The sequence below is a fragment of the Micromonospora sp. CPCC 205546 genome (genome assembly GCF_036902715.1).
Classification (GTDB): domain Bacteria; phylum Actinomycetota; class Actinomycetes; order Mycobacteriales; family Micromonosporaceae; genus Micromonospora.
In genome coordinates this window covers 1-94,644 of record NZ_JBAKHL010000024.1, presented here as the reverse complement: position 1 = coordinate 94,644, position 94,644 = coordinate 1, and the positions used below count along the sequence as shown (strand labels likewise).

Annotated in this window: 48 protein-coding genes, 2 tRNA genes and 1 pseudogene; 14 read left to right on the top strand and 37 right to left on the bottom strand. The window is 74.4% G+C overall.

The genetic code is table 11. From position 1 onward, the window contains the following. Positions 1-582 precede the first annotated feature (582 nt). Positions 583-810, top strand: coding sequence for a hypothetical protein (locus V6U77_RS14240; RefSeq protein WP_334606782.1), 228 nt, complete (start codon positions 583-585; stop codon positions 808-810). A 3-nt stretch (positions 811-813) separates the two neighbouring features. Here V6U77_RS14240 and V6U77_RS14235 read toward each other — a convergent pair whose 3' ends face one another. The 6 genes from V6U77_RS14235 to V6U77_RS14210 all read right to left on the bottom strand — a co-directional run bounded on the left by V6U77_RS14235 (position 814) and on the right by V6U77_RS14210 (position 6,309). Then, positions 814-1,611 (bottom strand): carbon-nitrogen hydrolase family protein, encoded by a 798-nt coding sequence (locus V6U77_RS14235; RefSeq protein WP_334606781.1) that lies wholly within the window; start codon positions 1,609-1,611, stop codon positions 814-816. A 138-nt stretch (positions 1,612-1,749) separates the two neighbouring features. Beyond that, positions 1,750-3,045 (bottom strand): ATP-dependent Clp protease ATP-binding subunit ClpX, encoded by a 1,296-nt coding sequence (clpX, locus tag V6U77_RS14230; RefSeq protein ID WP_334606780.1) that lies wholly within the window; start codon positions 3,043-3,045, stop codon positions 1,750-1,752. A gap of 217 nt (positions 3,046-3,262) precedes the next feature. Further along, entirely contained in the window at positions 3,263-3,925 is a 663-nt protein-coding gene (locus V6U77_RS14225; RefSeq protein WP_334606779.1) for an ATP-dependent Clp protease proteolytic subunit, read from the bottom strand. Between the two features lie 10 nt (positions 3,926-3,935). Beyond that, the gene (locus tag V6U77_RS14220) at positions 3,936-4,577 is read right to left on the bottom strand and encodes an ATP-dependent Clp protease proteolytic subunit (RefSeq protein ID WP_091628855.1); all 642 of its coding nucleotides are present in this window, start codon (positions 4,575-4,577) and stop codon (positions 3,936-3,938) included. 169 nt (positions 4,578-4,746) lie between these two features. After that, complete coding sequence (gene tig / locus V6U77_RS14215; RefSeq protein ID WP_334606777.1) at positions 4,747-6,099, bottom strand: trigger factor; 1,353 nt, start codon at positions 6,097-6,099, stop codon at positions 4,747-4,749. 136 nt (positions 6,100-6,235) lie between these two features. Further along, positions 6,236-6,309 (bottom strand) — tRNA-Pro (locus tag V6U77_RS14210). Positions 6,310-6,498: 189 nt separating this feature from the next. On the opposite strand from V6U77_RS14210, the gene V6U77_RS14205 reads away from it, so the two are divergent. Continuing rightward, positions 6,499-6,572: transfer RNA gene (locus V6U77_RS14205), tRNA-Gly, on the top strand. A gap of 70 nt (positions 6,573-6,642) precedes the next feature. On the opposite strand, the gene V6U77_RS14200 is transcribed toward V6U77_RS14205, so the two are convergent. The 3 genes from V6U77_RS14200 to V6U77_RS14190 form a co-directional block, all read right to left on the bottom strand. Then, complete coding sequence (locus tag V6U77_RS14200) at positions 6,643-7,101, bottom strand: integrase (RefSeq protein ID WP_334606776.1); 459 nt, start codon at positions 7,099-7,101, stop codon at positions 6,643-6,645. Between the two features lie 212 nt (positions 7,102-7,313). Continuing rightward, positions 7,314-8,477: an outer membrane protein assembly factor BamB family protein gene (locus V6U77_RS14195; RefSeq protein WP_334606775.1), complete on the bottom strand. Its 1,164-nt coding sequence runs from the start codon at positions 8,475-8,477 to the stop codon at positions 7,314-7,316. 119 nt (positions 8,478-8,596) lie between these two features. After that, on the bottom strand, positions 8,597-8,974 hold the full coding sequence (locus V6U77_RS14190; RefSeq protein ID WP_334606774.1) for a contact-dependent growth inhibition system immunity protein: 378 nt from the start codon (positions 8,972-8,974) through the stop codon (positions 8,597-8,599). Here V6U77_RS14190 and V6U77_RS14185 point away from each other — a divergent pair. Both V6U77_RS14185 and V6U77_RS14180 read left to right on the top strand, forming a co-directional pair. Then, positions 8,885-9,610 carry a hypothetical protein gene (locus V6U77_RS14185; RefSeq protein ID WP_334606786.1) on the top strand — a complete coding sequence of 242 codons (726 nt, stop codon included), beginning with the start codon at positions 8,885-8,887 and terminating at the stop codon, positions 9,608-9,610. The genes V6U77_RS14190 and V6U77_RS14185 overlap by 90 nt on opposite strands. Before the next feature lie 473 nt (positions 9,611-10,083). Beyond that, positions 10,084-10,503, top strand: a complete 420-nt coding sequence (locus V6U77_RS14180) for an ASCH domain-containing protein (RefSeq protein WP_334606773.1) — start codon at positions 10,084-10,086, stop codon at positions 10,501-10,503. 70 nt (positions 10,504-10,573) lie between these two features. Here the strand turns inward: V6U77_RS14180 and V6U77_RS14175 are convergent, their stop codons facing one another. Then, positions 10,574-11,032 (bottom strand): carboxymuconolactone decarboxylase family protein, encoded by a 459-nt coding sequence (locus V6U77_RS14175; RefSeq protein ID WP_334606785.1) that lies wholly within the window; start codon positions 11,030-11,032, stop codon positions 10,574-10,576. 95 nt (positions 11,033-11,127) lie between these two features. On the opposite strand from V6U77_RS14175, the gene V6U77_RS14170 reads away from it, so the two are divergent. The 4 genes from V6U77_RS14170 (at position 11,128) to V6U77_RS14155 (ending at position 17,815) form a co-directional block, all read left to right on the top strand. Then, a complete protein-coding gene (locus V6U77_RS14170) occupies positions 11,128-12,042 on the top strand; it encodes a sigma-70 family RNA polymerase sigma factor (protein ID WP_334606772.1) in 915 nt (304 codons plus the stop codon). 105 nt (positions 12,043-12,147) lie between these two features. Further along, a complete protein-coding gene (locus tag V6U77_RS14165) occupies positions 12,148-15,219 on the top strand; it encodes an Hsp70 family protein (protein ID WP_334606771.1) in 3,072 nt (1,023 codons plus the stop codon). A 117-nt stretch (positions 15,220-15,336) separates the two neighbouring features. Then, positions 15,337-16,560, top strand: coding sequence for a S8 family peptidase (locus V6U77_RS14160; protein WP_334606770.1), 1,224 nt, complete (start codon positions 15,337-15,339; stop codon positions 16,558-16,560). A gap of 157 nt (positions 16,561-16,717) precedes the next feature. Then, the gene (locus V6U77_RS14155; RefSeq protein ID WP_334606769.1) at positions 16,718-17,815 is read left to right on the top strand and encodes an NAD(P)/FAD-dependent oxidoreductase; all 1,098 of its coding nucleotides are present in this window, start codon (positions 16,718-16,720) and stop codon (positions 17,813-17,815) included. Between the two features lie 115 nt (positions 17,816-17,930). Here V6U77_RS14155 and V6U77_RS14150 read toward each other — a convergent pair whose 3' ends face one another. The 13 genes from V6U77_RS14150 to V6U77_RS14090 form a co-directional block, all read right to left on the bottom strand. Next, entirely contained in the window at positions 17,931-19,094 is a 1,164-nt protein-coding gene (locus V6U77_RS14150; protein ID WP_334606768.1) for an MFS transporter, read from the bottom strand. Between the two features lie 18 nt (positions 19,095-19,112). Continuing rightward, positions 19,113-19,988, bottom strand: a complete 876-nt coding sequence (locus V6U77_RS14145) for a family 3 encapsulin nanocompartment shell protein (RefSeq protein ID WP_334606767.1) — start codon at positions 19,986-19,988, stop codon at positions 19,113-19,115. After that, the gene (locus tag V6U77_RS14140; protein WP_334606766.1) at positions 19,985-20,722 is read right to left on the bottom strand and encodes a hypothetical protein; all 738 of its coding nucleotides are present in this window, start codon (positions 20,720-20,722) and stop codon (positions 19,985-19,987) included. The genes V6U77_RS14145 and V6U77_RS14140 overlap by 4 nt, the downstream gene beginning before the upstream one ends. Positions 20,723-20,780: 58 nt before the next feature. Continuing rightward, positions 20,781-21,770, bottom strand: coding sequence for an aldo/keto reductase (locus tag V6U77_RS14135; protein WP_334606765.1), 990 nt, complete (start codon positions 21,768-21,770; stop codon positions 20,781-20,783). A 39-nt stretch (positions 21,771-21,809) separates the two neighbouring features. Beyond that, a complete protein-coding gene (locus V6U77_RS14130; RefSeq protein ID WP_334606764.1) occupies positions 21,810-24,938 on the bottom strand; it encodes a non-ribosomal peptide synthetase in 3,129 nt (1,042 codons plus the stop codon). 510 nt (positions 24,939-25,448) lie between these two features. Next, positions 25,449-26,645, bottom strand: a complete 1,197-nt coding sequence (locus V6U77_RS14125; RefSeq protein WP_334606763.1) for an alpha-hydroxy acid oxidase — start codon at positions 26,643-26,645, stop codon at positions 25,449-25,451. A 53-nt stretch (positions 26,646-26,698) separates the two neighbouring features. After that, positions 26,699-35,950, bottom strand: a complete 9,252-nt coding sequence (locus V6U77_RS14120; RefSeq protein ID WP_334606762.1) for a type I polyketide synthase — start codon at positions 35,948-35,950, stop codon at positions 26,699-26,701. Positions 35,951-35,976: 26 nt separating this feature from the next. Next, positions 35,977-46,827 (bottom strand): type I polyketide synthase, encoded by a 10,851-nt coding sequence (locus V6U77_RS14115; protein ID WP_334606761.1) that lies wholly within the window; start codon positions 46,825-46,827, stop codon positions 35,977-35,979. A gap of 22 nt (positions 46,828-46,849) precedes the next feature. Beyond that, a complete protein-coding gene (locus V6U77_RS14110; protein WP_334606760.1) occupies positions 46,850-57,211 on the bottom strand; it encodes a type I polyketide synthase in 10,362 nt (3,453 codons plus the stop codon). A gap of 4 nt (positions 57,212-57,215) precedes the next feature. After that, positions 57,216-62,414 (bottom strand): type I polyketide synthase, encoded by a 5,199-nt coding sequence (locus V6U77_RS14105; RefSeq protein WP_334606759.1) that lies wholly within the window; start codon positions 62,412-62,414, stop codon positions 57,216-57,218. A 39-nt stretch (positions 62,415-62,453) separates the two neighbouring features. Continuing rightward, on the bottom strand, positions 62,454-62,615 hold the full coding sequence (locus tag V6U77_RS14100; protein WP_334606758.1) for a hypothetical protein: 162 nt from the start codon (positions 62,613-62,615) through the stop codon (positions 62,454-62,456). Positions 62,616-62,620: 5 nt separating this feature from the next. Then, the gene (locus V6U77_RS14095; protein WP_334606757.1) at positions 62,621-64,189 is read right to left on the bottom strand and encodes a fatty acid--CoA ligase; all 1,569 of its coding nucleotides are present in this window, start codon (positions 64,187-64,189) and stop codon (positions 62,621-62,623) included. Positions 64,190-64,224: 35 nt separating this feature from the next. Next, positions 64,225-64,506: a hypothetical protein gene (locus tag V6U77_RS14090; RefSeq protein WP_334606756.1), complete on the bottom strand. Its 282-nt coding sequence runs from the start codon at positions 64,504-64,506 to the stop codon at positions 64,225-64,227. Positions 64,507-65,207: 701 nt separating this feature from the next. Between V6U77_RS14090 and V6U77_RS14085 the strand changes: the two genes are divergently transcribed. Both V6U77_RS14085 and V6U77_RS14080 read left to right on the top strand, forming a co-directional pair. After that, positions 65,208-65,354 (top strand): hypothetical protein, encoded by a 147-nt coding sequence (locus tag V6U77_RS14085; protein ID WP_334606755.1) that lies wholly within the window; start codon positions 65,208-65,210, stop codon positions 65,352-65,354. A gap of 316 nt (positions 65,355-65,670) precedes the next feature. Beyond that, the gene (locus V6U77_RS14080; RefSeq protein ID WP_334606754.1) at positions 65,671-78,648 is read left to right on the top strand and encodes an SDR family NAD(P)-dependent oxidoreductase; all 12,978 of its coding nucleotides are present in this window, start codon (positions 65,671-65,673) and stop codon (positions 78,646-78,648) included. A gap of 378 nt (positions 78,649-79,026) precedes the next feature. Here V6U77_RS14080 and V6U77_RS14075 read toward each other — a convergent pair whose 3' ends face one another. The 3 genes from V6U77_RS14075 to V6U77_RS14065 form a co-directional block, all read right to left on the bottom strand. Beyond that, positions 79,027-79,269 carry a ferredoxin gene (locus tag V6U77_RS14075; protein ID WP_334606753.1) on the bottom strand — a complete coding sequence of 81 codons (243 nt, stop codon included), beginning with the start codon at positions 79,267-79,269 and terminating at the stop codon, positions 79,027-79,029. Between the two features lie 63 nt (positions 79,270-79,332). Then, positions 79,333-80,208 (bottom strand): FG-GAP-like repeat-containing protein, encoded by an 876-nt coding sequence (locus V6U77_RS14070; protein ID WP_334606752.1) that lies wholly within the window; start codon positions 80,206-80,208, stop codon positions 79,333-79,335. 493 nt (positions 80,209-80,701) lie between these two features. Beyond that, positions 80,702-81,499 (bottom strand): S1 family peptidase, encoded by a 798-nt coding sequence (locus V6U77_RS14065; protein ID WP_334606751.1) that lies wholly within the window; start codon positions 81,497-81,499, stop codon positions 80,702-80,704. Between the two features lie 195 nt (positions 81,500-81,694). Between V6U77_RS14065 and V6U77_RS14060 the strand changes: the two genes are divergently transcribed. Then, positions 81,695-81,961 (top strand): hypothetical protein, encoded by a 267-nt coding sequence (locus V6U77_RS14060; RefSeq protein ID WP_334606750.1) that lies wholly within the window; start codon positions 81,695-81,697, stop codon positions 81,959-81,961. Between the two features lie 144 nt (positions 81,962-82,105). Here the strand turns inward: V6U77_RS14060 and V6U77_RS14055 are convergent, their stop codons facing one another. Continuing rightward, entirely contained in the window at positions 82,106-82,651 is a 546-nt protein-coding gene (locus V6U77_RS14055; RefSeq protein WP_334606749.1) for a hypothetical protein, read from the bottom strand. 374 nt (positions 82,652-83,025) lie between these two features. Here V6U77_RS14055 and V6U77_RS14050 point away from each other — a divergent pair, with 374 nt between their 5' ends. Beyond that, the gene (locus tag V6U77_RS14050) at positions 83,026-83,346 is read left to right on the top strand and encodes a hypothetical protein (RefSeq protein ID WP_334606748.1); all 321 of its coding nucleotides are present in this window, start codon (positions 83,026-83,028) and stop codon (positions 83,344-83,346) included. 145 nt (positions 83,347-83,491) lie between these two features. Here the strand turns inward: V6U77_RS14050 and V6U77_RS14045 are convergent, their stop codons facing one another. The 4 genes from V6U77_RS14045 to V6U77_RS14030 all read right to left on the bottom strand — a co-directional run bounded on the left by V6U77_RS14045 (position 83,492) and on the right by V6U77_RS14030 (position 86,648). Next, the gene (locus tag V6U77_RS14045) at positions 83,492-83,959 is read right to left on the bottom strand and encodes a ribose-5-phosphate isomerase (protein ID WP_334606746.1); all 468 of its coding nucleotides are present in this window, start codon (positions 83,957-83,959) and stop codon (positions 83,492-83,494) included. Positions 83,960-84,031: 72 nt separating this feature from the next. Further along, complete coding sequence (locus V6U77_RS14040; protein WP_334606745.1) at positions 84,032-85,231, bottom strand: DUF1015 family protein; 1,200 nt, start codon at positions 85,229-85,231, stop codon at positions 84,032-84,034. Between the two features lie 83 nt (positions 85,232-85,314). Then, positions 85,315-85,806 (bottom strand): hypothetical protein, encoded by a 492-nt coding sequence (locus V6U77_RS14035; RefSeq protein WP_334606744.1) that lies wholly within the window; start codon positions 85,804-85,806, stop codon positions 85,315-85,317. A 218-nt stretch (positions 85,807-86,024) separates the two neighbouring features. Beyond that, positions 86,025-86,648, bottom strand: a complete 624-nt coding sequence (locus V6U77_RS14030) for a mycothiol-dependent nitroreductase Rv2466c family protein (protein ID WP_334606743.1) — start codon at positions 86,646-86,648, stop codon at positions 86,025-86,027. A 210-nt stretch (positions 86,649-86,858) separates the two neighbouring features. Between V6U77_RS14030 and pepN the strand changes: the two genes are divergently transcribed. Next, complete coding sequence (gene pepN, locus V6U77_RS14025) at positions 86,859-89,408, top strand: aminopeptidase N (RefSeq protein WP_334606742.1); 2,550 nt, start codon at positions 86,859-86,861, stop codon at positions 89,406-89,408. A gap of 95 nt (positions 89,409-89,503) precedes the next feature. On the opposite strand, the gene V6U77_RS14020 is transcribed toward pepN, so the two are convergent. Genes V6U77_RS14020 through V6U77_RS14010 form a run of 3 tightly spaced genes read right to left on the bottom strand, consistent with a single transcriptional unit; the run spans position 89,504 to position 91,713 of the window. Continuing rightward, the gene (locus V6U77_RS14020) at positions 89,504-89,905 is read right to left on the bottom strand and encodes a DUF5130 family protein (RefSeq protein ID WP_334606741.1); all 402 of its coding nucleotides are present in this window, start codon (positions 89,903-89,905) and stop codon (positions 89,504-89,506) included. After that, a complete protein-coding gene (gene ctaJ / locus V6U77_RS14015) occupies positions 89,892-90,200 on the bottom strand; it encodes an aa3-type cytochrome oxidase subunit CtaJ (RefSeq protein WP_442934430.1) in 309 nt (102 codons plus the stop codon). The genes V6U77_RS14020 and ctaJ overlap by 14 nt, the downstream gene beginning before the upstream one ends. A gap of 49 nt (positions 90,201-90,249) precedes the next feature. Then, a complete protein-coding gene (locus V6U77_RS14010) occupies positions 90,250-91,713 on the bottom strand; it encodes an amidase (protein WP_334606740.1) in 1,464 nt (487 codons plus the stop codon). Between the two features lie 272 nt (positions 91,714-91,985). Here V6U77_RS14010 and V6U77_RS14005 point away from each other — a divergent pair, with 272 nt between their 5' ends. Continuing rightward, positions 91,986-92,855, top strand: a complete 870-nt coding sequence (locus V6U77_RS14005) for a poly(ethylene terephthalate) hydrolase family protein (protein WP_442934431.1) — start codon at positions 91,986-91,988, stop codon at positions 92,853-92,855. A gap of 121 nt (positions 92,856-92,976) precedes the next feature. On the opposite strand, the gene V6U77_RS14000 is transcribed toward V6U77_RS14005, so the two are convergent. The 3 genes and pseudogenes from V6U77_RS14000 to V6U77_RS13990 form a co-directional block, all read right to left on the bottom strand. Next, positions 92,977-94,005, bottom strand: a complete 1,029-nt coding sequence (locus V6U77_RS14000) for an amidohydrolase family protein (protein ID WP_334606739.1) — start codon at positions 94,003-94,005, stop codon at positions 92,977-92,979. Continuing rightward, positions 94,005-94,529: a 3-hydroxyanthranilate 3,4-dioxygenase gene (locus V6U77_RS13995; RefSeq protein WP_334606738.1), complete on the bottom strand. Its 525-nt coding sequence runs from the start codon at positions 94,527-94,529 to the stop codon at positions 94,005-94,007. The genes V6U77_RS14000 and V6U77_RS13995 overlap by 1 nt, the downstream gene beginning before the upstream one ends. Then, a pseudogene (locus V6U77_RS13990) lies at positions 94,526-94,644 on the bottom strand (RidA family protein); the annotation flags it as partial. The gene V6U77_RS13995 and the pseudogene V6U77_RS13990, both read right to left, overlap by 4 nt.

The window sequence follows — 94,644 nt, the reverse complement described above, 5'->3', positions numbered from 1 at the left end:
AAACCGAAGCCTGACCAGTCCGGGGTATAAATCATAATTGGCACTGGCTTATCAAGCACCCTGTTGAGTTCTCAAAGAACAACCACACACCACTCAAACGTCCCACATCGTGGGAGTTCGCTTGGGGCAACTCCTCTACCCTACTCGGCTCACTCCCCCTCGTCAACCTCGTATCCGAGGTGATCAAGGAAGCGTTCCAGGTCCACGATGACGCACGCCGCTTCGCGGCGGTCGCTGCTGTCGTGGGAAACCGCAGACCGGCCGATCGCCACTTCGTGGTTATCCGCCCGGCTCCTGCCGGCTTCAGAACTCTACCCGGTCGGCCTCGCGATCGCAACCCCGTCTTGGAGCGCCCTCGCACCGCCCGGATTCTCAGTCTCGCTCGGCGTCTCCGCCACGAGCCTGGTGCCCTCGTCGGCCGGTTTGTCCGGCCTTCCGCGTGCAGAGAGAAAGTTACGCCGCCCTCGCGGAGAAGGCAAATCGGCATCCGTCGCTGGCTGCGGCGGGACCCCGCCGGCGGTGGCGCATTCGTGATGGGCTCGCGGGGTTCGGGGGCGGCCCCGGCATGCCAGAGTGTCTGTCATGGCTGACCTCCCGCGCACCCGGGTGACCCTGCTCGCCGAGGACGCGCTGACGGGACTGCTGCTGCCGTTCTGGCAGGTGGTCATCGGCGCCTTCGTGATCTTCGTCGTCGTGGTCTCGGTGGCCCGACTGGCCCGACGGGGACGGTCCCGGATGACGACGGCGCTACTGGTGACGGCCGCCGCGATCGCCGGATTCGCCGTGGTGGGCGTGCTGCTGCAGGGGTGAGCGTCAGAGGCGGCGGTTGGCCAGGCTGGGCAGCTCGGCGCGGATGGTCCGCAGTCGGTTGAGATCGAGATCGACGACGGCCAGGCCCGGTCCGTCGGGCACCTGGGTGAGTACCGTCCCCCACGGGTCGACCACCATGCTGCGCCCGTAACAGGTCCGGCTCGGCTCGTGGTCGCCGGTCTGCCCCGCCGCGGCGACGAAGCACTGGTTCTCGATGGCCCGCGCGCGCAGCAGCACCTCCCAGTGGTCCCGCCCCGTGTGGGCCATGAAGGCCGCCGGCACCACGAGCAGCTGGGCGCCGCCGTCGACGACGAGTTGCCGGTACAACTCCGGGAACCGCAGGTCGTAGCAGATCGACAGGCCGACGCGAAGGCCCTCGACGTCGATGACCACCGGCTGGTCGCCGGGGGCCACGCTGGCCGACTCGAGGTAGGAGACCCGGCCGGGGATCTCCACGTCGTACAGGTGGATCTTGCGATAGGTGGCGACGAGCGTGCCGGAACGGTCGAAGACCAGGGAGGTGTTCCAGGTGCGGTCCGGATCCGGACCGCGCTCGTGGATCGAGCCGGCGATCAACCACATGCCACACCGCCGGGCGATGCCGGCGAAGAACTGGCCCACCTCGCCGTCGACCGGCTCCGGCTCGGGCAGGCCCGCGGCGGGACCGAGGTAGTCGACGAACTCCGGCAGCAGCGCCAGGTCGGCCCCGGCTGCCGCCGCGCGTTCCAGCAGGGCCTCCGCGGCCGCCAGGTTCGCCTTACGGTCTTCCCGGGAGTTGAGCTGGCAGACGGCGACACGCATGGGGACCAGCGTACGACCGCGGTGCGCGCGGCGACAGCCTCGATCGGTGCTCACGGCGCTGGTCCGATCGACCGACGCCGGCCGGACGCGGACACGTCGCCGCGCCCGACCCTGACGGGCGGGCGCGGCGACGGTGGATCAGGCCGACTTCTCCTCGCGGTCCCGGCGGGCGCGCCGGCCGGTGAACTCGCGCGGCACGATCGTCGGGTTGACGTTCTCCAGCACCACCTCGCGGGTGATGAGCACCCGGGCGGCGTCGGGGTTGCTCGGCACCTCGTACATCGCGGAGAGCAGGACCTCCTCGATGATCGCCCGCAGGCCACGGGCACCGGTGCCCCGGAGCATGGCCTGGTCGGCGATCGCCTCCAGCGCCGGCTGGTCGAACTCCAGCTCGACGCCGTCCAGCTCGAAGAGGCGCTGGTACTGGCGGACCAGGGCGTTGCGCGGCTCGGTGAGGATCCGCACCAGGGCGGAGCGGTCCAGGCTGCGCACGTTGGTGATCACCGGGAGCCGGCCGACGAACTCGGGGATCAGCCCGAACTTCAGCATGTCCTCCGGCATGACCTGGCTGAAGATGTCGTCCGTCGACCGCTCGGACACCGAGCGGAGCCGGGCGCCGAAGCCGGTGCCGCCCTGGCCGGTGCGGGACTCGATGATCTGATCCAGCCCGGCGAACGCCCCACCGCAGATGAACAGCACGTTGGTGGTGTCGATCTGGATGAACTCCTGGTGGGGGTGCTTGCGCCCGCCCTGCGGCGGCACGTTGGCCACCGTGCCCTCGAGCATCTTGAGCAGCGCCTGCTGCACGCCCTCGCCGGAGACGTCCCGGGTGATCGACGGATTCTCCGACTTGCGGGCGATCTTGTCGACCTCGTCGATGTAGATGATGCCGGTCTCGGCACGCTTGATGTCGTAGTCCGCGGCCTGGATCAGCTTGAGGAGGATGTTCTCCACGTCCTCGCCGACGTAGCCCGCCTCGGTCAGCGCGGTGGCGTCGGCGATGGCGAACGGCACGTTCAGCATCCGAGCCAGCGTCTGCGCCAGGTGGGTCTTGCCGCACCCGGTCGGGCCGAGCAGCAGGATGTTGGACTTGGCCAGCTCGACGGCATCACTGCCGGAGCCCGGCGCGCCGGCTGCCTCGGCCTGGATCCGCTTGTAGTGGTTGTAGACCGCTACGGCGAGCGCCTTCTTGGCCTGGTCCTGCCCGACGACGTAGGTGTCGAGGAACTGGCAGATCTCCATCGGCTTGGGAAGCTCTTCCCACTTCACCTCGCCGGACTCGGCCAGCTCCTCCTCGATGATCTCGTTGCAGAGATCGATGCACTCGTCGCAGATGTAGACCCCGGGCCCCGCGATGAGTTTCTTGACCTGCTTCTGCGACTTCCCGCAGAACGAGCATTTCAGTAGGTCGCCGCCGTCACCGATCCGTGCCACCTACGTTCTCCCTGCACTCGTCGACCGGAGACCCGGCCCTCGCCTGCGGACGTGGAAGCGTCCGCCTCGTTCATCCCGCTCGTACACCCCTCCGGAGGACCGGTGGAGCGGCACAGACCCGACGTTACCCGCTGGCGGAGGTTTCTCCGACCCCCAAATCGGGTGTGTCAGACGGTCGGCCGGAGGTGGACCCCCGGCCGACCGAGACGCGAGCTGTTCAGCTGGCGGCGTTGGCCGCCAGCAGGCCCTTCTTGCGGCTGGTGAGGATGGTGTCCACCAGCCCGTACTCCTTGGACTCCTCGGCCGTCATGATCTTGTCGCGGTCGATGTCCTTGCGGACCTTCTCGACCGGCTGGTTGCAGTGCCGGGAGAGCATCTCCTCGAGCTGCGTGCGCATCCGCAGGATCTCGCGGGCCTGGATCTCGATGTCCGAGCCCTGCCCGTAGCCGCCCTCGGTGGCCGGCTGGTGGATGATGATCCGCGAGTTCGGCAGCGCCATCCGCTTGCCCGGCGTGCCGGCCGACAGCAGCACGGCCGCCGCGCTGGCCGCCTGGCCGAGACAGACCGTCGAGATGTCCGGGCGGACGTACTGCATGGTGTCGTAGATCGCCGTCATGGCGGTGAACGAACCGCCGGGCGAGTTGATGTACATGATGATGTCGCGGTCCGGGTCGGTGCCCTCGAGCGTCAGCAGCTGCGCCATCACGTCGTTGGCCGACGCGTCGTCGACCTGGACGCCGAGGAAGATGATCCGGTCCTCGAAGAGCTTGTTGTAGGGGTTGGACTCCTTGACCCCGTACGACGTGCGCTCGACGAACGACGGCAGGACGTAGCGGTTGTGCACGGCCGCGAACTGGGGCGGCAGGCTCAGGTCGGTCATCGTCAGCTCCTCAGCTCAGGGTCCCGGCGCCATCCGGAACCTGGGCGGCCCCGATGATCACCTTGTCGATGAAGCCGTAGTCCAGGGCCTCCTGGGCCGTGAACCAGCGGTCGCGGTCGGAATCCGCCTCGATCTGCGCCTGGCTCTGGCCGGTGTGGTGCGCGACCCGCTCCTGGAACATCCGCTTGGTGTAGAGCATCTGCTCCGCCTGGATGGCGATGTCGGACGCGGTGCCGCCCAGACCGCCGGAGGGCTGGTGCATCATGATCCGCGCGTGCGGCAGGGCGTAGCGCTTGCCCTTGGTGCCGGCGCAGAGCAGCAGCTGCCCCATCGACGCCGCCATGCCCATCGCCACGGTCGACACGTCGTTGTCGATGAACTGCATGGTGTCGTAGATCGCCATGCCGGAGTAGACCGAACCGCCCGGCGAGTTGATCCAGAGGTTGATGTCGCGGTCCGGGTCCTCCGCGGCGAGCAGCAGGAGCTGCGCGCAGATGCGGTTGGCGACCTGGTCGGTCACCTCGCTGCCCAGGAAGATGATGCGCTCCTTGAGCAACCGGTTGTAGACCGAGTCGTCGAGGTTGCCAATGGTGTCGCCACCGCGGGCATCGATCGCCCGGAGCGGCTTCGCTTGGATGTGCATGTCGGTCATGGCAGCCCTTCGCTCTCCGTACCGTCCTACCCGACACTAACCGCTCAGCCGGATGGCAGAGCGTCGGTCCGGGCAGTGTTCGCTATCAGCGCAGCACCGCCGAGGCGTACCCGAAAAGGGAATCGGCCGCCGTCCACCGCAGGCGGCGGACGGCGGCCTCCCCCGACGATCAGTGCTCGTGGTCGTGGTCGTGCTCGGCCTCGCTCTCGGCGCGCAGCGCGTCGAGGGTGACCTCGTTGCCCGCCGAGTCCTTGATCTTGATGCGCTCCATGAGAGAGGCCAGGGCCTTGCCCCGCCGCACGTCACCGAAGACGGCACCGGCCGCGCCCGAGCGGACCAGCTGGTCGTAGTACTGCTGCGGAGCCATCCCGGCGCGCTGGGCCCGGTGCACGATCTCGTGGCCGAACTCGTCGTCGGAGACCTGCACGTCCTCGGCGTCGGCGAGGGTGTCCAGCAGCAGCTGGACCTTCACGCCCTCGGTCGCCGCCTCGGTCAGCTCGGTGTCGATCTGCTCCTCGGTCTTCTCCTCGGCCGCGAGGTATTCCTCCAGGGAGGCGCCGATCCGCTCGAGCTGGTCGACCATCGCCTGCTTGCGGCTCTCGACCTCCTCGCGGACGATGCCCTCCGGCGCCGGCACGTCGGCGGCGGCCACCATCTGCTCCAGCGCCTTGTCGCGGGCGGCGTAGATCTGCTCGACCCGCTTGCCCCGGGTGACCCGCTCGCGCAGGTCACCGCGCAGCTCCTCGATGGTGTCGAACTCGCTCGCCATCTGGGCGAACTCGTCGTTGAGCTCCGGCAGCTCCTTCTCCTTGACCGTGCGGACGGTCACCGCCACCTCGGCGTCACGACCGGCGAAGTCGCCGCCGACGAGCTGGGTGGTGAAGCTGGTGTTCTCGCCGGCGGCCAAGCCGACGACGGCCTCGTCCAGGCCCGGCAGGAGCTGCTTGCTGCCGACCTCGTGGGAGATGTTGCTGGCGGAGCCGCCCGGCACGTCCTCGCCGTCGACGGTCGCGTTCAGGTCGATCTGGACGTAGTCGCCCTCCTGGGCGGCCCGCTCGACGGTCTTCAGGGTGGCGAACCGCTCGCGCAGGTTCTTCACCTGCTCGTCGATCTCGCTGTCGTCGATCTGCAGCTCGTCGACGGTCACCTCGATGGTGGCCGGGTCCGGCAGGGTGATCTCCGGGCGGACGTCGACCTCGGCGGTGAAGTTCAGCGAGTCACCGTCGTTGAACTCGGTGATCTCGACCTCGGGGCGGCCGAGCGTCTTCAGGTCGTGCTCGCGGACGGCGGCGAGGATGTTCTGCGGGATGGCCTCCTGCACCGCCTCGTTGAGGACGGTGCCCCGGCCGACCCGCTGGTCGATCACGGCCGCCGGAACCTTGCCCTTGCGGAAGCCGGGCACCTGGACCTGCTGCCCGATCTCCCGGTACGCCTTCCTGAGGCTCGGCTCGAGCTCGACGAACGGCACCTCGATGGCGAGCCGCACGCGCGTCGGGCTCAGAGTCTCGACGGTGCTCTTCACAGGCGTACTCCTTGACGGATCTCGGTTTTAGTCTGGGCGTGATAAGCCCATCGAGTGTAGGCGAGCCGGCCGGACGCACCGGCAGCGGCCGGGGACCGCGCGGGGGGCGACCCCGGCGACCGGCCGCGGACGACAGTCGGGGTGGCGGGATTTGAACCCACGGCCCCTCGCTCCCAAAGCGAGTGCGCTACCAAGCTGCGCCACACCCCGTGGCGACGAGCAGTCTATGCGGTCGCGGCCAGCCGGAAGTCCCGGGGCGTCACCCAACGCGCCGAAGGAGGACCAACCGGACATCCAGCACGGCCTGAACCCCCGCCGCTCCCCCGGACGGGATACGGCCGCGCGGGGCGGGCAGGTCATTGGGTACGCTGTCGGCGCGCCCACAGCAACCGGGCGTACGCGGGCGTAGCTCAATGGTAGAGCTTCAGTCTTCCAAACTGACGGTGCGGGTTCGATTCCCGTCGCCCGCTCCACGAACTCCGGCCCAGGTCAGCGGCGTCATCGCCGAGCCTGGGCCGATCTCGTCTCCGCCTCTCTCTACCGTCACGCTGTCTGACGTAGCTCGTGGGCGCGGACCACCCGGATCGTGGGATCGGCAGCCTCGGGCGTCCGCAGCCGATCGGTCAGAAGGAAATCAGGCAAGCTGAACCGGGCCGCGTGCTCGTGCTCGGTCAGCACGAACGTTCCGCCTCGCCTCTCGGGCTGCCACCCGTGCCCCAGGGCGTAACTGATGACGGCTCGTACGTCGGCCGGCGTCGGATAGGCGCCGTCGGTGGCGCATGCCCCCCACGGCGCGGGCCAGGCGACCGAGAGCAGATCCGCCTGGAGTGCCTGGCTCGTCTTCCCGGCGCCCCACACGCGCAGCCGAATGCACCGGTGGCAGTCACCGCTGCCCAGCACGTGCCGGATCTCCGCGCGCCACACGAAGGTCCGTGCACCGATTCGGGTCTGCCGCAGTCGCGTCCGCACGTGGATCACCTCACGGTCGGTCTTCCCCGCCAAGGTATTTCCCTGCCGGCGGTGGGCCGTACGCCGCCGGACAGCCGCGCGCCACCGCGCAGCCGTGCCAGCCACGTGCCAGTAGCCGTTGTCCCCGGCGGTCGACAGCCCGGCCGTGCCGTCCGAGGCGGGTTCGCGTGGTGGCGCCGGCGATCTCCCGCTCGTTGGTTTGTGCCGGTGGGTCAGGTCCGCCCGACAGCCGTGAAGGACCGAGGCTAGAGGCCGTAGACGGTCAGCTTCGTGCCGTCGGTGACGTACACCCTGCCGTAGGTGACCACGAGCTGGTCGACCGCGCCGGTGAACGCCGGCGCACTCAGCGGGGCACCGTCGACCGGGTTCAGGGTGTGCACCCGGTCGCTCTTGGCGGTGACGTACAGGACACCACCCGCGATGATCGACCGCTGGTGCTGGCTTTCCGGAACGCTCCGGCTCCAGATCGTGGCACCGGTACTGCGGTTCAACGCCGAGACGGTGCCCGTGGTGGAGGTGACGTACAGCCTGGTCGGGGTGACCACCACGAACCTCGGGTACAGGCCCGACGCGAGCCAGGTCAGGGTGCCGGTCGTCGCGTCGAGGACCTGCAGGCTGTGCCCCCACCCGACGTAGAACCTGGTCCCCGTCTCGTCCGCCGCGAGCGGCCGGTAGTCACGGTCCTGAGTGGTGTGGACGATCCTGCCGGTGCCGATGTCGACGATGGTGCTCGTCAGGGGTCCGGCTCCCATTCCGGTTCCCGAGACAAGGACGCGACCGTTCGCCGAGACCGGCTGCTTCATGTACTGGTTGCGCTGCCACAGCAGCTGCCCGTCGGCGAGGCGGTAGGCGCGCGTGTCACTGCTGTAGCGGCTTTCGCCGGAGACCACGACGACGTCCCGGTCGACGAGGATCTGCGTGACCACGCCCTCGTCGTGGAAGTCCCGGATCACCGTCCCGGCCGTGGCGTCGAGCACGAAGATCTGCGTGGAATCGGCGCCAGGCATGGCGGGGCTGTCGTTCACCGCCCAGACGATCCGGCCGGCCGTGTGGACGAGCTGCGAAGGCGAGCGGAACCTCTCGGGGTCCGGCTCGAAGCGCCACATCTGCGCGCCGGTCTCCTCGTCGGTGGCCGTCACACCGGTGTCATCCTGCGTGTACACGAGTCCGTCGGCGACGACCGGTGCACGCTGGCCGGTCCGGGCCGGGGTGCCGGTGTACGCGAGCTTGAGGTTCGGGACGGTCGGGACCGTCACCCTCGACTCGTTGGGGTTGAATCCGCTGTTGCTGACCAGGTAGCCGGACATGGCCCACCAGCCCGTGCCGGCCGCGGCGGCCGGTGCCGCCGGCATCGCCACCGTCGCCGCGAGCACCGCGGCAGCGGTCAGCACCTTCAGTGGATGCTTCACCCGTACCCCCCCCCCCCCCCCCGTTGGCGCGGCGTCGCACAACCCCGCGCCTTGTCTTTCCTTCCCGGCGTCGCGCCGGGATGCGTCCCTGCTGCCTCGGTGCCGCAGTGCCGGTGATCTTATGGCTCGAGCGACGCCCATGGTTGCCCGTGCCTTTCACGAACTCCGACCCAGGTCAGCGTCGTCGTCGCCGCGCCTGGCCGCTCTCTTGCCGGCCCAGCCGGAGGTAATTGCGCATCCTCGCTCGCAGTCCCTTGCGGGCGCATCGAGACGAATGCGTCGAGGCGTGGAACGCACGCTCGCGGCACGGACACCACCTCAGTCGACGCCAAGCGTTCCCGTTCGGTGCGGAAGTCGGACCACGCCGAGGCCGGTAGTCGCAGCACGTTCAGGAGCAGATCGCCCGGGTGGTGGTCGCCCTCGGCCAAGGGATCTCGGAGCAGAACCTGTACCGCGACAGGCAGCAGGGACGGCACACCGATCTGCTGGCCGAGCATGACGCGGGTCCGGCAGCGGGCGGCCACGACCGGGCATTACGGCACCGCGACATGATACCGAAACATCGTCAGGCCGAGGCGGTAGTGAGCAAATCAGGTCGCTTCGCCGATCACTCACCTATCGTGGCCATTGATCGCGTACGGGGGCATGTCGAGGCGGAGCAACAACCGCCCTGTCGAAAAAGGTGGGAAATGGCGAAGAAGGTTGCCGTCAAAGTCAACGAGGATGCCATCGTGTGGAGAGAGTTCACCAGCGCCAAGGGGAAGAAGTACGAGGTGGGCTACCTCGGCGAACCCAACGCTGACCAGGGCGGATCGTCCGCACCCATGGGGAAGACCGACTTCGGCATCAGCTGCAACTGGCCCGTTGGTGGGAACGACTGGATAACCACCGAGCCCAGTTTCAAGAACACGACGGCCATCTCGAGGTACAAGCTGCACTCCAATGCCGACATGTCGGGGGACGAGGCCGGCGGATATGCTTACCGGCTGGAGTTTTCCAACGAAGAGCACTACGACTACGAGTTCTTCGACCAGGAAGGCGACAGCTACGGTTGCAACACCTTCAGCAATACCGATCATTTTGTTCGGTACAACTCCGACAAGCCCACGATCGCGTACATCAAGGGTAGTTAGCCTCGAGGACCGTCGGTCGGCAGGTGCGGGGGCGGCGCCGCGAGGGCGCGCTTCGACCTGACGGTGCGGGTCCGATCGTCCGTACGCAGCTTCCGGCCCAGGTCGCCGGCGTTCCCGCCGTACCTGGGCCGTTCTCGTCGCAGGGCCGAGGCCGACGTCTGCTGCACCTTCTCGCCATGAGCTGGGTTCGCCGGATCGCGCCGGGGTCCTCTGGTGTGCGGGTCTGTCGGCGGTACTGGTGTTGCCGGAGGTCTCCCCGCTGCCCACGTCCATCGTCGTGGCGGCGATCCTGCTGGCGGTGCCGGCCTTCGCCGTGCCCTGCTTCGCTGGCGGGCGGGGCGGGCGGCGGCGCGCGTCTGAGGTCGTGGGACCACCGGATCAGGCGTTCCGGGCGGGTGCCACGCAGGTGCGGCGCCCTGTGACGCCACGACGATCGGAAGGCGACCGCCGTACGACGTGGGTAGTCTTTCGACGTGGCACTTGATGATCTTCCGTCCGCGGAGTTCGCGTTTCCGGGACCGCTGCGGGACAGCCTGGTGGCCGCGATCCTGTCCGGCGCGAAGACCTCGACGTCCAGCCTCGTGCTCGGCTACGAGCGGACGGACGAGCCGCTGCCCGAGGTCGGGCAGCGATCGGCGGTGGTCGACTCGGCGGGCCGGCGGGTCGCGGTGATCGAGACGAGCGACGTACGGGTGGTGCGGCTCGGCGACGTCGACCTGCAGCACGCCCTCGACGAGGGCGAGGGGTACGAGTCGGTGGCGCAGTGGCGGGCCGGGCACGAGACGTTCTGGCACAGCGCGGAGGTGCGCGCGGAGCTGGGCGACCCGGGCTTCACCGTCGACGACGACACCCCGGTGCTGCTCGAACGATTCCGGCTGGTGCACACCGTCTGAGCGCCTCTTGGCGTACGCGGCGACCCGGGCGTGCGGCGGCACGCGCCGTACGCCCGGGTCGGTCGCCCGCTCAGCCCCAGTTCTGCGGGGCGGGCTGGCGGGTGGTGGCGTTCAACCGGTTGAAGAAGTTGGTGGTGGCGAGCCAGAGCACCAGCGCGGCCAGTTCCTTCTCCCCGAAGTGGCGGGCGGCCTCGTCCCACACCTCGTCGGGCACGGGGTCGGCCCGGTCGGCGAGGCGGGTGGCGGCCTCGGTGAGCGCGAGCGCGGCCCGCACCGCGTCGGTGAAGTACGGCGTCTCCCGCCAGGCGGCCACCGCGAACAGCCGTTCCTCGGTCTCCCCCGCCTTGCGGGCGTTGCGGGCACCGGAATCGACGCAGGCGCAGCATCCGTTGATCTGGCTGGCCCGCAGGTGGACCAGTTCCAGGGTGCTCCCGGGGACGCCCGCCGAGTGGGCCGCCTTGTAGAGCAGGTTGATGGCCTTCACCGTGTCGGGGAGCAGCGTCGCGGGGTTGGGCATACGGGCCTGCATGGACATCTCGCACCGTCCTTCCTGTTACGCTGCCGGCCTTCGCCGTGGCAGCGCTCCTGGTTCCTCACCCTGCTGTCGACAGCCGGAGGAGCGACGTGACAGATGTGACCCGGGCCACACCGGGACGGGACGCCCGCCGGGGTGGCGATGCCGCCGACCTGCTCGCCGAACGCTTCGAGGAGCAGCGCCCCCGGCTGCGCTCCGTGGCCCAGCGGATCCTCGGCTCCCGGGCCGAGGCCGACGACGCGGTCCAGGACACCTGGCTGCGGCTCAGCCGCGCCGACGTCGACGGCATCGACAACCTGCCGGGCTGGCTCACCACCACCGTCGGGCGGGTCTGCCTCGACCGGCTGGGCTCCAGCGCCGCGCGGCACGAGCGGCCCGCCGAGGTGGCCGCCGACGAGTCGAGCGCGTCCGTAGCCGGTGAGGTCGACCCCGAGCGGGAGGCGATGCTCACGGAATCGGTGGGGCGCGCGCTGGCCGTGGTGCTTCGGACCCTCGGCCCCACCGAGCGGCTGGTGTTCGTGCTGCACGACATGTTCGCGGTCTCCTTCGACGAGCTCGCGCCCGTGGTCGACCGCAGCCCGGCCGCCGTGCGGCAGATCGCCAGCCGGGCCCGCCGGCGCGTGCAGGACGGGTCGCCGGCGCCGGAGGCCGACCGCGCCCGGCAGCGCGGGATCGTCCAGGCGTTCCTGGCCGCGTCCCGCGAGGGGCGCTTCGACGACCTGCTCACCCTGCTCGACCCGCACGTCGTCCTGCGCTCCGACGCCGCGGCCGTCCGGATGGGCGGGGCCGGCGAGGCACGCGGCTCGGCCACGGTGGCCGACTTCTTCTCCGGCAAGGCGCAGGAGGCGGTGCCGGCGTTCGTCGACGGCGCGCCGGGAGCGGTGGTGCTCGTCGACGGCCGTACCCGCCTGGTGCTCAGCTTCGTGGTCACCGACCGGATCATCGGCATCGAGGTGGTCGCCGACCCCGACCAGATCGCCGACCTGGATGTGACCGTGGGCTGACGGCCGCGCCGCCTGAGCCGCACGTCAGGGCGCGAACCGTGCCGGTGCGGCTGCTGCGTACGATGCGGGGCCGGGCATCCCCTCGTCCCGCGGAGGTAACGGCAGATGGCAGGCCAGCACGAGGGGTACGCCCTGGGCGTCGACCTCGGCACGTCCCACACCGTCGCCGTGCTGCGCCGGCCCGACGGGCACACCCGCCCGCTGCTCGTGGACGGGCAGCCGATCATCCCCTCGGGCGTGTACGCCGACACCGACGGGCTGCTGCACGCCGGCCGGGACGCCCAGCGGCTGGCCCGGACCGACCCGGGCCGGTACGAGCCGAACCCGAAGCGGCGCGTCGACGAGCCCGCGGTCATGTTGGGTGATCGCCGGTACCCGCCGGCCGAGCTGCTGGCCGCGACGCTGCACGCGGTGGCCCGGGCGGCCGTCGAGGCGGTCGGGTTCCTGCCCCCGGCGGTGCTCACCTGCCCGGCGACCTGGGACGCGGCCCGCCGCCAGGTGCTGGCCGACGCCCTGGCGGCGGCCGGCTGGCCGTCGGCGGCCGAGCACACGCTCTCCGGTCCCACGCCGCCGGGCACCCGGCTGCTGCGGGAACCGGTGGCCGCCGCCCGCTACTACACCCAGATGCTGCGCCGGCCGGTGCCGGTGGGCGGGACGATCGCGGTCTTCGACTTCGGCGCCGGGACGCTGGACGTCGCGGTGCTGCGCAACGAGGGCGCCGACCCGTGGGGCGACTCCGGGTTCACGGTCGTCACCGCCGGAGGCGCCGACGACCTCGGCGGTCTGGACGTGGACGCGGCCCTGCTGGCACGGCTCGGCGAGCTGGTCGCCGAGGACCACCCGGCGCGATGGGAGCGGCTGACCCGGCCGGAGTCCGCGACGCAGTGGCGGGAGCGGCACGAGCTCTGGGAGAACGTGCGGGGCGCGAAGGAGATGCTGTCGCGGGTCGCGGCCGCGCCGGTGGCCGTACCGGGGGTGGAGGCGGCGGTCACCCTCACCCGGGCCGACCTGGAGCGGGTGGCCGCGCCGCTGCTGGGCCGGGCGGTGGCGGTGACCCGGGAGGTGATCGGCGCGGCCGGGCTCGACCCGCGGCAACTCTCCGGCCTGTTCCTGGTCGGCGGCGCCACCCGGATGCCGATGGTGGCCCGGCTGCTGCACGCCGAGCTGGGCGTCGCCCCGACCGTGCTGGAGCAGCCGGAGCTGCCGGTCGCCGAGGGGGCGCTCACCGACCTGCCCCTGCCCCGGCGCGCCCGGGCCGCCGACGCCTTCGCCGCACCCGCCGTCGCGCCGGCGCCACCCGCGGCCGCACCGGCGCCGACCGCCGTCGCCGGACCGGAGGGCGTCACACCGGCCATGCCCGCCAGCCCGGCGCCGACCGTGGCCGGTGGCCCGTCGACCGCCCCGACCGTGCCCGCCGCACCGTCACCGGCCACTCCCTTCGCACCGCCGGGCGCAGGCCCGGCCTCGTCCGCGCCGCCGGGCGCGGGTCCGGTACCGCTCGCGCCGCCGGAGGCAGGCCCGGCCTCGTTCGCGCCGGCGGGGGCGGGCTCGTCGCCGTTCGCGCCCCCGGGCGCGGGCTCGTCGCCGTGGGGGCCGGCTGCGTCGTCGTCCGCGAGCGCGGCGCCGTACGCCCCGTCGGGGACGCCGGCCCCGGGCGCACCGGCCGGGGGCGGGGCGTCCTTCGCGGCGCCGGGCGTGCCCCCGGGCGGTGCTGCGGGGGCGTTCTCGGGCGTACCCGTCTCCGGGGCGCCCGTGTCGCCGTCGCCCGGCGGCCGGAGCGGGCCGGCGCTCCCCCGACGCCGGGCGCTCTGGATCTCGCTCGCCGCGGTGCTCGCGCTCGCCGGCGTGGCGACCGCGTCCGTGCTGTACCTGACCCGGGACCGCTATCCGGCCCTGGAGTTCCGGACCGTCGACCTCGTTGCCAGGGTCCCCGCCGGCACCGAGCGGCCGGCGGACATGTTCACCGCGGTCCTCGGCGACCGGGCGTACCTCGGGTATCCGCTCGACGACGGGCGGCTGGAGGTGGTGGCGGTCGACGCCGGCACCGGCGCGGTGAAGTGGCGCAAGCAGACGGCGGCGTCCTCCGAGCGGTGGAAACGGATGGTGGCCCTGCCCGGTGCGGTCGCCGTCCTCGCCGACGCCATCGGCGACGACACCCCCCGCGACCTGGTGCTGCTCGACGGCGCCTCCGGCGACCAGCGGTGGCGCCGGTCGATCCTGGGCGACGACGACATCCTCTTCGGCGACGGCGTCGCTGTGCAGGTGGACCGCACCGGGAACCGGCTCGTCGGGCTGCGCCTCGGCGACGGCCGCGAGGAGTGGGCGCAGCCCAGCCCGCGCGACGAGTACGACAACACCCGCACCAGCGTCCACCCGGTCACCACCGACGAGGCGCTGGGCGGCCCGGCCTTCATCGACGGCTCCCCGCGCGATCCCTGGCGCGGCGACGTCAACCGGATCGTGCAGGTGGGCGCGGACCGGTCCGTCCGGCTGATCGACATGGGCAGCGGCCGGGTGCTCCGCAGCCGCGCCGGGGTGGCCGACCACGACGACCTCGTGGTGGCGCACGAGGACCGGCTCTACGTGGCCCGCGACGACGCCGGCTACCAGTTGCTGGCGTACGACCTGACGAGCGACGCCCAGCCGAAGGTGCTCCACACCGCGCAGGACGACAAGCGCAGGCCGGAGGCCCTGGTGCCCTGCGGCGAACGGCGGGCGTGCCTGCTGGAGGTCACCGGCGGCGACGGCGGGACCACCGAGATCGTGGCGGCGACCGAGGAGAAGGTGACCAGCTGGGACGCACCGCGGGCGACGCGGCTCGTGCCGCTCGGCGAACACCTGCTCGCCCGCCGGACCTCCCCGGAGTCGGCCGACACGCTGTTCGGCCCCGACGGACGCGCCGTACTTCCGGAGCGCGGCGGGGTGGCGGTCCGGCTCGACGCGGGCAACCTGCTGCTCCTCGCCGACCCACCCAGCTCGATCGAGGACGACCGCAGCGTGGCCGGGATGTCGGTGGGCTCGGGCGAGGTGCACGAGCTGGGCCGGCTGGAGGACGTACGCAGCGACACGTGCTCGTGGAACAGCGACGTGATCGCCTGCGGCGCCGGCAGGGAGCGCGGGGACGCCGGGGCGCAGTCCCCGTACGGCTTCGTGCTCTACCGGTTCGCCGAGCGGTAGCCGAAACCCGACAGCAATTCATATTGATCTATACAACCGATAGCCTCCTCCCAACGGCCAGGTTGCCCCGCGTGCGGCCACGAGCCGGCGCGGGGCCGACAGGAGGAGGACCGGCAGATGACACTTCCCCGTACCCGGCGATGGCGCGCCCGCGCGGTGGGCGTACTCGCCGCCGCCGCGGTCGTCGCCACGATGGGCACCCCCGCGGCGGCGACCCCGGCCACCGGCGGGATCCTGCACGCCGGGGCCCCGGACGCCGTGACCGACGGATACGTCGTGGTGCTCAGGGACGGCGCACTCGGCGGCGCCGGCGACCGGAGGGCGGCCGTCACGCACACCGCCGGCCGGCTGGCCGACCGCTACGGCGCCACCGTCGGCCGCGTCTACGGGCACGCGCTCGACGGATTCGTGGCGCACCTGCCGGAGCGGGCGGCCCGGCGGCTCGCCGCCGACCCGGCCGTGGCGTACGTGGAGCGGGACCGGGTGGTCACCCTCGTCGGGCCGGGCGTGCAGCTCAACCCGCCGTCGTGGGGGCTGGACCGGATCGACCAGCGCCACCTCCCGCTCGACGGTCGGTACGCCTATCCGAACACCGCCCACAACGTGCACGCGTACGTCATCGACACCGGCATCCGGAGCACACACGGCGACTTCGGCGTCCGGGCCGGCGGTGGCGTCGACCTGGTCGACGGCGGCCCGGCGGATGACTGCAACGGCCACGGCACCCACCTCGCCGGCACCATCGGCGGCACCCGCCACGGGGTGGCCAAGGAGGTCCGGCTGCGGCCGGTGCGGGTGCTCAACTGCGCCGGCAGCGGCACCTTCTCCCAGGTGATCGCCGGGGTGGACTGGGTCACCGCGAACGCGGTACGGCCGGCGGTGGCGCTCCTGGCGCTCGGCGGCGGCGCCAGCACGGCGCTGGACGCCGCGGTGAACCGGTCGATCGCCTCCGGGGTGCCCTACGCCGTCACGGCGGGCAGCTCGAACACCAACGCCTGCAACTTCTCCCCCGCCCGGGTGGCGGCGGCGCTCACCGTGGCCGGCACCACCAGCACCGACGCCCGGATGCCGAGCGGCAACTACGGCAGCTGCCTGGACCTCTACGCCCCCGGCGCCAACATCACCTCCACCTGGCACACCGGTGACGCGGCGGTCGCGACGATCAGCGGCGGCTCGATGGCCGCCGCGCACGTCGCCGGCTGCGCCGCGCTCGCCCTCTCGGCCAACCCGGCCTGGAGCCCCGCCCAGGTCGCGGCCCACCTGACCGGCCGGGCGACGACCGGGGTGGTCACGGGCGTGGTCAGCGGCACGCCCAACCGCCTGCTCTACTGCGGCGCCTGATCACCCAGGGGCACCGGAGCCCGGTGCCCGTCCGCGCGGCCCGTCGCACCGGCGGGCCGCGCGGGCCGCCCCGCTCGTCACGCCCGCCGTGCCCTCGGTGTCACATCGGCGGATGCCGGCCTTGTCCCGGCCGGGCTCGCCGACTACCGTCTGATCGATGATCGACTATCTGGTCATCGGCGCGGGAATCGCGGGCGCCAGCGCCGGACACCATCTCGCCGCGTACGGGACCGTGGTGCTGCTGGAGATGGAGCAGGTTCCCGGCCAGCACTCCACCGGCCGCTCGGCCGCGACGTTCTCCGAGTACTACGGCGGGCCGGCGGTGCGCGCACTGACCCGTACCAGCCGGAGCTTCCTCACCGCGCCGCCGCCGGGGTTCAGCGAGCACCCGCTGCTCACCCCGCGCGGCGTCCTCACCATCTGCCCACCCGGCAGCGAGGAGTCCTTCGAGGCGGCGCTGCGCGACGGGGCCGATGTGGACCCGCCGGCCCGCGAGATCGACGTCGCCGACCTGCCCCGGCACTGCCCCGTGGTGCGGCCGGAGTGGTGCCGGCGGGCGATGGTGAAGCCGGCCGTACGGGACCTCGACGTCGCCGCGCTGCACCAGGGCTACCTGCGGGGCGTCCGGGCGGCCGGCGGCCGGGTCGTGTGCGGCGCGCGGGTCCGTCGGCTGCGGCGGGGCGGCGACGGATGGCAGGTCACCACGGACGCCGGCGAGTTCACCGCCCGGGTCGTCGTCAACGCCGCGGGTGCCTGGGCCGACGAGGTCGCGGCGGCGGCCGGCGTACGACCGATGGGGTTGACGCCGCTGCGGCGGACCGCCTTCCTGGTGGACGCGCCGGCCGGCGTCCCGGTGGTGGACTGGCCGATGGTCGTCGACATCGACAACCGCTTCTACTTCAAGCCGGAGTCGGGGCGCCTGCTGGTCTCCCCGTGCGACACCACTCCCGTGCCGCCGGGCGACGCCCGCCCTGACGACCTCGACGTGGCGATCGGCGCCGACCGGGTGCAGGCGGCGACCACACTGGAGATCCGCCGCGTCCACCAGCCCTGGGCGGGGCTGCGGACCGCCGCCCCGGACGACGTGCCCGTGATCGGCCCGGCGCCCGACGCGCCGGGTTTCCTGTGGATGGCCGGGCTCGGCGGCTACGGCGTCCAGACCTCGCCCGCGGCGGGCGCCCTGCTCGCCGCGCTGGCGGTCGACGACGCGCCCCCGGTCGACCCCGGCCCCTTCTCCCCGTCTCGCCTCCCCTGACCCCGCCCCCGGGCGGGACCTCCGGTGATCATGAGGTCGGCGGCAGCCGAGGAGATCGACTCCGCCGTCAACCTCATGATCACCGAAGCGTGGCCGGGTGGGGTGGGGTGGGGGGTCAAACGGGGGCTTGGTTCTGCGGTGCGCGTCGGGGGAGCATCGTCAACGCCGAGATGCCGGCCGACAGCAGCGCCGCCAGCAGCATCACCTGGAAGACCGCCGGGTAGCCGGCCATGCTGGCGACCAGGCCGGCCAGCGGCGCCCCGGCCACCAGGCCGATGTCCCAGAACGAGGTGAACGCACCGAGCGCCGCCCCCTGGTGGGCTGGCTCCGTCCGATTGATCACCAGCAGCGCCAGCGCCGGGAAGAGCAGCGACAGCCCGGCACCGATCACCAGCCCGCCGAGGATCGCGACCAGCAGGTTCGGCGCGACCGCGACGAGGAGCAGCCCCACCGCCTCCACAAGGGCCGAGCCGACGGCCACCCGGCCGGCGCCGAGCTTGTCGGGCAGCCCGCCGACGAAGAGCCGGACCCCCACGTAGGTGAAGCCGAACGCGTTGAACGCGGCGATGCCGTTCTCGACGCCCCGCTCGGCCATGTGCAGCGCCACGAACGCGGCCAGCGCGGCGTAGCCGAACCCGGCCAGGGAGAGCGCGACGCCGGGCGCCACCGTGCTGCGCGGCAGGATGCCGGCCCGGCCCGCCGGGCTCGCCTGCTGCGGCCCCGGTCGGGCGGCGACGAGCGCGGCCCCGGCGGCCGCCGTCAGGATCGCGAACAACCACACCGCCGGATAGCCGGAGGTACGCAGCAGCACCGCGCCGAGCAGGGCGCCCAGCGTGATGCCCAGCCACATGTAGATGCCGTACAAACCGACGACGCGGCCCCGCCGGTCGGCCGGCGCCAGGGCCACCAGCCAGGCCGCGCCGGCGGTGTAGACGGCCGCCTCACCGATCCCGTGCAGGACCCGGACGCCGACCAGCACGCCGACGTTGCCGGCCACCAGGTAGGCGCACCCGGCGGCGGCACACACCAACGCCCCGCCCAGCATCACCGTCCGGTATCCGTGCCGGTCGCCGATCCGGCCGGCGATGGGCCGGGCGATGACGGCGGAGACCGCGATCGCGGCGATCACCACCCCCACCTCGACCCGGTTGCCGTCCAACTCGTCGAGTACGTAGAACGGCAGCACGGCCAGGGACGCGCCCACGCCGAGCAGACAGAGGAAGATCGCGGCGAAGAGCGGCGCGATAGGCCTGTAGAACAACAGTTTCCCGCCGGTCATGGTTATACCGTGACGCTCCTAGGCCGGTACGACGTGGAAGAAGTGGGTCGGCAGGTGCACGGCCAGGCCCTCGTGGATCTCGGCGCAGACGGCTGGGCCGTCGGCGGCCAGGGTACCGGGCGGCGGGGTGCCGACGCGAATCGAGGAGCGCCCGGCGTCCAGCAGGCGGGCCGCCATCGCGAAGTCCCCCACCACCGCCTCGCCCGGCGCGACCATCCGCGTACGGCTGATCTGGACGCCGTTGCGGGTCAGGTCCGTCAGCAGCGTGCCCCGGCCGAGCAGGTGGGTGTAGTAGTCCCTCGGGTTGACGATCATCGCGTGCGGGGTGGCCCCGGTCTGCTCGATCTCGTCGCAGGCGGCGAGCAGGCCGCTGAGCCAGTCGTGCCGGTACGGCAGCCGCTCGATCTCCGGGTGCCGCAGCAGGCCGCCCTCGCCGATGGTCAGCGCCTGGTTCTCGGCCGTGGCGAGGCGGACCAGCAGCCGGTAGTCGATGAAGACGGCCAGCGCCTCCGGGTCGTCGGCGATCTCCTCGGGGATGCGCACCCAGGCGCGGATCGGGTGCACCCCGGCGGAGGCGGTGCCGAACCGGAAGGCGGCCTCCCGGCGCAGGCCCGACTCGTGCACCGCGGCGGCCTCGGCCGCGTCGGGCCGGCCCTCGCACCAGAACCGGACCGGATCCATGCCGACCGACCGCTTGCGGAACAGGTTGCGGACGGTCACCCGGGGCCGTTCCTTCGTGGGCTGGAAGGCGTCCGTGATGGTGTAGCCGAAGCGCACCTCGGCGCCGGCGGGATCGTCGGCGTACGCGCGGGCGAACAGTTCGCCGGGCGACAGCGTCGACGACGCGCTCACGGGTGGCACGGTCACGGGCGGCGCGGGGGTGGTGGTGGTCATGAGTCCTCCCTGATGGAGATGGCGTGCCGGATCAGCCGCTCGTAGAAGGGCTGGTGGTAGTCGTGGTACGACCGCAGGGTGTCGTTGTTCGCGACGGTCACCTCGAAGGACTTCTCGACGGGCGAGAAGCCCGAGGTGCGTTCGACGTCGAGGTGCCACTTGCGGGTGCGCTGCCACTCGGTGCGCTCCCCCGGCGCCCAGTTCAGCGCCTCCGGCCGGAACGGCAGGCCCACGTCGGCGCACCAGGCCGCCACCGTGTCGCCGGGATGCCGCAGCAGGTCCTCGGCCCGGATCACCACCGGCGGCCGGCGCGCGGTGCGGCGGACGAGGTCGAACAGCTCCCACTGGTGCTCGTAACCGATCTCCGGGCAGGTCACCGTCGGCTTGATCGCGTAGTGCGAGCTGATCGTGCGGGCCGGGTCGCGGACGATGAAGGTGTGCGTGACGTCCGCGATCGCCTCAGGACGCTCGAACAGGTGCTCGTAGCGGTACTCGAGCGTGTCCTTGACGAAGACCGTCCGGTCCCGGCCCAGCTCGCTCAGGTGCGCGACGACCGCGGACGCGTCGGTCACGGTGACGGTGCCGCCGTCGGCGGCGGGCAGCTCGACGTGCCCCTCGTCGACGAGGGTAACCAGTGGCTCGTGGACGACGGTGACGTCACCGCGGGCGATCATCATGCGCAGGAACGCGGTGGAGAGCGCCCGGGGATGCGCCCACATGGCGATCACCGGCATGTCCGCCTCCCGTACCGAGTCTCCCGCCGCCCGGACGCGGCCCCGCGGCGGGCCGCGCTCACTGCGACCACGCCGTGGGCTTGCGGTCCCACCGGTGGCCGCGCAGCGTCTCCAGCAGCCCGGCGTCCAGCGGCACGCCGTCGCTGACGGCGAGGTTGGCGCGCACGTGCTCGGCCCGGCGCATGCCGGGGATCACCGTGCTCACCGCAGGGTGGTGCAGGATGAACCGCAGCGCCAGTTCCGGCATGGTCATCCCGGGGGGCACGTCGGCGGCCAGCCGCTCGGCGCGCTCCACACTGGGCAGCAGGTTCTCCGGCCCGAAGTAGGTGCTGCGCCAGTCCTCCTCCGGCCAGGTGCTGTCGGCGGTCAACGTGCCGGTCAACGTCCCTTCGTCGAACGGGACCCGGGCGATGATCGCGATGTCGTCCCGCTGCGCGCGCGGGAACAGCTCGTCCTCCGGCGCCTGGTCGAAGATGTTGTAGATGACCTGCACGACGTCGATCAGGCCGGTGTCGAGGGCGGCGTGGCAGTTCGTCGGCTCCCACCGGTTGACGCTGATCCCGATCCCCTCGACCACGCCCTCCCGCTTGAGGTCCGCGACGGCCTCCTGCCAGCGGCCGTCGGCGGCCCACCGGTCCTCCCACACGTGGAACTGCAGCAGGTCGATCCGGTCCACCCCGAGGTTCTCGAGGCTGCGGTGGGTGTACTCGCGGATGTGCTCGGCCGGGAAGACGTCGTCCAGGGTGTCCTGCGGGCCGGGCGGCCACTCGCGGTTCTTCGGCGGGATCTTGGTGGCCAGGTAGAGCCGGCGGTCCGGGTGCCGGCGCACCAGGCCGCCGAGGAGCTGCTCACTGACGCCCCGCCCGTAGACCCAGGCGGTGTCGAAGAAGTTGCAGCCCCGTTCCACCGCCTCGTCCAGGCAGGTCGGTGCGGTGTCGTAGTCCCAGCCGGTGAAGCCGCCGGGTCCACCGCCGATGCCCCACATCCCGTACCCGACCTCGCTGACCTGCCAGCCGAGCCGACCCATCCTGCGGTATCGCAATTCCACTCCCTCATCCGTGCCGGTCACCGCGCCGCGCGCGGCCGTTCACCCTGGTCCCGCCGGCAGCAGCAGCCGGTCGGCGTCCCGCCGCACGTGCTCGCCCAGCCAGGCACGGTAGGCGCCGACGGACGGGCCGAGCCGGTGGTCGCTGAAGCCCCGCCGCCGTTCCAGCTCGGCGCAGCCGTCGCGCCGGAACAGCCGGGGATTGTCGGTGAGCAGTGTCGCGAAGATCGCGCGCAGCCGCTCCTCGTCGGCGCCCACGCCGGGCGGGAAGAGGGCCAGCAGCACGGCGGCGTCGCGGTCGCCCCCGGCCGCCGCGTCGCGCAGTGCCGCCAGGAACCGCGCGCAGCTCACCCGGGGCAGGGCGTCCGCGCCGGCCAGCGGCAGGTCGGTGAAGTCGACGCTCACGGGGTGCAGGACGTTCAGCGTGCCGCCCCACTGGCGCGGATCGACCACGGTGGCGACGATGCGTCGGGCGGCCCAGTCCACCGGCGTCCAGTCGGAGCGCACGGGCGCGTCGGGGCGCATCCGCAGCTGGTGGCAGGCCGCCAGCAGCAGATGGGTCAGGGCCCGGGGGTTGGGGTGCCCGTCGTCGGCCGCGGGCATCACCTCGCCGAGGCGCAGCACCGTGACGGTCGCGCCGCGCCGCCGAGCCTCGTCGAGGTACCGCTCCGCCACCCACTTCGACCGGCTGTAGCCGCTGGTCGGCGGGACGGCGAGGGCCGGGTCGTACGTCTCGGACAGCGGCTGCGGATGGCGGACGGCCTCGCTGTCGAGGACGCCGAGGGTGGAGACGTGGTGCAGCGGCTTCGGTCGGCCCGTCAGGCAGAGCCGGAGCAGCTCGGCGGTGCCGAGGACGTTCGCGGCGCGGTGCGCCCGGTAGTCGAACAGGAAGTTGACCAGCGCCCCGGCGTGCAGCACGAGGTCGCAGTCGTGGGCCAGCCGGGCCCACGCCTCCGGGGTCAGCCCGAGGGCCGGGCTGCCGAGGTCGCCCGCGTACCCGTGCAGGCGCAGGCCGTGGCCGGGCCGCCACAGGCCCCGCTCGGCCAGCGCGCGCACGACGCGGGCGGTGGCCTCGGCGTCGTCGGCCGCGCGGGCCAGGCACAGCACCCGGACGTCGGTGGTGGCGAGCAGTTCGTGCACGAGGCGCGCGCCGACGAATCCGGTGGCCCCGGTGACCAGGACCGTACGCGGCGCCCGGCGCCGGCCGACCGGGCGTACGGGCAAGTCGGCCGGGACCTTCGCGTCCCGCTCCACCAGCTCGTCCTCGGTCTCGGTGGGGTCGGCTGCGCGCAGCCGTACCGCGAGCGCCCGGGCGAGCCGGGCTGCGCTGCGGTGGGTGAACAGGTCCTGCACGCCGACGCGGAGGCTCTGGTCCGCGCCGAGGGCCGTGACCACGTCGAGGGCCTGCAGCGAGTCGCCCCCGGCGTCCAGGAAGTCGGTGTCGGGGTCGAGGTCGGGCCGGCCGAGGACCGTCCGGAACACCCCCAGCACCCGCTCCGGCAGGGTCCGCGCGTCGGCGGGCACGGCCGGCGGGCGGGTCCGGTCGGCGAACGTACGCTCCAGCCAGGTCTCCAGCGCCCGCCGGTCGACCTTGCCGTTGCCGGTCAGCGGCAGCGCGTCGCGCACGACGACGTGCCGTGGCACGTGGGCGCGGGGCAGCAGCCGGCGCAGGTGCGCGCGCACCTGCGGCTCGGTCACCTCGGCGTCGGCGGCGAGGAAGAGGGCCAGCGACTTCCCCCGGTGCTCGCGGGCGAGCAGGACCTTCGCCTGCCGTACGCCGGGCAGCCGGGTGGCGGCGGCCTCGATCTCACCCGCCTCGATCCGGACGCCGTTGACCTTGAGCTGGTGGTCGCGGCGGCCGGCGAAGTGCAGGCGGCCGTCGGGGGCGATCCGGCCGAGGTCGCCGGTGCGGTAGAGCCGTGGGCCCGGGATGCCGGGCAGCGGGTTGGGCACGAACACCTCGGCGGTGCGGGCCGGGTCGTCGAGGTACCCCTCGCCCAGGCACACGCCGCCGATGACGATCTCGCCGGTCTCGCCCGGCGGCAGGGGCCGCAGCTCGTCGTCCACCACGGCGGCGTAGCAGTTGTCGATGGGCCGGCCGATGGGGATGACGTCGCCGTCGGATCGGGCGACGGTGTGGAAGATCATGCCGATCGACGCCTCGGTCGGGCCGTAGCCGTTGGTGACCGACACTCCCGGCACCAGCTCGACCAGCCGGTGCACCGCCCACGGGTCGATCTCCTCGCCGCCGACGATCACGTTGCGCAGCGAGGCGACCCCCCGCCGGGCCGCCGGGTCCCGGTCCAGGACCGAGACCAGCGCGCCGAGCACGCTCGGCACGAAGTCGGTCATCGTGACGGCCTCGTCGGCGATCGTCCGGACGGTCCGCTCCACGTCGAGGAAGCCGCCCTCGACCGGCACCACCGTCCGGCCGCCCGTAGTCAGCGGCCAGAACATCTGCCACACCGACGAGTCGAAGGTGTGCCGGCTGTTCTGGAGCACCACCTCGGCGCCCGTGGCCGCGAAGTGGCGGGTCATGAACACCAGCCGGTTGGCGATCCCGTCGTGCCGGTTCAGCGCGCACTTCGGCGTGCCGGTGGTGCCGGAGGTGAAGATGCCGTAGATCAGGTCGGCCGGGCCGAGCGGCACGCCGGGCCGGCGGCGGGTCGGCGTGACGTCGTCGAGGTCCACCGGCAGGCAGGGGACGTCGCCGGTGTCGGGGCGGGGGTCGGCGCCGCGTACCACCGCGAGCCGGGGTCGGATCACCCGCAGCGAGGCGTGCAGCCGGTCCACCGGCCAGCCGGGATCGACGGGCACGAAGGCCGCGCCGAGCTTCATCAGGGCGAGGTCGACGACGGGCAGTTCGAGCCCGTCGGCGAGCAGGACGGGCACCAGGTCGCCCCGCCGGACTCCCCGCGTCGCGAGGGTGGCGGCGACGCCGTTGGCCAGGTCGTCGAGTTCCCGGTAGGTCAGCGAGCGGCCCCGGAACGACACCGCCCTGCGCTGCGGGTGCAGGTCGACGCGTCGTTCGATCATGGTCGGCACCGGCAGGAAGGGCCCGCCCCGGTGCGGCGCGGCCCCGACGGCCGCCGGACGCGTGGCGGTGTACCGGTACGTCGTCCCGTCGCAGACGGAAGCCGCCGTCGCGGATCCGGTGTCCCCCGCCGTCATCCCGCCTCCTGTCCCCGAGCCCGCCGGGCCGGTGAGGCCACGGACGGGACGAATCCACACCGACGCACGGCAAGGCAGATGATCGCCCCTGGTCTATGACCGAGCCGCTGGTCATGGACATTAGAGGGCTGATCGACGGCAGGGAATATGCAACTTTCTGCTACATCGACTTTCGTCACTCGGGATTGGCGACCGGGGCCGACCTCCGCGGCCCACCCGCCGACCATCCGGCGGACAGGCCCCTCACCAGGCAATCCTTCGCGCCCACGCCGGCGACCGCGCAGATTCGACGCCCGCCACCGGCGGTCCGGGGCCAGCGGGCGGCGGGGACGGGCGGCCCTACCGCGCCCTGCGGACGAGCAGGCGCGATAGCGGAGGGTAGCCGGCGGGACGGGTCCGGTGCGGACGGGACGGATCCGCCCCGGCGGGCGTGCCGACCTGGGCGGGGGCTGTCCCGACCCGGGGGATCCGCCCCGCCGCGCGGCGGGGAAAGGTGGAACCCGGCCGGAGTCAGCGGAACTTGACGTGGGAGCGGTTCAGTTCGCTCACCGAGGAGACCCCGAGCAGTTTCATGGTGACCTCGATCTCCCGGCTCAGAATCTCCATGGCCCGTACGACACCACGCCGGCCGCCGGCCATCAGCCCGTACTGGTAGGCCCGCCCGACCACGGCGGCGGAGGCGCCCAACGCGATCGCGGCCACGATGTCCGCGCCCGAGGTGATGCCGGTGTCCACGAGCACCTCGACCCGGTCGCCCACCTCGTCCACCACGTGCGGCAGCAACTCCACGGGCACCGGGGCCCGGTCGAGCTTGCGGCCGCCGTGCGTGGACAGCCAGACCCCGTCGACCCCCACGGCCGCGACCCGCCTGGCGTCGGCGACGCTCTGCACGCCCTTGGCGACGAGCTTGCCCGACCAGGCCCCGCGCAGCCACTCGACGTCCTCGATGGACAGCCGCGGGTTGAACACCCGCTTGATCATGTCGGACGCGGACCCGCCGGTCGCCTTGAGCACCTGCGGCGACGGCGTGCCGGCCCGCCACTGCCGCATCCACCAGCCCGGGTGCAGGAACGCCTCGGCGATGGTGCCGACGCTCATCGACGGCGGAATGGTGAGCCCGTTGCGGATGTCGCGGCGGCGCGGCACGGAGATCGGCGTGTCCAGCGTCAGCAGGATGGTGTCGAACTTCGCCTCCTCGGCGAGCGCGATCAGTTCCTTGACCATCGCCCGGTCCTCGGCGAAGTACAGCTGGAACCAGTGCCGCCCCTGCGGCGCGGCGGCGGCGACGTCCGCCAGCGACGTGGTCGCGAGGGTGGAGACCGAGTACGGGATGCCGAACTGCTGCGCCACCGAGGCCACGGCGGGCTCCCCCTCGGCGTGCATCACCCGGTTGAACCCGACGGGCGCCAGGGCGAACGGCAGCTCCTGCCGCTTGCCGAGCACCGTACAACTGGTGTCGAGGGTGGACACGTCGCGCAGCACCGACGGCTGGAACTCGATGTTGGCGAACGTCTCCCGGGCGCGGCTGAGACTGCGCTCGCTGTCCGCCGCCCCGTCGCAGTAGTCGAACACCATCCGGGGCACGGCCCTGCGGGCGACGTCGCGCAGGTCGGCGATGCCCGCCGCACGCAGCAGCCGGCGTTGCGTCGGATTCCACGCCACCTTGGGCGGCTTGATGAGGCTGCTCATCCGGGCAGACTTGCTCATGGGGGCTTCCTTCCGTGAGGCGTGGTGGGGGCCACGCCTCGGCGTGGGGTCGGTTATGCGACGAGGGCCCGCTGGGCGAGCAGTTCCTCGACCACCTCGGCCGGCGTCGGATGGTCGTAGACGAGCGCGGCGGTCAACTCCAGCCCGGTGAGGGTCTCCAGCCGGCGTCGCAGCTCGACGGCGGTGAGCGAGGAGAAGCCGATGTCGAGGAACTCCTGGTTCTCGTCGACGGCGGCGGCCGACGGCAGACCGAGGGTGTACGCGGTCTGGGCCCGCACCACCTGGGACAGCACCGTGCGGGTCCCGTCCTCGTCGGCGCCGTCGAGCAGCCTGCGCAACGCGTCGGGGCCGTCGACGTCGAGCGTGTCGTCGGGGGTCTCGGTGATGTGGCGCATGGCCTCCGGCAGGTCCCGCAGCAGCGGGCTCGGCCGGTAGCGGGTGTAGTCAGGCGCGAACGAGGCCCAGTCCACGGCGGCGACGACCCGGCCGACAGCGCCCGCGCCCACCGCCGCGCCGAACTGCTCGACGGTGAGCTCCGGGCCGACCGCGACCGACACCGTGCCGTCGCGCTGCTGGGCGATCGCGTCGAAGACGGCCGCGGTCTCGGCGGCGCCGGCGATCCCGAACATCTCGTCCACCGTGTGCACGAGCACGAGCCGCTCCGCCCGGGCGGCGAGGGCGGTCGTGACCGGATCGTCGGCGTCGCTCGTGACGACCACGGTCTCGGCGGGTCCCGTGGTGACCGTCGCGCCCGCCGCCCGCAGCAGGTCGCCGATCCGGTCGGCCAGCGGCCCGCCGTGCAGCGCCACCGTGCCGGCCGGGCGCCACTGCTCGCCGGTCGGCGCGGGGGCCGCGACGAGCCGGTGGGCGAAGACACCCGCCGGACGCAGGGCCACCTGGTCCTCGCCAGCGCCCCGGGTGAGCACCCGGCACAGCGCGGTCAGCGTCCGGTCGTCGAGCGTCTCCGGCAGGTCGACGACGCCGCCCCAGGCGCGCGGCGTGGTGAGGGCGGTCAACCGGCCGAAGCCGTACGCCGCCGCCCCGTCGAGGTCGGTGATCCGCTCGCCGGGAGTGACCGCGACCGCGCCCCGGGTCAGGCTCCACACCGGGGTGTCGATGCGGGCCTCGTCGAGGGCCCGGAGCAGGCCGGCCGGGGTGGGGCCGGCGGACGTCGTCAGCACCCCCGCGGCGGCGTGTTCGGGCACCAGGTCGAGCAGTTCGTCCGCCGTGCCGTCGCGGTACACCCGCACGTCGGCGCCGTGCCGGTGCAGGGCCTCGGCGATCCGGTCGGCGTCCGCCGGCACCAGCCACACGCCCCGCAGCGCGGGCACCGGCAGCTCGGTGACCGGGGTCCACCGGAGCTGGTAGCCGGGCGCGGGCCCGCGCCGCCACGACGACAGCGCCACCGCCACGTCCTTCAGCGACGCGGTGTCGTCCAGGCCCAGCAGCGTGCCCAGGTCGTCGCGCTCGACGGCGGCCCAGAAGTCGTCGGTCGGCGCGGCCACGGCGGGCGCGTCGGGCCACAGCCGGGTGCGCTGGAAGGCGTACGTGGGCAGGTCCGTTCGGCGCGCACCGGCGAAGAAGGCGGTCCAGTCGACGGCGACGCCTCGGCCGTGCAGGCGGGCCAGCGCCTCGGTCACCACCAGTGCTCCGCCCCGGTCGGCGCGCTGCGCGGGAACGAACTCGCCGTCCGCCACACACTCGCGACCGAGCGCGGTGAGCACCGCGTCGGGACCCAGTTCGAGGAAGGTGCGTACGCCGCGTGCCGCCAGCGCCTCGACCGCCGTGGCGAAGCGCACCGTCGCCCGTACCTGACGGACCCAGTAGTCCGGCGTCAGCTCGGCGACCTCGCCGGTGACCGTGGAGAGCACGGGGATCGTCGGCGGGTGGTGCGCGACGGACTCGGCCACCGCGCGGAACTCGTCGAGCATGGGCTCCATCAGCGGCGAGTGGAACGCGTGCGACACGGTGAGCCGCTTGGTCTTGCGACCGCCGGCGGCCAGTTCCCGGGCGACCGCCAGGGTGGCGGTCTCGTCGCCCGAGAGCACCACCGACTCCGGCCCGTTCACCGCCGCGATCGCCACGTCACCGGAGAGCAGCGGCGCGACCTCGTCCTCCGTGGCCCGTACGGCCACCATCGCCCCACCGGTGGGCAGTGCCTGCATCAGCCGGCCCCGGGCGGCGACCAGCCGGGCGGCGTCCGGCAGGGTGAGGACCCCCGCCACGTGCGCCGCCGCCAACTCACCGATCGAGTGCCCCGCCACGAAGTCCGGCCGCACCCCCCACGACTCGAACAACCGGAACAGCGCCACCTCCACCGCGAACAACGCCGGCTGCGCCCACCCCGTCTGATGCACCTCCTCGCTGCCCAACACCTCCCGCAACGGCCGCTCCAGATGCCCGTCCAACGCACCGCACACCTCGCCGAACGCCGCCGCGAACACCGGGAAGCCCATCAGCTCCCCCACCATCCCGACCCGCTGCGCCCCCTGACCGGTGAAGAGCACGGCGGTCGCCCCGGCGGTGTCAGCGACCCCGCCGACGATCCCGGGGGCGTTCTCGCCGCGGGCCAGCGCGGCGAGTCCGGCGCGCAGCTCGGTCAGGTCCCGGCCGAGCACGGCCGCCCGGTGCCGCAGGGCGGTACGGGTGGTGGCGAGCGAGAAGGCCACGTCCACGGCGGGCGCGTCGTCGGTGAGGTGGGCGGCGAGCCGGGCCGCCTGGTCGCGCAGCGCGGCCGGGTCGCGGCCCGACACCACCAGGGGCACCACCGGCACCTCGGCGGTCGAGTCCACCACCACCGGCTCCGGCGCCTGTTCGATGATCGCGTGCGCGTTGGTGCCGGAGATGCCGAACGAGGAGACGCCGGCGCGGCGGGGACGGCCCGTCTCCGGCCAGGGCAACGCCTCGGTCAGCAGCCGGACGGCCCCGTCCGCCCAGTCCACGTGCGGCGACGGCGCGTCGACGTGCAGCGTGGGCGGCAGCAGGCCGTGCCGGATCGCCTCGACCATCTTGATGATCCCGGCGACGCCGGCGGCGGCCTGGGTGTGCCCGATGTTCGACTTGATCGAGCCGACCCAGAGCGGGTGCTCGCCCCGGTCGCGACCGTACGTCGCGATCAGCGACCGGGCCTCGATCGGGTCGCCCAGCGTGGTCCCGGTGCCGTGCGCCTCGACCGCGTCGACGTCGGCCGGCCGCAGCCCGGCGTCGGCGAGCGCCTGGTTGACCAGGCGCTGCTGGGAGGGGCCGTTCGGCGCGGTCATGCCGTTGCTCGCGCCGTCCTGGTTGACCGCGGTGCTGCGTACGACGGCGAGCACCGGGTGGCCGTTGCGGCGCGCGTCGGAGAGCCGTTCGAGCACCAGCACCCCGACGCCCTCGCCCCAGCCGGTGCCGTCGGCGCCGGCGGCGAAGGACTTGCACCGGCCGTCCGGCGCGAGGGCCCGCTGGCGGCTGAAGTCGATGAACGCGTTGGGTGTGGCGAGCACCGTCACGCCGCCGGCCAGGGCGAGCGCGCACTCGCCCCGGCGCAGCGACTGGGCGGCCAGGTGCAGGGTGACCAGCGACGACGAGCACGCCGTGTCGACGGTGACCGCCGGCCCCTCCAGCCCCAGCGCGTACGACACCCGGCCGGAGACCACGCCCCCGGCGACGCCGGTGCCGATGAAGCCGTCCAGCTCGGGTGGCAGGTGCTGCAGGTGCGCGGTGTAGTCGTGGTACATGAGGCCGGCGAACACCCCGGTGCGGCTGCCGCGCAGCGTGGTGGGATCGATGCCGGCACGCTCGACGGCCTCCCACGAGGTCTCCAGGAACAGCCGCTGCTGCGGGTCCATGGCCAGCGCCTCGCGCCGGGAGATGCCGAAGAACTCGGCGTCGAACCAGGCCGCGTCGTAGAGGAAGGCGCCCTCGCCGCAGTAGGTGCGGCCGGGCTTGTCCGGATCCGGGTCGACGAGGTTGTCGATGTCCCAGCCCCGGTCGGTCGGGAACCCGGCCACCGCGTCGACGCCGCCCGCGACGAGGTCCCACAGCTTCTCCGGCGAGGTGGCGCCGCCGGGGAACCGGCAGCCCATGCCGACGATCGCGATCGGGTCGTCGGTGGCGTCGGTCGCGGCCACGACCACGGCGGCGGCCGCCCCTCCGGCGAAGAGTTCCGCGTCCAGGTGCTCGGCCAGCGCCGTCGGGTTCGGGTAGTCGAACACCAGCGTGACGGGCAGCCGCAGGCCGACCACCGCGTTCAGGCGGTTGCGGAACTCGACGGCGGTGAGCGAGTCGAAACCCAGCTCCTTGAACGCCTTCGTCGCGCCGACCGCCTCGGCGCCGCCGTGCCCGAGCACGACCGCGACCTGCGTACGGACGATGTCGACCAGTTCCTTGCGGCGCTCGGCCGGGCCACGGCCGGCGAGGGCCGCGAGCAGGTCGGAGGCCGCCGCGGCGTCGGCGGAGACCTGGCGGCGCGCCGGGGTGCGGACCAGGCCGCGCAGCACCGTGGGCAGCACTCCGCCGGTCGCCTGCTCGCGCAGCGCGGCGAGGTCGAGCTGGATCGGCACGAGGGCCGCCTCCGGGGCGCGGAGCGCCTCGTCGAACAGCGCGAGGCCATCCTCGGTGGAGAGCGGCCGTACGCCGGAGCGCCGCATCCGGGCGAGGTCGGCGTCGTCGAGGGCGCCGGTGAGGCCGGTGCGCTGCGCCCACATGCCCCACGCCAGCGACACGGCGGGCAGGCCCAGGGCGCGCCGGTGGGCGGCGAACGCGTCGACGAAGGCGTTGGCCGCCGCGTAGTTGCCCTGGCCGGGGCCGCCCAGGACGCCCGCGGCCGAGGAGAACACGACGAAGGCGCTCAGGTCGCCGGCCAGCTCGTGCAGGTTGACGAGCGCGTCGACCTTGGGGCGCAGCGCGGTCGCGATCCGCTCCGGCGTGAGCGACGCGATCATCCCGTCGTCCAGGACGCCGGCCGTGTGCACGACCGCCGTGGGCGGGTGCTCCGCGACGAGCGCGGCCAGCGCCTCGCGGTCGGCGGCGTCGCAGGCGGCGACCGTCACGTCGACGCCCTGGGCGGTCAGCTCGTCGTGCAGCGTCCGCAGGTCGTCGGTCATGCCGCGCCGGCCGGCGAGCACGAGCCGACGTACGCCGTGGCGGGCGACGAGGTGCCGGGCGACGAGCCCGCCGAGCGTGCCCGACGCGCCCGTGACGAGGACGGTGCCGGTGATCTCCGGCGTCGTGCCCGGCTGCCCCGAGGCCTTGGCGAGGCGGGGCACGAGGACCTCGGCGCCCCGCAGGGCCAGCTGCGGCTCGCCCGAGCGCAGTGCGGGCACGAGGTTCGGCGCCCACTGCCCACCCGCGACGTCGACGAGGACGAACCGGCCGGGGTTCTCGGACTGGGCCGAGCGCAGCAGGCCCCACACGGCGGCGAGCGCGGGTGCCGTCGCGTCGGTGGCCCCCTCGGTCAGCACGACCAGGCGGGCGGCGGCGAACCGGTCGTCGGCGAGCCACTCCTGGACGGCGGCGAGGGTGCGCTCCACCGCCCGGTACGTGGCCCCGATGAGGTCGTCGCCGTCCCAGGTGACCGGGAGGACCACGTAGTCGGGGACCTCGGCGACCTCGGCGAGGCTGTCGTACGCGGTGGCGCCGGGCAGCTCGCCGCCCACGACAGCCACCGTGGCGGCGCCGTCGCCCACCGGCGCCGGCACCCAGTCGAGCACGTGCATCGCCTGGTGGCGCGGGTTGGTCAGCTCGGCGAGCGCGCCCGCGGGCAGGCGGCGGACGGCCAGCGCGTCGATCGTGGCGACCGGCGCGCCGGTGTGGTCGGCGACGGTCACCGCGACGGCGTTCGGGCCGGCCGGGCGGATGGTGACCCGGAGCCGGGCGGCGCCGGTGGCGTGCAGGCTCACCCTGTGCCAGGCGAACGGCAGCCAGGGCCCGCCAGCGCCGTCGTCCGAGGTGAACACGCCCAGGCCGAGCGGGTGCAGCCCCGCGTCGAGCAGCGCGGGATGCAGGCCGAAGCCCGCCACCTTCGCCGCCTCGGGGGCGGTGACCTCGGCGAACACCTCGTCGCCCCGGCGCCACACCTGGCCCAGGCCGGCGAAGGCGGGGCCGTACGTCACGTCCAGCGCGGCGAACCGGTCGTACAGCTCGCCGGTGTCCAGGGCCTCGGCGCCCTCCGGCGGCCAGACGCCCGCCGGGGCGGCCGCGGGGTCGCCGTCGCCGGGAGTCCCGGCGCCCAGGGTGCCGGTGGCGTGCCGGGTCCACGGGTCGTCGCCGTCGGGTCGGGAGTGGACGGTCAGCCGACGGGAGCCGTCGGGACCGGGCTCGCCGACGCGGAGCTGGACCTGCACGGCGCCCCGCTCCGGCACGACCAGGGGCGCTTCGAGCGTCAGCTCCTCGACCTCGGTGGCGCCCACCTCGTCGCCCGCGCGGATCGCCAGCTCGACGAAGGCCGTGCCGGGCAGGAGGATCCGGCCCGCCACCCGGTGGTCGGCGAGCCACGGGTGCGCCGAGGTCGACAGCCGGCCGGTGAGCAGCACCCCGTCCGCGCCGGCGAGCGACACGGTCGCGCCGAGCAGCGGGTGGCCCGTGGAGCCCAGGCCGAGGCCGGTGGCGTCGACCGGGCCGCCCGCGCCGCTGGGCCAGTAGGTCCGGCGCTGGAAGGCGTACGTGGGCAGGGCCACCGGGTGGGGCGGGGCGGTGACCAGCGTGGCCCAGTCGGGCCGCACGCCGCGGGTGTGCGCCTGCCCCAGCGACAGCAGGAACCGGCGCAGGCCGCCCTCGTCGCGGCGCAGCGTGCCGACGACGGAGCCGCCGCCCGCCTCGTCGAGCAGGTCCTGTACGGCGGGTACGAGCACCGGGTGCGAGCTGACCTCGACGAAGGAGTCGATGCCGTCGGCGACGAGGCCGCGTACGGTCTGCTCGAACTCGACGGTCTGCCGCAGGTTGCGGTACCAGTACTCGGCGCCCAGCTCGGCGGTGTCGAGCAGTGCGCCGGTGACGGTCGAGTAGAGCGGGACGTCGCCGGTGCGCGGCCGGACGGGGGCGAGGACGCGGAGCAGCTCGTCGCGCATCGACTCCACGTGCGCGGAGTGCGAGGCGTAGTCGACGTCGATGCGCCGGGCCCGGACCTCGTCGCGCTCGCACTCGGCCAGCAGCTCGTCGAGTGCCTCGGGCGCACCGGAGACGACCACGGTGGACGGTCCGTTCACGGCGGCGACCGACAGTCCCGGCCGCAGGCGCCGGGCGACCTTGGCGACCGGCTCCGACACCGACACCATGCCGCCCCGCCCGGCGAGGTCCACGGCGATGAGCTGGCTGCGGCGGGTCACCACCAGGGCGGCGTCGTCGAGGCTGAGCGCGCCGGCCACGCAGGCGGCGGCGATCTCGCCCTGCGAGTGCCCGACCACGGCGGCGGGCTCGACCCCGTGCGAGCGCCACAGCGCCGCCAGCGAGACCATCATGGCGAACAGCGCGGGCTGCACGACGTCGACCCGGTCCAGGGAGGCGGCACCCGGCACCCCGCGCAGCACGTCGAGCAGCGACCAGTCGGTGTGCCGGTCCACGGCGGCGGCGCACTGCGCCATCCGGGCGGCGAACACGGGTGCGGTGTCGAGCAGCTCGGTGGCCATGCCCAGCCATTGCGAGCCCTGGCCGGGGAAGAGGAAGGCGCTGCGGTCGCCGACGTCGGCGAGCCCGGTGACGAGGTTGCGGGCGGCGCCGCCGTCGGCGAGCGCGTCGAGCGCGGCGGAGAGCTCCGCCCGGTCCCCGACGAGGACGGCGCGGTGCGGGAGGCGGGCGCGGGTGGTGGCGAGCGCGTACGCGACGTCGTGCTCGGCGTGGTCGTCGGTCAGGTGTCCGCGCAGCCGGACCGCCTGCTCGCGCAGCGCCGCCTCGCTCCGGGCGGACAGCACCCACACGGTGGGGCCCTCGGCCGGCGCGGGGGTCTGCGGGGTCTCGACGGCCGGGGGCTCCTCGATCAGCACGTGGGCGTTGGTGCCGGAGATGCCGAACGACGAGACGCCCGCGCGGCGAGGGCGGTCGCCCCGGGGCCAGCGCACCGGCTCGTCGAGCAGTCGCACCGCGCCGTCGGTCCAGTCCACGTGGTGCGACGGCGAGTCGACGTGCAGGGTGCGGGGCAGTTCCTCGTGCCGCAGCGCCATGACCATCTTGATCACGCCCGCGACGCCGGCGGCGGCCTGGGTGTGCCCGAAGTTCGACTTCACCGAGCCGAGCCAGAGCGGCCGTTCGCGTTCCTGGCCGTACGTGGCGAGAAGCGACTGGGCCTCGATCGGGTCGCCCAGCGTGGTGCCCGTGCCGTGCGCCTCCACCGCGTCCACGTCGGCCGGCGTGAGCCCGGCGCTGGCCAGCGCGGCGCGGATGACCCGCTGCTGCGACGGTCCGTTGGGCGCCGTGAGACCGTTCGACGCGCCGTCCTGGTTCACCGCCGAGCCCCGCATCACGGCCAGGACCTGGTGGCCGTTGCGGCGCGCGTCGGACAGCTTCTCCAGCACGAGTACGCCGACCCCCTCGCCGAAGGCCGTGCCGTCCGCCGCCGAGGCGAACGCCTTCACCCGCCCGTCCGGGGCGAGCCCCTTCTGGCTGGAGAACTCGATGAACGTGCCCGGTGTGGCGATGACGCAGCTGCCGCCGGCCAGCGCGAGGTCGCAGTCGCCGCTGCGCAGCGCGTGCGCGGCCACGTGCATGGCCACCAGGGACGACGAGCAGGCCGTGTCGACGGTGACCGCCGGTCCCTCCAGCCCCAGCACGTACGACACCCGGCCGGAGACCACGCTGCCCGCGACCCCGGTCATCGTGTAGCCGATCAGCGCGTCCACGTCGCGCTGCATGGCGCTGAGGTACTCGACGCTGTTCGCGCCGACGAACACGCCGGTGCGGCTGCCGCGCAGCGAGTGCGGGTCGATCCCGGCGTGCTCGAACGCCTCCCACGACGTCTCCAGCATCAGCCGCTGCTGCGGGTCCATCGCCAGCGCCTCGCGGGGACTGATGCCGAAGAAGCCCGCGTCGAAGTCGACGGCGTCGGAGATGAAGCCGCCCCGCCGCACGTAGCTGGTGCCGGTGCCGCTGTCCGGATCGAACAGGTCGTCCAGGTCCCAACCACGGTTGGTGGGGAAGTCGGTGATGCCCTCCCCGCCGGACGACACCAGCTCCCACAGGTCGTCGGGGCAGCGTACGCCGCCGGGGAAGCGGCAGCCGATGCCGACGATGGCGATCGGCTCCCGCTCCGTCGCGGTCCGCAGCTTGCGCCGCGTCTCGTGCAGGTCGGCCGTGACGCGCCGAAGGTACTCGACAAGCTGCTCTTCGTTCGCCATCAGTAGCCCTCCTCAGCGCGTCCGGCTCAACCGGTGCCGAGTTCGTCGTCGATGAACCGCAACAGGTCGTCGGCCGAGGCGGTCTTCAGCACCAGGCCCACGTCCAGGCCGTCGGGTTCGGTGTCCACGTCGGACCTGCCACGCCAATTCGACATCACGGCGTGCAACCGTTCGGTAATCCGTTCCTTGACCGGATCCGCCAGGCCCGCCGCGCCGGCCTCGGCGAACGAGCGTTCCAGCCGGTCCAGCTCGGCCAGCAGCCCCGCCGCCGGGTCCACCTCGGCGGGGGCGAGCCCGGCCAGCAGGTGGTCGGTGAGCGCCGCGGCGGTCGGGTGGTCGAAGACCATGGTGGCGGAGAGCTTCAGGCCGGTGGCGGCCTTCAGCCGGTTGCGGAACTCGACGGCGGTCAGCGAGTCGAAGCCCAGCTCGGTGAACGGCCGGTCGGGGTCCACCGCGCCCGCCCCGGCGTGCCCGAGCACGGCGGCGGCCTGCGCCTTGACGAACTCCAGCGCGGTGTGCCGCCGCTGCGGGCCGCTCTGGCTCGCCAGGAGATCCCGCAGGGCGCCGGGCGACTGCGTCGACTGCTCCACCGACCGCCGGGACGGGCCCCGCGCCAGGCCACGCAGCAGCGCGGGCAGCATGCCCGCCCGCCCCAGCTCGCGCAGCGCCGCCGGGTCCACCGGCATGGGCACCAGCAGCGGCTCGTCGATGAGCTCCGCCGCGTCGTACAGCGCCATGCCCTGCTGCACCGACAGCTCCAGCAGCCCGACGCGGGCCATCCGGGCGCGGTCGTTGGCGTCGAGGTGCGCGGTCATTCCGCTCGCCTCGCTCCACAGGCCCCAGGCGAGCGAACGGGCGGGCAGCCCGGCCGCCCGGCGCCGCGCCACGAGCGCGTCCAGGAAGGTGTTCGCCGCCGCGTAGTTGCCCTGCCCGGGGCCGCCCATCGTGCCGGCCGCCGCGGAGAACACGACGAACTCGGCCAGCTCGCCGCCCAGGGTCAGCTCGTGCAGGTTGACCGCCGCGTCGACCTTGGGGCGCAGCACCGCGTCGACCTGCTCCGGGGTCAGCGCGGCCACCAGGCCGTCGTCGAGGACGCCCGCCGTGTGCACCACGGCGGTCAGCGGGTGCGCGGCGGGCACCCGGGCCAGGGTCTCGGCCAGCGCCGCGCGGTCCGCCGCGTCGCACGCCGCGACGGTGACCTCCGCGCCGTACGAGGTCAGCTCGGCCACCAGCTCGGCGGCCCCCGGAGCGTCCGGGCCACGGCGGCTGGTCAGCAGGAGGTGACGCACCCCCCGCCGGGTCACCAGGTGCCGCGCCAGCAGGGCGCCGAGGGTGCCGGTGCCGCCCGTGACGAGCACCGTGCCGTCGGGGTCGCGCCGGGGCGGCGCGGTGAGCACCAGCTTGCCGACGTGCCGGGCCTTGGACATGTGCCGGAACGCCTCCGGGGCGCGACGGATGTCGTACGTCCGCACCGGCAGCGGCGTGACGTCGCCGGCGCCGAGCAGGGCGACCACGTCGCGCAGGATCGCGCCGACCCGGTCCGGGTCGATGGTGAGCAGGTCGAACGCCTGGTAGGCGACGCCCGGATGGTCGGCGGCGACCTGACCCGGGTCGCGTACGTCGGTCTTGCCCATCTCGATGAACCGGCCGCCCGCGCCCAGCAGGCGCAGCGAGGCGTCGACGAACTCCTTGGCCAGCGAGTCGATCACCACGTCGATGCCCTCGGCGCCGAACCGCTCCTCGAACTCCAGCGTGCGGGAGTTGCCGATGTGCGTGTCCGGCAGCCCCATCTCGCGCAGGGCGTCCCACTTGCCGGTGCTGGCGGTGCCGTACACCTGCGCGCCGAGGTGCCGGGCGAGGCGGACCGCCGCCATGCCGACGCCACCGGCGGCGGCGTGCACCAGCACCCGCTCCCCCGGCTTCACCTGGGCCAGGTCGACCAGCGCGAAGTAGGCGGTGCAGAACGCGATCGGCGTCGACGCCGCGGTGGCGAACGACCAGTCCGACGGCACCGGCACGACCATCCGCGCGTCGGTGACGACCTCCGTGCCGAAGGCGCCGTAGAAGAGGCCCATGACCCGGTCGCCGACCGCGACGCCGGTCACGTCCGGCGCGGCCTCGACGACCACGCCGGCGCCCTCGCCGCCCATCACCCCGCCGCCGGGGTACATGTCGAGGGCGATCAGCACGTCCCGGAAGTTGAGGCCGGCGGCCCGCATCGCGATACGCACCTGGCCCGGCCCCAGCGGGCGGGGCTCCTCCGCCTCGGGCAGCAGCGCCAGGTTGTCCAGCGTGCCGGGCGTGGTGACGTCCAGCCGCCAGCGGTCGACCGGCGGCGCCACCAGCGCGTTGCTGCCGGCGGCGCGGGCGAGTCGCGGGGCCAGCACGACGCCGTCGCGGACGGCGACCTGCGGCTCGTCGGCCGCGACCGCCGCCGCGAGGGCCCGGTGCGGCTCGCGGTCGTCGACGTCGAGCAGGACGAAGCGGTCCGGGTGTTCGCTCTGGGCCGAGCGGAGCAGGCCCCACACCGGCGAGCTGGCCAGGTCGCCGGCCGCCTCGTGCACGCTCACCGCGTCCCGGGTGACGACGACCAGCCGGGCGTCGGCGAACCGCTCGTCGGCGAGCCACTCGCGCAGCACCGCCAGGGTGTCGTGGACGACCCGGTGGGCCGCCCCGGCGAGGTCGTCGGCCGCGTCGGCCGCGCAGGGCAGGGCGACGAGGGCGGGCATCGGCGCGCCGTCGGCCACCCGGGCCCGCAGGGCCGCCAGGTCCGGGTAGGTGTCGGTGACGAGTCCGGCGTCCCGCGGCAGGGTGCACCCGCCGAGGGCCGCCCAGCGGGCGTCCGACGGGGCCGCCGGCGCGGCGACCGGGGTCCACTCCAGGCGGAAGAGGGCGTCGTGGTGCGTGCTCGGCTGCGCGGGGGCGGTGGCCTCCCGCAGCACCAGCGACTCGACCTCGGCGACCAGGGCGTTGGTCTGGTCGGCGACGGTCACCGCCACCGTGTTCCGGCCGCGCGGGGACAGCCGCACGCGCAGCTCCGTGGCGCCGACGGCGTGGACGGCGACGCCGCTCCACTCGAACGGCAGCAGCGCCTGCGTGCCGCTGGTGACGAGCGCGAGCGGGTGCAGCGCGGCGTCGAGCAGCGCCGGGTGCAGGCCGTACCCGGCCGCCGCCGTCCGGGCGGCGGACGCCGGCAGGGCGACCTCGGCGAAGATCTCCTCGCCGTGGCGCCACACCCGGCGTACGCCCTGGAACGTCGGGCCGTACGTCAGGCCCGCCGCGGCGAGGGTGGCGTACAGCTCGTCGGACGCGACGGGCTCGGCCTGCGGGGGCCAGGGGGTGTCGAACCGGCCGGCCGGCTCCCCGGGGGCGAGCAGGCCGACGCCGTTGCGCACCCACGGCGTCGCGTCGGTGGCGACCCCGTCGGGACGGGAGTGGATGGTCAGTTGCCGCTGCCCGTCGTCGTCGGGCGCGCCGACGCGCAGCTGCACCTGGACCCCGCCCTTGTCGGGCAGGACCAGGGGCGCGGTCAGGGTCAGCTCCTCGACCCGGCCGCAGTCGGCCTCGTCGCCGGCGCGGACCGCGAGGTCCACCAGCGCGGTCCCGGGCACGAAGACCTGCCCGCCGACCCGGTGGTCGGCCAGCCACGGGTGTGCGGCCACCGAGATGCGGCCGGTGAACAGCAGGCCGTCCGCGTCGGCGAGCGCGACCGCCGCGCCGAGCAGCGGGTGCTCGGTGGCGCCGAGTCCCAGCCCGGCCGCGTCGGCGGTCACCGTCGCCACCGCCGGCCAGTAGCGCTCGTGCTGGAACGGGTAGCCGGGGAGCCGGACCCGGCGCGCGCCCTCGAGCGCCCACGTCGGGTGGACGCCGTGCACGTGCGCCTCGCCCAGGGAGAGCAGGAAACGCGCCAGGCCCCCCTCGTCGCGGCGCAGCGAGCCCACGACCGTGGCGGCGGCCTCCGCGTCGTCGATGACGTCCTGCACGCCGATGGTCAGCACGGGGTGCGGGCTGACCTCGACGATCGTGGTGACGCCCGCGTCGAGCAGGGCCCGGACGGCGGGCTCGTACCACACGGTCTGACGGAGGTTGCGGTACCAGTACCCGGCGTCCATCCCGGCGTCGTCCAGCCAGCGGTCGTCCACGGTCGAGTAGAGCGGCACCTCGGGCCGGCGGGGCTCCAGCCCGGCCAGCACGTCGCGCAGCTCATCGTGCAGCTCCTCCACGTACGCCGAGTGCGACGCGTAGTCCACGTCGATGCGCTTGGCGCGTACGCCGTCGCGCTGGCACTCGGCCAGCAGCTCGTCGAGGGCGTCCGGCTCGCCGGCCGCCACCGTCGAGCGCGGCCCGTTGACGGTCGCCACGGTCACCCGGCCGCCGAAGCGCTCCAGCCGCTCCCGCACCTCGGCCACCGGCAGCGGCACGGAGACCATGCCGCCCTTGCCGGCCAGGCGCAGCAGCGCCCGGCTGCGCAGGGCGACGACCCTGGCCGCGTCCGCCAGGGAGAGCGCGCCCGCCACGCAGGCGGCGGCGATCTCCCCCTGGGAGTGCCCCACCACGGCGGCGGGCTCGACCCCGTGGGAGCGCCACAGCGCCGCGAGCGACACCATGACGGCGAACAGGACGGGCTGGACGACGTCCACCCGGTCCAGCCCCTCCCCCTGCCGCAGGACGGCCTCCAGGGACCAGTCGACGTGCGGCGCCAATGCGGCCTCGCACTCGGCCATCCGCGCGGCGAACACCGGGCAGGCGTCGAGCAGTTCCACGGCCATGCCGATCCACTGCGAGCCCTGCCCGGGGAAGGAGAAGGCCACCTTGCCGGGCGTACCGGCGACGCCGGTGACGAGGTTCGGCGCCGGTTCACCCGCCGCGAGCGCGGCCAGGCCGGCGCGCAGCTCGTCGGCCCCGCCCACGACGACCGCGCGGCGCGGGTGGGTGGTCCGCAGGGCCAGCGAGTACGCCAGGTCGCGCGGTGCCACCTCGGCCAGGAGCGGCTCGATCTCGGCGGCCTGCTGGCGCAGCGCCCCGTCCGAGCGGGCGGAGAGCACGAGCGCGACCGGCCCGTCGTCGGACGGCCGCTCGGCCTCGGGCGCCGCCGGGGCCTCCTCGATGACGAGGTGGGCGTTGGTGCCGCTGAACCCGAACGACGAGACGCCGCCGCGACGCGGGTGGCCGTCGCGCCCCCACGGCTGCGGTTCGGCCAGCAGCCGCACCCCGCCCGACCAGTCGACGTGCGCCGTCGGCTCGTCGACGTGCAGGGTCCGGGGCAGTTCGCCGTGCCGCAGCGCGAGCACCATCTTGATCACCCCGGCCACGCCCGCGGCGGCCTGGGTGTGGCCGATGTTCGACTTCACCGAGCCGAGCCAGAGCGGCCGCTCGGCGGCGCGGTCGCGGCCGTACGTGGCGAAGAGCGCGTCGACCTCGATGGGGTCGCCCAGCGTCGTGCCGGTGCCGTGCGCCTCCACCACGTCCACGTCGGCGGTGGACAGCCCGGCGTCGGCGAGCGCCTGCCGGATGACCCGCTGCTGCGCCGGCCCGTTCGGCGCGGTCAGCCCGTTGGACGCGCCGTCCTGGTTGACGGCGGTCCCGCGTACCACGGCGAGGACCTCGTGGCCGGCGGCGAGGGCGTCGGAGAGCCGCTCCAGCACGACCACGCCGATGCCCTCGCCCCAGTTGGTGCCGTCCGCGCCGGCCGCGAACGCCTTGCAGCGCCCGTCCGGGGCGAGCCCGCGCATCCGGCTGAACTCCAGGAACGCGCCCGGCGTCGACATGGCGGTCACGCCGCCCGCGACCGCCATCGCGCACTCGCCCGAGCGCAGCGCCCGCACCGCCAGGTGCATCGCCACCAGCGACGACGAGCAGGCGGTGTCCACCGTCACGGCCGGGCCCTCCAGCCCCAGCACGTACGACAGGCGACCCGACAGGATGCTCGCGGCGTTGCCGGTGGCCATGAAGCCTTCCGCGCTGGCCCCGGCCGCGCCGGTGATCCGGGCGTAGTCGATGTTGTTGGCGCCGACGTACACCCCGGTCGCGCTGCCGCGCAGCGTGGTCGGGTCGATGCCGGCGTCCTCGAACGCCACCCAGGACGCCTCCAGCACCAGCCGCTGCTGCGGATCCATGGCCTCGGCCTCGCGGGGGCTGATGCCGAAGAAGGCCGCGTCGAAGCCCGGCAGGTCGGCGAGGAAGCCACCCTCGCGCACGTAGCTGGTCCCGGAGTGCTCCGGGTCGGGGTGGAACAGGCCGTCGAGGTCCCAGCCGCGGTCGGTGGGGAACGGGCCGATGCCGTCGCGCCCCTCGCACAGCATCGTCCACAGCTGTTCCGGGGAGCCGACGCCGCCGGGGAAGCGGCAGCTCATGCCGACGATGGCGATCGGTTCGTCGGCGGCGACGGTGCCGACGACCACCTCGGTGCGGCCGGTCTCCAGCAGGTGCTCGGCCAGCGCGACCGGGGTCGGGTAGTCGAAGGCGACGGCCGCGGAGAGCCGTACGCCGGTGGCCTCGACCATCCGGTTGCGGAACTCCACGGCGGTGACCGAGTCGAAGCCCAGCTCCTTGAACGCGGAGGCCGGTTCGACCGCCTCCGGGCCCGCGTAGCCGAGCGTGAGCGCGACCTGGGTGCGGACGAGCCCGACGACGTGGTCGAGGCGCTCCGCCTCCGGCAGGTCGGCGAGGCGGCGGACGAAGTCCGACGAGGTGGACGTGTCGGTCGGCGCCTCGTCGGCGACGGCCTCGGGGATGGTGTCGAACAGCCGGCTCGGCCGCAGCGCGGTGAACGACGGCACGAAGGTGGCCCAGTCCACGTCGGCGAGCAGCACGTCCGTGTCGCCGACCGCCAGGGCGGTACGCATGGCCGCGACGGCCCGCTCCGGCGCCATCGGCGCCAGGCCCCGCTTGCGCAGCGAGGCCGAGATCTCGTCGTCCACCAGCGTGCTCTCGGCCCACGGGCCCCAGGCGAGGGCGGTGGCCGGCTGTCCCCGGCCGCGCCGCGCCTCGGCGAGGGCGCACAGGTGCGCGTTGCCGGCGGCGTACGCGGCCTGGCCGCCGCTGCCCCAGACGCCGGCCACGGAGGAGAAGAGCACGAACTCGTCGAGGTCGCGCTCGGCGAAGATCGCGTCGAGGTTGGCGGCGCCGCCGACCTTCGCGGAGACGACGTCGGTGAACTCGGCGAGATCCATGTCGACGATGCCGGTCAGCTGGGCCAGCCCCGCCACGTGCACCACGGCGCGCACGTCGGGGTAGCGGTCGACCACCGCCTCCAGGGCCGCCCGGTCGGCCACGTCACAGGCCACGACGTCGACCTCCGGGCCCAGCCCGCGCAGTTCGTCGAGGAGTTCGGCGGGGGCGGTGCCGCGTCGGCTCAGCAGGACGAGCCGCTCGGCGCCGTGGCGCGCGTACAGCCGGGCGACCTCGATGCCGAGGGTGCCGGTGCCGCCGGTGACCAGCACGGTGCCGGACGCGCCGCGCCAGCGCGGGTTGCCGGTGACCGGCGCGCGGTGCAGCCGGCGCACGAACACCCCGTCCGGGCGCACCGCGACCTGGTCCTCGCCGATGCCGGCGAGCACACCGGCCAGCGCGGCGGCGCAGCGCCCGTCCAGCTCGGCGGGCAGGTCGACCAGGCCACCCCAGCTGTCGGGCAGCTCCAGCGCGGCGACCCGGCCGAGGCCCCACACCTGCGACTGCGCCACGCCCGTCACCGGGTCGGCCGGGGAGGTGGCGACGGCCCCCCGGGTGAGGCACCACAGCGCGACGCCCCGCCCGGCGAGCGTACGGACCGCCTCGAGGGTGGCGGCGGCGCCGGCCGGGACGCCGGGGTGCCCGGGCAGGAACGCCTCGTCGAGCGCGAGGAGGGAGACCACGCCGGCCGGTTCGCCGTCGAGGTGGCCGGCCAGGCCGGCGAGGTCGGTGGTGACGACCGTGGCGCCGTGCGCGGTGAGCGCGTCGGCGACGGCGGTACCCGCGTCACCGGTCACCGCCGGTCCGGGGACCAGCAGCAACCAGGTGCCGGTCAGGGTGCCCGGGGTGCCGCCGGGAAGGCGCTCCCAGCCGGCCCGGTAGCGCCAGCCGTCCAGCGCGGAGCGCTCCTGCCGCCCCCGGCGCCACGCGGAGAGCGCGGGCAGCACCGCCGCCAGGGGCGCCTGCGGATCCACGTCGAGCGTGGTGACCACCGTGTCGAGGTCGCCGCTGTCCACCGCCGCCCACAGGCCGTCGTCGTCGCCGGACGCGTCGGCGACGACCGCCGCCTCGACGCTGTCCCGCCAGAAACGCTCGTGCTGGAAGGCGTACGTGGGCAGGTCCACCCAGGAGGCTCCCGACCGGCGGTAGAACGCCTGCGGGTCCACCGTGGCGCCGCGGGTCTCCAGCCGCGCCAGCGCCTCCACCAGGGCACGCGGCTCGTCGCGGTCGCGGCGCAGCGCCGGCGTGGCCAGCACGTCGCCGTCCAGGCAGTCCGCCGCCATGGTGGCGAGCACCGAGTCCGGGCCCAGTTCGAGGAACGTCGTGGCGCCGGTCGCGGCGGCGGCGCGTACCGCGTCCGCGAAGCGTACGGTCGCGCGGACCTGCCCGACCCAGTACTCGGGCGTCGCCAGCTCGTCGCCCGCCGGCGCGCCGGTGACGGTGGAGACCAGCGGGATCGTCGGCGGCGCGTACGAGATCGTCTCGGCCACCGCCCGGAACTGCGCGAGCATCGGCTCCATCAGCGGCGAGTGGAAGGCGTGCGACACGGTCAGCCGCCGGGTCCGGCGGTCGGCGAACCGCTCGGCCACGGCCGCCACCGCCTCCTCGGTGCCGGAGACGACCACCGAGTCGGGACCGTTGACGGCGGCGATGTCGACGTCCGCGCCGAGCAGCGGCGCGACCTCGTCCTCGGTGGCCTGGACGGCCAGCATCGCCCCGCCCGCCGGCAGCGCCTGCATCAGCCGACCCCGGGCCGCGACCAGGCGGGCCGCGTCGGCGAGCGGGAACACCCCCGCGACGTGCGCGGCGGCCAGCTCGCCGATCGAGTGCCCGGCCAGGACCGACGGGGTGACGCCCCAGGACCGGACGAGCCGGTAGAGGGCCACCTCGACGGCGAACAGGGCGGGCTGGGTCCAGCCGGTCAGATGCAGGTCGTCGGTGTCGAGGACCTCGCGCAGCGGCCGGTCCAGGTGCGGGTCCAGGGCGGCGCAGACCTCGTCGAACGCCGCCGCGAACTCCGGGTACGCGGCGTACAGCCCACGGCCCATGCCGAGGCGCTGCGCGCCCTGCCCGGAGAAGAGCATCGCGATCCGGCCGTCCGCCGCCCGGCCACGGACCAGGTTGGCGGCCTGCTCGTCGCGGGCCAGGGCGGCCAGGGCGGCACCCAGATCCTCGGCGGACGAGCCGAGCACCGCGGCCCGGTGCGCGAAGCGGGTCCGGGTGGTGGCCAGGGCGTAACCCAGCTCGGCGGGTTCCACCTGCGACACCACGGCGGACAGTCGCCGCGCCTGGTCCCGCAGGGCGTCGGTGTCGCGGGCGGTGAGCAGCAACGACGTCACCGGCGCCGAGGCGGGCACGGGTGCGTCGGCGTCCGGCGCCTGCTCCACGATCACGTGGGCGTTGGTGCCGCTGAACCCGAACGACGAGACCGCCGCCCGGCGCGGCTGCCCGGTACGCGGCCACGGCGTGGCCGCGGTCAGCAGGCGCACGTTCCCGGTCGTCCAGTCCACCTGGTCCGACGGTTGCTCGGCGTGCAGCGTCGCGGGCAGGACGCCGCGCCGGATCGCCTCGACCATCTTGATGACACCGGCGACCCCGGCGGCGGCCTGGGTGTGGCCGATGTTGGACTTCACCGAGCCGAGCCAGAGCGGGTCCTCGCGCTCCTGGCCGTACGTCGCGAGCAGCGCCTGCGCCTCGATGGGGTCGCCCAGGGTCGTGCCGGTGCCGTGCCCCTCGACCACGTCGACCTGGCGGGTCGACAGGCCCGCGTCGACCAGCGCCGCCTCGATGACGCGCTGCTGCGACGGTCCGTTCGGCGCGGTCAGCCCGTTCGACGCGCCGTCCTGGTTGACCGCCGAGCCCCGCACGACCGCCAGGACGCGGTGGCCGTGCTCGATCGCGTCCGACAGGCGCTCCACCAGCAGCACGCCGACGCCCTCGGCGAAGCCGGTGCCGTCGGCGTCGGCCGAGTACGAGCGGCACCGCCCGTCCGGCGACAGGCCCCGCTGACGGGAGAACTCGACGAACGTCAGCGGTGTCGCCATGACCGAGACCCCGCCGACGAGCGCGAGCGTGCAGTCGCCCCGGCGCAGGGCCTGGATCGCCAGGTGCAGCGCCACCAGCGACGACGAGCAGGCGGTGTCGACGGTGACCGCCGGCCCCTCCAGCCCCAGCGTGTAGGCGACCCGGCCGGAGACCACGCTGCCGGAGCTGTTGCTGCCCGCGTAGTCGTGGTACATCAGGCCGGTGAACACGCCGGTCGGGCTGCCGGCGAGCGAGGCGGGGTCGATGCCGGCACGCTCCAGGCTCTCCCACGCGACCTCCAGCAGCAGCCGCTGCTGGGGGTCCAATCCGACCGCCTCGCGGGGGCTGATGCCGAAGAACGTGGGGTCGAAGTCCGCCGCGTCGTACAGGAAGCCGCCGCGCGAGGTGTAGGAGGTGCCCTCCCGCAGCGACTGGGGGTCGTACAGCGACTCCAGGTCCCAGCCGCGGTCGGTCGGGAACGCGCCGGTGGCGTCGGCCCCGGACTCCACCAGCCGCCACAGGTCCTCGGGGCTCGTCACGCCCCCCGGGTAGCGGCAGGCCATGCCGACGATCGCGACCGGCTCGTGCGCGGACGCCTCCACCTCGTGCAGGCGCTGCCGGGTCTTCTGCAGGTCGACCGTGACCCGCTTCAGGTAGTCCCGGAGCTTGTCCTCGTTGGCCACTAGGGTCGCCCTCCTCGCACTGTCATGAGATCCCGAGTTCGCTGTCGATGAGAGCGAAGACCTCGTCGTCGGTCGCGGATTCGATGTCGTTGCCGGTGGAAGCCGGCTCGCCGCCCAGCTTCGACAGCACGTCCCGCAGCCGCAGCGACAGCCGGGTACGGGACTGCTCGTCGACGTCGCGCAGGACCGCCTCGAGGCGGTCGAGTTCGGTGAACGCGGCCAGCACCGCGTTGGCCCCGCCGGACTCGCCGGACAACTCGGTCCCCAGGTACGCGGCCAGGGCCTTCGACGTCGGGTGGTCGAACACCAGCGTCGCGGACAGCCGCAGCCCGGTGGCCGCGCTCACCCGGTTGCGCAGCTCGACCGCGGTGAGCGAGTCGAAGCCGAGCTCGTTGAACGGCCGGTCGGCGGCGACCGCGCCCGGGTCCGGATAGGCCAGCACCCCCGCCACCTGGGTACGCACCAGGTCGAGCAGGATGGCTTCGGCCTCCTCGGCGTCCTGCCCGGCGAGCCGCTGGCGCAGCGCCTCGGCCGCTCCCGCGTCGGCGTCGGCCGCCCGCCTGGCGGGCACGCGGACCAGGCCGCGCAGCAGCGGCGGCACCATGCCGGCGACGGCGCGTTCCCGCAGGGCCCGGTGATCGAGCTTGACGGGCGCCACCATGCCCCCGATGTGCAGGGCCGCGTCGAAGAGGGCAAGCGCCTCCTCGACGGGGAGCGCGTCGATGCCGGAGCGCGACATGCGCCGCAGGTCGGCCTCGGTCAACTGCTCCGCCATGCCCTCCTGCGCCCAGCGCCCCCAGGCCAGCGACACGGCCGGCAGGCCGTTGGCCCGCCGGTGCTGGGCGAGCGCGTCCAGGTAGGCGTTGCCGGCGGCGTAGTTGCCCTGGCCGGGTCCGCCCAGCACGCCGGAGGCCGACGAGAACAGCACGAACGCGCTCAGGTCCCGGGTCAGCTCGTGCAGGTTCGTCGCGGCGTCGACCTTGGGCCGCAGCACCCGGTCGATCCGGTCGGGGGTGAGCGAGCTGATGACGGCGTCGTCGACGACTCCCGCCGTGTGCACCACCCCGCGGACCGGGTGCGCCGCGAGCAGCGCCGCGAGCGCGTCGGGGTCGGCGACGTCGCACGCGGCGACGGTGACCTCTGCCCCCAGGGCGACGAGTTCGGCGCGCAGTTCGGCGGCGCCCTCGGCGGCCGGACCGCTGCGGCTGGCCAGCACCAGCTCGCGCACCCCGTGCCGGGTCACCAGGTGCCGGGCGACGAGCCGACCGAGCGCCCCGGTGGCGCCGGTGACCAGGACGGTCCCCTCGAATGCGGTCGCGGCGGCGTCGCCGGTCGCGCCGACCCGCGTCAGGCGCGGCACCAGGACGTCGGCGCCGCGTACGGCGAGCTGCGGCTCGTCGGAGCCGAGCGCGGCCGGCAGCCCGGTGCCGGCGTCCGCGTCGACGTCCACCAGGACGAAGCGGTCACCGTGTTCGGACTGGGCGGAGCGGACCAGGCCCCAGGCCGCGGCCCCGGCGAGGTCGGTGACGTCGGCGTCGGGGTGGGTGGCCACCGCGCCGCTGGTCAGCACGGCGAGCCGGGCGGCGGCGAACCGGTCGTCGGCGAGCCACTGCTGCGCCAGGTCGAGGACCTGACCGGTGGCTGCGCGGGCCCGTGCCGCCTCCGCCGTCCCCCGCTGCGGGACGCACCGCGCCACCACCACCTCGGGCACCGCGGCGCCGGCGTCGACGGCGGCGGCGAGGGCCGCCAGGTCCGGGTACGCGGTCGCGTCGAGGCCGGCGATCCGGTCCCCGAGCACCGCGACGGTGCGCGGCCGGGGCGATCCGGTCAGCGGCGTCCACTCCAGGCACAGCAGCGACTCGTGCCGGTCGCGGCGCAGGGCCGCGAGCTGTTGCGGCGACACAGGGCGCACCGCCAGCGCCTCGACCGAGGCCACCGGGGCGCCGGTCGCGTCGGCCAGGGTGATGGCCGCCGTGCCGTCGCCCGGCACGATCCGGGCCCGCAGCCGGTCGGCGCCGGCCGCGTGCACGGTGAACCCGCGCCACGAGAACGGCAGCCCCGGGTCGCCGTCGCCGGTCGACGCCACCGCGTGCAGGACGGCGTCCAGCAGCGCCGGGTGCAGGCCGAAGCGGCCGGCGTCGTCGTGCGCCTGCTCGGGCAGGGTGATCTCCGCGTACACCTCGTCCCCGCGTCGCCACGCCGCGGTGAGGCCCTGGAAGACCGGACCGTAGCGCAGGCCGCGCGCGAACAATGCGTCGTACGCCGTCGAGACGTCGACCGGCTCCGCGTCCGGCGGCCAGGCCCGCAGGTCCGCGCCGGCGGTGGCGCGCGGGGTCAGTCGGCCCACCGCGTGGGTGGTCCAGCCGTCCTCGTCCTCGATCCGGGAGTGCACGCCCACCTCCCGGTCGCCGTCCGGCGCCGGCGCGCTGACCGTCACGCGCACCTGGACGCCGCCGGAGTCCGGCAGCACCAGCGGCGCCTCCAGCGTCAGTTCCTCGACGCGGGGGCAGCCGAGCTCGCGGCCGGTGTGGGCCGCCAGCTCGACCAGCGCCGCGCCGGGCAGCAGCACCAGGTCCGCCACCGCGTGGTCGGCCAGCCAGGGGTGGGTGGCCAGCGCGAGCCGGCCGGTGAACACCGCGCCGCCGTCCGGCAGCTCGACCGCCGCGCCCAGCAGCGGGTGGTTCGCCCGCGTCTGGCCGAGCCCGCTCGCGTCGCCGGTGCCGGCGCCGGCCCGGGGCCAGTACGGTTGGTGCTGGAACGCGGCGGTGGGCAGCTCCACGGTCCGTCCCGGCACCACCGTGGGCCAGTCGATGCGCGTGCCGCGCACCGCGAGCCGGGCGAGCGCGGTGGCCACGGTCTCCGCCTCGTCGCGGCCCCTGCGGCACGCCGGGATCCACTCGCCCTCGGCCACGTTGCGCCCGAGCGCGGTCAGCACCGCGTCCGGGCCGATCTCCAGGAAGGTGGTGGCGCCGGACGCGGCCAGCGTGGCGACCGCGTCGGCGTACCGGACGGGCTGGCGCACCTGGCGCACCCAGTGCTCGGCGTCGAGGGTGGTGGGCTCGCCCGTGACCGTCGAGACCAGCTCGATGGCCGGTTCCCGGCACTCCACCTGGGCCACGACCGCGCGGTACCCGTCGAGCATGGGGTCCATCAGCGGCGAGTGGAACGCGTGCGACACGCTCAGTCGTCGCGCCCTGCGGCTCTTCCCCGACAGCTTCTCGGCCACGGCGAGGGTGGCGGCCTCCTCGCCGGAGAGCACCACCGACTCCGGCCCGTTCACCGCCGCGATCGCCACGTCACCGGAGAGCAGCGGCGCGACCTCCTCCTCCGTGGCCCGTACGGCCACCATCGCCCCACCGGTGGGCAGCGCCTGCATCAACCGGCCCCGCGCCGCGACCACCTTCGCGGCGTCGGCCAACGACCACACCCCCGCCACGTGCGCCGCCGCCAACTCACCGATCGAGTGCCCCGCCACGAAGTCCGGCCGCACCCCCCACGACTCGAACAACCGGAACAGCGCCACCTCCACCGCGAACAACGCCGGCTGCGCCCACCCCGTCTGATGCACCTCCTCGCTGCCCAACACCTCCCGCAACGGCCGCTCCAGATGCCCGTCGAACGCACCGCACACCTCGTCGAACGCCGCCGCGAACACCGGGAAGCCCATCAGCTCCCCCACCATCCCGACCCGCTGCGCCCCCTGACCGGTGAAGACCATCGCGAGCTTGCCGCCGTCGACCGCTCCGGTCACCACCTGGTCACCGAGCAGCGCCGCGCGGTACGGGAAGCCGGCCCGCCCGGTGGCGAGCGTGTACGCGACGTCGACCGGGCGCAGCGTCGGATCGGCGGCCACGTGGGCACGCAGCCGGGGGATCTGCTCCCGCAGCCCCTCCTCGGTGCGCGCGGAGAGCAGCCACGGCGTGAACGGCACGTCCGGCTCGTCGGCCGGCGGCGCCGGGTCGGCCTGCTCCAGCACGACGTGGGCGTTGGTGCCGCTGATGCCGAAGGAGGACACGGCGGCGCGCACCGGGCGGTCGGCGGCGGCGAGCGGCGTGGCGTCCGAGGCGACGCGGACGGCACCGGCGGACCAGTCCACGTGCGGCGAGGGCTCGTCGACGTGCAGGGTCGGCGGGAGCACGCCGTGGCGCAGCGCCAGCACCACCTTGATGATGCCGGCCACTCCGGCGGCGGCCTGCGTGTGCCCGAGGTTCGACTTGACCGAACCGAGCAGCACCGGCGCGGCCCGCTCCTGCCCGTACGTGGCGAGGACGGCCTGCGCCTCGATCGGGTCGCCCAGCGTGGTGCCCGTGCCGTGCGCCTCGACGACGTCGACGTCGGACGGCGACAGCCGCGCGTCCGCCAGGGCGGCCCGGATCACCCGCTGCTGCGACGGCCCGTTGGGGGCGGTGAGCCCGTTGGAGGCGCCGTCGGAGTTCACGGCCGAGCCGCGTACCACGGCCAGCACGGGGTGGCCGTGGCGGCGGGCGTCGGAGAGCCGCTCGACCACCAGCACGCCGACACCCTCGGAGAGCGACGTGCCGTCGGCCGCGCCCGCGAACGACTTGCACCGCCCGTCGGGGGCCAGGTTGCGCTGCCGGGAGAACTCCAGGAAGGTGCCCGGCGTCGACATCACCGACACGCCACCGGCGAGCGCGAGGGAGCACTCCCCGTTGCGCAGCGCGGAGACGGCGAGGTGCAGAGCGACCAGCGACGACGAGCAGGCGGTGTCGACCGTCATCGCCGGGCCCTCGAGCCCGAACGTGTACGAGATCCGGCCCGAGATCACGCCGCCGGAGTTGCCGGTGGAGAGGAACCCGTCGACGGACTCGGCGGAGCCGGCGAGCACGGTGCCGTAGTCGTTGTACATGACGCCCGCGTACACGCCGGTCCGGCTGCCGCGCAGCGTGGTCGGGTCGATGCCGGCCCGCTCCAGCGCCTCCCACGAGGTCTCCAGCAGTAGCCGCTGCTGCGGGTCCATCGCCAGCGCCTCGCGCGGGGAGATGCCGAAGAAGCCGGGGTCGAAGTGGGCCACGTCGTGGAGGAACCCGCCCCGGTCGACGTAGCTGGTGCCGGGGTTGTCCGGGTCCGGGTCGAACAGCGCGTCGAGGTTCCATCCCCGGTCGGTGGGGAAGGGCCCGATGGCGTCGCCGCCGCCGGTCAGCAGCCGCCACAGGTCCTCGGGGGTACGCACGTCGCCGGGGAACCGGCAGGCCATGCCGACGATGGCGACGGGCTCGTGGTCGTGCCGGGCCGCGGCGACGTCCGCCGTCGCGGTCCGCCCGCCGGCGAGCTGCTCCACCAGGTGTCCGGCCAGCGCCTCGGGCGTCGGGTAGTCGAACACCAGGGTCGCGGGCAGCCGCAGCCCGGTCGCCACGCCGAGCTGGTTGCGCAGGTCGAGCGCGGTGAGCGAGTCGAAGCCGAGCTCCTTGAAGGGACGGCCGGCCGGCAGCCGGTCCGCCCTGGCGTAGCCGAGCACGGACGCGACGCGGGTGAGCACCGCCTCCAGCACGACCTCGTGCCAGCGCTCGGTGGGCACCTCGGCCAGCCGCTGGGCGAGGGAGGAGCCGCCCACCGCCCGGCGGGCCGGGGTGCGGACCAGGCCGCGCAGCAGCTCCGGCGGTTCCCGGTCGTCCCGGCCGAACGCGGCGAGGTCCACCGGCACCGGCGCGAGCAGCGCGTCGGCCGACCGGACGGCGGCGTCGAACAGGGCCAGGCCGTCCTTGCTGGACAGCTCGCTCATGCCGCTGCGGGCCATCCGGCTCAGCTGCGCGCCGTCCACGTCGGCGGTCATCTCGCTGCGTTCGGCCCACAGCCCCCAGGCGAGCGAGTGGGCGGGCAGCCCGGCGGCCCGGCGCCGCGCCGCGAGCGCGTCGAGCACCGCGTTCGCGGCGGCGTAGCCGCCCTGTCCGGGGCTGCCGAAGACGCCCGCGGCCGAGGAGAACAGCACGAAGGCGCTGACGTCCCCGGCCAGCTCGTGCAGGTGCCAGGCCGCGTCGACCTTGGGGCGCAGCACCTCGGCGAGCCGGTCGGGGGTGAGCGTGGCGATGGTGGCGTCGGCCATCACGCCCGCGGTGTGCACGACGCCGGTCACCGGGTGGGCCGCGAGCAGCGCCGCGACCTGGTCGCGGTCCGCGACGTCGCACGCCAGCACCGTCACGGTCGCGCCCAGTTCGGCGAGTTCGTCGCGCAGCGCCTCCGCGCCGGCGGCGGCGAGGCCGCGACGGCTGGTCAGCACGAGATCGCGTACGCCGTGCCCGGTGACCAGGTGCCGGGCCACCAACCCACCCAGCGTGCCCGTGCCGCCGGTGACGAGGACCGTGCCGTCCGGGCCGAACACCGCCGGGCCGGCGACGTCCTGCTCGGGCACCCGGGCGAGGCGGGGCGCGCTCACCACGCCGTCGCGGACGGTGAGCACCGGCTCCCCGGTCGCCAGCGCCGCCGCCACCAGCCCGTCGGCCGTGTGGTCGGCCTCCAGCAGGACGATCCGCCCCGGGTTCTCCGCCTGCGCCGAGCGGACCAGTCCGCGCACCGCCGCGCCGGCGAGGTCGTCCGGGCGGGTCACCACGACGAGCCGGGTCTCGGCCTGGCGCGGGTCGGCGAGCCACCGCTGCAGCGTGGTCAGCGCGTACGCGGCGACGTCGGGCACCGCGGAGATGCCGGGCGCGTCGGAGAAGCACGGCAGGAACAGCGTGTCGGCGGCCACGTCGGGCAGCGCCACCGGCGGCGCGTCGAAGACCGCCGTGTCGCCCAGCGTCTGCCACGTGCCGCGCTCGGCCCGGCCGACGGTCAGCGGCGCGTGCTCCAGCCGGAACAGCGACTCGACGAAGCCGCTGCGTCCCCTGAGCGCCTGCGGGGCCACCGGGCGTACGGTCAGCGCCGCCACGGAGGCGACCGGCGCGCCCGTGTGGTCCGCGAGGAGCAGGGCCGCGCTGTCCGCCCCCGTCCTGGTGAGCCGGACCCGCAGGCTCGTCGCGCCGGCCCCGTGCAGCGTCACGCCGCTCCAGGAGAAGGGCAGCTTCGCCGCGCCGTCGCCGACGTCCGCGGCGAGGGCGTGCAGGGCGACGTCGAACAGTGCCGGGTGCAGGCCGAACCCGTCGACGTCGACGCCCTGCGGCAGGGCCACCTCGGCGTACGTCTCGTCACCCCGCCGCCACGCGGCCCGCAGGCCCTGGAACAGCGGGCCGTACTGCAGGCCGAGCCCGGCGAGCCGGTCGTACAGGTCGCCGACGTCGACGCTGAGCGCGTCGGCGGGCGGCCACTCGGTGAGGCTCTCCCCCGCCGCCGTGGCCGGGGCGAGGACGCCGGTGGCGTGCCGGGTCCACATGCCGATCCGCGCCTCGGTGTCGGTCTGCCCGTAGACGCCGAGCGCGCGGCGGCCGTGCTCGTCCGGCGCCTCCACGGTGAGCCGCAGCGCCACCCCGCCGTGCGCGGGTACGACGAGCGGGGTGGTGATGACGAGTTCCTCGACCGCGGGGCAGCCGACCTCGTCGCCGGCGCGGACGGCGAGTTCGACCAGCCCCGTGCCGGGCAGCAGGACGGTGTCCAGCACGGCGTGGTCGGCCAGCCACGGGTGCGTCTCGAGGCTGATCCGGCCGGCGAGCACGACGAGGTCCCGTTCCGGGACGGTGAGCGCCGCACCGAGCAGCGGGTGGCCGACGACGTCGATGCCGAGGCCGCGCGCGTCCACGGCGGACGCCGCGGCGAGCTGCCAGTACCGCTGGTGCTGGAACGCGTACGTCGGCAACGGGGCCCGGACGCCGCGGGTGTGCCGGGAGAAGTCGACGGCGACCCCCCGCACGTACGCCTCGCCCAGCGAGAGCAGGAAGCGCGACAGGCCGCCCTCGTCGCGCCGCAGCGAGGCGACGAGCGCCGCCGGGGCGTCGGCGCGGTCCAGGATCTCGCGCACCCCCATCCCGAGCACGGGGTGGGGGCTGATCTCCACGAGGACGTCGTGCCCGTCGGCGAGCAGGCGGTCGACCGCCTCGTTGAACCGGACGGTGCCGCGCAGGTTCGCGTACCAGTACCCGGCGTCGAGGGTGGCCGTGTCGACGACCTCGCCGGTGACGGTGGAGTACAGCGGCACGTCGGCGCCGCGCGGCCGCACGTCGGCGAGGACGCGCAGCAGTTCGTCGCGGATGGCCTCGACCTGCGCGGAGTGCGAGGCGTAGTCCACGGGGATCATCCGCATCCGGACGCCGTCGGCCTCGCACGCGGCCAGCAGTTCCTGCAGGGCCTCGGGCTCGCCGGACACGACGGTGGCGGCGGGCCCGTTGACGGCAGCGACCGAGATCCGCTCGCCCCACCGGGCGAGGCGCTCCTGCACGTCCGCCCGGGGCGCCGCCACCGAGGCCATGCCGCCGCGCCCGGCCAGCCCGGCGGCGATCGCCCGGCTGCGCAGCGCGACCACGCGGGCGCCGTCGTCGAGGGTGAGCGCGCCGGCGACGACGGCGGCGGCGATCTCACCCTGCGAGTGCCCCACCACGGCGGCGGGCCGCACGCCGTACGAGCGCCACAGCGCCGCGAGCGACACCATCACGGCGAACAGCACGGGTTGCACCACGTCCACCCGGTCGAGCGACGGCGCGCCGGGCACGCCCCGGACGACGTCCAGCAGCGACCAGTCGGTGAACGCGTCCACGGCCCGCGCGCACTCGTCCATCCGCTTCGCGAAGACCTCGGCGGTGTCCATCAGTTCGACGGCCATGCCCGCCCACTGCGAGCCCTGGCCGGGGAACATGAACACGACGCGGGGCGTGTCGCCCGACGCGGCGCCGGTCGCGACGGTCGGCGCGGGTTCGTCCGCCGCGACGGCGGCCAGGCCCGCCCGCAGCTCGGCGGGGTCCGCGCCGACCACGACCGCCCGGTGCTCGAACCGGGTCCGCGCCGCCAGTGCGGCGGCGACGTCGGCCGGGGCCGCGGGGTGCCGGTCGAGGTGGGCGACCAGCCGGGCCGCCTGGTCACGTCGGGCCTCGGGCGTACGACCGGACAGCACCCACGGCACCGGTCCGTCCGCCGCGGCCGCGGCCCGGGCGCTCTCCTCCTGCGCGGGCGGCTCCTCCAGGATCACGTGGGCGTTGGTGCCGCTGACGCCGAACGACGAGACACCGGCGCGCGACGGCTCGGCGCCCCGGGGCCAGGCGACCGCCTCGGTCAGCAGGTCGACCGCGCCCTCGGTCCAGTCGACCTGGTCGCTCGGAGCGTCCACGTGCAGCGTCTTCGGCAGCAGCCGGTGCCGCATGGCGAGCACCATCTTGATGATGCCGCCGACACCGGCGGCGGCCTGGGTGTGGCCGATGTTGGACTTGACCGAGCCGAGCCAGAGGGGTCGCTCGCGGTCCTGGCCGTAGGTGGCCAGGATGGCCTGGGCCTCGATCGGGTCGCCGAGGGTGGTGCCGGTGCCGTGCGCCTCGACCACGTCGACCTGGTTGGCCGACAGCCGCGCGTTGGCCAGTGCCGCCTGGATCACCCGTTGCTGCGCCGGCCCGTTCGGCGCGGTCAGCCCGTTGGAGGCGCCGTCCTGGTTGACCGCCGACCCGCGTACGACGGCGAGCACCGGGTGCCCGTTGCGCCGGGCGTCGGAGAGCCGCTCCACGATCAGCATGCCGACGCCCTCGGCGAAGCCGGTGCCGTCGGCGGCGGCGGCGAAGGACTTGCACCGGCCGTCCGGCGAGAGCCCGCGCTGCTTGGAGAACGCGACGTACGTCTCCGGGGTGGCCATCACCGTGACCCCGCCGGCCAGCGCGAGCGAGCACTCGCCGTTGCGCAGGGCCTGCACGGCCAGGTGCAGCGCGACCAGCGACGACGAGCACGCGGTGTCGACGGTGACCGCCGGCCCCTCCAGCCCGAGGGTGTACGCCACCCGGCCGGAGGCGATCGCGCCGGTGGCGTTGTTCTCGGCGTAGTCGTGGTACATCATCCCGGCGAAGACGCCCGTGTCGCTGCCGCGCAGGCCCGTCGGGTCGATGCCCGCGTTCTCGAGGGCCTCCCACGAGGTCTCCAGCAGCAGCCGCTGCTGCGGGTCCATGGTCAACGCCTCGCGCGGGCTGATCCCGAAGAACTCCGGGTCGAACTGGGCCGCGTCGTGCAGGAAGCCGCCCTCGCGGGTGTACGACCGGCCCGGTGTGCCGGGCGTGGGGTCGTAGAGCTCGGCGACGTTCCAGCCCCGGTCGGTGGGGAAGCCGGTGATGCCGTCCCCGCCGGCGGCGACCAGGTCCCACAGGTCGTCCGGGGTCCGCACCCCGCCCGGGTAGCGGCAGGCCATGCCGACGATGGCGATGGGCTCGCGCAGCGTCGAGTTCAGCTTGCGGTTCTGCTCCCGCAGCCACTCGTTCTCCTTGAGCGAGGCCCGCAGCGCGGTGACGAGCTTCTCCTCCGAGTTGGCCATGTGGTCAGCTCCCCGCTTCCGTCGTCGCTTCGCCGAGGTCGGCGAGCGCCATGCTGATCAGTGCGTCGGCGTCCATGTCGTCGATGGACCCGCCGGGTGCGTCGACGGGCTCGTCGGCGACGACCCGCACGCCGCCCAGTTCGAGCAGGCTGTCCATCAGGCCGGCGTCGCGCAGCCGGCCGAGGGGAATGGCGAGCAGGATGCGGCGGATCTCGTCCTCCGGCAGCCCGCCGCCGGCGGCGCCGGTGTCCGGGACGAGCCGCTCGCACAGCAGGTCGGCGACCGCGCGGGTGTTCGGGCGGTCGAAGGTCAGGGTGGCGGGCAGCCGCAGGCCGGTCGCGGCGTTGAGCTGGTTGCGCAGCTCCAGCGCGGCGAGCGAGTCGAAGCCCAGCTCGGTGAAGGCACGGCCGGGGTCGACGGCGTCGGGGTCGCGGTGCCCGAGCACCGTCGCCACGTTCGTGCGGACCAGGTCCAGCAGCAGGTCGGCGCACTCCGGTGCGGACAGGCCGGCCAGCCGCGCGGCGATGCCGTCGCCGGCGGCCGCCGCCCGCCGGGTCCGGGCGCGGACCAGGCCGCGGTAGAGCGGACCGTCGACCACACCGAGGTCGAGCCCGATGGGTACGCAGAGCGGGGCCGCGCAGGTGAGCGCGGCGTCGAGGAGACGCAGGGCCTCGTCGACCGGCAGGGCGCGTACGCCCGCCTGGGCCAGCCGCTGCCGTTCGGCGCCGGTCAGCTCGCCCGCCATGCCCCCGTCCCACATGCCCCACGCCAGGGACTGCCCGGTCAGGCCGGCCGTACGACGGCGCACGACCAACGCGTCCAGGAAGGCGTTCGCCGCGGAGTACGCCGCCTGGCCCGCGTTGCCGAAGACGCCCGCCGCCGACGAGAACACCACGAACGCCGACAGCCCCATCCCGGCCGTCGCCTCGTGCAGGTGCCAGGCGGCGTCCACCTTCGGCGCCAGCACCCGGTCCACGCGTTGCGCCGACAGCGACGCCAGCAGTGCGTCGTCCAGCACGCCGGCGACGTGCACGACCGCCGACAGGTCACGGCCGGCGACCAGCGCCGCCACCGCGTCCCGGTCCGCCACGTCGCAGGCCGCCCACCGCACCGACGCGCCCGACGCGGTCAGCTCCGCCGCCAGGTCCTCGGCGCCCGGCGCGGTCGCGCCACGGCGGGACACCAGCAGCAGGTCGCGCACGTCGTGCGCCGCCACCAGGTGCCGCGCCACCACCGCGCCCAGGGCGCCGGAGGCGCCGGAGACCAGCACCGTCCCGCAGCCGAAGTCCGTGTCGACCGGGTCGGCGGTGCTCGCCCGGGCCAGCCGGGCGGCGTGCGCGACGCCGTCGCGGACCACGAGCTGGGGCTCGTCGTCGGCCAGCAGCACGTCGCCGTCGACCAGCACGACGCGGTCGGGGTGCTCGGCCTGCACCGAGCGGACGAACCCCCACACGGCCGCGCCCGCGAGGTCGGTGACGTCCTCGCCGGGCAGCGCCACCGCGCCCCGGGTCCGTACGACGATCCGGGCGCCGGCGGGTTCGGCCAGCCACGACCCCAGCTCGTCGAGCACGCGGTGCAGGACGGCGCGGACCACGGCCGGGGTGTCCGCCGGGTCGGGGCCGGGCGGGAAGGCCGTCGTGTCGAGCATCCGCACCTCCCCGTCCCGTCCCTCCGTGGCCGGCACCGGGGCCCAGGTCAGCTCGTACAGCGAGTCGTGCTGGGTCGGTCGGGTGTCGAGCGCGCCGACCGGCCGGGTCTCCAGCCGGCCCACCGACACCACGGGCGCGCCCGTACCGTCGGTCGCGGTGATCGCCCAGCCGGAGTCGACGGGAGCGATGCGGATCCGCAGTGCGGTGGCGTTCGTGGCGTGCAGCACCACCTGCTGCCACGAGAACGGGAGCACGGTGTTCCCCGTGCCGGCCGGGTCGGCCAGCAGCGGGGCGTGCAGCGCGGCGTCCAGCAGGGCGGGGTGCAGCGCGAAGCGCTCGTCCGCCTCGGGGAGGGTGACCTCGGCGAACAGTTCGTCGCCGCGTACCCACACCGCCGTGACGCCACGGAACGTCCGCCCGTACTCGTAGCCCGAGTCGGCGAGCCGGTCGTAGCCGCCGGTCAGGTCGACCGGCGTGGCCTCGACGGGTGGCCACTCGGCCACGGCGGGCGGCGCGGCGACCGGGTCGGCGGTGACGAGTCCGGTGGCGTGCGCCGTCCAGGTCTCGGTGCGCTCGCCGCGCGAGTGGATCTCCACGGTACGGCGGCCCTGGTCGTCCGGCTCGCCGACGCGCAGCCGCAGTTGCACCGCGCCGTCGCTCGGCAGGACCAGCGGGGCGACCGTGGTCAGCTCCTCCACCACCGGGCAGCCGACCGCGTCCGCGGCGTGGATCGCCAGCTCGACGAGCGCCGCGCCGGGGACGAGCACGGCGCCGGCGACGACGTGCTCGGCGAGCCACGGGTGGGTGCCGGTCGACAGCCGGCCGGTGTAGACGACGCCGTCGAGGTCGGGCAGCGCGACGGCCGCCCCGAGCAGGGGGTGTTCGGTGTCGGCGAGGCCGAGCCGGCTGGCCGCCCCCGTCGCGGCCGCGTTCTCCGTCCAGTACCGCTGCCGCTGGAAGGGGTAGGTGGGCAGGTCGGTGGTGCGGGCCCCGCCGAACCAGGTGGGCCAGTCGACGGCGTGACCCGCGGTGTGCAGGGCGGCGACGGCCGTGGTGAGGGTGTGGGTCTCGGGTTGTCCGCGGCGGGTGGTGGCGATGGTGGTGGCGTCGCCGCTGGCGGCGGCGGTGGCGAGGACGGTGTCGGGGCCGATTTCGAGGAAGGTGTCGACGTTGCAGGTGGTGGTGAGGGTGGTGACGGCGTCGTGGAAGCGGACGGTGTGGCGGACCTGGTTGACCCAGTGCTCGGGGGTGGGGGTGAGGGGTCGGCCGGTGACGGTGGAGGTGACGGGGATGCGGGGTTGGTGGTGGGTGATGGAGGCGGCGACGGCGCGGTAGTCGTCGAGCATGGGGTCCATCAGGTGGGAGTGGAAGGCGTGGGAGACGGTGAGGCGTTTCGTGCGGTGGCCCTGTGCGGCGAGTGTTTCGGCGGTGGTGAGGGTGGCGGTTTCGTCGCCGGAGAGGACGAGGTCGGTGGCGGTGTTGACGGCGGCGATGCCGACGGTGTCGCTGAGGTGTGGGGTGACCTGGTCCTCGGTGGCCTGCACGGCGATCATGGCGCCGCCGGTGGGGAGGTTCTGCATGAGTCGGGCGCGGGCGGCGACGAGGGTGGCGGCGTCGGTGAGGTCGAGGATGCCGGCGATGTGGGCGGCGGTGAGTTCGCCGATGGAGTGGCCGGCGAGGTGGTCGGGGTGGATGCCCCAGGATTCGAGGAGTCGGTGGAGGGCGACTTCGAAGGCGAACAGGGCGGGTTGGGTGTAGCCGGTCTGGTGTAGCTCGTCGGTGTCGATGACCTCGCGTAGGGGTCGGTCGAGGTGTTTGTCCAACGCGGTGCAGACCTCGTCGAAGGCGGCGGCGAAGACGGGGTACGCGGCGGCGAGTTCGGCGCCCATGCCGAGTCGTTGTGCGCCCTGCCCGGTGAACAGGAACGCCAACCTGCCGGGGGCCGCCACGGTCGGCTGCACGCCCGCCCGCAGGGCGCGTACCAGCTCTTCGGTGTCGCGGCCCACCACGGCGGCACGGTGCTCGAACGCGGTCCGCCCGACCGCGAGCGTGAAGCCGACCGCCAGCGTGAACCCGACGTCGTCGGGGTCCCGGCCGGCCACCGCGTCGGCCAGACGCGCGGCCTGATCCCGTACGGCTTCCGGCGTGCGTCCGGAGAGGACCCACGGGATCGCCGGCGGCCGGTCGGCGTACGCCGGCTCGGGCGAGCCGTCCGGTTCGGGCTCCTCGATCACCACGTGCGCGTTGGTGCCGCTGATGCCGAACGACGACACGGCGGCCCGACGCGGCCGTTCGCCGGCGGGCCACGCCACCGGCTCGGTGAGCAGGGACACCGCCCCCGCCGACCAGTTCACCTGCGGCGACGGCTCGTCCACGTGCAGCGTGCGCGGCAGCAGCCCGTTGCGCATCGCGCCCACCATCTTGATCACCCCCGCGACGCCGGCCGCGGCCTGGGTGTGGCCGATGTTCGACTTGATCGAGCCCAGCCACAACGGCCGCTCCCGGCCCTGCCCGTAGGTGGCCAGGAGCGCCTGGGCCTCGATCGGGTCGCCCAGCTTCGTGCCCGTGCCGTGCGCCTCGACCACGTCGACCTGGCTGGCCGACAGCCGCGCGTTGGCCAGTGCGGCCCGGATCACCCGCTGCTGCGACGGGCCGTTCGGCGCGGTCAGCCCGTTCGACGCGCCGTCGGAGTTGACCGCCGTGCCCCGCACCACCGCCAGCACCCGGCGGCCGTGACGCAGCGCGTCCGACAGCCGCTCCACCACCAGCACGCCGACGCCCTCGGACCAGCCGGTGCCGTCGGCGGCGGCGGCGAACGACTTGCACCGGCCGTCCGGCGACAGGCCCCGCTGCCGGGAGAACTCCACGAACGTCTCGGGGGTCGCCATGACCGTCACGCCGCCGGCCAGGGCCAGCGAGCACTCGCCGTTGCGCAGCGCCTGCCCGGCCAGGTGCAGGGCGACCAGCGACGACGAGCACGCCGTGTCGAGCGTGACCGCCGGGCCCTCCAGGCCCAGGGCGTACGCGACCCGGCCCGAGGCGATCGCGCCGGTGGAGCTGTTGCCGGCGTAGTCGTGGTACATCATCCCGGCGAACACGCCGGTGTCGCTGCCGCGCAGGGACGCCGGATCGAGGCCCGCCCGCTCCAGCGCCTCCCACGACGTCTCCAGCAGCAGCCGCTGCTGCGGGTCCATGGTCAGCGCCTCACGCGGGCTGATCTCGAAGAACTCCGCGTCGAACTCCGCCGCGTCGTACAGGAAGCCGCCCTCCCGGGTGTACGACCTGCCCGGCCGGCCCGGCGTCGGGTCGTACAGTTCCGCCACGTCCCAGCCCCGGTCGGTGGGGAAGCCGCCGATGCCCTCCCCTCCGGCGGCCACCAGGTCCCACAGCTCCTCCGGCGTACGCACGCCGCCGGGGAACCGGCACGCCATGCCGACGATCGCGATGGGCTCGTGCGCCGCCTCCTCCGCGTCGCGCAGCTTCCGCCGCGTCTCGCGCAGCTCCGCTGTCGTCCGCTTGAGGTAGTCGAGCAGCTTTTCCTCGTTGTCGGGCATCGACGTCACTCCAGGGGCGAACCGGTGGGGGGCGGGGTGCTAGAGCGGGATGTTCCCGTGCGTGCCGCGCCGGCGGACCGGGCCGGCGGCGTCGGCGGAGACGGAGACCGGGCGGCCCCGGTCGTCCTCGGGGCGGACGACCTCGTCGGACACGCCGGGGTCGTGCGCCCGGCTGCCCGGCTCGCTGATCACCGCGGTCATCGCGATCAGCTCACCCGGCGGTCGTGGCCCTGCCAGAACCGCTCACGCAGCTCGCGGCGCAGGATCTTGCCGCTGGGGTTGCGGGGCACCCGGTCGATGAACTCGTAGTGCAGCGGCTGCTTGAAGCCGGCGAGCTGGCCGCGCAGGTGCAGCGCGAGGTCGCGCTCGGTGAGCTGCCGGCCCTCCACCGGCACCACGAACGCGTAGACGGCCTCGCCCCAGCGCTCGTCCGGCACCCCCACGACGGCCGACTCGGCGACCAGCGGGTGCCGGCTGATGACGTTCTCGACCTCGACGGGGTAGACGTTCTCCCCCGCCACGATGATCATGTCCTTGATCCGGTCCCGGATGAACAGGTAACCGTCCTCGTCGAGCAGGCCCGCGTCACCGGTGACGACCCACCCGTCGACGAGCGTCCTCGCCGTCGCCTCCGGCAGGTTCCAGTACTCCACCATCACGCCCGGCGAACGCAGCCAGACCTCGCCGACCTCGCCGGGCGGCAGCGGATCGCCCTTGTCGTCCACGATCTTGACCTCGAAGCCCGGGTACGGCAGCCCCGCCGACTGCATCTTGCCGCTGTCCGGGGTGTGGTCGGCCGGGGGCAGACAGACCGCGGAGTTGCCGGTCTCGGTCAGGCCGTAGATCTGGGCGAACTCGCAGCCGAAGCCCTCGATGCAGCGGGCCAGCAGTGCCGTCGAGATGGGCGCGCTACCGTAGACGATCTTGCGCAGCGAGGCGAAGTCCGCCTTGGTGACGCCGGGCTCCGCGAGCAGCAGTCGCAGCATCGAGGGCACCGCGAGGATGGTGGTCACCCGCAGCGTCCTGATCAGCTCCACCGCACCGGCCGTGGTGAACTCGCGCATCACCACGTTCGTGGCGCCCGCGGCGAAACCCATCGCCGCCCACGACAGGCCGCCGATGTGGAAGCCGCCGTTGCAGAGGAGGCTGACGTCGCTCTCGCGCAGGTCGAGCCAGTCCAGGTTCTCCGAGGCGAGCCCGTCGCGTACCGCGAAGAAGCTGCGGTGCGCGAGGACGACGCCCTTCGGCAGGCCCGTCGTCCCGCTGGTGTACATCTGCGCCAGCGGCGTGTCGGGCGTGACCTTGGCCAGCACGTTCGCGTCCGGCTGCGCCGACACCCAGGCCGCGAAGCCGGCGCGGGGCACACCGTCGGAGTCCAGCGGCACCATCTGGCGCAGCATCGGCAGTTCCGGCGCCAGCTTCTCGGCGACGGCGGCCGAGTCGGCGTCGACGAAGAGCAGGGCGGCGCCGGAGTCGCGCAGGATGTGCTCGACCTCGCCGGCGGCCAGCCGCCAGTTGATCGGTACGAAGACCACGCCGGCCTTCGCCGCCCCGAAGAACAGGTCGTAGAAGTGCTCGGACTCCCGGCCCAGGTAGGCGATGCGGTCACCGGGGCGCAGCCCCGCCGCCTGCAGACCGCGCGCGACCTGGTTGCTGACGCGGTGCAGGGTGGCGTAGTCGACGCGCCGGCCCTCGCAGATGATCGCGACGGCGTCCGGCTGCTGGGCGGCGTGCCGGCGCGCGACGTCGACGAGCGTGCGCAACTGAACGGTCACCGGTCCTCCTCAGTGGGCGTACGGGTGGGGGCGGCTCACGCCGCGTCGGCCTGGAGGCGCCTGCCGGGCGGGTCGACCGGTGCCGTCCGCACCTCGTCCTCGGCGATGCCGCCGTTGTCGTCCCAGAAGCGCCGGGGCATGTCGATGATCTGGACGAACTCGCGCTCCGCGCTCGCCAGCCCCTGGGCCGTGGCGGACTTGAGGTACCGGGTCTTCGCGACGGCGTACGGACGCGGGGCGCCCGCCAGCGGTGCCGGGTCGTCGGCAAATGCCGCCCGGCCAATCGGCGCGCTGTTCCCGACCAGCGATGTTGTCATCGCTATTCCTCCCTTGCGCACGAGTGCGGAATTGAACGTAATCGGCGCGTGTCCATCACCCGGTAACAGGGAAAGAACTGCCAGCGACTGACCGCCGGGTTCAGCAGGGGCAGCAGCGCCGCCACCAGCCGGTCCGGGATCCCGTGGGCCGAGGTGAGGCCCGGCTCCCGCAACGGTCCTGCCGGACGGCGAGCACGTCCACCTCGGGCCGGTGTCCGCCATCTCGTCCACCGTCGGGGAATAAGGCGTCGGGAACCTCGATCGCATTGACCGACATGGGAGGTCCGCACTCGTCGTCCCGGTGCCGGTTCAGCACAAGCGCGATCGTGAATAGCTCATATCCGACGCCGACCCGCCCGCTGCCGACACCGCCAAATCACCACGCGAACGCCTCTGCCACCAATTCGTGCCCGCCCTCTGCCGCGGCGGCCGCCAGGTCGACGCCCTCCGCGTCCACAAAGACGCACCCGCGAAGGCCTCAGCTACGAATCCGGCCACAGCCACCGACAACGCATCCTCGAACACTCGGGTCCCCGTACCCGTGGGTCGGGGCGGGGCGTCACCGCACCAACGGCCGTCGTCCCGGCAGTTACCCGAGCGTGGACGAGCTGGGAGCACTATGGGCGCGCGGGCGGTCCCTCCCGCCCGGCGCACCGAATGTCGACAGCGATTCCTTCCGAGCGATCACAAGCGAGGACGACATGGCGAACAAGTGGCCGGTGCACGGGCATCGGAAGCTGATGGACGACGACCACCTCGCGAGCTCGTACGCGGCGTGCGCGACACCGCACGGGCAGGACACCGTCCACCGGACCTGCCCCGACGACCACGGCCAGGTCAGCTGGTGACCGGCCACGCGGAGGTCCACTCGGCGCTGCGCGACAGGCGCCGGACGCGTCCCCGCGAGCACTCCGACGGCGACCTCACCAGCCGGCGCTTCCCGGAGGGTCCGGCGACCGGCGCCGTGCCCCACGGCCTGCGCCGCCTCGCCTCCGGAAGCTGTCCACCCGCTTTCCGAACATCGATCCCACCGCACCCCGGGAGTCGCTGAAGGTCAGGCGACGCCGCTGGTGCCCGCCCTGGTGTCCCTTCCGGTCACGGTCTGAGCGCATCCCCACCCACGGCCCGCATCACCACTGCTATCCGACAAGAGGTTGTTGAACCATGCCGCGTACCGATCTGCTCCGGCCCCTGCCCGAACTGCTCCGGACCAACGCCGACCGGTCCGGCAACCGGGTCGCGTACGCCGATTCGCGGCGGAGCGTGACCCACGCGGACCTGGCGGCCCGGACGGCAAGACTCGCCGGCCACCTCGCCGACCTCGGCGTGTGGCCGGCGGACCGCGTCGTCGTCCTGCTCGACGGCGTCGCCGCGGTGGAGGCCGTCCTCGCCGTCGTGCGGGCCGGCGGGATCGCCGTGCCGCTCGACCCGGCCCTGGACGACGCCGAGCTGGCCCGGCTGATCGAGGACGCCGGCGCCGACGCGGTCGTCACCGACGCGGTCAACGCGGCACGGGTGTCCGTGTCGATCCTCGTCGTCGAGGGCGGGCACGACGGCGACGGGCACCCGTTCGAGGAGCTGGCGACGACCGAACCGGCGTCGCCGCCCCAGGACGACGCCGGCCTCGACGACCTGGCGATGCTCACCTACACGGCGGGAACGACCGGCCCCCGCAAGGGCGTGCTCGCCACGCAACGCAACCTGCTGTGGCCCGCCGCCGCGGCGGCGTACGTGGCCGGGCTCGGTCACGACGAGGACGACCGGGTGTTGTGGATGCTGCCCGTGCACGCCTGGTTCGGCCAGCTCCTCGCCGCCACCGCGACGGGGGCCTCGGTCCGGCTCGCGGACGACCTGCCCCCGGACGAGCTGCGGGCCGCGCTCGCCGCGCTGGGCGGCACCGTGCTGGTGGGCACCGCGGCGACGCACCGCGCCCTGCTGGACGCGCCGGGCCCGGACCCGGTGGGCGTACGGCTCGGTCTGGCCGTCGGCCCCGTGGACGCGACGCTGCGCCGGCCCTTCGAGGCCGCGTTCGCCGCGCCGCTGCTCGCCGGCTACGTGACCACCGAGACGTCCGGCCTGATCGCGGTGAGCTGGCCGGGCGGCGACGCGGAACGGCGCTGCCTGCCCCTGCCGGGCCTCAGCGTCCGCGTGGTCGACCCCCGCTCGGGTGCCGACCTGGGCCCCGGCCAGGAGGGCGAGGTCTGGGTCAGCGGCCCGAACGTGATGGCCGGCGGCTACCACGAACTCGCCGCCCGCACGGCCGAGGCGATGAGCGGCGGCTGGTACCGCACGGGCGACCTGGCCCGCCGCGACGACTCGGGGCACCTCGCGATCACCGGCCGGCTGGCCGACGCGGTCGAGGTCGGCGGCGAGCGGGTACGGCTGGACCGGATCGACGCGGTGCTGCGCGGCGTGGGCGGGGTGGTCGACGGGGCAGCCCTCGCCGGGCCCGACGGTCCGGTCGCGTTCGTCGTCGGGTCCGACGTGGACGCCGCCGGCCTGTTGGCGCAGTGCCGCGCGGAGCTTCCCGCGGCGGCCGTGCCGGTCGAGACGTACCTGGTGCGGGAGATCCCGCGCACCGTCCTCGGCAGCCCCGCCCGTTACCGGCTCCCCGAGTTGCCCGCCCGCCTGATCGGCGTGGCCGCGTCGCCGCCCGACCGGCTGCACGCGCTGGGCTGGGAGCCGGCACCGGAGTCCGGCTCCGAGCCGCACGAGGATCGGCCCGCCCGGGCGGTCGTGGGCCCGCCCGAGCTGACCGCCGGCCTCACCGACGACGACCTCACCGTCGACAGCTACGCCGACCTCACCGCGCTGTCCGAGCTGCTGGCGCGGGTGCTCGACGGGGACCACCCGACGGACTCGCGTCTGGTCGTACTGACCCGGGGCGCCCTGCACGGCGACGACGCCGCGGCCCCCGGGCAGGCCGCCGCCTGGGCGCTCGCGCGGGCCCACCAGCTCCGCCGTCCCGGCCGGCTCGTGCTCCTCGACGCCGACCGGGTCGGCGTCGAGGAGCTGCGCGCGGCCGTGGCCTGCGGCGAGGACGTGCTGGCCGTACGCGGGGGCGAACTGCTCGTGCCCCGGTACGCGGCCGTCCCCGCCCGGCCCGGCGGCGCGCCCCTTTCGGGCAGCGTCGTGCTCGTCGCCCGCGCGTACGACGCGGCGCTCGCCCGCCACCTCGTGGCGGCCCACGACGTACGCGAACTGGTCCTGGTGGGGCCGGACGACGTGCCGGCGGGCGCCCCGGCGGAGCTGGCGGCGTTCGGCGCCGAGGTCTGCGTGCACCCGGGCGTGCCGTTCGACCCGGAGACGCTGGCGGCCGTGCTCGGCGACCGGCCGGTCACCACCCTCGCGGCGGTGGACCTCACGGTCGAGGAGACGCTCGCGCTGCACACGGCGGCGCTCGGGCGCGCCGCGACCGGCCTCGTGCTGCTCACCGACGGCGGCGACGTCGCCGCCACCGTCGCCGCCGACGCGCTGGTGCGGCACCGGCACGCGCTCGGCCTGCCCGGCGTCTCCGTGGCGTGGAGCGCGCCAGGGTTCGCCCGGCCCCCCGCGGCACGACGTAGCGCCCTCCTCGACGCCGCGCTGGCCGCGGGCGAGCCCTGCGTGGTTGCCGCGCGCCCCGTGCTGGCCGCCGGGGCCGGCGCCGACGGCGCCCCCAGCGCCCTGGCCGAGCGGCTGCTGGCGACCCCGGCGGACGACCGGCTCGGCCTGCTGCGCGACGTCGTGCGGACCGCGACCGGCGAGGTCCTGCGGGACCAGGCGCCAGCGACGATCGAGGGCGACACGCCGTTCCGCCAGCTCGGCTACGACTCGCTCGTCGCCGTGCAGCTGCGCAACCGGCTCTGCGCCGAGACCGGGCTGAACCTGCCGGCGAGCCTGGTCTTCGACTACCCGACCCCGGACATCCTCGCCAGCCACCTGCTCGACGCCCTGGGGCTGGGCACGGTCGAGGCGGCGCCGAGCGCCGTGGCGGCGTACGACGAGAGCGAGCCGATCGCGATCGTCGGCATGGCCTGCCGCTACCCGGGCGGCATCACCTCCCCGGACGACCTGTGGCGGGTGGTCGAGGACGGGACGGACGTCATCGGCGAGTTCCCCACCAACCGTGGCTGGGACCTCGCGGCGTTGTTCGCGGGCGACGGTCCGGGCACGTGCAACGCGACCGCCGGCGGCTTCCTGCACGACGCGGACGAGTTCGACGCGGAGTTCTTCGGCATCAGCCCCCGCGAGGCGCTGGCGATGGACCCGCAGCAGCGGGTGCTGATGGAGACCGCGTGGGAGGCGCTGGAGCACGCCGGCATCCCGCCGGCCTCGCTGCGTGGCAGCGACACCGCCGTCTTCACGGGCCTGCACGTGCAGAACTACGGCCGGCTCGGGCACAGCGAGGAGGACGGGGTCGACGGCTTCCTCATCACCGGCACCGCGAGCAGCGTGGCGTCCGGCCGGGTCGCGTACGCCCTGGGCCTCGAGGGCCAGGCGATGACCGTCGACACCGCCTGCTCGGCGTCGCTGGTGGCCCTGCACCTGGCCGTACGCGCGCTGCGTTCCGGCGAGTGCGCGATGGCCCTGGCGGGCGGGGTGACCGTGATGTCCGGCACGGAGACCTTCACCGAGTTCTCCCGGCAGAACGGCCTCTCCCCCGACGGGCGGTGCAAGGCGTTCTCCGACGACGCCGACGGCACGGGCTGGGGCGAGGGCGTGGGCGTGCTGGTCGTCGAGCGGCTGTCGGACGCCCGCCGCAACGGCCACCGGATCCTCGCCGTCGTACGCGGAACGGCCGTCAACCAGGACGGCGCCTCCAACGGCCTCACCGCCCCCAACGGGCCCTCCCAGCAGCGGGTCATCCGGTCGGCGCTGGCCAACGCCGGGCTGTCGGCGAACCAGGTGGACGCCATCGAGGCGCACGGCACCGGCACCGCCCTGGGCGACCCCATCGAGGCCCAGGCGATCCTCGCCACCTACGGCCAGGACCGCGAACAGCCACTCTGGCTCGGCTCGCTCAAGTCCAACATCGGCCACACGCAGGCCGCCGCCGGCGTCGGCGGCGTGATCAAGATGGTCCTCGCCCTGCGCAACGGGCTGCTGCCGCGCACCCTGCACGTCTCGGAGCCGAGCCGCAAGGTGGACTGGTCGGCCGGGACGGTGTCGCTGCTGACCGAGCCGGTCGCGTGGCCCGCCGGCGACCGTCCGCGCCGGGCCGCCGTCTCGTCGTTCGGGATGAGCGGGACGAACGCGCACGTGATCATCGAGGAGCCGCCCGCCGCCGACGCCCCGGCCGCCGACGCCCCGGCCGCACCGCCGCCGGCACTGCCGTGGCTGTTGTCGGCGCGCTCCGAGCAGGCGGTACGGGAGCAGGCCCGCCGGCTGCACGACCACCTCGCCGACCGGCCCGGGCTGTCGGTCGCCGACGTCGGTCGGTCCCTCGTCACCACCCGGGTGGCCTTCGGCCACCGGGCCGCGGTCACCGGCGCCACCCGGCAGGACCTCCTCGACTCCCTCGCCGCCCTCGCCGCCGGCCAGAGCACCGCCGACGTGCTCACCGGCACCTCCCGCCCCGGCGGGCTGGCGTTCCTGTTCACCGGTACGGGCGCCCAGTACCTGGGGATGGGCACCGAACTCGCCGCCGCGTACCCCGTCTTCGCCGCCGCCTTCGACGAGGCCTGCGCCGAGCTGGACCGGCACCTGGACCGGCCGGTACGCGAGATCATCCGAAGCGACGACCTGCACCGGTTCGCGTACACGCAACCCGCCCTGTTCGCCTTCGAGGTCGCCCTCCACCGGCTCGTCGAGTCCTGGGGCATCCGCCCCGACTTCGTGGCGGGGCACTCCCTCGGCGAGCTCTCCGCCGCGTACGTCGCCGGCGTCTGGTCACTCGCCGACGCCGCGAAGCTCGTCGCCGCCCGCGCCACCCTCATGGCGGCCCTGCCGCTGGGTGGCGCGATGGTCGCCGTGCAGGCCACCGAGGAGCAGGTCACGCCGTACCTCGGCGACCAGGTCGGCATCGCCGCCATCAACACCCCCAACGACCTGGTCATCTCCGGCGACGAGACCGCGACCCTCGCCGCCGCCGAGCAGCTCGCCGCGCGGGGCCACAAGACCAAGCGGCTGCCGATCCCGCTGGGCGCCCACTCCCACCTGATGGACCCGATGCTCGACGACTACCGCGCCGTCGCCGCGTCCATCACCCACCTCGAACCCCGCATCGGGCTGATCTCCACGGTCGACGGGCAGCCGCTGCGCTCCACGCCCGAGCACTGGGTCACCCAGGTCCGCCGGGCCGTACGCTTCCACGACGCCGTCCAGAACCTCACCGTCGACCACCACGTCGGGACCTTCCTCGAGATCGGCCCCGACACGGTCCTCGCCACCACCACCGGCGACGCCACCGGCATCGGCACCATGCGCCGGGGGCAGCCCGAGACGCACAGCCTCGCCCGGGCCGTCGGGCACCTCTTCACCGTCGGGACCGGCCTCGACGCCGACGCCTACTTCCCCGGCGCCCGCGAGGTGCCGCTGCCGACGTACCCGTTCCAGCGCCGGTCGTACTGGCTGCGGCCCACGGCCGGCAGCGACGTCGGCGCGGCCGGCCTCACCGCGGCGCGCCACCCGCTGCTCGGCGCGGTGCTGGGCGTCGTCGACACCGACCGGCTCGTGCTCACCGGGCGGCTCTCCCTGCGCGAGCAGCCCTGGCTGGTCGACCATGCCGTCCTCGACACGGTCCTGCTGCCCGGCACCGCGTTCCTCGAGCTGGCCGCGCACGCCGCCGAGCACACCGGCAGCGGCACGATCGAGGAACTCACCCTCCAGGCCCCGCTGACCTTGACCGAAGAGCAGCGGGTCAACATCCAGGTGTGGGTCGGCCGACCCGACGAGCAGGGCCGCCGCGAGTTCGGCGTGTACTCCCAGCCGGCCGGGCACACGCCGGGCGCGGAGTGGACGTGCCACGCCTCGGGCACGCTGGCCGACGCGCCCGCGCCGGCTCCGGTGGCCCACGAGTGGCCGCCACCCGGCGCGGAGCGCGTCGACGTCGGCGACTTCTACGGCTGGCTGCTGGCGCGTGGCTTCTGCTACGGCCCCGCCTTCCAGGGCGTCCAGGAGGTGTGGCGGCGCGACGACGAACTGTTCGCCCGGGCCACCCTGCGCGCCGAGGACGAGCCGGCCGCCGTGCGCTACGGCGTACACCCGGCGCTGCTCGACGCCGCCATGCACCCGCTGGTGCTGCACCTCGACGGCGGCGGGGGCCCGGCCGGCCGGGCCTGGCTGCCCTTCTCCTGGCGCGGCGTGCGGGTGCACCGCCGGGGGGCCTCGACGCTGCGGGTGCGGCTGACCCCCGCCGGCGAGAACACCCTGCGGGTGAGCACCACCGACGACGACGGCAACCCGGTGCTGAGCGCCGACGCGGTCGCGGTCCGGCCGGTCACGACGGACGGCCTGGCCGGCGCGAGCGGCCCCACCGCCGCGCTGTACCGCACGCAGTGGGAACCCGTGAGCGCCCCGACCGGCACCGGCAAGCCCGACGTCGAGGTGTTCCGCGTCGAGGCGGGCGACACCGCCGACGCCGTACGGCGATCCCTGCACGCCACCCTGGCGAGGGTCCAGGAGACGGCGGCGGGCACCGGCCGGCTGGCCGTGGTGACCCGGGGCGGGGACCTCGCGGGCGCCTCCGCGTGGGGCCTGGTCCGCTCCGCCCAGACCGAGCACCCGGACCGCTTCGTGCTCGTCGAGACCGACGGCACCGAGAAGTCCGAGCGCGCCCTCGCCGCCGCGCTCGCCACCGGGGAGCCTCAGGTCGCCATCCGGGACGGGGCGTTGACGGTGCCGCGGCTCGCCCGCCACGCCGCGTCCACCCCGGACGGCGCGCTGTTCGACGCGACGGGGGCCGTCCTGATCACCGGCGGCACCGGCACGCTCGGCGTCGCGCTCGCCCGCCACCTGGTCACCCGGCACGGCGCGGAACACCTCGTCCTCGCCTCCCGCCGGGGCCCGGACGCCCCGGGCGCCGCCGCCTTGGTCGAGGAGCTGACCGCCCTCGGCGCCACCACGGTCGACGTCGTCGCCTGTGACACCGCCGACCGCGAGGCGCTGGCCGCGCTGCTCGCCGGCCTCCCCCGGCCGCTGGCGGGGGTGGTCCACACCGCGGGCGTACTCGACGACGGCATCCTGGAGTCGCTCACGCCCGAACGCCTGGACACCGTCCTCCGGCCCAAGATGGACGCCGCACTCCACCTGCACGAGCTGGCCGGCGACGTGGAGCTGTTCGTGCTCTACTCCTCGGTCGCGAGCGTCATCGGCACCGCCGGGCAGGCGAACTACGCGGCGGCGAACGCGTTCCTCGACGGCCTGGCCGCACAGCGGCGGGCCGAGGGCCGCTCGGCGACCTCGCTGTCCTGGGGCCTGTGGGCGCAGGCCAGCGCCATGACCGGCCAGCTCGGCGAGACCGACCTGGCCCGCATCGCGCGCGGCGGTCTCCTGCCGCACAGCGTCGAGGAGGGGCACGCGCTGTTCGACGCGGCGTGCCGCTCGAACGAGGCGCACCTGGTGCCCGTCACCATCGACGTCGCCGCGGTACGCGCCGCGTCGGACGCCGCGCCGCCGCTGCACGGCCTGGCCAGGGTGCCGCGCCGGCGGCAGGCCGCGACCCGGCCGGGCGCCTCCGCGCTGGCCCGCGAGCTGGCCGGACGCAGCGAACAGGAGCAGCGCGGGCTGCTGCTCGACATCGTGCGTACGCAGGTCGCGACCGTGCTCGCCCAGCCGGACGTGGACGCCGTCTCCGTGGCCGAGCCGTTCCGCCAGCTCGGCTTCGACTCGCTGATGGCCGTCGAGTTGCGCAACCGGCTGAACACCGCGACGGGGCTGCGCCTGCCCGCGACGCTGACCTTCGACTACCCCACCCCGGAGGCCCTCGTCGAGTACCTGCGGGGCGAGCTGGGCGGCCGGGAGGAGGAGCCGGCGCCCGTCGCGGCGGCGGTCGCCACCCGCCCGACCGACGAGCCCATCGCGATCGTCGGCATGGCCTGCCGCTACCCCGGCGGCGTCAGCTCGCCGGACGAGCTGTGGCAGCTGCTCGTCGACGGCGGCGAGGGCATCAGCGGCTTCCCGACCGACCGGGGCTGGCAGCTGGACACCCTGTTCGACCCCGACCCGGACACCCCCGGCACCAGCTACGTCGACCGGGGCGGATTCCTGCTCGACGCGGCCGGCTTCGACGCGGAGTTCTTCGGCATCAGCCCCCGCGAGGCGCTGGCGATGGACCCGCAGCAGCGGGTGTTCCTGGAGACCTGCTCGGCGGCGCTGGAGAACGCCGGCCTGCGGCCGGACGCGCTGCGCGGCTCACCCACCGGCGTGTTCACCGGCCTCATGACGCACGACTACGCCGCGGGGGCGAGCGCCGTGCCCGACGGTGTCGAGGGGTTCCTGGGCACCGGAACCGCGGGCAGTGTCGCCTCGGGCCGGGTGGCGTACACGTTCGGGCTGGAGGGGCCGGCGGTCACCGTCGACACCGCCTGCTCGTCGTCGCTGGTCGCCCTGCACCTCGCCGTGCAGGCGCTGCGCTCCGGCGAGTGCTCCCTCGCGCTGACCGGCGGCGTGACCGTCATGTCCACGCCCAGCCTGTACGTCGAGTTCTCCAAGCAGCGGGGTCTCGCCCGCGACGGCCGGTGCAAGTCGTTCGCCGCCGCCGCGGACGGCACCGGCTGGGCGGAGGGCGTCGGCGTGCTGGTCGTCGAGCGGCTGTCGGACGCCCGCCGCAACGGCCACCGGATCCTCGCCGTCGTACGCGGAACGGCCGTCAACCAGGACGGCGCCTCCAACGGCCTCACCGCCCCCAACGGGCCCTCCCAGCAGCGGGTCATCCGGTCGGCGCTGGCCAACGCCGGGCTGTCGGCGAACCAGGTGGACGCCATCGAGGCGCACGGCACCGGCACCGCCCTGGGCGACCCCATCGAGGCCCAGGCGATCCTCGCCACCTACGGCCAGGACCGCGAACAGCCACTCTGGCTCGGCTCGCTCAAGTCCAACATCGGCCACGCCCAGGCCGCCGCCGGCGTCGGCGGGGTCATCAAGATGGTCCTCGCCCTGCGCAACGGGCTGCTGCCGCGCACCCTGCACGTCGACGAGCCGTCGCCGAAGGTGGACTGGTCGGCGGGCTCGGTCGCGCTGCTGACCGAGCCGGCCGAGTGGCAGCGCAACGGCCACCCGCGCCGCGCGGGGGTGTCCTCGTTCGGCGTCAGCGGCACGAACGCGCACGTGATCATCGAGGAGCCCCCCGCCGAGCCGGACGCCGCCGACGCCGGCACGCCCTCGCCGGCCCTGCCGTGGCTGCTGTCCGCCCGCTCGGAGCAGGCCCTGCGGGAGCAGGCCCGCCGCCTGCACGATCATCTCGCGGCCCGCCCCGAGCTGCCGGACGCCGACGTCGCGCGTTCCCTGGCCGCCCGGGTCCGGTTCACGCAGCGGGCCGCCGTCGTCGGGACCGACCGGCGGGAACTCCTCGACGGTCTCGCCGCGCTGGCCGCCGGCCGGGAAGCCGTCAACCTGGTCACCGGCACCCCCGGTACGGGCAGGTTGGCGTTCCTGTTCACCGGGCAGGGCGCACAACGACTCGGCATGGGCGCCGAACTCGCCGCCGCGTACCCCGTCTTCGCCACCGCCTTCGACGAGGTCTGCACCGCGTTGGACAAACACCTCGACCGACCCCTACGCGAGATCATCGACACCGACGAGCTACACCAGACCGGCTACACCCAACCCGCCCTGTTCGCCTTCGAAGTCGCCCTCCACCGACTCCTCGAATCCTGGGGCATCCACCCCGACCACCTCGCCGGCCACTCCATCGGCGAACTCACCGCCGCCCACATCGCCGGCATCCTCGACCTCACCGACGCCGCCACCCTCGTCGCCGCCCGCGCCCGACTCATGCAGAACCTCCCCACCGGCGGCGCAATGATCGCCGTGCAGGCCACCGAGGACCAGGTCACCCCACACCTCAACGACACCGTCGGCATCGCCGCCATCAACACCGCCACCGACCTCGTCATCTCCGGCGACGAAACCGCCACCCTCACCACCGCCGAAACACTCGCCGCACAGGGCCACCGCACCAAACGCCTCACCGTCTCCCACGCCTTCCACTCCCACCTGATGGACCCCATGCTCGACGACTACCGAGCCGTCGCCGCCTCCATCACCCACCACGAACCCCGCATCCCCGTCACCTCCACCGTCACCGGCCGACCCCTCACCCCCACCCCCGAGCACTGGGTCGACCAGGTCCGCCACACCGTCCGCTTCCACGACGCCGTCACCACCCTCACCACCACCTGCAACGTCGACACCTTCCTCGAAATCGGCCCCGACACCGTCCTCGCCACCGCCGCCGCCAGCGGCGACGCCACCGCCATCGCCACCACCCGCCGCGGACAACCCGAGACCCACACCCTCACCACGGCCGTCGGGCGGCTCTTCACCGCCGGGGCCGGCCCCGACGCCGACGCGTACCGGGCGGGTGCCCGCGAGGTGGAGCTGCCGACGTACCCGTTCCAGCACCAGCGGTACTGGCTGGTCCCCGACGACTCCCCCGCCGACGCCGGCGGACTCGGGCTCGGGGCGGCGGACCACCCGCTGCTCGGCGCGGTGCTGGCGCTCGCCGACTCCCAGCGGAGCGTGCTCACCGGCCGGCTCTCCCTGCGCGAACAGCCCTGGCTCGCCGACCACGCCGTCCTGGGCACGGTCCTGCTTCCGGGCGCCGCCTTCGTCGAACTCGCACGGCGCGCCGCCGAGCACGTCGACCTCGACCGCATCGAGGAGCTGACCCTGCACGCGCCGCTGGTGCTGCCAGCGGACGGCGCGGTGCTGATCCAGGTGGAGGTCGGGGAACCCGATGAGGCCGGGCGCCGGCCGCTGCGGGTGCACTCCCGGCGCGAGGACGCACCCGACGGCGAGCCGTGGACGCAGCACGCGAGCGGCCTGCTCGACGCCGCCGCGGAGCCCGAGACCGGCTGGGCCGGTGAGTGGCCGCCCGCCGACGCCGTCCCCGCCCCGGTCGAGGAGCTGTACGACCGCGTCGCCGACCTCGGCGTCGACTACGGGCCCGCGTTCCGGGGACTGGTGGCGGCCTGGCGGCGCGGCGACGAGCTGCTCGCGGAGGTCGCGCTCCCCGTCGACGCGCCCACGGGCCGCTTCGGACTGCACCCGGCGCTGCTGGACGCGGCCCTGCACCCGATCTCCCTGGCCACCGGGGCCGACGGTCCGCTGCGCCTGCCGTTCAGCTGGCACGGCGTACGGGTGTCGACCACCGGGGCGACGGCCCTGCGGGTGCGGATCACGCCCACCGCTCAGGACGCGTACGCCCTGGCGCTCGCCGACGGCGCCGGGATGCCGGTGGCCACGGTCGAGTCGCTGGTCACGCGCCCGGTGACGATCGAGCAGCTGCGCTCCGCCGCCGGCCCGGACGGGCTGCACCGGTTGGAGTGGCTGCCGGTCCCCACGCCCGTGGCCGCCCCCGCCGGCGCCTTCGACGTGTTCCAGGTCGGGACCGGTACGGACGCCGAGGCGGTACGGGCCGCCGTGCACGACGCGCTCGCGGCGGTCCAGGAGTGGCTGCCCGGCGACCGCTCCCCGCTGGTGTTCGTGTCCCGGGGCGCCACCGACGGCACGAACCCGGCGGGGGCGGCGGTCTGGGGCCTGGTCCGCTCGGCGCAGACGGAGCACCCCGATCGTTTCGTCCTCGTCGACACCGACGATCCGGCTCTCGTCGGCGCGGCCGTCGCGACCGGCGAGCCACAGGTCGCCGTCCGCGACGGGGTGCCGACCGTGCCACGCCTCGCGACCTTCGCGGCCGAGTCGGACCGCCGCCTGTTCGACCCGGCGGGCAGCGTGCTGGTCACCGGCGGCACCGGCGCACTGGGCGCCGCGCTGGCCCGCCACCTGGTCACCGCGCACGGTGCGCGGCACCTCGTGCTGACCTCCCGCCGAGGGCCGGCCGCGCCGGGCGCCGCGGAGCTGACGGCCGAGCTGGAGTCGCTGGGCGCCAGGGTCACGGTGGCCGCCTGCGACGCCGCGGACCGGGCCGCGCTGTCGGCGCTGCTGACGTCCCTGCCCGACCTGGTCGGTGTCGTGCACGCGGCGGGCGTGCTGGACGACGGTACGGTCGAGTCGCTCACGCCGGAGCGGGTGGACGCGGTGCTGCGGGCGAAGGTCGACGCCGCGCTGAACCTGCACGAGCTGGCCGGCGACGTCGAGATGTTCGTGCTGTTCTCCTCGGCGACCGGGGTGCTGGGCACGGCGGGCCAGGCGAACTACGCGGCGGCGAACGCCTTCCTTGACGCGCTCGCCACGCGGCGGCGGGCGTCCGGCCTCGCGGCGACGTCGCTGGCCTGGGGGCTGTGGCGCAGCGGCGGCGCGATGACCGGCGGGCTGACCGAGGCCGACCTCGCCCGCATCGCGCGCACCGGCGTGCTGGCGCACACCGTGGAGGAAGGGCTCGCGCTGTTCGACGCCGCCTGCCGGACGGACGAGCCGTGTCTGGTCCCGATCCGGTTGGACGTGGCCGCCCTGCGCACGAGCACGTCGGCGCCGCCACCGCTGCGCTCCTTCACCCGGTCCCGGCGCGCCTCCTCTCCCGGCAGTGCGGTGTCGCTGTCCAGCCGGCTGGCCGGCCTCGCCGGGCCCGAGCAGCGCGAGGTGCTGCTGACCCTGGTACGCACGAACGTGGCCGCCGTGCTGGCGCACGGCTCGGTGGAGACCGTCCGGGCGGAGCAGGCGTTCAAGCAGATGGGCTTCGACTCGCTGACGGCGGTGGAGCTGCGCAACCGGCTCAACCAGGCCACCGGACTGCGCCTGCCGGCGACGCTGACGTTCGACCACCCCACGCCCGCGGCCCTCGTGGAGCACCTGGTCGGTGAGCTGGGCGGCAACCAGGCACAGCTCAACCTGCGTGCCCTCGTCGACGGCATCGCCAGGGTGGAGGCGACGCTGGAGCTGGTGGACGCGGCGCAGACGGCGGAGACGGACATCGCCGCGGCCCTGCAACGGCTGCTGACCAGGTGGCGCGACAAGTCCAGCCCCGCGGAGGCCAAGGACCTCGCCTCGGTCACGGCGGACGACCTGTTCGACATCCTGGACAGCGAGCTGGACAACGTCTGACCCGGGGACCAGCCACGACCGGCCCCCGTCCCGACGCACGTTCGGGGCGGGGGCCGGTCCGCTCGCGGGACGCACGAGACGCCCGCCGGGGCCGGCGACGGCCCGGACCGGAGACGGCCCCGACCGGAGACGGCCCGCTTAGCCAACGGGGCGTTTAGCAACGGCCCGCTTAGCAACGGTCCGGACCGGAGACGGGCCCCCCGCCCGGGGCCCGACCCCGCCCCCCGGCCCCGGGGCGTCCGGGGGGCGGGTGGGCCGTTCGAGATGTCCTGCGATCACCGGTGCTTCAGCCGGTCGTCCGCGCGTGCGGGATGTCGTCCGGGCCGGACCGGTGGTGTCGCCGCGTGACGGGGAGCCGGGCGCGGGACCCGGTCGCCGTCACCTCTTCGGGGCGATCTGTGCCCCCGTCCGCGCGTCGAACACCGAGATGGCCTCCACCGGGCAGAAGTCGGCGGCCTCCAGCACGGCGTCGGCCGGCGCCACCAGGTCGGCCTTTGGCCGGGAGACCGGCTCCATCGTGAAGTGCTCCGGCGCGCTGCCGATGCAGAAGCCCGAGCTGACGCATCTGGGGGAGTCCACCGTCAGCCGCCATGCGGCCTGGTCGTCCGCGTTCGCGCTCACTGCCGCCCCTCTCGTCCCACGTCGGCGTCACCGGGCCGTCCGGCCTTCAGCGGGCAGCCCACGTCAGCTCACCACCGAGTACTTCTGCCAACCCGTCGCGAGGACCTCCGGCGCGGAGAACGTGGCCGAGGGCTGCTCCGAATCGAACTTGCCGTTGTGCAGGTGGACGACGAGCGTGCCGTCGGCGCGTACGGCCAGCAGGTCCGGCCGGCCGTCGAGGTCGATGTCGGTCACCGAGATGTGAGCGAACTCCTGCCAACCCCGGCCGAGCGTGAACCACCGGCCCTCGCCCCGCCACCAGGGGCCCTCGCCGGAGGTGTCGTGCGCGAACTCGTACAGGTCGAGGTCGCCGTTGGCGCGGCGGACCAGCAGGTCAGGCCGGCCGGTGCCGGTGACGTCGGCCATCGCCAGCGGGAGGTCCTCGACGTCGACCGTCACCAGGCGGTGCGCGGTGCGGTCGTACGTCTCGTTCTGCTTGACCTGACGCTGGTTGAAGAACGCGTCCACGTGGCCCGCGTCCTGCTCGCGGCCGAACATGTCGTCGCAGCCGTCCAGGTCGACGTCCGCGATGCCCAGGGTCTCCCACTTCTTGTCGTCGCGCGCGCCCGAGATGCGGATCGGCTCGCCGAGGGTGTCGAGACCGTTCAGGCCGCCCCTGTTCGGGTACAGGAAGATGCCGTGCGTCTCGTTCATGTGGCTCATGCTCACGCCGATGACGTCGGCGTAGCCGTTGCCGTTGACATCGATGGGACGGACCAGTCCGTGGTTCCGGTTCGGATGGAAACCGGTGCTGATCAGCTCGGGCTCGTCGAACGTCTCGCCACCACGGAAGCTGCCGCTGTGCGGGAAGACCCACAGCTCGCCCGTGGCGTCGTCACGGGCCATGATGTCCATCTTCCCGTTCCCATTGAACGAACGACAGTGACCATTCCCGCTCATGCGTGCCACAAACTACCTCCACGTACGCCCCAGGATCCGACAGTCCGATCATCACGAAGGGAAGCTGGGCGAGGTAACCCCTACCCGCACCCCTCACCACCCGCAAGACGGCGACCGGCGAGAAATCGACATGCGACAAAGCCGACTTACAGTTATTTACGTTGATCGATACCCACGCCGCCGACCACGACCACTAGAGGATTGATCGAAGACAGGGAATCCACAACCTTCTGCGGCGTCGATTTCGGCCACGTGACGTCGAGGCCACTGCCGGAGCGCCCCTCCGCACGTCGACCGGCCGGCGGGAAGGCCTCCCACCAGGAGTCCCTACCCCCACGCCGGCCTACGCGAAGTTTCGACGCCGGCCGCAGGCGGGCGCGGGCCGGCGGGGCGGGCACACTCGCGGCCGCCGGGCGGGCGCACGGGCAGGGCCAGCCGGAGCACGCACGGGGGCCCGGCCGGACGAGCCGGCCGGGCCCCTGGGCGGTGCGGTTCAGCCGCCGAGGCTCGCCGCCGCGGAGGCGATCGCCGGGGCGAAGGTGCTCACCTGGGTGTAGACGCCGGGGTAGGAGGGCCGGGCGCAGCCGTTGCCCCAGCTCACGATGCCGACCTGGATCCAGGCGTTGCTCGCGTCCCGCCGGAACATCGGGCCGCCCGAGTCCCCCTGGCAGGTGTCGATGCCGCCGCTGGCGTAGCCGGCGCAGATCTCCTCGCTCGCGATGACCTGGCCGCCGTAGTAGGAGTTGCAGGTCGCGTCACTGACGAACGGCACGCTGGCCTTGCGCAGATAGCGCTGCTGCGCGCCGCCCTCGCGGGTGGCACCCCAGCCGGCGACCGTGAAGGTGCCGTTGTCGTACGCGGTGCTGGTGGCGATCTTCAGCGTCGGGAGCGAGGTGACCGGCGTGGCCAGCCGGATCAGGGCCCAGTCCTTGCCGTTGCCGTTGTAACCGGGCGCCCGGTAGACGTAGTTCGAGCGCACCTGGATCCGGCTCGACGACTGCAGGTCCACCACGCCGAGGGTGGCGGTGATGCTGGTGTTGGCACCGGTCCTGCCGACGCAGTGGGCGGCCGTCAGCACCAGGTTCGGGCTGTAGAGGGAACCGCCGCAGCCCATGGAGAGCCGCACCATGAAGGGGAACTCACCCTGCGCGGCCAGCGTCCCGCCCACGACGTACGGGGTCACCTCGGGCCCGGGCTTGGCGGAGGCCGGAACGGCCAGGACGAACGAGCCGGCGGTGACCGCCACCAACGCGGCGGCCAACCGGCCGACGAGTGTGCGCCAACGGACCATGGGAGCCTCCCGAACCCTCGCGACGCGCCGAGGCGGCGCGCCGGCAAACCGATGGCGGGAGCCTATGGACATTCATCGATGGCTAGCAACGGTCCGACACATCCCGGGTCGGTCATACCGTCGCCGGGCAGCATCCGACACGCCCGACCGGACGCCGCCCGTTTTGCACCGGGACCGCCCGGGTACGGCCTGGGCATGGACACGAACACGAAGGCACACCTGGTTGGCGGACCCCGCGACGGCAGCACCATCGACACGGGCGGGGACGCCCTCGTCGAGGTGGAGATCGAAGGGATGATGCACCGCTACGTCCGGACCACGAAGCAGCACGGCGAGGACGGCACGGTCTACAACTACGACGGCATGGTGGCCCCCGACGGCGGGGAGCCCGGCGTCGAGGACCCGCAGGCGCGGGTGGCCTCGCCGAAGGCCGACGCGGAGGGCCACGGCGGGAAGCACTGAGCTGCGGATCAGCCTTGGCCGGGCGCGGATGAACCGCGGCCGGCCGGGTAAGAAGCCGCGACCTGGTGGAACGACCGAGGGTCGCGAGAGTCCGCGACCGGACGCGCGGGCGGGCGGCGCAGGCCGACCCGCCCGGGCGTACGGTCAGTTGTTGCTGATCCAGTTCCAGGCCGACACGACCCACTCGGTCTGCTGCAGGTAGGCGATCCCGAGGCCGGCCAGGAAGACCGCCGTCACCAGGTGCGCCCCGCGCGCGCTGCGCCGTACCCGGCCCAACTGCCGCTCCAGCACCACCCGACCGAGCAGCCGGGCCAACGCGAAGAGGCCGGCGGCCACCAGCAGGCTCAGCAGGAAGATCAGGAACGGGCCGGCCAGGTCGCCGCCGCCCGAGATGGCCCAGATCCCCCAGCAGACGAAGGCGAAGAGCCCGCCGGCGGCACTCCACTCACCGCCGCGCTTCAACTGCTCGACGTGCCAGCTCAGCGGCCGGCGCGGCACCGGCCCGCCCGGCCACCCCGTACCCGTCGGCTCGTGCTCGACGACGGGGAACGGCTCGGTGCGCGACGTCCGGGACTGCCCGACCGAGGCCACCCCCCGCTGGAACGCATCGCGCTGCTGCGGCACCCCGACACCGGGCTGCGGCGGCACCTCGACGGTCCGCTCGGCCCACGGCTGCGTCTGGTCGACCATCTCGTCCCTCCCCTGGACCCGACGGCGACCACCGGCCGCCGTCCGTTCCGAGGGTAGCCAGCCGACAAACTGGCCGCCGAGGCCGCACCGGGCACGGCCCACGGTCGCCGGCCCCGACGGCGGGCGTCAGCGCCCGGGCGGCGACCCGCCACCGCGTCGTCGTGACCGAGGTCACCCGCCCCTCGGCGTCCCGGCGGGTGCGGAGAGGGCGGCCACGGGCCGGCCGCACACCCGGCCGGCGGACCCGAGGGCCGCGACGGGCCGGCCGGCACCACCAGGGAGGCCGGGGAGCCGAGGGCCGGCGCGACGGGACCGCTCCCCCGTGGTGGACGCGCGAGCCGGCGCCGGCCGGGCCGGAGCGGTACGGTCGTCTGATGGGCGACACGGAGCGACGCCGACGCCGGCTACGGCACCCGAGCACTGACACGGGCGGCACCGAGGGCCCGAACGCGGCAACCGCCGGCGTGCACGACGGTCCCGAGCCACCGCGCGGTCGCCGGGGCGGCCCGGGCGACGAGGGTGACCGGGGTCTGCGGGGTCTCGTCGGCCCCGGCTCCTCCCAGGTGAGCGTGACCGCCGCGATGCGGGCCCGTGACGCGGCCCGTCCCACGGACGAGGACCTGGCCGAGGCCGAGGAACGCGTCGTGTTCATCCGTCGCAACTGGACGCCCCGCGAGGACCTCCCCCGCCGCTGAACCGACCCGACAGACCGCCGCCCGCCCTGCGCGGCCGGGCTCCGACGCGGCCAGGCCGAGCGACCCGGTAGAGGCCGCCGACCAGGCCGAGCGACCCGGTAGGGACGACCGACCAGGCCGGTCGGCCCGGCAGGCCGGTGGGCGGTCAGGGCAGCGCGGGAAGCTGGCGGCCGGTCTCGTAGTCGGCCACCTGGGCGATCCGGCGGGCGTGCCGCTCGTTGCCCGAGAACGGGGTGGTCAGGAACGCCTCGACGATGGCGGTGGCCTCGTCCAGCGTGTGCTGGCGGGCGCCGACCGCGACGACGTTCGCGTCGTTGTGCTCGCGGGCCAGTTGGGCGGTCTCGATGCTCCAGGCGAGGGCCGCCCGGACGCCGGCCACCTTGTTCGCGGCGATCTGCTCGCCGTTGCCCGAGCCGCCGATGACCACCCCGAGGCTGCCGGCGTCAGCCACGACCCGGTCGCCGGTGTGCAGGCAGAAGGCCGGGTAGTCGTCGTCCGGGTCGAAGGCGTGCGGGCCGACGTCGACCACGTCGTGCCCCTCCTTGGTCAGATGGTTGACCAGGTGCACCTTCAACTCGAAACCGGCGTGGTCGGATCCCAGGTAGACGCGCATACCGCGCAGTCTGTCAGGCGCGCCTCCGGGACGACGCGCGGGCGGCGTCCCGGAGGCGGATTCGTCACAGGGTCAGCGGGACAGCTCGGCGAGCACCAGGCCGCCGCGGGCCTTCGGGGTGAACCAGGTGCTCTTGCGCGGCATCTTCTCCCGCGCCAGGTTGACCGCGACGAAGTCGTCCACCGTCACCGGTGCGACCAGCACCGCCAGCTCGGCCCGCCCCGCGTCGACCTCGCCGGTCAGCCAGCTCGCCGGGTAGTCGCCGCCGACGTAGGTGATCCGCTTGTCGCCCGGGTCGAGCCCGAGCGCGTCGCGCAGCAGCAGCCGCTCGACCAGGGCGTGGTCCAGGTTCTCCAGCCGGTTGTCGCCGACGTGCGGCAGGGTGACCGCGTACCCCTGGCCGGCGAGGTGCAGGTGCACGGTGCCGCCGGCCGCCGGAACCTCGACCGGGCCGTCGATCGGGCTGATCTCCGCGCCGGCGGCGCGCAGCCGGGCCAGCAGGTCGTCGGCGGTGGTGGTCAGCTCGCTGATCAGCCGGTTGTAGGGCTGGATCGCCACCGACGCCGGAGTCGTGATCACCGACAGGAAGCGCGGCAGCCCGCCGGTCTGCGCGGCCAGGCTGCGGTGGTTGCCGTCGGCCACGACCAGCTCGCCGCCGCCCGCCAGGGCGGTCAGCTCGTCCTGGCGCGGGCCCGGCCCGAGCAGCCAGATGGCGTGGGTGCGCCCGGCCTGGTCGGTGTCGGTCGCGGCCGGCGCGCCGGCCGCGTCGGTCGCCGCCGCGAGGGCGGCGTGCAGCTCGTCGCCGCGCCCGGTCTGCAACAGGAGTACGGGCGACAGCAGGTGACCGAGCGCCTCGGCCAGGGCCACCCGCTCCCGCACCTTGGCGATGAAGACGTCCTCGTTGCGGATGACCAGGCCGGGCTCGTCGGCCCGGGTGGAGATCTGGTCGGTGTCGACCATGGCGAAGAGCCCGTACGCGTTCTCCTCCCCCGGCGCGCTGATCCGGTACAGGACCACGACCTGCTCGGCGGGCGTGTAGCTGCCGTCGGCCTTGGCCTCGGCGAGCCGGGTCACCGCGTCCGGCAGGGCGTCGAGGAAGGGCTTCCCCAGGCTCTCCGGCGCCCGGTGCGGCATCTCGATGCCGAGGGCACTGTGCGGGTTCGCCTCGATGATCGCGGTGATCTCCGCGTCGTCGGCGAACTCGTCGTAGTTCTGCGCGCCGGTGCCGCCAGTGGTGATCCAGGCCCGGGCGATCGGATGCACGACCGTCATGTGCGAAGACGCTACCGGCGACCCGAGTCCCGCCGACGCGGGACCCGCGCGGGGTCCACCAGATGAAAGGCGGGCGCCGGGCCTCAGGTGCGGTCGGGCCGTCCCGCCGTCCGACGGTGCCGGCCGCCCGACGTGGGGGTGCCCGCGAGTCGCCGGCCGGGCCCGCCCGGTCCGGCGGGCACGATCCTGCGGGGTCCGGCCGACGTCGCCGGCGCCGGCCGGTGCTCGGCCGGCACGGCGGCTCGGGCTTCGGCCGGTGCGATGGCTCGGGCCTCTGCCGGCACGGTGCCTCGGGCCTCGGCCGGCACGGCGGCTCGGGCCACGGCCGGTGCGATGGCTCGGGGCTCGGCCGGCACCGGCGGGTGCGTGCCCGGCGGGGTGAGCCGGGAGGTCACCGGCACGCGGGCGACGCCGACCACGATCGGCGGGGCGAGCAGGTCCACCATGTGGGCGGGAAGGTCGGGACGGACCGCCGGCCAGCGGGAGTCGTCGACCGACCAGTACGCCTCGTCCGGGCGCTCGGTCACCCCCTCCCGGGTCGACGGATCGTCACCGGGCACACGGTGCTTGGCCATCGGAACTGCCTCCACGAGCTGCGGGGTGCGGCCCTGCGGGTCGCTGCGGCGGACACCGGGGCCAACGATCCCGCCGCCGTCCCGGTGACGCCCCGCGCCCCCTCCCCGGCCCGCCTCGTCCCACATCCCGGCGCCGAGGCGAGGGATCCGGGCCGGGAAGCCGGCCGAGAGATCCGGGCCGGGAAGCCGACGCGAACCCCTCGACCGACGGGGGCCGATCAGTCGAAGATCGGGTCGAGGTCGCGGGAGCGCTTGAGCTCGTAGAAGCCCGGGGTGCCGGCGACCAGCAGGACGCCGTCCCAGAGCCGGCCGGCGGCCTCGCCCTTCGGCGCCGGGGTGACCACCGGGCCGAAGAAGGCGACGGTGCCGCCGTCGGGGCCGGGCGCGTGGATCACCGGGGTCCCGACGTCGGTGCCGACCGGACGCATGCCGGCCTCGTGGCTGGCCCGCAGCGCCTCGTCGTGACCGGTGCCCTCGGCGGCGTCGGCAAGCTCCGGGTCGAGCCCGACGTCGGTCAGCGCGGCCACGAACAGCTCCCGCGTGAGCTTCTCCTGCCCGAGGTGGATCCGGGTACCCATCGCGGTGTAGAGCTTCCGGACGGCGTCCTGCCCGTACCGCTGCTCCACCGCGATGCAGACCCGCACCGGGCCCCAGCCGGTGCGCATCAGCTCCTGGTACTGCTCGGGCAGCTCGCGGCCCTCGTTGAGCACCGACAGGCTCATCACGCGGAACCGGACGTCCACGTCCCGGACCTGCTCCACCTCCAGCAGCCAACGGGAGGTGATCCACGCCCACGGGCAGAGAGGGTCGAAGAACATGTCTACGGCGGCACGCTCGCTCACGGCTGGTCCCTTCACGACGGATGCGCCGGCCTCCCGGCGCCTCCTGCGATCCTCACCCCCGCCGGTGTCGATCGACAGCGGAATGAGAGCGTGACCTCGCCCACCACGGGGTGTTAGTGCATGGAAGACTCGAATCCGGCCGTCACGAGCGGCCGATGACGACGCCAACAGGCGTACGGCGAGACGAGATGGAGACGAATAGTGCCGGGAGTGCGCAACCTGACGCAGGTCGAGGCCACCGAGCGGGCCCGCCTGCTCGACGTGACCGGATACGACATCAGTCTTGATCTCTCATCCGCCGTACGGGCGGCGGACGCTCGCACCTTCCGCTCGAGGACCGAGGTCCGGTTCCGGTGCGCGCAGCCCGGCGCGAGCACCTTCATCGAGCTGGCCGCCGACTCGGTGCGGTCCGCGACGCTGAACGGCGCCCCGGTGGACCTGACCGACTGGTCGGCCGAGAAGGGCCTGACCCTGTCGGGACTGGACGACGAGAACACGCTGGTCGTCGAGGCGGACTTCGTGTACTCCAACAGCGGGCAGGGCCTGCACCGCACCGTCGACCCGGTCGACGGCGAGACGTACCTCTACAGCCAGTTCGAGACCGCCGACGCCCAGCGGGTCTTCGCCTGCTTCGACCAGCCCGACCTGAAGAGCGTCTACACCTGGCACGCCACCGTCCCGGACCACTGGAAGGTGGTCTCCAACATGCCGGTGGAGCGGGAGGAGGCGGCGGGCGAGGGACTGAAGACGGTCCACCTCGCCACCTCGGTGCGGATGAGCACCTACATCACCGCCCTCTGCGCCGGGCCGTACCACGAGGTGCGCGACAGCCACGACGGCATCGACCTGGGCGCGTTCTGCCGGGCCTCGATGGCGCAGCACCTCGACTCGGACGACCTCTTCCTGGTCACCAAGCAGGGCTTCGACTTCTTCCACGAGAAGTTCGGCGTGCGCTACCCGCTGCCCAAGTACGACCAGCTCTGGGTGCCCGACTTCAACGCCGGCGCGATGGAGAACTTCGGCTGCGTCACGCACGCCGAGTCGCACTACCTCTTCCGCTCCCAGGTGACCGACTACGAGTACGAGCAGCGGGCGAACACGATCCTGCACGAGCTGGCGCACATGTGGTTCGGTGACCTGGTCACCATGCGCTGGTGGAACGACCTGTGGCTCAACGAGTCGTTCGCCGAGTGGGCCAGCCACCTGTGCAACACCCACGCCACCCGGTTCCGCGAGGCCTGGACGACGTTCCTGTGCATCCGCAAGAACTGGGGCTACCGGCAGGACCAGCTCTCCTCCACCCACCCGGTCTACTGCGAGATGCCGGACCTGGAGGCGGTCGAGGTCAACTTCGACGGCATCACCTACGCCAAGGGCGCGAGCGTGCTCAAGCAGCTGGTCGCGTACGTGGGCGAGGAGTCGTTCCTGGCCGGGTTGCGGGCCTACTTCGCCAAGCACGCCTGGGGCAACACCACCTTCGAGGACCTGCTCACCGAGCTGGAGGCGGCCTCCGGCCGCGAGCTGCGCAAGTTCGCCGCCCAGTGGCTGGAGACGGCGCAGGTCAACACCCTGCGGCCGGAGCTGACGATCGGCGCGGACGGCGCCTACGAGCAGGTGGTGGTGCTCCAGGAGGCGCCCGCCGGGCACCCGACGCTGCGTACGCACCGGATCGGGGTGGGCCTCTACGACCTGACCGACGGCCGGCTGGTCCGCCGCGAGCGGCACGAGGTGGACGTCGCCGGCGAGCGGACGGAGTTGTCCGCGCTGCGTGGTGTGCCCGCCGCCGACGTGCTGCTGCTCAACGACGACGACCTCACCTACACCAAGCTGCGCCTCGACGAGCGGTCGATGGCCACCGTGGTGCAGCACATCGCCGGCTTCGAGGCGTCGCTGGCCCGCGCGCTGTGCTGGACCGCCGCCTGGGACATGACCCGCGACGCCGAGCTGGCCGCCCGCGACTACGTGGCGCTGGTGCTGGCGGGGCTGCCCGCCGAGACCGACATCAACCTGGTCAACGCCGCCCTGCCCCAGACCGTCTCGGCGCTGACCTTCTACGCCGACCCGGCCTGGGCGCCGACCGGCTGGGCGGAGCTGGCCCGCACCGCCCGTACGACGCTGACGTCCGCGGAGCCGGGCAGCGGCTTCCAGCTCACCTGGGCCCGCGCCTACGCGCAGGCGGCCCGCTCGGCCGAGGACCTGGCCACCCTGCGTGGCTGGCTGGCCGGCACCGACGTCCCGGCCGGCCTGGCCATCGACACCGAGCTGCGCTGGGCCGTGCTGGACGCGCTGGTGGCCAACGGCGCCGCCGGTGCCGCCGAGATCGAGGCGGAGCTGGCCAGGGACCGGACGGCCAGCGGCGAGCGGGAGGCCGCGTACGCGCGCGCGCTGGTGCCGACGGCGGAGAACAAGGCCGGCGTGTGGGCCGAGCTGACCGGCTCGCAGGCGCTGCCGAACTGGCGCATCCGGGCGCTGTTGGAGGGCCTCAACCACCCGGCGCAGACCGAACTGGTCGCGCCCTACCGGGAGAAGTACTTCGCCACGGTGGCCGACATCTGGAGCCGCTGGGACAGCGAGCCCGCGCAGGAGTTCGCGCAGCTCGCGTACCCGATGCTCCTGGTCGAGGACGAGACCGTGGCGGCCACCGACGCGTGGCTGGCGGGTGAGGGCCACCCGGCGTCGCTGCGGCGGCTGGTGGCGGAGGGCCGCGACGGCATCGTCCGCACCCTGCGGGGCCGCGAGCGGGACGCGCGCAGCGCCTGAGCGGGGCACCCTGTGACAGGACGACGGAGCCCGGTCCACCTGGTGGACCGGGCTCCGTCGTGTGGTGCGGATCGCGCGGGACGCGCGCGGGTCGCTCAGCCCTTGCCGGCGTGGCTGGCGAGCTGGTCGAGGCCGATGATGACGCCGCCGGCCAGGTCGCCGCCGCCGAACGCCGCCACCATGGAGAGCGCGGCGAGCCGGGCGTAGGTGTCGGGGATGCGCTTGCGGGCGTGCCGACCGGTGACGATCTCCAGCTGCCGCTGGTTGGGCGACACCGCGATCAGGACCGACCGGTCGGGCTCGGCGAGCTGGCGGTGCAGCCGCTCGGCGTGCTCCCGGACCGGCTCGTCGAGGCCGCCGACGAAGACCGAGAAGACCAGGCCGGTGCCCTGGTCGGCCAGGCGCAGGGCCTCGTCGATGCGCAGCAGCTGGCGGGTCGAGAACGGCCCGTCCAGCACCTCGGGCGGGGTCCCCGCCTGCTTCTCACCAACGGTCACTTGCGCCTCCGGTTCCACCGGCCGGCGGCTCGACGCCGGCCCGCTCGAGCTTGTGGCTGGTCAGCGCCGGCGCCTGGGCGCCCGCTGCCAGGGCGGTGCCGGCCGAGTCGGCCAGCTGCTCCGGCCGGCCCAGGAACCAGACCGGAGTGAAGTCGAAGGGCCGGCCCGGTCGGTAGCGCTTGGCGCCGCCACCGCCACCACGGTTGCCGGCGTACGCCAGGCCGGCGATCACCAGCACCGCGGCCGCCGGGATGCCGACGAAGACCAGCAACGTCTCGGTTACAGACAATCCCAACGCCCCCAGGCGGAAGTAGAGACCTCAAGGATCCGGGTCGGGTGGACGATCATGGCGCCGACCGCCCGACACCGCTGCCATTCACGTTAGCGGAGCCCACGGCCCGCCAGATTGCGGGGTGGCGATCCCATCCGCCACTGCAGTGCTCCAGTTGCGCAGCGGTGGCGATCAACCTCGCGTCGTCGCCGTACCGGCCGGTCAGCAGGACCCCCACGGGCAGCCCCTCGGCCGTGACCCCCACGGGCAGCGAGACCGACGGATCGCCCGTGACGTTGAACACCGCACAGTAGGGCGAGAACCGGCGTTGCCGGTCGAAGTCCTCGGCCGGGTCGCCGCCCTCGGCGAACCAGCCCAGCGGCGCCTGCGGCGCGGCGAGGGTCGGGCAGAGCAGCAGGTCACAGCCGGCGGTGCGGCGCACACTGAGGCGTACCTGCGCCTGCAGTTCGCCGAGCGTGGCGGTGAGGGTGCCGGCGGAGATCTCCGCGCCCCGGGCCCGCAGGTGGCGGGTCAGCGGCAGCAGCGTGCTCTCCCGCCCCGACGGCACGGGCGCGAGCGCCAGCACGTACCAGACGATCTCGAACAGCGGCCACACGGCGGGCCCGAGGGGCGCGGGGACGTCGACCACCTCGTGGCCGGCGGCGGTGAGCAGCGCCGCCGCCCGGTCCACGGCGGCGAGGCAGTCGGGGTGCACCGGCTCGTCGGCGAGCATCGGGGTGGTGAACCGGCCGACCCGCAGCCGCCCCGGGTCGGCCGCGCGGGCCGCGCCGAGCCAGCCGCCCGCCGGCGGACCGGGCGCCAGGTAGGGCTCCCCGGGCACCGGTCGGCCCAGCACGTCGAGCAGCGCCGCGACGTCGGCGACCGTACGCCCGATCGGCCCGCTGGTGGGCAGGCCGAAGGCGCCGGAGCCGACCGGCCCGCCGGAGACCAGGCCCCGGCTCGGCTTGTAGCCGACCAGGCCGCACAGCGAGGCGGGGATGCGCAGCGAGCCGCCGCCGTCGGAGCCCTGGGCGAGGGGCACCAGCCCGGCCGCGACGGCCGCCGCCGCCCCACCGCTGGAGCCGCCGGCGGTGTACGCCAGGTCCCACGGGTTGCGGGCCGGCGGCGCGACCAGCCCTTCGGAGTAGAGCGAGCAGCCCAGCTCGGACGTGGTGGTCTTGCCCAGGCTCACCAGCCCCGCCTCGGCCATGAACCGGACCACGTCGGCGTCCACCGGCGGTACGAAGTCGGCGAACGCCGCCGAGCCGAAGGTGGTGCGCACCCCGGCGGTGAGGGTGAGGTCCTTCACGGCTGTCGGCACGCCGTGCAACGGGCCGCGCTCGTCGGCGGGCACGGCGTCGGCGGCGCGGGCCGCCGCGCGGGCCCGCTCGCCGGTGACCGTGACGAACGCGCCGACGGTGTCGCCGAGCGCGTCGACCCGGGTCAGGTGGTGCTCCACCAACTCGACGCTGGACAGCTCACCACCGGCGATCGCGGCGGCCTGCTCCAGCGCGGTCAGGTCGTGCGGCTCGGCCATCCCCTCATCCTGCCCGCCCGTCCGCCGCCGCGCCGCGCGACACGAGCGGCGGTGCGACGAGCGCCATATCCCCCTGACATGACCACATCGGGATGACCGCGGACCGGCACCCGACACAGAGGATGGACATCGATCGATGGTGGCCCCCGTCCACCGGTGGCCCCGCAACGCCGCTACCGACCCCCACCCCCGCAGGAGCCGCCGTGCAACCCGTACCCGCCCGCCACCCCGGCGCCACCCGCCGCTGGTGCGCACGCGCCGCCCGACCGCTACTGGCCCTCGCCCTGGTCGGCGCGGGTCTGACCGCCTCGCCCGCCGCGCCGGCCGGGGCCCAGGACGTGCCCCCGGCCGCCCTGCTCGCCGCCAACCCGTACGAGCGGGGCCCCGCGCCCACCGTGGCCAGCATCGAGGCCACCCGTGGCCCGTTCGCCACCGCCCAGACCACCGTCTCCGCCAGCAGCGTCAGCGGCTTCGGCGGCGGCACGATCTACTACCCCACCAGCACCGCCGAGGGCACCTTCGGCGCGGTCGCCATCTCCCCCGGCTTCACGGCGCGCCAGACCGCGGTCGCGTGGCTCGGCCCCCGCCTGGCCTCGCAGGGCTTCGTCGTCATCACGATCGACACCCGGTCCGTGTACGACCAGCCGGCCAGCCGGGGCAGCCAACTGCTGGCCGCCCTCGACTACCTGACCAACACCAGCACGGTCCGCACCCGCATCGACCGCAACCGGCTCGCGGTGATGGGGCACTCGATGGGCGGCGGGGGCAGCCTGTCGGCGGCCAGCACCCGGCCCGCGTTGCAGGCGGCGATCCCGATGACCGGTTGGCACACCCAGAAGAGCTGGTCGTCGGTGCGCGTACCGACCCTGGTCATCGGGGCCGAGAACGACACCGTGGCGCCGGTCTCCTCGCACTCGGAGCCGTTCTACACCAGCCTCCCGGCCACGCTCGACAAGGCGTACCTGGAGCTGAACGCGGCGAGCCACTCCGCGCCCACGTCGTCGAACGTGACGGTGGCGAAGTACAGCATCTCCTGGCTCAAGCGGTTCGTCGACGACGACACCCGCTACGAGCAGTTCCTCTGCCCGGCCCCCCGGGGCTCGGCGATCGAGGAGTACCGGGACACCTGCCCGCACTCCTGACCCACGCTCCGGAGCCGTCGCGCGCACACTGGGGGCCGCGACGGCTCCGGATTCCATGCCGCGCGCAGGGCCGCCGGATCCGACCGGACCGGCCGCCCTGCGCGCCAGGCGGTGGCGCGTCTCAGGACCGGGTGCCGAGGAACCGCAGCGCGTTGCCGCCGAGCAGCAGGTCGCGCTGCTCGCCGCTGAGGAAGTCCGCCTCGCGGACCACCCGGCCGACCGGCCGCTCCCCCAGCGGGTACGGATAGTCGCTGCCCACGAGCACCCGCTCGGCGCCCATCGTGTCGACCAGCAGCCGCAGGGCGGGCGTGGAGAAGACCACCGAGTCGACGCAGAACCGGTCGACGTACGAGCTGGGCGGGGCGGTGGAGGCGCCGCGCACCAGGTCGCCCCGGCGGTGCCAGGCGTTGTCGGCGCGGCCCAGCCAGAACGGGAAGCTGCCGCCGCCGTGCGCGAAGCAGATCCGCAACGTGTCGGGCACCCGGTCGAAGACGCCGCCGAGGATCAACGCCAGCACCGACAGGTGCGTCTCGGCGGGCATCCCGGCGAGCCAGCGGGCCATCCACCGGTCCAGCCGGGGGCCGCCCGGCATGTCCCAGGGGTGCACGAAGACCGGGGCGCCCACCTCGGCGCAGTGCGTCAGGAACTCCACGATCCCTGCGTCGTCCAGGTCACGGTCGCCGACGTGGTTGCCGATCTCCACCCCGGCGTGCCCGGCCGCGAGGCAGCGGTCCAGCTCGGCGCAGGCCGCCGCCGGGTCCTGCAACGGCACCTGGCAGAACGGCACCAGCCGGTCGCCACCGGCGGCGGTGACCTCGAGGGTGAGGTCGTTGAAGATCCGCGCCACCTTCACCGCCTGGTCGGCGGGGCGGTCGTAGCTGAAGAAGACCGGGGTGGGCGAGACGACCTGCACGTCCACGCCGTCGGCGTCCATGTCGCCGAGCCGGGTCGGCGCGTCCCAGCACTCCGCCCCGACGGGACGGAACTCCGTCTCCCCCACCATGATCATGGCGGCCCGCTCGGAGTCGACCCGCAGCCGGGGCCAGTCGGACCCGCCGCACGCCGCGCCGAGGTCCGGCCACCCCTTCGGTACGACGTGCGTGTGCACGTCGACCACCGGAGGCCGCGCCTGCCCTGCTCCGGCGGGCATCAGCCCTTGCCCGGATGCAGCGCGCCGCAGTTGGCGCAGGTACGCGCGGCCTCGTCGCCGTAGAAGGCCGCGAAGACCGGGGGCAGGTCGGCGGCGATGTCCCGGACCTGCAGCTCCACCTCGTGCACCTTGTGCCCGCACTCGGTGCAGTACCACTGGAACTTCTCCAACGTGCCCTCCTCGCGCACCCGCTCCACGACCACGCCGATCGAGCCGGCCTCGGGGCGCTGGGGCGAGTGCGGGGTGTTGCGCGGCAGCATCCACATCTGGCCCTCGCGCACGTGCACCGTACGTGGCCCCTCCGGGAGCATCAGGTTGATGTGCATGTTGCCCTTGACCTGGTAGAAGAACTCCTCGTACGGGTCGACGTGGAAGTCGGTGCGCTGGTTGGGCCCGCCCACCACCATCACGATGAAGTCGTCCCCGCCCGGGAACATCTCCTTGTTGCCGACCGGGGGCTTGAGCAGGTGCTGGTTCTCCGCGATCCACCCCGGAAAGCTGAACGGCTCGGCGATCTCACTCACGACGTCTGACCTCCTTGTGGGAGCACGGCCACGGCCTGGATCTCGATCAACAGGTGCGGGTGGGGCAGTTGGTGTACGGCGACGGTGGTGCGGGTGGGGCCGGTGGCGTCGAAGT

Bases quoted from the DNA above. Each gene is read 5' to 3' on its own strand.
- V6U77_RS14240 (WP_334606782.1), top strand. From the start codon at position 583: ATGGCTGACCTCCCGCGCACCCGGGTGACCCTGCTCGCCGAGGACGCG.
- V6U77_RS14235 (WP_334606781.1), bottom strand. From the start codon at position 1,611: ATGCGTGTCGCCGTCTGCCAGCTCAACTCCCGGGAAGACCGTAAGGCG.
- V6U77_RS14225 (WP_334606779.1), bottom strand. From the start codon at position 3,925: ATGACCGACCTGAGCCTGCCGCCCCAGTTCGCGGCCGTGCACAACCGC.
- V6U77_RS14220 (WP_091628855.1), bottom strand. From the start codon at position 4,577: ATGACCGACATGCACATCCAAGCGAAGCCGCTCCGGGCGATCGATGCC.
- V6U77_RS14190 (WP_334606774.1), bottom strand. From the start codon at position 8,974: ATGCTCGGCCAGCAGATCGGTGTGCCGTCCCTGCTGCCTGTCGCGGTA.
- V6U77_RS14175 (WP_334606785.1), bottom strand. From the start codon at position 11,032: ATGCAGGCCCGTATGCCCAACCCCGCGACGCTGCTCCCCGACACGGTG.
- V6U77_RS14165 (WP_334606771.1), top strand. From the start codon at position 12,148: ATGGCAGGCCAGCACGAGGGGTACGCCCTGGGCGTCGACCTCGGCACG.
- V6U77_RS14160 (WP_334606770.1), top strand. From the start codon at position 15,337: ATGACACTTCCCCGTACCCGGCGATGGCGCGCCCGCGCGGTGGGCGTA.
- V6U77_RS14155 (WP_334606769.1), top strand. From the start codon at position 16,718: ATGATCGACTATCTGGTCATCGGCGCGGGAATCGCGGGCGCCAGCGCC.
- V6U77_RS14150 (WP_334606768.1), bottom strand. From the start codon at position 19,094: ATGACCGGCGGGAAACTGTTGTTCTACAGGCCTATCGCGCCGCTCTTC.
- V6U77_RS14145 (WP_334606767.1), bottom strand. From the start codon at position 19,988: ATGACCACCACCACCCCCGCGCCGCCCGTGACCGTGCCACCCGTGAGC.
- V6U77_RS14140 (WP_334606766.1), bottom strand. From the start codon at position 20,722: ATGCCGGTGATCGCCATGTGGGCGCATCCCCGGGCGCTCTCCACCGCG.
- V6U77_RS14130 (WP_334606764.1), bottom strand. From the start codon at position 24,938: ATGACGGCGGGGGACACCGGATCCGCGACGGCGGCTTCCGTCTGCGAC.
- V6U77_RS14125 (WP_334606763.1), bottom strand. From the start codon at position 26,645: ATGAGCAAGTCTGCCCGGATGAGCAGCCTCATCAAGCCGCCCAAGGTG.
- V6U77_RS14120 (WP_334606762.1), bottom strand. From the start codon at position 35,950: ATGGCGAACGAAGAGCAGCTTGTCGAGTACCTTCGGCGCGTCACGGCC.
- V6U77_RS14110 (WP_334606760.1), bottom strand. From the start codon at position 57,211: ATGGCCAACTCGGAGGAGAAGCTCGTCACCGCGCTGCGGGCCTCGCTC.
- V6U77_RS14105 (WP_334606759.1), bottom strand. From the start codon at position 62,414: ATGCCCGACAACGAGGAAAAGCTGCTCGACTACCTCAAGCGGACGACA.
- V6U77_RS14100 (WP_334606758.1), bottom strand. From the start codon at position 62,615: ATGACCGCGGTGATCAGCGAGCCGGGCAGCCGGGCGCACGACCCCGGC.
- V6U77_RS14090 (WP_334606756.1), bottom strand. From the start codon at position 64,506: ATGACAACATCGCTGGTCGGGAACAGCGCGCCGATTGGCCGGGCGGCA.
- V6U77_RS14085 (WP_334606755.1), top strand. From the start codon at position 65,208: ATGGCGAACAAGTGGCCGGTGCACGGGCATCGGAAGCTGATGGACGAC.
- V6U77_RS14080 (WP_334606754.1), top strand. From the start codon at position 65,671: ATGCCGCGTACCGATCTGCTCCGGCCCCTGCCCGAACTGCTCCGGACC.
- V6U77_RS14070 (WP_334606752.1), bottom strand. From the start codon at position 80,208: ATGAGCGGGAATGGTCACTGTCGTTCGTTCAATGGGAACGGGAAGATG.
- V6U77_RS14065 (WP_334606751.1), bottom strand. From the start codon at position 81,499: ATGGTCCGTTGGCGCACACTCGTCGGCCGGTTGGCCGCCGCGTTGGTG.
- V6U77_RS14060 (WP_334606750.1), top strand. From the start codon at position 81,695: ATGGACACGAACACGAAGGCACACCTGGTTGGCGGACCCCGCGACGGC.
- V6U77_RS14055 (WP_334606749.1), bottom strand. From the start codon at position 82,651: ATGGTCGACCAGACGCAGCCGTGGGCCGAGCGGACCGTCGAGGTGCCG.
- V6U77_RS14050 (WP_334606748.1), top strand. From the start codon at position 83,026: ATGGGCGACACGGAGCGACGCCGACGCCGGCTACGGCACCCGAGCACT.
- V6U77_RS14045 (WP_334606746.1), bottom strand. From the start codon at position 83,959: ATGCGCGTCTACCTGGGATCCGACCACGCCGGTTTCGAGTTGAAGGTG.
- V6U77_RS14040 (WP_334606745.1), bottom strand. From the start codon at position 85,231: ATGACGGTCGTGCATCCGATCGCCCGGGCCTGGATCACCACTGGCGGC.
- V6U77_RS14035 (WP_334606744.1), bottom strand. From the start codon at position 85,806: ATGGCCAAGCACCGTGTGCCCGGTGACGATCCGTCGACCCGGGAGGGG.
- V6U77_RS14010 (WP_334606740.1), bottom strand. From the start codon at position 91,713: ATGGCCGAGCCGCACGACCTGACCGCGCTGGAGCAGGCCGCCGCGATC.
- V6U77_RS14000 (WP_334606739.1), bottom strand. From the start codon at position 94,005: ATGCCCGCCGGAGCAGGGCAGGCGCGGCCTCCGGTGGTCGACGTGCAC.